At 65.0% G+C, this 115,343-nt stretch carries 99 protein-coding genes and 3 tRNA genes (2 of these 102 cut by a window edge); 74 read left to right on the forward strand and 28 right to left on the reverse strand.

Translation table 11 applies throughout. The features are described 5' to 3' along the window. The 3 genes from WJU27_RS02640 to WJU27_RS02650 all read right to left on the reverse strand — a co-directional run. Positions 1 to 181, reverse strand: partial view of an SIMPL domain-containing protein gene (locus WJU27_RS02640; protein ID WP_341421046.1) — the start only. The gene continues 521 nt to the left of window position 1, outside the view; the window shows 181 of its 702 coding nt (coding positions 1-181); the start codon lies at positions 179 to 181; its stop codon lies beyond the left edge, outside the window. 49 nt (positions 182 to 230) lie between these two features. Continuing rightward, positions 231 to 440, reverse strand: a complete 210-nt coding sequence (locus WJU27_RS02645; RefSeq protein WP_020165111.1) for a hypothetical protein — start codon at positions 438 to 440, stop codon at positions 231 to 233. Positions 441 to 506: 66 nt separating this feature from the next. Further along, the gene (locus tag WJU27_RS02650; RefSeq protein ID WP_020165110.1) at positions 507 to 1,037 is read right to left on the reverse strand and encodes a gamma carbonic anhydrase family protein; all 531 of its coding nucleotides are present in this window, start codon (positions 1,035 to 1,037) and stop codon (positions 507 to 509) included. A 141-nt stretch (positions 1,038 to 1,178) separates the two neighbouring features. On the opposite strand from WJU27_RS02650, the gene WJU27_RS02655 reads away from it, so the two are divergent. Continuing rightward, positions 1,179 to 1,445, forward strand: coding sequence for a hypothetical protein (locus WJU27_RS02655; protein ID WP_341421050.1), 267 nt, complete (start codon positions 1,179 to 1,181; stop codon positions 1,443 to 1,445). Positions 1,446 to 1,511: 66 nt separating this feature from the next. Here WJU27_RS02655 and fchA read toward each other — a convergent pair whose 3' ends face one another. The 5 genes from fchA to glyA form a co-directional block, all read right to left on the reverse strand. After that, on the reverse strand, positions 1,512 to 2,141 hold the full coding sequence (fchA, locus tag WJU27_RS02660; protein ID WP_341421051.1) for a methenyltetrahydrofolate cyclohydrolase: 630 nt from the start codon (positions 2,139 to 2,141) through the stop codon (positions 1,512 to 1,514). 3 nt (positions 2,142 to 2,144) lie between these two features. Continuing rightward, complete coding sequence (locus tag WJU27_RS02665; protein WP_020165108.1) at positions 2,145 to 3,005, reverse strand: NADP-dependent methylenetetrahydromethanopterin/methylenetetrahydrofolate dehydrogenase; 861 nt, start codon at positions 3,003 to 3,005, stop codon at positions 2,145 to 2,147. Between the two features lie 61 nt (positions 3,006 to 3,066). Continuing rightward, on the reverse strand, positions 3,067 to 4,017 hold the full coding sequence (locus tag WJU27_RS02670; RefSeq protein WP_341421052.1) for a D-2-hydroxyacid dehydrogenase: 951 nt from the start codon (positions 4,015 to 4,017) through the stop codon (positions 3,067 to 3,069). 91 nt (positions 4,018 to 4,108) lie between these two features. Then, on the reverse strand, positions 4,109 to 5,299 hold the full coding sequence (locus WJU27_RS02675) for an aminotransferase class V-fold PLP-dependent enzyme (RefSeq protein ID WP_341421053.1): 1,191 nt from the start codon (positions 5,297 to 5,299) through the stop codon (positions 4,109 to 4,111). A gap of 53 nt (positions 5,300 to 5,352) precedes the next feature. Beyond that, positions 5,353 to 6,609, reverse strand: coding sequence for a serine hydroxymethyltransferase (glyA, locus tag WJU27_RS02680; protein ID WP_019917755.1), 1,257 nt, complete (start codon positions 6,607 to 6,609; stop codon positions 5,353 to 5,355). Positions 6,610 to 6,868: 259 nt separating this feature from the next. Between glyA and WJU27_RS02685 the strand changes: the two genes are divergently transcribed. The 9 genes from WJU27_RS02685 (at position 6,869) to WJU27_RS02725 (ending at position 30,437) form a co-directional block, all read left to right on the forward strand. Beyond that, entirely contained in the window at positions 6,869 to 8,044 is a 1,176-nt protein-coding gene (locus WJU27_RS02685) for a malate--CoA ligase subunit beta (protein ID WP_019917756.1), read from the forward strand. A gap of 18 nt (positions 8,045 to 8,062) precedes the next feature. Then, entirely contained in the window at positions 8,063 to 8,950 is an 888-nt protein-coding gene (sucD, locus tag WJU27_RS02690; protein ID WP_018228791.1) for a succinate--CoA ligase subunit alpha, read from the forward strand. Between the two features lie 95 nt (positions 8,951 to 9,045). Further along, the gene (locus WJU27_RS02695; RefSeq protein WP_341421054.1) at positions 9,046 to 11,787 is read left to right on the forward strand and encodes a phosphoenolpyruvate carboxylase; all 2,742 of its coding nucleotides are present in this window, start codon (positions 9,046 to 9,048) and stop codon (positions 11,785 to 11,787) included. Positions 11,788 to 11,841: 54 nt separating this feature from the next. Beyond that, a complete protein-coding gene (locus WJU27_RS02700; RefSeq protein ID WP_020165103.1) occupies positions 11,842 to 12,819 on the forward strand; it encodes an HpcH/HpaI aldolase/citrate lyase family protein in 978 nt (325 codons plus the stop codon). Positions 12,820 to 12,955: 136 nt separating this feature from the next. Next, entirely contained in the window at positions 12,956 to 14,629 is a 1,674-nt protein-coding gene (locus WJU27_RS02705) for a formate--tetrahydrofolate ligase (protein WP_020165102.1), read from the forward strand. A 1,081-nt stretch (positions 14,630 to 15,710) separates the two neighbouring features. Further along, positions 15,711 to 17,078: a putative Ig domain-containing protein gene (locus tag WJU27_RS02710; RefSeq protein ID WP_341421055.1), complete on the forward strand. Its 1,368-nt coding sequence runs from the start codon at positions 15,711 to 15,713 to the stop codon at positions 17,076 to 17,078. Positions 17,079 to 17,116: 38 nt separating this feature from the next. Further along, a complete protein-coding gene (locus tag WJU27_RS02715; RefSeq protein ID WP_341421056.1) occupies positions 17,117 to 17,983 on the forward strand; it encodes a hypothetical protein in 867 nt (288 codons plus the stop codon). 68 nt (positions 17,984 to 18,051) lie between these two features. Beyond that, positions 18,052 to 25,185: an RHS repeat-associated core domain-containing protein gene (locus WJU27_RS02720; RefSeq protein ID WP_341421057.1), complete on the forward strand. Its 7,134-nt coding sequence runs from the start codon at positions 18,052 to 18,054 to the stop codon at positions 25,183 to 25,185. A gap of 947 nt (positions 25,186 to 26,132) precedes the next feature. Beyond that, complete coding sequence (locus WJU27_RS02725) at positions 26,133 to 30,437, forward strand: beta strand repeat-containing protein (RefSeq protein WP_341421058.1); 4,305 nt, start codon at positions 26,133 to 26,135, stop codon at positions 30,435 to 30,437. A 72-nt stretch (positions 30,438 to 30,509) separates the two neighbouring features. Here WJU27_RS02725 and WJU27_RS02730 read toward each other — a convergent pair whose 3' ends face one another. The 3 genes from WJU27_RS02730 to WJU27_RS02740 form a co-directional block, all read right to left on the reverse strand. Continuing rightward, positions 30,510 to 30,848, reverse strand: a complete 339-nt coding sequence (locus tag WJU27_RS02730; protein WP_341421059.1) for a hypothetical protein — start codon at positions 30,846 to 30,848, stop codon at positions 30,510 to 30,512. A gap of 153 nt (positions 30,849 to 31,001) precedes the next feature. After that, a complete protein-coding gene (locus WJU27_RS02735; protein ID WP_296812283.1) occupies positions 31,002 to 31,628 on the reverse strand; it encodes an ANTAR domain-containing response regulator in 627 nt (208 codons plus the stop codon). After that, positions 31,625 to 32,794, reverse strand: coding sequence for a transporter substrate-binding domain-containing protein (locus WJU27_RS02740; protein WP_296812281.1), 1,170 nt, complete (start codon positions 32,792 to 32,794; stop codon positions 31,625 to 31,627). The genes WJU27_RS02735 and WJU27_RS02740 overlap by 4 nt, the downstream gene beginning before the upstream one ends. A gap of 276 nt (positions 32,795 to 33,070) precedes the next feature. Here WJU27_RS02740 and WJU27_RS02745 point away from each other — a divergent pair, with 276 nt between their 5' ends. The 14 genes from WJU27_RS02745 to WJU27_RS02810 all read left to right on the forward strand — a co-directional run bounded on the left by WJU27_RS02745 (position 33,071) and on the right by WJU27_RS02810 (position 47,006). Further along, a complete protein-coding gene (locus WJU27_RS02745) occupies positions 33,071 to 33,511 on the forward strand; it encodes a hypothetical protein (RefSeq protein WP_019917764.1) in 441 nt (146 codons plus the stop codon). A gap of 107 nt (positions 33,512 to 33,618) precedes the next feature. Next, on the forward strand, positions 33,619 to 36,015 hold the full coding sequence (locus WJU27_RS02750) for a N,N-dimethylformamidase beta subunit family domain-containing protein (RefSeq protein WP_341421060.1): 2,397 nt from the start codon (positions 33,619 to 33,621) through the stop codon (positions 36,013 to 36,015). 75 nt (positions 36,016 to 36,090) lie between these two features. Beyond that, a complete protein-coding gene (locus WJU27_RS02755) occupies positions 36,091 to 37,074 on the forward strand; it encodes a hypothetical protein (protein ID WP_341421061.1) in 984 nt (327 codons plus the stop codon). Between the two features lie 31 nt (positions 37,075 to 37,105). Continuing rightward, positions 37,106 to 37,795 carry a tetratricopeptide repeat protein gene (locus WJU27_RS02760; RefSeq protein WP_341421062.1) on the forward strand — a complete coding sequence of 230 codons (690 nt, stop codon included), beginning with the start codon at positions 37,106 to 37,108 and terminating at the stop codon, positions 37,793 to 37,795. Between the two features lie 4 nt (positions 37,796 to 37,799). Beyond that, positions 37,800 to 38,117 carry a hypothetical protein gene (locus WJU27_RS02765; protein ID WP_341421063.1) on the forward strand — a complete coding sequence of 106 codons (318 nt, stop codon included), beginning with the start codon at positions 37,800 to 37,802 and terminating at the stop codon, positions 38,115 to 38,117. Between the two features lie 637 nt (positions 38,118 to 38,754). Next, positions 38,755 to 39,930: an urea ABC transporter substrate-binding protein gene (urtA, locus tag WJU27_RS02770; RefSeq protein WP_341421064.1), complete on the forward strand. Its 1,176-nt coding sequence runs from the start codon at positions 38,755 to 38,757 to the stop codon at positions 39,928 to 39,930. A gap of 94 nt (positions 39,931 to 40,024) precedes the next feature. After that, positions 40,025 to 40,516 carry an urease accessory protein UreE gene (locus tag WJU27_RS02775; RefSeq protein WP_341421065.1) on the forward strand — a complete coding sequence of 164 codons (492 nt, stop codon included), beginning with the start codon at positions 40,025 to 40,027 and terminating at the stop codon, positions 40,514 to 40,516. A gap of 1 nt (position 40,517) precedes the next feature. Further along, on the forward strand, positions 40,518 to 41,261 hold the full coding sequence (locus WJU27_RS02780; protein ID WP_341421066.1) for an urease accessory protein UreF: 744 nt from the start codon (positions 40,518 to 40,520) through the stop codon (positions 41,259 to 41,261). A 35-nt stretch (positions 41,262 to 41,296) separates the two neighbouring features. Beyond that, positions 41,297 to 42,001, forward strand: coding sequence for an urease subunit beta (locus WJU27_RS02785; RefSeq protein ID WP_341421067.1), 705 nt, complete (start codon positions 41,297 to 41,299; stop codon positions 41,999 to 42,001). A gap of 31 nt (positions 42,002 to 42,032) precedes the next feature. Further along, on the forward strand, positions 42,033 to 43,745 hold the full coding sequence (ureC, locus tag WJU27_RS02790; protein WP_304005040.1) for an urease subunit alpha: 1,713 nt from the start codon (positions 42,033 to 42,035) through the stop codon (positions 43,743 to 43,745). A gap of 4 nt (positions 43,746 to 43,749) precedes the next feature. Continuing rightward, positions 43,750 to 44,391, forward strand: a complete 642-nt coding sequence (ureG, locus tag WJU27_RS02795) for an urease accessory protein UreG (protein WP_020165089.1) — start codon at positions 43,750 to 43,752, stop codon at positions 44,389 to 44,391. Beyond that, positions 44,381 to 45,265: an urease accessory protein UreD gene (locus WJU27_RS02800; RefSeq protein WP_341421068.1), complete on the forward strand. Its 885-nt coding sequence runs from the start codon at positions 44,381 to 44,383 to the stop codon at positions 45,263 to 45,265. Before ureG ends, WJU27_RS02800 begins: the two co-directional genes overlap by 11 nt. A gap of 282 nt (positions 45,266 to 45,547) precedes the next feature. Next, positions 45,548 to 46,492, forward strand: a complete 945-nt coding sequence (gene ttcA, locus WJU27_RS02805) for a tRNA 2-thiocytidine(32) synthetase TtcA (protein ID WP_341421069.1) — start codon at positions 45,548 to 45,550, stop codon at positions 46,490 to 46,492. Positions 46,493 to 46,499: 7 nt separating this feature from the next. Then, entirely contained in the window at positions 46,500 to 47,006 is a 507-nt protein-coding gene (locus WJU27_RS02810; protein WP_341421618.1) for a low molecular weight protein-tyrosine-phosphatase, read from the forward strand. 43 nt (positions 47,007 to 47,049) lie between these two features. Here WJU27_RS02810 and WJU27_RS02815 read toward each other — a convergent pair whose 3' ends face one another. After that, positions 47,050 to 47,565, reverse strand: coding sequence for an SRPBCC family protein (locus WJU27_RS02815; protein WP_020165079.1), 516 nt, complete (start codon positions 47,563 to 47,565; stop codon positions 47,050 to 47,052). A 161-nt stretch (positions 47,566 to 47,726) separates the two neighbouring features. Next, entirely contained in the window at positions 47,727 to 50,648 is a 2,922-nt protein-coding gene (locus WJU27_RS02820) for an Rne/Rng family ribonuclease (protein ID WP_341421070.1), read from the reverse strand. Positions 50,649 to 51,026: 378 nt separating this feature from the next. Between WJU27_RS02820 and WJU27_RS02825 the strand changes: the two genes are divergently transcribed. From WJU27_RS02825 to WJU27_RS02840, 4 genes are read left to right on the forward strand one after another with little or no spacing between them, the layout of a single operon-like run. After that, positions 51,027 to 52,025, forward strand: a complete 999-nt coding sequence (locus tag WJU27_RS02825) for an RluA family pseudouridine synthase (protein ID WP_341421072.1) — start codon at positions 51,027 to 51,029, stop codon at positions 52,023 to 52,025. Next, a complete protein-coding gene (locus WJU27_RS02830; protein WP_341421073.1) occupies positions 52,009 to 52,665 on the forward strand; it encodes an HAD family hydrolase in 657 nt (218 codons plus the stop codon). Before WJU27_RS02825 ends, WJU27_RS02830 begins: the two co-directional genes overlap by 17 nt. Continuing rightward, the gene (locus tag WJU27_RS02835; protein ID WP_296812251.1) at positions 52,653 to 53,006 is read left to right on the forward strand and encodes a Rieske (2Fe-2S) protein; all 354 of its coding nucleotides are present in this window, start codon (positions 52,653 to 52,655) and stop codon (positions 53,004 to 53,006) included. The genes WJU27_RS02830 and WJU27_RS02835 overlap by 13 nt, the downstream gene beginning before the upstream one ends. Before the next feature lie 10 nt (positions 53,007 to 53,016). Further along, on the forward strand, positions 53,017 to 53,982 hold the full coding sequence (locus tag WJU27_RS02840; RefSeq protein ID WP_341421074.1) for a S49 family peptidase: 966 nt from the start codon (positions 53,017 to 53,019) through the stop codon (positions 53,980 to 53,982). Positions 53,983 to 53,998: 16 nt separating this feature from the next. Here the strand turns inward: WJU27_RS02840 and WJU27_RS02845 are convergent, their stop codons facing one another. Then, positions 53,999 to 54,727: an SAM-dependent methyltransferase gene (locus WJU27_RS02845; RefSeq protein ID WP_341421075.1), complete on the reverse strand. Its 729-nt coding sequence runs from the start codon at positions 54,725 to 54,727 to the stop codon at positions 53,999 to 54,001. Then, the gene (locus WJU27_RS02850) at positions 54,724 to 55,314 is read right to left on the reverse strand and encodes a Maf family protein (protein WP_341421077.1); all 591 of its coding nucleotides are present in this window, start codon (positions 55,312 to 55,314) and stop codon (positions 54,724 to 54,726) included. Before WJU27_RS02850 ends, WJU27_RS02845 begins: the two co-directional genes overlap by 4 nt. 140 nt (positions 55,315 to 55,454) lie before the next feature. Between WJU27_RS02850 and WJU27_RS02855 the strand changes: the two genes are divergently transcribed. The 8 genes from WJU27_RS02855 (at position 55,455) to fabF (ending at position 61,701) form a co-directional block, all read left to right on the forward strand. Further along, complete coding sequence (locus WJU27_RS02855; protein WP_341421078.1) at positions 55,455 to 56,024, forward strand: YceD family protein; 570 nt, start codon at positions 55,455 to 55,457, stop codon at positions 56,022 to 56,024. Positions 56,025 to 56,100: 76 nt separating this feature from the next. Continuing rightward, complete coding sequence (gene rpmF / locus WJU27_RS02860; RefSeq protein WP_019917801.1) at positions 56,101 to 56,280, forward strand: 50S ribosomal protein L32; 180 nt, start codon at positions 56,101 to 56,103, stop codon at positions 56,278 to 56,280. Positions 56,281 to 56,359: 79 nt separating this feature from the next. Continuing rightward, positions 56,360 to 57,373, forward strand: coding sequence for a phosphate acyltransferase PlsX (plsX, locus tag WJU27_RS02865; RefSeq protein ID WP_341421079.1), 1,014 nt, complete (start codon positions 56,360 to 56,362; stop codon positions 57,371 to 57,373). After that, the gene (locus tag WJU27_RS02870; RefSeq protein ID WP_341421080.1) at positions 57,370 to 58,332 is read left to right on the forward strand and encodes a beta-ketoacyl-ACP synthase III; all 963 of its coding nucleotides are present in this window, start codon (positions 57,370 to 57,372) and stop codon (positions 58,330 to 58,332) included. Before plsX ends, WJU27_RS02870 begins: the two co-directional genes overlap by 4 nt. Positions 58,333 to 58,371: 39 nt before the next feature. After that, entirely contained in the window at positions 58,372 to 59,310 is a 939-nt protein-coding gene (gene fabD / locus WJU27_RS02875; protein WP_296812240.1) for an ACP S-malonyltransferase, read from the forward strand. Then, complete coding sequence (gene fabG / locus WJU27_RS02880) at positions 59,310 to 60,056, forward strand: 3-oxoacyl-ACP reductase FabG (RefSeq protein ID WP_296812238.1); 747 nt, start codon at positions 59,310 to 59,312, stop codon at positions 60,054 to 60,056. Before fabD ends, fabG begins: the two co-directional genes overlap by 1 nt. Positions 60,057 to 60,192: 136 nt before the next feature. Continuing rightward, positions 60,193 to 60,438 (forward strand): acyl carrier protein, encoded by a 246-nt coding sequence (acpP, locus tag WJU27_RS02885; protein WP_019917806.1) that lies wholly within the window; start codon positions 60,193 to 60,195, stop codon positions 60,436 to 60,438. Positions 60,439 to 60,462: 24 nt separating this feature from the next. Beyond that, on the forward strand, positions 60,463 to 61,701 hold the full coding sequence (gene fabF / locus WJU27_RS02890) for a beta-ketoacyl-ACP synthase II (RefSeq protein ID WP_020165066.1): 1,239 nt from the start codon (positions 60,463 to 60,465) through the stop codon (positions 61,699 to 61,701). A gap of 389 nt (positions 61,702 to 62,090) precedes the next feature. Here fabF and nadB read toward each other — a convergent pair whose 3' ends face one another. Next, positions 62,091 to 63,707 carry an L-aspartate oxidase gene (nadB, locus tag WJU27_RS02895; RefSeq protein WP_020165065.1) on the reverse strand — a complete coding sequence of 539 codons (1,617 nt, stop codon included), beginning with the start codon at positions 63,705 to 63,707 and terminating at the stop codon, positions 62,091 to 62,093. A 232-nt stretch (positions 63,708 to 63,939) separates the two neighbouring features. Between nadB and rpoE the strand changes: the two genes are divergently transcribed. The 21 genes from rpoE (at position 63,940) to WJU27_RS03000 (ending at position 80,850) form a co-directional block, all read left to right on the forward strand. Beyond that, positions 63,940 to 64,539: an RNA polymerase sigma factor RpoE gene (rpoE, locus tag WJU27_RS02900; protein WP_019917809.1), complete on the forward strand. Its 600-nt coding sequence runs from the start codon at positions 63,940 to 63,942 to the stop codon at positions 64,537 to 64,539. 5 nt (positions 64,540 to 64,544) lie between these two features. Beyond that, positions 64,545 to 65,051 carry a sigma-E factor negative regulatory protein gene (locus WJU27_RS02905; RefSeq protein ID WP_020165064.1) on the forward strand — a complete coding sequence of 169 codons (507 nt, stop codon included), beginning with the start codon at positions 64,545 to 64,547 and terminating at the stop codon, positions 65,049 to 65,051. Beyond that, positions 65,048 to 66,016 carry a MucB/RseB C-terminal domain-containing protein gene (locus WJU27_RS02910; protein WP_020165063.1) on the forward strand — a complete coding sequence of 323 codons (969 nt, stop codon included), beginning with the start codon at positions 65,048 to 65,050 and terminating at the stop codon, positions 66,014 to 66,016. Before WJU27_RS02905 ends, WJU27_RS02910 begins: the two co-directional genes overlap by 4 nt. Beyond that, positions 66,016 to 66,444, forward strand: a complete 429-nt coding sequence (locus tag WJU27_RS02915) for a SoxR reducing system RseC family protein (protein ID WP_341421081.1) — start codon at positions 66,016 to 66,018, stop codon at positions 66,442 to 66,444. Before WJU27_RS02910 ends, WJU27_RS02915 begins: the two co-directional genes overlap by 1 nt. Beyond that, positions 66,441 to 67,883: a DegQ family serine endoprotease gene (locus WJU27_RS02920; RefSeq protein ID WP_341421082.1), complete on the forward strand. Its 1,443-nt coding sequence runs from the start codon at positions 66,441 to 66,443 to the stop codon at positions 67,881 to 67,883. The genes WJU27_RS02915 and WJU27_RS02920 overlap by 4 nt, the downstream gene beginning before the upstream one ends. After that, complete coding sequence (locus WJU27_RS02925; RefSeq protein ID WP_020165060.1) at positions 67,880 to 68,137, forward strand: glutaredoxin family protein; 258 nt, start codon at positions 67,880 to 67,882, stop codon at positions 68,135 to 68,137. The genes WJU27_RS02920 and WJU27_RS02925 overlap by 4 nt, the downstream gene beginning before the upstream one ends. Before the next feature lie 102 nt (positions 68,138 to 68,239). Next, on the forward strand, positions 68,240 to 70,033 hold the full coding sequence (gene lepA, locus WJU27_RS02930) for a translation elongation factor 4 (RefSeq protein ID WP_341421083.1): 1,794 nt from the start codon (positions 68,240 to 68,242) through the stop codon (positions 70,031 to 70,033). Between the two features lie 68 nt (positions 70,034 to 70,101). Next, a complete protein-coding gene (gene lepB / locus WJU27_RS02935; RefSeq protein ID WP_020165058.1) occupies positions 70,102 to 70,914 on the forward strand; it encodes a signal peptidase I in 813 nt (270 codons plus the stop codon). 44 nt (positions 70,915 to 70,958) lie between these two features. Beyond that, positions 70,959 to 71,324, forward strand: coding sequence for a DUF4845 domain-containing protein (locus WJU27_RS02940; RefSeq protein WP_020165057.1), 366 nt, complete (start codon positions 70,959 to 70,961; stop codon positions 71,322 to 71,324). A gap of 4 nt (positions 71,325 to 71,328) precedes the next feature. Continuing rightward, complete coding sequence (rnc, locus tag WJU27_RS02945) at positions 71,329 to 72,006, forward strand: ribonuclease III (protein ID WP_019917819.1); 678 nt, start codon at positions 71,329 to 71,331, stop codon at positions 72,004 to 72,006. After that, a complete protein-coding gene (era, locus tag WJU27_RS02950; RefSeq protein WP_020165055.1) occupies positions 72,003 to 72,893 on the forward strand; it encodes a GTPase Era in 891 nt (296 codons plus the stop codon). Before rnc ends, era begins: the two co-directional genes overlap by 4 nt. Before the next feature lie 58 nt (positions 72,894 to 72,951). Further along, a complete protein-coding gene (gene recO, locus WJU27_RS02955; RefSeq protein WP_029143740.1) occupies positions 72,952 to 73,683 on the forward strand; it encodes a DNA repair protein RecO in 732 nt (243 codons plus the stop codon). 2 nt (positions 73,684 to 73,685) lie between these two features. Then, a complete protein-coding gene (locus WJU27_RS02960; RefSeq protein ID WP_020165053.1) occupies positions 73,686 to 74,441 on the forward strand; it encodes a pyridoxine 5'-phosphate synthase in 756 nt (251 codons plus the stop codon). Then, positions 74,438 to 74,827, forward strand: coding sequence for a holo-ACP synthase (acpS, locus tag WJU27_RS02965; RefSeq protein WP_020165052.1), 390 nt, complete (start codon positions 74,438 to 74,440; stop codon positions 74,825 to 74,827). Before WJU27_RS02960 ends, acpS begins: the two co-directional genes overlap by 4 nt. Further along, positions 74,824 to 75,858 (forward strand): beta-N-acetylhexosaminidase, encoded by a 1,035-nt coding sequence (gene nagZ / locus WJU27_RS02970; protein WP_232416043.1) that lies wholly within the window; start codon positions 74,824 to 74,826, stop codon positions 75,856 to 75,858. The genes acpS and nagZ overlap by 4 nt, the downstream gene beginning before the upstream one ends. A gap of 8 nt (positions 75,859 to 75,866) precedes the next feature. Then, positions 75,867 to 77,654: an excinuclease ABC subunit UvrC gene (gene uvrC / locus WJU27_RS02975; RefSeq protein WP_341421619.1), complete on the forward strand. Its 1,788-nt coding sequence runs from the start codon at positions 75,867 to 75,869 to the stop codon at positions 77,652 to 77,654. A gap of 5 nt (positions 77,655 to 77,659) precedes the next feature. Then, on the forward strand, positions 77,660 to 78,232 hold the full coding sequence (pgsA, locus tag WJU27_RS02980; protein ID WP_020165049.1) for a CDP-diacylglycerol--glycerol-3-phosphate 3-phosphatidyltransferase: 573 nt from the start codon (positions 77,660 to 77,662) through the stop codon (positions 78,230 to 78,232). Positions 78,233 to 78,303: 71 nt separating this feature from the next. Next, positions 78,304 to 78,379 (forward strand) — tRNA-Gly (locus WJU27_RS02985). Between the two features lie 66 nt (positions 78,380 to 78,445). After that, a tRNA-Cys gene (locus WJU27_RS02990) sits at positions 78,446 to 78,519 on the forward strand. A 32-nt stretch (positions 78,520 to 78,551) separates the two neighbouring features. Beyond that, a tRNA-Gly gene (locus WJU27_RS02995) sits at positions 78,552 to 78,627 on the forward strand. Between the two features lie 174 nt (positions 78,628 to 78,801). Then, positions 78,802 to 80,850, forward strand: a complete 2,049-nt coding sequence (locus WJU27_RS03000) for an extracellular solute-binding protein (protein WP_341421084.1) — start codon at positions 78,802 to 78,804, stop codon at positions 80,848 to 80,850. An 8-nt stretch (positions 80,851 to 80,858) separates the two neighbouring features. Here WJU27_RS03000 and WJU27_RS03005 read toward each other — a convergent pair whose 3' ends face one another. From WJU27_RS03005 to WJU27_RS03020, 4 genes are all read right to left on the reverse strand, one after another. Then, positions 80,859 to 84,593: a response regulator gene (locus WJU27_RS03005; protein WP_341421085.1), complete on the reverse strand. Its 3,735-nt coding sequence runs from the start codon at positions 84,591 to 84,593 to the stop codon at positions 80,859 to 80,861. A 130-nt stretch (positions 84,594 to 84,723) separates the two neighbouring features. Continuing rightward, complete coding sequence (locus WJU27_RS03010) at positions 84,724 to 85,818, reverse strand: calcium/sodium antiporter (RefSeq protein ID WP_020165046.1); 1,095 nt, start codon at positions 85,816 to 85,818, stop codon at positions 84,724 to 84,726. Further along, the gene (locus WJU27_RS03015; RefSeq protein ID WP_341421086.1) at positions 85,815 to 86,378 is read right to left on the reverse strand and encodes a DNA-deoxyinosine glycosylase; all 564 of its coding nucleotides are present in this window, start codon (positions 86,376 to 86,378) and stop codon (positions 85,815 to 85,817) included. The genes WJU27_RS03010 and WJU27_RS03015 overlap by 4 nt, the downstream gene beginning before the upstream one ends. A 5-nt stretch (positions 86,379 to 86,383) precedes the next feature. After that, positions 86,384 to 87,256, reverse strand: a complete 873-nt coding sequence (locus WJU27_RS03020; RefSeq protein WP_296812209.1) for a tetratricopeptide repeat protein — start codon at positions 87,254 to 87,256, stop codon at positions 86,384 to 86,386. A 306-nt stretch (positions 87,257 to 87,562) separates the two neighbouring features. Here WJU27_RS03020 and WJU27_RS03025 point away from each other — a divergent pair, with 306 nt between their 5' ends. Both WJU27_RS03025 and purL read left to right on the forward strand, forming a co-directional pair. Further along, the gene (locus WJU27_RS03025) at positions 87,563 to 87,967 is read left to right on the forward strand and encodes a hypothetical protein (RefSeq protein WP_029143738.1); all 405 of its coding nucleotides are present in this window, start codon (positions 87,563 to 87,565) and stop codon (positions 87,965 to 87,967) included. Between the two features lie 89 nt (positions 87,968 to 88,056). Next, the gene (purL, locus tag WJU27_RS03030) at positions 88,057 to 92,106 is read left to right on the forward strand and encodes a phosphoribosylformylglycinamidine synthase (RefSeq protein ID WP_341421087.1); all 4,050 of its coding nucleotides are present in this window, start codon (positions 88,057 to 88,059) and stop codon (positions 92,104 to 92,106) included. A 65-nt stretch (positions 92,107 to 92,171) separates the two neighbouring features. Here purL and WJU27_RS03035 read toward each other — a convergent pair whose 3' ends face one another. Next, on the reverse strand, positions 92,172 to 93,077 hold the full coding sequence (locus WJU27_RS03035; RefSeq protein ID WP_341421089.1) for a LysR family transcriptional regulator: 906 nt from the start codon (positions 93,075 to 93,077) through the stop codon (positions 92,172 to 92,174). A gap of 99 nt (positions 93,078 to 93,176) precedes the next feature. On the opposite strand from WJU27_RS03035, the gene WJU27_RS03040 reads away from it, so the two are divergent. The 14 genes from WJU27_RS03040 to WJU27_RS03105 all read left to right on the forward strand — a co-directional run bounded on the left by WJU27_RS03040 (position 93,177) and on the right by WJU27_RS03105 (position 105,927). Beyond that, entirely contained in the window at positions 93,177 to 94,187 is a 1,011-nt protein-coding gene (locus tag WJU27_RS03040; RefSeq protein WP_341421090.1) for a YeiH family protein, read from the forward strand. 228 nt (positions 94,188 to 94,415) lie between these two features. Further along, positions 94,416 to 95,246, forward strand: a complete 831-nt coding sequence (locus WJU27_RS03045; RefSeq protein ID WP_341421091.1) for a sulfite exporter TauE/SafE family protein — start codon at positions 94,416 to 94,418, stop codon at positions 95,244 to 95,246. 127 nt (positions 95,247 to 95,373) lie between these two features. Next, entirely contained in the window at positions 95,374 to 96,153 is a 780-nt protein-coding gene (locus WJU27_RS03050) for a GntR family transcriptional regulator (protein WP_341421092.1), read from the forward strand. Between the two features lie 86 nt (positions 96,154 to 96,239). Further along, positions 96,240 to 97,970 carry a fumarate reductase/succinate dehydrogenase flavoprotein subunit gene (locus tag WJU27_RS03055; RefSeq protein ID WP_341421093.1) on the forward strand — a complete coding sequence of 577 codons (1,731 nt, stop codon included), beginning with the start codon at positions 96,240 to 96,242 and terminating at the stop codon, positions 97,968 to 97,970. 31 nt (positions 97,971 to 98,001) lie between these two features. After that, on the forward strand, positions 98,002 to 98,235 hold the full coding sequence (locus WJU27_RS03060; RefSeq protein ID WP_019917845.1) for a 4Fe-4S dicluster domain-containing protein: 234 nt from the start codon (positions 98,002 to 98,004) through the stop codon (positions 98,233 to 98,235). Between the two features lie 10 nt (positions 98,236 to 98,245). Then, positions 98,246 to 99,193, forward strand: coding sequence for a HEAT repeat domain-containing protein (locus tag WJU27_RS03065; protein WP_341421094.1), 948 nt, complete (start codon positions 98,246 to 98,248; stop codon positions 99,191 to 99,193). A 10-nt stretch (positions 99,194 to 99,203) separates the two neighbouring features. Continuing rightward, on the forward strand, positions 99,204 to 99,533 hold the full coding sequence (gene fdxA / locus WJU27_RS03070; protein WP_020165035.1) for a ferredoxin FdxA: 330 nt from the start codon (positions 99,204 to 99,206) through the stop codon (positions 99,531 to 99,533). 75 nt (positions 99,534 to 99,608) lie between these two features. Further along, the gene (locus WJU27_RS03075; RefSeq protein WP_341421096.1) at positions 99,609 to 101,051 is read left to right on the forward strand and encodes an ABC transporter substrate-binding protein; all 1,443 of its coding nucleotides are present in this window, start codon (positions 99,609 to 99,611) and stop codon (positions 101,049 to 101,051) included. A 3-nt stretch (positions 101,052 to 101,054) separates the two neighbouring features. Next, the gene (locus tag WJU27_RS03080; RefSeq protein ID WP_296812186.1) at positions 101,055 to 102,023 is read left to right on the forward strand and encodes an ABC transporter permease; all 969 of its coding nucleotides are present in this window, start codon (positions 101,055 to 101,057) and stop codon (positions 102,021 to 102,023) included. Continuing rightward, on the forward strand, positions 102,020 to 102,898 hold the full coding sequence (locus tag WJU27_RS03085; protein ID WP_019917853.1) for an ABC transporter ATP-binding protein: 879 nt from the start codon (positions 102,020 to 102,022) through the stop codon (positions 102,896 to 102,898). The genes WJU27_RS03080 and WJU27_RS03085 overlap by 4 nt, the downstream gene beginning before the upstream one ends. Then, complete coding sequence (locus WJU27_RS03090; RefSeq protein ID WP_020165032.1) at positions 102,895 to 103,191, forward strand: DUF971 domain-containing protein; 297 nt, start codon at positions 102,895 to 102,897, stop codon at positions 103,189 to 103,191. Before WJU27_RS03085 ends, WJU27_RS03090 begins: the two co-directional genes overlap by 4 nt. Continuing rightward, a complete protein-coding gene (locus WJU27_RS03095) occupies positions 103,188 to 103,937 on the forward strand; it encodes an electron transfer flavoprotein subunit beta/FixA family protein (protein ID WP_341421097.1) in 750 nt (249 codons plus the stop codon). The genes WJU27_RS03090 and WJU27_RS03095 overlap by 4 nt, the downstream gene beginning before the upstream one ends. Positions 103,938 to 103,948: 11 nt before the next feature. Further along, positions 103,949 to 104,920 carry an electron transfer flavoprotein subunit alpha/FixB family protein gene (locus WJU27_RS03100; RefSeq protein WP_341421098.1) on the forward strand — a complete coding sequence of 324 codons (972 nt, stop codon included), beginning with the start codon at positions 103,949 to 103,951 and terminating at the stop codon, positions 104,918 to 104,920. A gap of 68 nt (positions 104,921 to 104,988) precedes the next feature. Next, a complete protein-coding gene (locus WJU27_RS03105) occupies positions 104,989 to 105,927 on the forward strand; it encodes a GGDEF domain-containing response regulator (RefSeq protein WP_020165029.1) in 939 nt (312 codons plus the stop codon). A 3-nt stretch (positions 105,928 to 105,930) separates the two neighbouring features. Here WJU27_RS03105 and WJU27_RS03110 read toward each other — a convergent pair whose 3' ends face one another. The 7 genes from WJU27_RS03110 to WJU27_RS03140 all read right to left on the reverse strand — a co-directional run bounded on the left by WJU27_RS03110 (position 105,931) and on the right by WJU27_RS03140 (position 114,794). Next, the gene (locus tag WJU27_RS03110; RefSeq protein WP_341421099.1) at positions 105,931 to 106,959 is read right to left on the reverse strand and encodes an ADP-ribosylglycohydrolase family protein; all 1,029 of its coding nucleotides are present in this window, start codon (positions 106,957 to 106,959) and stop codon (positions 105,931 to 105,933) included. A gap of 36 nt (positions 106,960 to 106,995) precedes the next feature. Beyond that, positions 106,996 to 107,781, reverse strand: coding sequence for a phosphatase PAP2 family protein (locus WJU27_RS03115; protein WP_020165027.1), 786 nt, complete (start codon positions 107,779 to 107,781; stop codon positions 106,996 to 106,998). A gap of 13 nt (positions 107,782 to 107,794) precedes the next feature. After that, positions 107,795 to 108,595, reverse strand: coding sequence for a metallophosphoesterase family protein (locus WJU27_RS03120; protein WP_020165026.1), 801 nt, complete (start codon positions 108,593 to 108,595; stop codon positions 107,795 to 107,797). Further along, a complete protein-coding gene (locus WJU27_RS03125) occupies positions 108,592 to 109,545 on the reverse strand; it encodes a diacylglycerol/lipid kinase family protein (protein WP_020165025.1) in 954 nt (317 codons plus the stop codon). Before WJU27_RS03125 ends, WJU27_RS03120 begins: the two co-directional genes overlap by 4 nt. 57 nt (positions 109,546 to 109,602) lie before the next feature. Beyond that, positions 109,603 to 110,535 carry a ketopantoate reductase family protein gene (locus WJU27_RS03130; protein WP_341421100.1) on the reverse strand — a complete coding sequence of 311 codons (933 nt, stop codon included), beginning with the start codon at positions 110,533 to 110,535 and terminating at the stop codon, positions 109,603 to 109,605. Positions 110,536 to 110,653: 118 nt separating this feature from the next. Beyond that, on the reverse strand, positions 110,654 to 114,085 hold the full coding sequence (mfd, locus tag WJU27_RS03135; protein ID WP_341421101.1) for a transcription-repair coupling factor: 3,432 nt from the start codon (positions 114,083 to 114,085) through the stop codon (positions 110,654 to 110,656). 337 nt (positions 114,086 to 114,422) lie between these two features. Next, positions 114,423 to 114,794 (reverse strand): nucleotide pyrophosphohydrolase, encoded by a 372-nt coding sequence (locus tag WJU27_RS03140; protein WP_020165022.1) that lies wholly within the window; start codon positions 114,792 to 114,794, stop codon positions 114,423 to 114,425. Positions 114,795 to 114,917: 123 nt separating this feature from the next. Between WJU27_RS03140 and WJU27_RS03145 the strand changes: the two genes are divergently transcribed. Beyond that, positions 114,918 to 115,343, forward strand: the start of a protein-coding gene (locus WJU27_RS03145) for a potassium transporter Kup (RefSeq protein ID WP_341421102.1). 1,455 nt of this gene lie beyond the right edge of the window; the window shows 426 of its 1,881 coding nt (coding positions 1-426); its start codon is at positions 114,918 to 114,920; the stop codon falls past the right edge of the window.

Below are 115,343 nucleotides of genomic sequence, written 5' to 3' on the forward strand. Positions count from 1 at the left end.
GTCCGGGCGTGGTATCGCCCAGTTCGATGTAGGCCTGCGCGCGCGCGAGGTCGTTCGGTGCGAGACGGGACGCTTCGGCGTTCAGGTCCACCACGATGCCTTCGCGCCGCGCGGCAGACGGTTCGGCCGCATTCGCGCCGGACATGCAGGCTGCAAGCAGCAGCCAGAGGGGGTATTTCATTTGTGCTCCCGCAATCGTCATGACGACGGGAGTATAGCGGCCGGGGATTTCAGCGGCGACGGTGGATGTCCCGCTCTTCGTCGGCCTCGATGCGCACCGGCACGCGGGCGTGCTCTTCGCCCATTGCCGACAGCAGTGCGACGCCGAGCAGCGCCAGATAGGTCAGCACCGCCATCACGGTGGTTTCGCCGCTGGCAGCCAGCATGACGGCCGGCAGCACGTGGGCGCCGGTGAAGAAGAAGTGGGTGCGCTGGGTCATTGCAGTCTCCCGATGTCGGTGGTTCACCGGGATAACGACCGCGCGCGCGCCGTGCTGAAGGGTACGTCAGTCTCTGGGGACGGCCTGCAGACTGTCGCGGTACAGGCGCGACTTGTCGACATAGCCGGCGGCGCTGCGCATCAGTCCCTCGACCTCTTCGTCGGTGAGCTGGCGCACCACGCGGCCGGGCGAGCCGAGCACCAGGGAGCGGTCGGGAATGACGCGGCCCTCCGGAATCAGCGCATTGGCGCCGATCAGGCAGTTGCGACCAATCACGACGCGGTTGAGGATGACCGCGTGGATGCCGACCAGCGAACCGTCGCCGACCGTGCAGCCGTGCAGCATCGCGTGATGGCCTATGGTTACGTCGGTGCCTATGGTCAGCGGCACACCGTCGTCGATGTGCAGCACCGCGCCATCCTGTACATTCGAGCGCTCGCCGATCGAGATGTGGTCGTTGTCGGCGCGGATGACGGCGCCGAACCACACGCTGGTGTCCGCCTTCAGTTCGGCGTCGCCGATGATGCTCGCGCTGGGCGCGATCCAGGTGCTGGAATGGACGACAGGTGTCTTGCCGTCGAGGGCGTACAGACTCATGCGGACTCCCGGCTGCCGCGACCGTCGGTCGGGCGAATTATTGTGCAATGCAACCAGGGTCGCGATTGTACGCGCATGCCTTGGTACCGGCGCAAGGGGCAGGCCGCGGGAACGCTTGTTCCGACATGGGAAAGGATAGCGATGAACGCAGCACTGGGCCGTTCGCTGGCCGATTTCGAAGCAGGTCGTATCGACATGGATGCGCTGATCGCCACCTGGCGCCAGCACGGCGTGGATGATGCGGCGCTTCCCGCCAAGTGGCGCGAGGTGCTCGACGGCCTGCTGATGCGGCTCGAATCGGCGCGGCTGTTTTCCGGCGAAAGCTGTTCGTTCAGTCAGGGCGAACTGCTGGCGACGATGCGCGAATGGCTGAACCGGGTGCAGGCGCAGATCCAGGCGCAGCAGTAGGTGCACGCGTGTGCTGAACGAAAAAAGGGCGCCCGCAGGCGCCCCTGAAGATGCCGAGCAGGCGGGTCAGAGCTTGCTCTTCACAACCTCGACGACACGGTCAGCCTCGGCCACCCACTTGGCCAGCAGGGCGTCGGTTTCTGCGCGGCGCGAAGCGGCGAAATTGGCGTCCTTGATGCTGGGCACGTTGATGTCGACGTTCAGCGCAGCCGAACGCAGCGCGGCGACGGCGGCCAGAGCGGCTACACCGGCGTCCGATACGACGTTCTTGTTGCCCTTCTCGGCGGCGACCAGCGACAGCGCGATCACGTCGGCGCAGGCGCGGGCGCAGGCCAGCGGCGCGTCGGTGGCCTTCTTCAGACCGTCCTGGATCGCGGCCGAACGGGCGGCCTTCTGCTCGTCGGTGTCCTTCGGCAGACCGTAGGCGGCCATCAGGCCGTCGAAGGCTTCAACGTCGGCGCGGATGAAGTCGGTCAGCTGGGCGCGCAGGGCTTCCGCCTTGGCCAGCAGATCCTTCATTTCGCCTTCGACTTCGACATAAGCCTTCTTGCCGATGGTCAGGTTGCACACCATGCTGACCAGCGCCGCGCCCATGCCGCCCATGATGGCAGCGGCACTGCCGCCGCCCGGGGTCGGCGCGCTGGAGGCGAGCTCGTCGAGGAAGGTGGTGACCGGCTTGTCCTTGATCATCGTCATGGGTCAGCCCACCATGGTTTTCGCCATCGCGTAGATTTCCGACGCGTCGAGCGAAATGTCGTTGCTTTCGAACAGCTTGCCGACGCATGCGCGCTGCAGCGCGATCTTCAGCGCGCCGAAGCCGATGGCGCCGAACACGATCTTGCCGTGCTTGACCACGCCCTTGTCCATCATGTCGATGCCCTCGATGCCCAGCGGCGGCGTCGCGTTGGCGTCGGCAATCATCTCGAGCGTCGGGTTGTCCTTCCAGTGGCGCTCTTCCAGCAGCTGGATGCCGCCGGCGCCGGTCGCGATGACCACGTTCGCGCCTTCGATGGCACGGCCGCGCGCGTCGTTGTCAGCCGCTTCGGCGACCGCGACGTCGAGGTTGAAGTTGGCCTTGAGCTGCTTGGCGGCTTCTTCGGCGGTGGCGATCTTGCGCGACACCAGCGTTACCGTGGCGCCTTCGCTGGCCAGCATCACGGCAGCGCGCGTGCCGACCGGGCCGGTGCCGCCGAGGATGACCGCCTTCTTGCCCTTCAGCGAACCGCTGTGCGCGAGCCAGGCGACGCAGGCGGCTGCCGTGGTGTTCGAGCCGTTGGAGTCGAGCATCACCGACACGCGGAAGTTCGAGAAAAACTTCTTCTTGACCGCCTTGAACAGCGTTTCGCCTTCGGCCATGTTGCTGCCGCCGATGAAGATGGCGGTGTTCTTCTTGTCCTTCGGTGCACGGGTGAAGATCGCACCGTCGACCATGGCGCCGACGTTGTGCGGATGCACGCCGCCGTAACCGATCACGTGGTCCGCGCCGCCGTCGTGGCACACGACGCTGTCGAACACCGACGGATGTTCATCGGTATCGAATTGGTAAAGCAGTTTTTTCATTGTGATGTCTCGGAGGTCTGAAAGAGGGTAGGCCGCCGGCCGCACAGCCGGCGGACTCTGATCAGGTCACGGTGTTGACCGGGCTGCCCTTGACGTAGGCTTCGACGTTGTCGATCAGCTGGTCAGCGAGGAACTGCATCGCGCCGTCCGAGGCCCAGGCCACGTGCGGGGTCAGGATGAAGTTGGGCAGGCGCAGGTCGAGCAGCGGGTTGCCTTCCTTCGGCGGTTCCTTGGTCAGCACGTCAAAGCCGGCGCCGCCGATGATGCCTTCCTTCAGCGCGGTGACGAGGTCTTCCTCGTGCACCAGCCCGCCACGGGCGGTGTTGATCAGGATGGCGCTGCGCTTCATCTTCTTGAACTGCTCCATGCTGAACATGTTGCGGCTTTCCGGCGTCAGCGGGCAGTGCAGGGAAATGATGTCGGATTGGGCCAGCACTTCCTCCGCCGGCGTGAATTCGACGCCCGGCGCCTTCGGACCCGGGTGGTCGGCGAACAGCACCTTCATGCCGAAGCCGCGGGCGATCTTGGCCGTGCCCTGACCGAGCACGCCTTCACCGAAAATGCCGATGGTGCTGTCGAAGAGGTCGTAGATCGGGTGGTCGAAGAAGCAGAACTGGTCCACTTCCTGCCAGCGGCCGCGCTCGACGTCCTGGCGGTAGGCGATGATGCTGCGGCGCAGGGCCAGGATCAGCGCGAACGCGTGTTCCGGCACGGTGTGCACCGCGTAGTTGCGGATGTTGGACACGACGATGCCGCGTTCGCGGCAGGCCGGCACGTCGATCACGTCGTAGCCGGTGGCGGCCACGCCGATCATCTTCAGGTTCGGCAGCTGGGCCAGCACGTCGCCGCGCAGCGGCACCTTGTTGGTGATGGCAACAGTGGCGTCCTTCAGACGTTCGACGATCTGGTCCGGGGCGGTGGTGTCGTACTCAGCCCAGGTATGGTCGAAGGACGGACGACGGACATTGGCCTTCAGCGTGGAGCGGTCGAGAAACACAACGTGGTGCGACATGTCTCTTCCTTCTGTTCTATGGATGTAAAAGGCCGGGCGAACCCGGCCGAGCAGCAGACACGCAGGCCCGCCGGAGCGGGCCGCCGCAATATTACTTCGCCTGCGGAGCGTTCGTGCGCCAGTAGGTCGAGGCTGCCGCCACGCCCGAACCCGGGGTGACGTTGATGCCGTTGTCCAGCATCGACATTTCGGCACCGGCGATCGCGCTCATCAGCGACAGCGCGTTCAGGTCGCCGAGGTGACCGATGCGGAACACCTTGCCGGCAACCTTCGACAGGCCAGCGCCCAGCGACAGGTTGTACTTGTTGTAGGCGTTGCTGATCACCTTGGCGGCGTCGAAACCTTCCGGCACCAGGATGGCGCTGACGGTGTTCGAGTACCACTCCGGTGCCTTGGCGCACAGGTTCAGCTTCCAGCCTTCCTGGACGGCGGCGCGGACACCGTTGGCCAGGTATTCGTGGCGGGCGAAGATGTTCTCCAGGCCTTCCTCGAAAATGGTGTTCAGCGCTTCACGCATGCCGTACAGCATCGGGATCGACGGCGTGTAGGGGAAGTAGCCGGTGGCGTTGTTGCGCATCATGTCGCCGATGTCGAAGTAGCAGCGACGCGAGGTCGCGGTTTCCATCGCCTTCAGCGCCTTCGGGCTCATGCCCAGGATGCCCATGCCGGCCGGCAGCATGAAGCCCTTCTGCGAACCGGACACCGTGCAGTCGACGCTCCACTCGTCCATGCGGAAGTCGATCGACACCAGCGACGACACGGTATCGACCATCAGCAGCGCCGGGTGGTTGGCGTTGTTCATCGCCTTGCGCACCTTGGCGATGTCGCTCGACACACCGGTGGCGGTCTCGTTCTGGCAGGCCAGCACGGCCTTGATCTTGTGCTCCTTGTCGGCGCGCAGGATCTCTTCGTACTGGTCGTAGGGCACGCCGGTGCCCCACTCGACGTCGAGCACCTGGACTTCGAAGCCCAGACGCTGCGCCATGTCGGCCCACAGGTGGCTGAACTGGCCGAAGCGCGAGCACAGCACCTTGTCGCCCGGCGACAGCGTGTTGGTCAGCGCCGCTTCCCACATGCCGGTACCGGATGCCGGGAAAGTGAAGATGGTGCCTTCGGTCGTCTTGAACACCTTCTTCAGATCGGCCAGCACCGACAGCGCCAGTTCCGGGAACTTGGGCGAGCGGTGGTCTTCCTGCGGCACGACCATGGCGCGCAGGATGCGCTCCGGCGTGTTGGTGGGACCAGGCACGTAAAGATGGTTACGACCGGCGATTCGAGACATGGCGAAACTCCTGTAATTGCTTTGAAAGGTGTCGGGGTGGCTGACCGCTTGTTTTATTTGTTGCGGCCGTAGACCGGGAACGCGTCGCACAGCTTGGTGACGTCGGCGACCACGCGTGCGATCACGGCGTCGTCGTTCGGTGCGTCCAGCACGTCCACGATCAGATTTGCAACTTGCTTCGCCTCGGCTTCCTTAAAGCCGCGGGTCGTCATGGCAGGGCTGCCGATTCGAATGCCACTGGTCACGAACGGCTTTTGCGGGTCGTTCGGGATGGCATTCTTATTGACCGTGATGTGTGCACGGCCCAGCGCTGCTTCTGCGTCCTTGCCAGTGATGTTTTTGGCACGCAGATCGACGAGGAACAGGTGGGACTGGGTGCGGCCCGAAACGATGCGCACGCCACGCTCGACGAGCGTTTCGGCCATCACCTGGGCGTTCTTCAGCACCTGTTGCTGGTAAGTCTTGAATTCCGGGGTCGCGGCTTCCTTGAAGGCGACAGCCTTGGCGGCGATGACGTGCATCAGCGGACCGCCCTGGATACCCGGGAAAATCATCGAGTTCAGCGGCTTCTCGAACTCCGCCTTGGCCATGATTACGCCACCGCGCGGGCCGCGCAGCGTCTTGTGCGTGGTCGAGGTGACGAAGTCGGCGATGCCGATCGGGCTCGGGTACAGGCCGGCAGCGACCAGGCCGGAGTAGTGGGCCATGTCGACCAGCAGGTAGGCGCCGACCGAATCAGCGATCTCGCGGAAGCGCTTGAAGTCGATGTGCAGGGCGTAGGCGGAAGCACCGGCCACGATCATCTTCGGCTTGTGTTCCTTGGCCAGCGCTTCGACCTGTGCGTAGTCGATCGCTTCGGTTTCCGGATCGAGGCCGTAGGCCACGCCCTTGTAGATCTTGCCCGAGAAGTTCACCGACGAACCGTGGGTCAGGTGACCGCCGTGCGCCAGCGACATGCCGAGGATGGTGTCGCCCGGCTGCAGCATCGCCATGTAGACACCGGCGTTGGCCTGCGAACCCGAATGCGGCTGCACGTTGGCGTATTCGGCGCCGAACAGTGCCTTGAGGCGATCGATCGCCAGCTGTTCCGCGACGTCGACATGCTCACAGCCACCGTAGTAACGCTTGCCCGGATAACCTTCGGCGTACTTGTTCGTCAGTACGGAGCCCTGGGCTTCCATGACCGCCGGGCTGGCGTAGTTTTCCGACGCGATCAGCTCGATGTGGTGTTCCTGACGGGCGTACTCCGCTTCCATGGCGGCCCACAGTTCGGGGTCGGAATGGGCGATGGTCTGTTTCGGGTCAAACATTCGGATTACCTTTCTGATGTGAGCTTTCGGCCCGCGTCCTCTGCAGGCCTTATGAAGTAATACAAGGCAAGCAGACTATATCTGATGGATCAAGGGCCTCGTATCGGACTTTCTTATTGCCGTGATAAGTATAAGTGAAGCTTAATTGAAAAGACCTCATCCATAATTCTTTACAACGAATCCGGTGTTCGACCCTGTGCGGGCACCTCGCGGTTCAGCGATGAACCACCACTCTCTTCCACACGACAGAAGGTGAAGCATGGACATTCACGAGTACCAAGCGAAAGAGCTTTTGGCGGGCTTCGGCGTGCCGGTGCCGCGCGGCAGCGTGGCCTACAGCCCCGACCAGGCCGTCTATACGGCGACGGAACTGGGCGGCTGGCACTGGGCGGTGAAGGCCCAGGTGCACTCCGGAGCCCGCGGCAAGGCCGGCGGCATCAAGCTGTGCAAGACCTACCATGAGGTCGATGCCGCCGCCCGCGAACTGCTGGGCAAGCGCCTGGTAACCATCCAGACCGGCCCGGAAGGCAAGCCCGTTCAGCGCGTCTACGTGGAAGTGGCCGAGCCGTTCGAGCGCGAACTCTATCTGGGCATCGTGCTGGACCGCAAAGCCGAGCGCGTTCGCGTCATCGCCTCTGCCGAAGGTGGGATGGAAATTGAAGAATTGGCACACAGTGCTCCGGAAAAGATCATGCAGGTCGTGGTCGAACCGGCGGTCGGCCTGCAGGCCTTCCAGGCCCGCCAGATCGCTTTCGGTCTGGGCCTGTCGATCAAGCAGGTGTCGCGTGCGGTGACCGCGATCATGGGCGCCTACCGCGCCTTCCGCGATCTCGACGCCACCATGGTCGAAATCAACCCGCTGGTCGTGACCAAGGACGACCGTGTTCTGGCGCTGGACGCCAAGATGTCCTTCGACGACAACGCAATGTTCCGCCAGCGTGCCGTGGCCGACATGCGCGATCCGTCGCAGGAGGATCCGCGCGAAGTGCAGGCGGCCGAGCACAACCTGAACTACGTCGGTCTCGACGGCGACATCGGCTGCATCATCAATGGTGCCGGTCTGGCCATGGCCACGATGGACACCATCAAGTACGCCGGCGGCGCGCCGGCCAACTTCCTCGACGTCGGCGGTGGCGCCTCGCCCGAGCGCGTGGCCAATTCCTTCCGCCTGGTGCTGTCGGACAAGAACGTGAAGGCCATCCTGGTCAACATCTTCGCCGGTATCAACCGCTGCGACTGGGTGGCTCAGGGCGTGGTGCAGGCCTGCAACGACATCGATATCACGGTGCCGCTGATCGTCCGCCTGGCCGGCACGAACGAGGAAGAAGGCCGCCGCATCATCCGCGAGAGCGGTCTGCCCATCATCAGCGCCGATTCGCTGACCGAAGCAGCCCAGAAGGCGGTAGACGCCGCCCGCGCCCACGCCGCCAGCTGAGCACAAGAGGATTTAGACATGAGCATTCTGATCAACGAAAAGACCAAGATCATCGTCCAGGGCTTCACCGGCGACAAAGGTACCTTCCACGCCAAGGAGATGATCGAGTACGGCACCAACGTCGTCGGCGGCGTGACCCCGGGCAAGGGCGGCACCACCCACCTCGGCAAGCCGGTGTTCAACACGGTGGCCGACGCGGTGGCCGCGACCGGCGCCGAAGCATCGATCACCTTCGTCGCGCCGGCCTTCTGCGCCGACGCCATCATGGAAGCGGCCGACGCCGGCATCCAGCTGGTGTGCTCGATCACCGACGGCATCCCGGCGCAGGACATGATGCGCGTCAAGCGCTACTTCATGCGCTACCCGAAGGAGCGCCGCACGCTGATGGTCGGCCCGAACTGCGCCGGCATCATCAGCCCGGGCAAGGCCATGCTGGGCATCATGCCGGGCCACATCTACAAGCAGGGCAACATCGGCATCGTGTCGCGTTCGGGCACGCTGGGCTACGAAGCGGCCGCGCAGATGAAGCAGCTGGGCATCGGTGTGTCGACCTCGGTCGGCATCGGCGGCGACCCGATCAACGGCTCGTCCTTCCTCGACCACCTGATGAAGTTCCAGGAAGACCCGGACACCCACGCCGTGGTGATGATCGGCGAGATCGGCGGCCCGCAGGAAGCGGAAGCGTCCGCCTGGGTGAAGGAAAACATGAAGAAGCCGGTGATCGGCTACGTCGCCGGCCTGACCGCACCGAAGGGCCGCCGCATGGGCCACGCGGGCGCCATCATCTCGGCCGCCGGTGATTCGGCTGCCGAGAAGTCGGAAATCATGCGTTCCTTCGGCCTGACCGTCGCGCCGAGCGCCGGCGAGCTGGGCAGCACCGTGGCCTCCGTCCTGGCCAAGCTGTAAGAGCAGAGCAGCACGGGGCGTGCGGAGCGCGCCCTGCTTTCCGTCCGCCCCGGTGGGGCGGACGCCCGCCACCAGCCTGCGAGACTCCCACCGTGGTGAGTGATCCCATTTCCGTTCCCGCGTCTGCCGACGCCTCCGGGGCGGCTTTCTCGGAAAAAGCGATCGACCTGCTGTTTTCGCTGCTGCGCGAAGTGGTCGAACGTCACCATCCCGAACTGCTGCCGGTGCTTGCCGGCGAGTCGGGCAACAGTCTTTCCCCGCAGATGCTGGGCCGTGCCATCCAGGCCCAGGGCATCCTGTTCCAGCTGCTGTCGATCGCCGAACAGAACGGCGCCATGCGCAAGCGGCGCGAGATCGAGCGCCACCAGGGCCGCGAAAGCCTGCCCGGTACCTTTGCCAGTGTGCTGGCGTCGGCGAAGAAGGCCGGCCTGTCGCCGGAGCGCGTGCGCGAGGCCTTCGCCGGTCTCAAGGTGCGTCCGGTGCTGACCGCGCACCCGACCGAAGCCAAGCGCGTGACCGTGCTCGAACGGCATCGCCGCATCTACCGCATGCTGATCGAGCTCGAATCGCCGCGCTGGACGCCGCGCGAACGCCACGATCTCGAAGACGCGCTGCGCAACGAAATCGAACTGCTGTGGCTGACCGGCGAACTGCGCCTCGAAAAACCGAATGTGTCGCAGGAAATCGCCTGGGGCCTGCACTTCTTCAACGAAACCCTGTTCGAGGTCGGCCCCGACGTGCTGGCGCGCGCCGACGAGGCGATGGCGCAGCATTTCGGCGAAGCGGATCTGCCGGGCTTCCTCGAATTCGGTTCCTGGATAGGCGGCGACCGTGACGGCAATCCCTTCGTCACCAACGCGATCACGCGCGGTGCGCTGGTCGAATGCCGCCTGGCCAGTCTGCGCCGCCACCGTCAGTCGGTGCTCGAACTGCTGCGTGGCCTGTCGGTGACCGAAGCGTCGCTCGTGCTGTCCGGTGAATTCCGCGACGCGCTGATGCTGGCGCTGGAAGAGAGCGGCGAGGGCAATGCGATTGCCGCGCGCAATCCGGGCGAACCGTTCCGCCAGTTCCTGGTGTGCGTGCTGGGCAAGCTGGACGACACCATTACCTGCACCCAGGCGGAAGAGGGCGCGGCCTGTCGTCGCGGCTACGAATCCGCCGACCGCCTGATCGCCGATCTGCGCACGCTGGAAGCCGGCCTGCGCGACGCGAAGCTCGGCCGCATCGCCGACACCGAAGTGGTGCCGCTGCGCCGCCAGATCGAAATGTTCCGCTTCAGCACGGTGCGTCTCGACGTGCGCGAGAACTCGACCCGCGTCACGCAGACGCTGGAAGCGCTGTGGCGCGCCAGCCGCGGCGAACCGGAGGACGTGCCGGCACCGGCGCAGGACAGCGCCGAATGGCGCGACTGGCTGTTGGCCGAACTGGCCGCGCCGCGCGCCGGTGTGCGCGACACCAGCGGTCTGCCGGCGGTTGCCGCCGAAACGCTGGGCCTGTTCCGCCTGATCGCCGACATGCGTCCGCGCGTCGGCCGCGAAGCTTTCGGCAGCTTCATCCTCAGCATGACGCGCAATGTGTCGGACGTGCTCGGCGTCTATCTGCTGGCGAAGGAAGCCGGTCTGTACGCCGACCCGGCCGGTGTCGAGCGCTGTTCGCTGCCCATCATGCCGTTGTTCGAAACCATCGACGACCTGCGCCGTGCGCCGGCCATCATGCGCGAGCTGCTGGCGATGCCGCTGATCAAGCGCTCGGTGCGCGCGCTCGGCGGCGTGCAGGAAGTGATGATCGGCTACTCCGATTCGAACAAGGACGGCGGCTTCCTGTCGTCGAACTGGGAGCTGTTCAAGGCGCAGCAGAAGCTGACCGCGGTCGGCGGCGAAGCGGGCGTGAAGATTGCCTTCTTCCACGGTCGCGGCGGTTCGGTCAGCCGCGGCGGCGTGCCTGCCGGGCGCGCCATCGCCGCGCAGCCGGCCGGCTCGATCCAGGGCCTGTTCCGGCTGACCGAGCAGGGCGAGGTGATTTCGAGCAAGTACGCCAACAAGGGTACGGCCGCCTTCAACCTCGAACTGCTGGCCGCCAGCGTGTTCGACCACGCGCTGAAATCCGGCCGCGCCGACGGCCCGCACGCGGTACCCGAGTTCGACGACGCACTCGAAGCGCTGTCGGGTGCTGCGCACGCGGCCTACCAGAACCTGATCTCTAATCCGGCGCTGGTCGGCTACTTCCAGGAAGCCAGCCCGCTGGAAGAGATTTCGCTGCTCAACATCGGCTCGCGCCCGGCGCGCCGCTTCGGTGCCAAGTCGCTGGCCGAGCTGCGCGCGATTCCGTGGGTGTTCGCCTGGTCGCAGAACCGCCACATCGTCACCGGCTGGTACGGCGTCGGCTCCAGCCTCGCCAATTTCATCGGTGTGCGCGGTGCCAGCGGTGAAGCACTGCTGGCACGCATGTTCAACGAGTCGCCGCTGTTCCGCCTCATCGTCGATGAAGTGGAGAAGACGCTGGCCGTGGTCGATCTCGACATCGCTCGCGAGTACAGCCAGCTGGTGGCCGACGCCGGTGTGCGCGAGGAGGTGTTCGGCATGATCGCCCGCGAATACGACATCACGCGCACGCAGATCCTGCGCCTGTCGGGCACCCGTGGCCTGGCCGAGCGCTTCCCCGACTACCGCCAGAAACTCGACCACCGGCTGCCGGTGGTCAACCAGGTGAGCCGCCAGCAGATTTCGCTGCTGCGCGCCTTCCGCATGACCGACGACGCCGCGCGGAAAGAGGAATTCCGCAAGGCCCTGCTGCTGTCGATCAACTGCGTGTCCGCCGGTTTCGGCGCCACCGGCTGATCGTCCGGCCCGACTTCTGAACAGACTTCGCACCATCCACCGGAGGAGACATCCATGAGCTTCACGATCATCGAACAAGCGACGCCCCGCCTGCACCGTTCCGAACTGGCCGTTCCGGGTTCCAACCCGGGCATGTTCGAGAAGGCCGCCAAGTCGGCCGCCGACATCATCTTCCTCGACTGCGAGGACGCGGTTGCGCCGGACGACAAGGAGCAGGCGCGCAAGAACATCATCGAAGGCCTGAACGACGTCGACTGGGGCAACAAGACCATGATGGTGCGCATCAATGGTCTGGACACCCACTACATGTACCGCGACGTGGTGGACATCGTCGAAGCCTGCCCGCGCCTGGACATGATCCTGATTCCGAAGGCCGGCACCGCCGCCGACGTGTACGCGGTCGACATGATGGTCACCCAGATCGAGGCCGCCAAGAAGCGCACCAAGCGCATCGGCTTCGAAGTGCTGATCGAGACCGCGCTCGGCATGGCCAACGTCGAGGCGATCGCGCAGTCGTCGAAGCGCCTCGAAGCGATGAGCTTCGGCGTGGCCGACTACGCCGCTTCGACCCGCGCCCGCACCACCGTGATCGGTGGCGTGAACAAGGACAGCGTGGTGCTGACCGACAAGGACGAGCAGGGTAACCGCCAGTCCTTCTGGACCGATCCGTGGCACGCCGCGCAGACCCGCATGATGGTCGCCTGCCGCGCCTACGGCCTGCGTCCGATCGACGGCCCGTTTGGTGACTTCAACGATCCGGACGGCTATATTTCCGCGGCGAACCGCGCTGCCGTGCTCGGTTACGAAGGCAAGTGGGCGATTCACCCGTCGCAGATCGAACTGGCGAACAAGGTCTACACGCCGTCGGAGGCCGAAGTGACGAAGGCTCGCCGCATTCTCGAAGCGATGGCGCAGGCAGCGAAGGAAGGTCGCGGTGCCGTGTCGCTCGACGGTCGCCTGATCGACATCGCCAGCATCCGCATGGCCGAAGCGCTGATCGCCAAGGCCGACACGATCGCCGCGGCACGCTGAGTGTCCGGCGCTGCGGCCGGGGAGGGCCCGGCCGCACGATGCATATATATAAGCAGTGAACAGCAGACGCAGTAACGGCGGGTAGTGAGGCCCGCCGCTTTCCAATCCGATTGACGACTACACGGAAAAAACCAATATGGCATCCGATATCGAAATCGCCCAGCAGGCGAAAATGCAGCGCATCAGCCAGGTGGTGTCCAAGCTGGGCATCCCGGAAGACGCGATCGAGCCCTACGGCCACTACAAGGCCAAGGTGTCGCTCGACTACCTGAACAGCCTGAAGGACCGTCCTGACGGCAAGCTCATCCTGGTCACCGCGATCAGCCCGACGCCGGCCGGCGAGGGCAAGACCACGACCACCGTCGGTCTGGGCGATGCGCTGAACCGTATCGGCAAGAAGACCATGATCTGCCTGCGCGAACCGTCGCTGGGCCCGGTGTTCGGCGTCAAGGGCGGAGCGGCGGGCGGCGGCTACGCGCAGATCGTGCCGATGGAAGACATCAACCTGCACTTCACCGGTGACTTCCACGCGATCGGTGCCGCGCACAATCTGCTGTCGGCGCTGATCGACAACCACATCAATCACGGCAACGAACTGCGCATCGACCCGCGCCTGATCCAGTGGAAGCGTGTGGTCGACATGAACGACCGCGCGCTGCGCAAGATCACCATCGGCCTGGGCGGTACCGCCAACGGCTTCGTGCGGGAGGACGGCTACGACATCGTGGTCGCGTCCGAAGTCATGGCCATCCTGTGCCTGGCCAATTCGCTGATGGACCTGAAGGAACGTCTCGGCCGCATCATCATCGGCTACACACTGGGCGACAAGAAGCCGGTGTACGCGAGCGACCTGAAGGCGCAGGGCGCCATGGCCACGCTGCTGAAGGACGCGATCAAGCCGAACATCGTGCAGACGCTGGAGAACAACCCGGCCATCATCCACGGCGGCCCCTTCGCCAACATCGCGCACGGCTGCAACTCGGTCACCGCGACCAAGGCCGGCCTGAAGATGGCTGACTACGTCGTGACCGAAGCCGGCTTCGGTGCCGACCTCGGCGCCGAGAAGTTCATCGACATCAAGTGCCGCATGGCCGGGCTGAACCCGTCGGCCGTCGTGCTGGTCGCCACCATCCGCGCGCTGAAGTTCCACGGCGGCGTGAAGAAGGAAGACCTGAACCAGGAAAACCTGGCCGCGCTGGAAAAGGGCATCGTCAACATCGAACGCCACCTGAAGAACATCACCGAGCATTACGGCCTGCCCTGCGTCGTGTCGGTGAACCACTTCACCTTCGACACCGACGCCGAAATCGCGCTGCTGAAGAGCCGCATCGAAGCGCTCGGCGGCAAGTTCGTGATCGCCCGCCACTGGGCGAGCGGCGGTGCCGGCGCCGAAGAACTGGCGCGCATGGTTGCCGACATTTGCGATAACGCACCGGGCAAGCATAGCTTCGTCTACGACGAGAACGCGACGCTGCAGGACAAGATCACCACCATCGCCACCAAGATCTACGGCGCCGGTGCGGTCACCTTCTCCGACGCCGCCCGCAAGCAGCTCGAAAGCTGGAACGCCGACTACGGCCGTTTCCCGGTCTGCATGGCGAAGACCCAGATGTCCTTCTCCGCCGACCCGAACGCCAAGGGCGCACCGAGCGGCCACACGCTCAACGTGCGTGAAGTGCGTCTGGCCAACGGCGCCGGTTTCGTGGTCGCCATCTGCGGCGACATGATGACCATGCCGGGCCTGCCCAAGGTGCCGGCGTCGGAAAAGATCGACATCGACGAGCACGGGAAGGTGTCGGGGCTGTTCTGACTAGAGATGTCTTAGTTGAACGACAAGCGCCGCCTTCGGGCGGCGTTTTTTTTGTGGGCTCGACCTCTTGTCCGGGATCGCGGAGACGGTTGCGCGGCCGGCTCGATAGCCGACGACGCCGCCAATCGGGCCGAAAAGCAGTTACTGAACGTTCGGTCGCGTCAATGTATGCAGCTCATTCTCGGCCGCGGTGCTGCGGCCGATGTGTATCTCCGGTCGAATACTGATCCCGTCTGCTTTCTCTTCCCGTTCGTGAATTGGGTCGGAGTCAGTCTGGCGGTTGCTCGTTGATCCAGCAGGGTAGGTCGATGTCCTTGACATCACCTTGTCGCGAAGTGTCATTGGCGCTGGATTCAGGACTGAAGTATGTCCAAGAAATAGATAGGCCCCTGCGCAGTTTCGAAATGAGTTCAGTCAAAGAGACGAGCCAGGGCGTCCCTTCACGCGGCGCTGTTCTTCAGTTGCGCAACGACGGGAGTTGTTCCCAAACCTCCCTTGCGTGACATCTGATGCGACGGATTGTACTGACCAGATCATGCAATCGTATTAGACAGAGCTCAACGCTGAGTGGCAGAACTCGCGTGAGGCGCTTGCAGGCAAAGCGTTTCGATCGTTCGGTTCGTGCCCAATCTATTCGGCACTCTTGATCGCGATCTTATGCCGGCCCGCGCAGCCGTGCAGTCCATCGGCATGTTCCCTGCGGGAATCTGTCAAGAAGGGATCTCTTATCATCCTTTAGGATGACCCAGTCATTTCCATTTGTAATGCTATGTTCATGCGCCACGCGGATCGTGTTGGGCATGGGTGCTCGCCGGTACTTCGTGGTTGCAGAAGAATCTGAGCGTACGCAGTGAGATTTGGCTCTGTGTGCCGCTGATATGACAGACTGGCTTAAGGGGGATGGGTGTTGGCTGCTTGGTCACGAGTGCTTGGATTACTCCCTCTTTGCGTTCTCGGTGCGTACGCCGAAGCAGCGACGCAGGCACAAGTTGATACCGCTGCCTCACGAGCGGCGGCTTGGCTGATCTCGAACCAGAGAGGCGACGGAAACTGGGATGACGCCACTGGCGTAGGCGTCCAGATGACCGCGCAGGCGGCGTCAGGACTCTCTTCGGTTGGCGTCAAGGGCTATCCCATCCGCGCGGCCGGTGCATGGCTGAGCAACGCTACTCCCGCGAGCGTTGACGGACTTGCAAGACAGATCCGATCACGCCTTGTGCCTTTTGCGAACACCAGTGCACAGCAAACCCAGTTGCGAGCATGGCGTACGCGAACTGATCGGGCGCTCTGGGGGAGCTATCCGAACTTCGGTGTTAACCACGTCGACACGGGACTTGGAATACTCGCGACGCTCGAGACCACATACACCGATCGCGACGTTCATATCGCGACGGCTCTGACTTGCGACGTCTTCCCTGACCAGACGGCTGGGGGAGGATGGCCACTTGTTGCTCGCCACAAGAGCACCGTTGCGCCAGCCCCTGCACGGCCGAATTCCGTCGCCGCGACTGCGGTAGTGTTGCGCGTGGTTTCGGAACTGATGACCCGATATGGCTGGACAGGCATTGGCGCGTGTCCAGGTGCGACGTCCTCATACACGCTGAGTGCAGTTGCCGATTCAGCCCGCGATTGGTTGCTCGGTGCCCGACATTCGGATGGAGGACTTGGAGATGACGGAACTTCATCGGTATTGCCTACTGCGAGCGCATATAACGCGGTGCGCACCTATTCACCGACGCATTCAGACCTTCCCGCCCTGCTTGACTACTTGCTGACGAAACAGGACGTCGACGGATCCTGGGGCAAGGATCCCATGCAGACGGGAGCGGTGCTCGAGGCGCTTGGCATGACTGCCTCTCTCGGCCCCGATTCGGACGGCGACGGGTTGCCAGACTCGGTTGAATTGCTCATGGGCAGCAACCCGGCTGTAGCCGACTCTCGCAGCCTCGCGGACTCGGGTAATGGCAATGCAGTGGTGGGGGGAACTACGCCTTTGCCTCTCTCCACCTCTGTGCTGGTCAATCAGCCATTTTCCCTGTCCCTTCAGCCGTTCTCCGGTGTCGCGCCATTCAGTTGGCAAGTTACGGGCGGAATTTTACCCCCTGGCGTTTCACTCACCTCCAGCGGGGTCATTTCGGGTACGCCAACTCAGATCGGATCATACGTCTTCAATTTCAAGACCACGGATAGCGCGGCGATTCCGCGCTCCGAACACCGACTCGGTTTGATCGAGGTGCGTCGCGGAGCGCCTGGTAATGGTGACGTGAATGCTGACGGAGAGGTTGATCTCGCGGACTACATCCTGATGCAACGGATGGTTCTGAAGAAACTCTCTGGAACCCCTGCACAGAATGCCGCCGCAGACATTTCTCCCCAGTTCGAGCCGGACGGAGTAGTCGATGCAGCCGACCTCGCCGCACTGGCACGCAAGCTCTTGCTACTTGATTGAATGGGCGATTGGCCTGTCTGGATTTTCGGAGAACAACAATGAACAAGTTATTCATCTACCTTTGCGTTGGTGCCTGCGTACTCATGTCGGGGTGCGCTGCTCAGAAAACATTTCCTTCAAGCGTGCGAGCGGGCGATACCGTGACCCTTCCGTTGGGGTGGTCGCAGACGCTGAAAAGGCAAGAGGTGACGGTCGTGATCACGGGGAGCGACTCGATTACATATACCTATCCGCCGGGCGATCCTGCAGTGCGTGCGCTCGCGCATGTGTTTCCGGACCCACTTTCAAGGCTGGTTGTGGGTACCGAGACGAATCAGGCTCTTGGCGTGAATGCCAATATTCATGGAGCCGTGATTGAATCCCAGATCACGGGTGGTGACAAGGATATTAGCCAGGCCATGCTGATGCTGAATCTACCTTCTACGTTGGCGGTCGGTACAGCAAGCATCATTGTAAAAGATGCCTCCGATGCCTCTGTCACCGGATCACCGATCTCCTTGAACGTCATCGCAGGAGCTGGAAGTCCTTCAGTTTTTCAACAGAACGGAACCGCAATGTCGCTGAGCTCGGAAATGATATCGACGCTTGAACGGGCGCCTGCAACGAGCGTCTCGTTTTCCGGCCCTACTATTCCGTATGGAATTCAGATCGAACTCAGTCGGGATTCGGGCGTCGGAAAGCCTTGGGTTACCAATCCGCGTGGCGATATCAAGAGTGTGAACTGGTCCGATGATGGGTCGAGGATCCGGGTTCTTGTCACGCCATCGAACGGCGTGCTTCTTTCAAATATCTCCCATTTCAGATTTTACGTCGCAGGTGGTGTGACTGGACTTGCAGTAGTTTCCGTGAAGGCATTCGATCAGAACGGGAACGCGGTAACCGATCTTATCGTGGATCTCAACTGATACGTTTTCTCCGTAGGTTTTTTCGCGTTTCTCCCACAAGATCTCGACAAGATTCAAGGCGTTAAATAATGGTCAAAATTCGTGCCGTCGGCCTGGTTATCCTGTTCGCACTATCTGGCTTTGTGCGTGCCGACAACGAAAGGCATCGTGATCCCGCGCCGATACCTGATGACGTTGTTCGTTCGGTCGTGGACCGCATGCGGGCACGTACGGTTGAAGCTCCTGTCGTTTCGCGTCTGAAGGATACGATGGGCCGAACATCCAGCGTCCTCGCTGGATTTCGTTCAAAGAGCGCAGGGGGGCGAAGGTGGCTGCGAACGGCCGAAGACAGCATGCTGATAGAAGGTCAACTTCGAGAGCTCGCTGCGATCAAGGATGCATTTCGACAGCAAGATCACGGATTTAATGTCTCGCGTGAAACAAGCGCAGCGATAGAGGCGCGCTTTGCCGAACTGGATGGTGCTCTTGAACGGCTGCAGAAAGCCGACTCCGATACGAGCTATCGACGCGCATTGGATGCAGCCACGTCACTTCTCGCCCGCATGTCTCCTCCCGCAAATCTGCCGGGAGAGGCCTCTTCGCGGGACTTTCCCTTCCAGAGGTACATCGAGGCAATTCCGTCGAGCAAGGCTGTGCCGAGCCGAGTGCTGCCCAAGTATGTACAGATGAGAAATGAAGACGATCGAACGCTGGTCGCGGGACCGGCCGTTCCGTTGTCGTTGTCGGAAGGCGCTGCAGCGGGCTGTGGGTTCACTCCGGATGATCTTGCCGCAACTCCAGATGTCCAGCTGGACGACGAGATGAGGGCGCTTGCAAGAAGTCTGGATTACGATCCCAGGAAAATTCTGGCATACGTTAGTCACGAGATTCAGTTCGAGCCAAACTGGGGGGCGACCAAGGGTGCTTTGGGTACGCTATGGAGCAAGGCCGGTACTTCTATAGATCAGTCCTCGCTGTTGATCGCCTTGCTGAGGGCGTCAAATATACCTGCCAGATATGTTCGGGGTACCGTCCATATCAAATCCGAACTTGCGCGGAACTGGATTGGCACGAAGACTAATATTGCCGCGCTGAAGATCTTGGCTAAAGGGCGTTATCCGACCGCGACATACTCGCCAGGCGAAGATGCAATTCAGTTCTCACATGTCTGGGTGAGTGCGTGTGTTCCCTACGGTAATTACCGAGGTAGTCGTCGAGACGAAAGTCAGAATAGATGGGTGCCGCTCGATCCATCTTTCAAGCAATACGATTACAAACCTGGAATCGCCCATAACGTCAATTTCAATTATACGAGTTATCTGACTGCGCGTTCAGACGATCTGCCGGGTGAGGTCTATAGTCGAGCTGTGCTTTCGAATGTTCGAACAAAATCTCCCGGATATGGGAGCAACTCACTGGTGGATGTTCCTTACGCCGGTCCCCAGGTTAAGCGATTGTATGATGTTCTGCCTGCATCGCTGCCGTATGACGTCTATTCATATGACTCTTGGGATAACTTGGGCGGAGTGAGCGAAGTATCTTCATTGCCCGAAAGTCATCGGGTGCAGTTCAGCATCAATACGCTCGGAATCACCAAGCAGTTTTCTCTTTCCGATCTTGTCTTTAAGCGACTCACGCTTGCTTTCAAAGGTTCGACCGCGGCCTATCAGAATCAACTGGATACGTGGAAGGCCACAACTCCGGCGCCTGCATTGCCGTGTACGATCCAGGTGAAACCTGTTCTGCTGCTTGATGGTATTGAGGTGGCTTCCGGAAGCATTGTGGGGCTCTGCACGGTTTCCCACGATCTGCGGCTCAGGGTGTGGGTTCCTGACCCAATTCTTGTGGCCTCCAGTACTGCGCTATCGGACTATACTCGAATCAGTGAGGCGATTCGAAGAACAGATGCGGCCGATTACAGCGCGATTATCGCCTATGCACGACACGGCTCGGACCGGATGCTTGAGTATCGTGTCAATAAACTGCTCGACGCAAATCGCCAGACCACTTCTCCACTGACGAACCAAGATGCCACGGAAGGTGAGTTTCTTTATATCGCAGGGCTGAAGTATGGGCGCTATATAACTGATTCGTTCAGGCAACTTGCTCGCCTTAACGGAGTTGCCGCTGATTCGAGTGTTCATCTAGGGCTGTCTAAGTCGAAGTCCAGGGTGTCTTACGTTTTTGATATCCCCTATGGCGTCTCCCTTGAGGGTACGCTCGTTGATGTCTTCTCGTCGGTCAGCATTACGAAGATTGATAGTTCAACTTTTGATACAGCGACGGATCGGGCCGAAACCGCCAAGACCCTGCGGCTGTTAAGCTATTCTGGGTCGGCGTACGAACATTATATCTGGCAAGAGACGGCGCGGATCGATGCTGTGTCCACAGTACGAGGGATGCAGTACGCGAAGGAAATGGGTATCCCTTTGCTGAAGATTACACCGGCCAATATCGCCAGTTTCCGGACGAATATGCATTCGTCGATGTGGAACTGGGAGTCTGAATTCACGATGCAGCTGAAGGATGCGGCCGGGGATTTCATTCCCGATGCGTTCATCGAGGTGCCGAAATCTACGATTAGTTATCTTGGGGAGGGCAATACAAAAGCATGGGTTGGAGCGGTTTTCGAGATCAACCGTCCGGACGGTATCACCATGGGTATCAGCGGGGCCTTTGCCGCAAACGGTGGGTATGGCATGCTCAAGAAACCACCGCTGACTGCTCTTTACAACGTTCCGGCAAATTATCTCGATACTAATTTTGTAGGTTCGATCAGCTCAAGTCTCAAACCTGGTGGGACGCCGACCTCTTCGAAAGGGCGGAGCAGCTCGATGGCGATGGCGGGTGATCCGGTCAATATGCTCACAGGCAATCTGGTTCACACAGAACGGGATATCCACATCAAAAGTCGTGGCTTGCCCATCATCTTCGAGCGAACCTATAACTCAGAAGAGCCCGCTGACGGCCCCCTGGGCTTTGGCTGGACCCACAGTTACAACCAGTTCATCAGGTTCAAAGGCGTCGAAAGTGGCGAAGCCAAAGTGAGCTGGGTTGATGGTACTGGCGCGGAACGCTTCTTCAAGACGACTTCACACGTAAGCGGCAAGATCAACAACGGCGCAACACTCTCCGCTCAGCCGGGTGTGTATCAGACCCTGACGCGCACATCCACCGGAACGTACGAGGTCAAGGAGCCGAACGGAACTTTATATGTGTTCGAGCCGGTGAACGGTACGTCAACGAACACGAATCAGAAAGCGAGACTGCTGTCGATCAGTGATCGCAGCGGAAACGTGCTCACGGTGGCGTATCCGACGACGACCGATGTCGTGATCAGTGATGCACTGAACCGGAAAATTACCCTCAAGCACAATGCTCAAGGTCGCATCCATGAGATCGAAGACTGGAAAGGCCTGCGTCGTCAATACGGATACGACGAGAATGGAAATCTGAACTCGTTCAAAAGTCCGCTTGCAGTAGCCGGTACGATCAGCCCGGCGAGCTATACGTACTACACCTCGGGCCAACTTGCGCACGCGATGAAGAGCTATGTGCTGCCTCGCGGTAATGGCATGGAGTTCGAGTATTACGCGAACGGCAAGGTCATGCGGCACACGACCAGCCAGGGCGAAAGCATGTCCTTCGTCTACAACGACTTCCGTCGTGAATCGCGAACCATCAATGAAAGAGGCCATACCCGCTACTTTTTCTTTGATCGGGATGGCAATTCCATACGGATCGTGCAGGAGAACGGTGGCGAGTACAACTATCTGTTCACCGACACGAATCACCCCTTCAAGCACACGTCAGAGACCACGCCACTCGGTTTCCAGACTCAGTACGCCTACGACGCGAAGGGAAATGCCACACTGGTGACCTTGCCGTCCGGCAACACGGTGGTCTATTCGCACTACTCTGCATTTGGGCAGGCGGGCAAGACGAAGGATGCGCGCGGAAACCACGTTCTCAACAAGTTCGATGCCAAAGGGAATGTGCTTCAGACGATCCACCTCGGAGCAGGTTTCGGTGCAGCTGCAGACCCTGCCAGCTACGTGCCGGTTGCCTCCGAGATTAGGGCTCAGGTCATCAATACCTACGATTCCTACGGCAACCTGCGTACCGTCAAGGCCGTCAAAGATTTCGCCAACCAGAGCGGCCCGCTCGTTACCTTCAACTACGACGCGAACAGCCTTAATGTTCTTTCGATCAGCCGCACCGGGGATTCGAATGGCGAAGGCGTCGTTACGCAGACGTCTCCGTCGCAGGCCTACGATGACTATGGCCGCCTTACGACGAGCGTGACCTCCAATTGGTACACATCGCAGGCCCAGTACGATGCAAACGGCCGTGTCGAGCGGGCGACCGATGCGATGAACAATTGGCGTGATTTCAACTATGACGCCAACGGGAACGTGCTCTCGCAGCGCCTGGTTGTCGTGGCTGAAGGACTTGGCCGTCTCGCGGACAGCAGCAGCGCCGTCTATGACCAGTCAGACCGCAAGGTGACCAGCATCGATTCGGCGGGTAATGCCACCGCTTTTGAGTACGACGCAGCCGGCAATGTGACCCGCATTACCAATCCGGACGGCTACGCGGTTACGTTCGATTACGACGACATGAACCGCGTCGTGCGTGCCTACGACCAGGAGGGCAACGCTGTCGCTCATGACCTGGATCTCGAAGGCAAGCCTCGTACGATCACCGATGCCAACGGCACGACAACCACCTATGCCTATTACGACAAGACCCGGGATGGTCGGCTGAAGTCGGTGACCGACGCCGGCGGTCGGCGCGTGACTTACGACTATGACGAGAATGGCAACGTCGTTTTGGTTACCGATCATGGAGGGGCAAACTCTCTGACGACTTTTGATGAGCTGAACCGCCCGGTCCGAGTTGCTGGACCCGTCGTCGAAGATCCTGCGCTGGGCCAGATCCGCAGCGTGACGCGCAACAGCTACGACACGCTGGGCAATCTGGAAAGCGTTGCGGCCGGCCGGACGGACGCGGCCGGCGCCACACCCGGAAATGACGTGACCGTCGTTCAGCAGACCTATCAGTATGACGACTTCGGCCGCAAGATTCGTGAAACCGACGCGGCGGGCAAGGCCTGGCGTTTTCACTATGACATTCATGGCAACGTAGACCGCATTACCGACCCGCGCAATATCGTCACGACCCAGACTCATGGCTACGGCGGTGTGCTGCGCACACGCAGCAACAGCTCGGGCGTGGTGAGCTATATACGCAATGCGTTGGGCCAGGTGACGTTTGCCCAGTCGCCGGAGGTCAGTTATGCCTACCTCTACAACGACGCACACCAATTGGTCCGGACCACCGACAGCCGGGCCAGCAAGTCGCTGGATTACGAATGGAGCCCCGGTGGCCGTCTGAACCGCATGACCGGTACCGACATCGGTACCATCGACTACCGTTACGACGCGGTCGGCAGGCTCATGGCCCTGTGGGACAGTCAGGACAGCTACGTCACGTATGTCTATGACCAGGGGGCGCGGCTGCGTCAGAAGTGGCTGGCCAACGGCGTGGTAAGCGACTTTACCTACAACGCGGACAACACGCTCAAGCAGCTCCGGAACACCGCGTACGACTATGGCACCGGAACGACCGCGACGCTGAGCCAGCACGACCTCACCTACGACACGCTCGGCCGCAAGAAAAGCGCGACCGACAAGGTGGGTGCGTTCGCTCAGCCTGCCCAAACCTACGCCTACGGCTACGACATCTTCAGCAATCGCATCAGCAAGACCGAGGGGGGCGTGGTCACTGCGTATCTGCACGACCTCAGCAACCAGCTGAACGAAATACGCAGCCCCGGCGCGGCCGGCATCCTGATCGGCGCTCTGGTCTACGACGCCAACGGCAACCTGACCCGCAAGTGTTCGGGCGGCAGCGTCACGGCGCTGCCGGCTGGCGCCCCGACCGACTGTAGCGGAAACGAGGTGCTGAGCCTGCAGTACGACGCGGACAATCAGCTCGAGCGCGCAAGCAGGGTGGGGCTGGTAGAGACCTATGGCTACGACGACCAGGGCCGGCGCGTGCGCAAGACGCAGAACGGCGTGAATACCTGGTACCTGTACAACGGCCCGGATATCGTTGCTGAATACCAGGACGACTGGTCGCGCCCGCAAGTCATCACTACCCACGGGCCGGGTACCGATGACCCCATCGTGCGCTACACCCGCAACGCTGCGGGCAGCTTCGACAAGCGCTACTACCACCAGGACCCGCTGAACAGCAGCGTGGCCGTGACCAACGACGAAGGCGTGCTCGTCGGCACCCAGCTTTTCGATCCGTGGGGCAACAGGCAGCCGGGTGCCACCCTCGGCAGAATCGACCGCTACGGCTTCACTGGCCGCGAGCCGGATGCAAGCGGGCTCATCTACTACCGGGCGCGCTACTACGACCCGACGCTTGCCCGCTTCACACAACGTGACCCGATCGGGCTCGCGGGCGGGATCAACGAGTACGCGTATGTCACCAATAGCCCGGTTAACTTTACCGATCCGAGCGGGTTGATTCGGGCGAATCCCGTGAATGGGAATTCGAGTTCGTCCAGCCATAGCGGGTGCATGGCTTTTGATGCGGAGGACGAGTACGAAGATCAAGAGGGGCTCATTCTCAGCGATTCAGATCAACAGCGACTTCGAATCGATATAGAGGCTGGAGAAGTGCTTCTGGCAGCGGGAGGTCAGTGCGGCAAATTTGATTCGGTGAGCGAGCTAAAGGAGAGCCCGCACCCGTTCTACGGAAGTTTCCACCACTCGGCAGCTATTGGTGTGCAGGACGCAGCCGCGACCATGACGCCGATTCCTGTGGCGGGCGTGGTCGGACGAGCTAGTAAGCTGTTTGGCAGAGGGGCATCTGGTGCAAAGGGCAGGGTCTTCACATCTGCTGATCCTCTGGTTGGAGATCTCGCAACGAAGATTGATGCTGCATATCCCGGACACGTCGTCGGGGTGAACGTTCCGATCCGAGATGCGGCCGGCCGACTAGTAACTGACGCCGACATTTTGCTGAAAAATGGCGTCGTTCAAGTCAAGTCAGGTGGTGGCAAGGGCTTAACCAGTCAATTGCACAGGACCGAACAGGCCACAGGTCTGCCTACTATTGGATATGGACCTGATCTGAAGCCGTCTATTCTTCGGGGTTGCACTGCAACCAACTGCCTGAGAACTTTGATTGAGGTTGTTAAGCCATGAATAGCCTAGTGTTGCTAGTCGAACGCGGAAGCCGTTGGTCACCCGAGTCTTGGGCCACGGAGCATGATGGTAGGCGCAGCATTGCCGGTTGTATCACGATTGACCGTGAGTCGGAGTGGCTTTCGGTTTGTCGGGACGATCGCGTGCTTGACGAATTCGATGATGATGAACGCGCTCGCCTCGTGAAATTAGTGACTGAGCCTATTGCCTATCTGATTGAATGGAGGGGGGGGGCTCTTGTTGAGAGTCTTCTGCGATCCGTGCCGATCAAAACTCAGGTTGCAGTCGACAACGATCACGGCCTCCTCGTTTCCGTCAATGAAGTTGCAGGAAAATCGCTTGATTCGTGGGTTAGAGCGAGCACGTTGCCATGGAGTGCATGCGGACAATGATGTTCGGAGCGGCGCCAACCTCGGGGCTTGGGAGAGCTTTTTTATTCGAAATCGACCACTGCTCACGTTCGGTTGGGGTGTTGGCCCAACGCAACGCATGATCCGTAGCGTCGCGTATTCAGGTCTGCATCTGCGTAACTCTCTAGTATCGTTAGGTTTACTGTTGTGAAAACGGAGTGGGTGTCGAGAGGGGGTGGTTGAGATTTGGTTTGGCGGAGTTTTTCCGGAGCGTTGCTTTTTTGCACATTGTCTAAATTGGTTGAATGAAAAGACCTAGGGTTTGGTATTCAAGTTCGACGTGTCTTTGGCCTCATGTTGGAGTGGGGCGGTGTGTTTTGTATTTTTATGGCATCGATACATGTAGGGATTGAGTGCTTTCTCGATTGTATTTTTCGTTAATTTCTCTGATGTCAGTGATTTCATTGGTCTGTACAGTCTCGTGGTCTCGAATGTCAAATATTTAGCGTGCTCTCCGCCGCCGTCGAAAGGATTGGGCTAGTGTTTCCCATGCCTCAGATTTTTCTTGGGGTTTTCCGTGTCTCTTGAAAGTGTGAGATGAATTTTGCAAAGTGGTTGTTCCTGCTGCTCCCGTGCCTGCTGCTGTTCACGCTTCCCACACCTTCGCTTTCCCAGACGAATACTGCCCCGAATGCCGTCATCGGATATCCATTCAGTGGCGCGACCTATACGGCGCCCGCCAGCATTCCTATCTCAATGCTGGCTAGTGATGCCGAAGGTCCGGTATCTAAGGTGGAGCTGTATATCGGCGGCTCGCTTGCGGGTACGTTCGCCAGCGGGGGCACGCTCACATGGAACAATGTTGCGGCAGGTACGTATGTGCTCACCATCAAGGTCTACGACAGCGGCAACCTGGTGACGACATCGAACGCGGTGACCGTCTCAGTGCTGGCGCCCGATTCGGGCAACGCCGCGCCCTCCGCGTCAGTGGTCTATCCGGTCAATGCGGCGCTGTATATGGCGCCGGCCAGCTTCACGGTTATCCCGGTCGTGGCGGATTCGAACGGAAGCATCAACCGCGTCGAGTACTTTTTCGGAACGACCATGGTCGCGGCGCAGTCTGTGGCGCCTTTCGGCGTGAACGTCAGCAATCTGGCCGCGGGTACGTATCCGGTCACCGTTAAGGTGTGGGACAACCAGGGTGCATCAACCCAGAGCGCGGCGGTTTCGGTCACGGTCACACCGACGGATGCTGCGAATGCGAAGCCGACCGTTTCGTTGAGCGCCCCAGCTGCCAATTCGGTGTATGCGCTTGGGGCCGCTATTCCGATCGCCGCAACCGCTGCTGACGCAGATGGTTCGATCAGCCGAATCGAGTTTGTTGATAGCGGCATCTACCTCGGCACGATGACCGCGGCCCCGTATACCGGAACACTGACGATCAACGTGGGCGGTACGCACGCACTCACCGCGCGCGCCTTCGATAACAAGGGCGCGATGACTGTCTCGACGACCGTCCCGGTGATCGTCTCTGCGCGACCAACGGCGAGCATCAGCGCGCCGGCGGCGAATGCCGTATTCGTTGCGCCTGCCAATGTGGCCATCAACGTCACGGCGGCTGACGGCGACGGATCGGTTTCCAGAGTCGAGTTCTACAGCGGTACCACTCTGCTTGGAACGTCTACGACGGCACCCTACAGTCACTCCTGGAACGGGGTTGCGACCGGCGCCTACAGTCTGACTGTAAAGGCCTTCGACAACGCGGGCCTGTCTGTGACCAGTGCAGCCGTGCCGATTACGGTGACCGTTCCAGCGAATCAGTTGCCGACAGTCTCTCTTACGGCACCGGCAGAGGGCGCAGTCGTCAGCGCTCCCGGTTCTGTCACGCTCTCGGCTGCGGCCGCGGATGCCGATGGCACGGTGACCAAGGTCGAGTTCTATAACGGCAGCACCTTGCTCGGAACGGCGACTGCTTCGCCCTATACGTATCAGTGGAGCGCGATTGCAGCGGGCAGCTACTCGCTGACCGCAAAGGTTTTCGACAACAGCGGGGCAAGTGTGACCAGTGTACCGGTCACCTTGATCTCGAATGCCGCGCCGACCATTGCCTGGATGGGGCCTCCAAACAACACGGTCCAGCCTGCGCCGGCAACCTTCACGCTGACTGCGAGCGCGTCGGACAGTGACGGCACGATCACGAAAGTGGAGTTCTATAGAGGCGGAACGACGCTGATCGGTACCGCGACAACATCGCCTTACAGCTACAGCTGGACGAATGTTGCAGCCGGTAGCTACTCCGTTACCGCGAGGTCCTATGACAATCGCGGGCGCACTGCAACGAGTACTCCGGTCACTCTGGTTTCGAACGGATTGCCGTCGGTCAGTCTTACGGCGCCAGCAAACAACACGGTCACATCGGCGCCGGCCACCTTTGTACTCACCGCTTCTGCGACGGATGCAGACGGTAGCATCTCGAAGGTCGAGTTCTATAACGGCTCAACCCTGATCGGGACGGCGACGACCGCGCCATATAGCTATAGCTGGAGCGGCGTTGCATCGGGTTCTTACTCCGTGACCGCAAGGGCCTACGACAACCGGGGTGCGACAGCAAACAGCAGCGTGCTGACGCTGGTGTCGAATACCGCACCGACCGTCAGCATCACCGCACCGGCAAACAACAGCGTCGTGACCGCCCCTGCGACCTATCTGCTGACGGCTACGGCCACCGATTCCGACGGCAGTATTTCTAAGGTCGAGTTCTATAACGGCTCGACACTGATCGGTACCGTAACGACTGCGCCCTACAACTACAGTTGGAGCGGGGTTGCGGCCGGCTCCTACACGATTACGGCGAGGGCTTACGACAATCGAGGTACCACGACCACCAGTGCAGCCCTGACACTGGTATCCAATACCCTGCCCACAGTGAGTATTTCGGCGCCCACCAACAACAGCGTTGTTGCACCCGGGTCGAATGTCACCTTGACCGCAAGCGCGTCCGACTCCGACGGCATGGTAAGCAAGGTGGAGTTCTACAACGGTACGACCCTGCTGGGCTCCGCAACTGCAACGCCCTATTCGTACACGTGGTCCGCGCCAGCGTCGGGTACTTATTCGCTTACGGCGAGGGCCTATGACAACCGGAACGGTACGAGCACCTCGGCGCCGATTTCACTGCGCGTGAATACGCTGCCTGCCGTGAGTCTGACCGCTCCGGCAAACAATACGGTACAGGTGGCGCCGGCAAGCTTCGGACTGAGTGCGACAGCGTCCGACAGCGACGGATCCATCACCAAAGTCGAGTTCTACAACGGCGCCACCTTGTTGGGTACCGCGACAACGGCACCGTACAGCTTCTCGTGGGCAAATGTCGCGGCGGGTAGCTATCCAGTAAGTGCGAAGGCGTATGACAACAACGGTGGCGTGCTCACCAGTCCGGTGGTGACCCTGATCTCGAACGCCTCTCCGTCGGTCAGCATCACCGCTCCCGCAAACAACACGGTTGTGCCGGCACCCGCTTCATTCACGCTCACCGCCGCGGCATCAGATAGCGACGGCAGCGTTGCGAAGGTGGAGTTCTACAACGCGACAACATTGCTCGGCACAGTGACGGCGCCTCCTTACACCTACAACTGGACAAATGTTGCCTCGGGGAGTCACGTTGTTACCGCGAAGGCCTACGACAACCGCGGTACTGTTTCGACGAGCGCGGCGATCACCCTGGTGTCCAACCTTGCGCCTACAGTGAGCATCACGGCACCGGCGAACAATTCGGTGGCGACAGCCCCCGCGACCTTTGTGCTGAACGCAAGCGCAGCCGACTCCGACGGCAGCGTGACCAAAGTGGAGTTCTACAGCGGTGCGACATTGCTTGCGACCGACACGGCGCCGCCGTACACGCATACTTGGTCCAACGTCCCGGCCGGCACCCACGCGGTTACGGTCAGGGCTTACGACAATCGTGGAGTGGTGACGACAAGTGCCCCCATCAACCTCATATCGAACACACTACCGACCGTCAGCCTAACCTCTCCGGCTGCGGGTGCTAACTTTGCACCCCCCGCGACGATATCGCTGGCCGCAAGTGCTGCGGATGGCGACGGAAGCATCTCGAAGGTCGAGTTCTACAACGGAAGCACGTTGATCGGCACTGCGACGACAGCACCGTATGCGTTCTCCTGGAGCGGTGTTGCAGGTGGGAACTACTCACTTACAGCAAAGGCTTACGACAATCGGGGTGCCGTTGTATCGTCGTCAGCCGTTCCGGTCAGCGTTTCAAACAATACGTCACCAGTGGTGAGCATTACGTCGCCGGCCGGCAATGAGGTCTTCGCGGAACCAGGCAGTTTTACCGTTATCGCATCAGCGACAGACGGCGACGGCTCAATCAAGAAGGTGGAGTTCTACCGCGGTGGAACGTTGATCGCGACATCGACAGCGGCACCGTTCAGTGTGGAGGTCGAGGCGCTGGAGGCAGGCGCCTATAGTTTCACGGCGAAGGCCTATGACAACGCTGGGTCGAGTAGCACCTCAGTGGCTGTGAGCGTCATTGTGAATCGAGCACCCAGCGTTTCGATTACGTCCCCCGCTGATTTCTCATCGCTGCCTGCGGGGTCGGCTGTCACCGTGAATGCGTCTGCGCTCGATACCGATGGCACGGTCAGCCAAGTCGAGTTCTACAGGGACGGCGTGCTGGTCTCGACGGACACGAACTCACCCTTCAGCGCACGTCTTACTGGCTTGGCCAAAGGTGCATACACGTTTTCTGCCAGGGCGATCGATAATCGAGGCGCCATGACGGAGTCTGCGTCTGTCACCGTAACCATTGGATCATCGGCTGCCGGCGCGGTGACGTATACATACGACGGAATGGGCCGTCTTATTGAAGCGAAGAAGCCCTGATTTCGAAAGCGATCCGATTTTGACTCCGTTCCGGCGCCGAGCAGGCGCCGGGAAGTCATCGACCAACTTTGGTCAGTTCGCGTTGTCCTGATTCGAGGCACGCTTCAGCGTCGCACGTTTCGATAAAGCGGCGGCATCCTCTTCACTGATCGGACTGATCCGAAGCGCGGCACCATTCAAGTGCACATCAGGGGTGAGCGTTGCGGCAGTAGCGGGGGCGATGCGACGACTGTTGCGTTGTCGATCGGTGGTCGATGTCCCGTTCGCCCTTGCCATGGCTTCAGCATCGCATTCCATGGTTTTCTGCCCGCCCTGTTCACTGACTTGGCAAGCCGCTACAGCCGGCATAGAGGTACCAAGCAGAACGCTCAGGCAAGCAAATGAAATCAACTTCCACGCGCGAGTAGTCATGACCTTCTTTCATATGCACCGGGAATTGTAGGGTTTCAAAGTTCGTGGGCAAATGCAAGGACTTGTAGCTGTCGATTCATGGGCGGCTTCTCATAGGGTGATCAAGATCGCGATTGCCCGGAGGCGGAGAAGAAAGAACCAGGGAGTAGCCAGTCAGCCCGACAAGATCTCGTCCGCATGAATGATCGCCCGCGCGATCTCCTCGGTCGCCACGCGCTTGCTCATGGCCTGTTCGCGGATGATCTTGTAGGCCTCGGCGTCGCTGACGCCGCGGGTGCGCATCAGGATGGCCTTGGCGTCGTTGATCTGGTTCACGCTGAGTAGCTTCTGCTCCAGCCGCTGCACCCTCTTCCTGTAGCCGCGCATTTCCTGCGTCAGGCCGACGGTGAGTACCAGAGAGGCGAGCACGCCGGTCGAGCGCAGCGGGGCGCTGAGCACGCCGGTCGCACCCAGGCGCAGCATGACCTCGAAAATGGTCGGGTTCTCGTAGCCGACCACGGCGATCACCGCGGGCGGCTGTTCGAAATTGCTGAAGTTCAGCGGCGCGTGCATCTCGTTGGACTGGATCGCGTAGTACACGACATCGACGTTGTCCGGCAGATCCTGCACCGGCGGCCAGAAGGTCTGCACCTGGCAGCCTATGCGCTTGAGTTGCTGGATCAGCACCTCGCCGTCGGCGTCGCGCGGATGCAGCACGACGATGCGCAGATTGCGCAGCTGGGTCAGGAACTCCGGCGTGATCCGCTTGCTGCGTACGCCTGTGCGCGGCGGACTGCTCACGTCGATTCCTCTTCGCTCGCATTGACGCGCAACCGCGTGCTCCAGTCGTCGAAGGAATGGCTGACCAGATAGGGGTCGGCATCGACGCCGCCCGGCGTCTCGGCAAGTATCGTGAATTGGCCTTCGCTGTTCACCCGGCCAATGCGCGGATAGAGGCGGGCATGGTGGTTGTGCGGCAGGATGCGGATGCGTCCCTGCGGCGCGTCGAACTCGCGCCCGAGGATGTGCGGCAGCAGGATGTCATGTTCGTCGCTGCCCGCTTCGCGGAAGGCGTCGGCGAACACATGCACCTGGTAGTAGGACGACTCCCAGCTCATGTTGGGCTGCACCTCGTTGCCGAACAGCTTGCGGAACAGCGCCACGCAGTCGCGGTTGCGCTGGGTGTCGATGGACTGGAAATAGGTGCCCGCCGTGTAGTGACCTTCGGCCAGCCGGATACCCATTTCGGAAACCTCTTCCTCGCTGGTGCACAGGCTGGCGATCGGCATCTTCTTCGGATCGAAGCCGGCGTCGGCGTAGGCCTGGTAGAGCATGCGTGTGGTCTTGCCGACCATGGTCGAGAAGATGAAGTCCGGCTGCTTGGCCTTGATGTCCTTCATGATCGGCGTGAAGGCGCTTTCCTTCGCGTCGAGATGCACATAGCGCTCGCCCACCTTGGCGCCACCCTGACGGTGGTGCACGAAGTCGCTCATGATGCGGTTCGATTCGTAGGGGAAGATGTAGTCGCTGCCGATCAGGTACACCCGTGCGCCGAAGCGGGTCGACATGTAGTCGGCGAGCAGGGCGCTGTTCTGGTTCGGCGCACCGCCGGTGTAGATGATGTTGTTCGAGAATTCGAAGCCCTCGTACATGGTCGGGCAGAACAGCAGGCGGTTCCACCTTTCGACCACCGGCAGCACCGCCTTGCGCGTGCTCGACATGTAGCAGCCGAAGATGACATTGACCTTGTCGTCCTGCACCAGGCGGGTCGCGAGGGAGCGGAACTGCTGCGGGTTCGACTGCGGATCGTAGTAGACCGGAACCAGCTCCCGGCCGTGGATGCCGCCGGCATCATTGATCTCGCGGATCGCGAAAAGCGTGCCGGCGAGCATCGTGTTTTCGATGCGCGATGTCACGCCCTCACGCGAGAACAGAACACCGACCTTGATGGGATCGTTTGTGGACACGGGTTTGCGGCCGGGTGACAAAAAACGTGATCGATACTAACAGAGCTTGACCGCGCGAAAGAGGCTCACTAAGATTCACTCAACGCTTCGCCCCGCCAACACTGCCGGGCGCGAAGACGGGCAAAAAGGCCTGCACGGATCTCCGGATCCGGCAGGCCTTTTTGTTTTGGTTTTTCGCTTTCGAGTTTTCGCAATTTTTCGAGATTTTCCGCATTGGTCAGTGCCGGCCGGTCGCGACAGGAGCTTCCAGATGTTCAACCCTTGAAGGAGAGTGCAGTGATTCCGATACCCAGGAAAGGCACGCCGGAACGCGACCGGCTGATCCAGGAACACCTCGAGTGCGTGAAGTCCATGGCCGGCGTGGCCGGCTTCTCGGTACTCAAGTGCGCGACGCCGGGCGACACCACCCACATCAGCGGCGGCGTGCACGAAGACCCCTTGCTCAAGCGCGTGCTGCTGCGCATGCGCGGTGCTTCGCCCAAGGGCAAGCTCATCGTCATCTGCACCAAGATCGACGCGGAATGGCGCATCGGGCGTCTGTCCGGCATACGCGGCGTACCGCCGGTATTCGTCGACGACACGGTCTACACCAGCGAGCAGGACATCCAGCACGCCATCTTCCTGATGCGTCTCGACGAGATGGAAGAGACCGACGGCATGCCCGAGCACTACCACGAAGGCTACAAGCGGCGCGACGACAACTGGCCGGTGACCTGATCACCGCCTTGCGCTGACGCGCGGCTGCGGCCGCACCCGTCTTCACCCTACCTACTGCAAAAGCATCCGAGCCCCCGGAGGGCGGCGCTCGGCCTGGAGAAATGACCATGTGTGCAATGCGACTGACCGGATACGCCGACAAGTTCAGTGTCCATCCGGGCGACAAGATCAAGTTCTACGTCAATTGCGACGGACCGAAGAAGTACAGCGCGTCCATCGTCCAGATGATCAACGGCGATACCAATCCGCGCGGTCCCGGCTTCATCGAGAAGGCGGTGAAGGCCGATTGCGAGGGCGTCTACGACGGCATCAAACAGGTCGTCTATGGTGGCTCCTACGGTTTCGTGGCCGACGCGCCGCAGCTGAATCCCGACAGTTTCACGCTGCAATGCTGGGTCTGGCCGACCACGCCGAAGACCGACAAGCGCTACTGGAAGCACGGCGCCCAGGGCCTGGTGACCAAGTGGTCGGGCGGCAAGGGTTACGGCCTGTTCATCAATACCGACGGCTGTGTCGAACTGCGCATCAACGGCGAGACCTACACGACCGGTGCGCCGCTGCGCGACCACGCCTGGCACTTCATCGCGGCCAGCTTTGACGCGAAGACCGGCGAAGTGGTGCTGTATCACGAGCCGCAGGTGGTCTACGCGCTCGACCCCGAAATCCCGCCGGTCAAGGCGGCCTTCAAGGGCAAGATCGAGCACACCGATCAGCCGCTGGTGATCGCCGGCTACGTTGATCATGTCGAGCCGGGGCCGCTGGGTCTGTCGTCGCTGCCGCAGGGCGTCATCGTCGGCGGCCACTATAACGGCAAGATCGACAGCCCGCGCCTGTGCAGCCGCGCGCTGTCGCGCTTCGAGATCGAAATGATGAAGGGCGGCGCGCAGCCGGGGCTGACCGAGCGCCGCAATGCCGGCCCGACCGGCGTGTTGTCGGAAGCCATCGTCGCCGCCTGGGACTTTTCCGAGGGCATCGATACGCTGGTGGCGAAGGACGCCGGCCCCTACCGCTTCGACGCCACGCTGGTGAACTGCCCGACGCGCGCGCTGACCGGCTACAACTGGGCCGGCCAGACCTTCGACTGGAAGGTCGCGCCGAAGGAATACGGCGCCATCCACTTCCACGACGACGACCTCGACAATGCGCGCTGGGAAGTGAGCTTCGAGTGGACCGTGCCGGCCGACATCAAGAGTCGCTTCTACGCCGCCAAGCTGACTACGCCGGAAGGTGACGAGGACTACATCCCGTTCTGGATCGTGCCGAAGATCGGCCAGGAACAGTCGAAGATCGCGGTCATGGTGCCCACCATCAGCTACATGGCGTATGCGAACGAGCACGTCGCGTGCAACGCGGGCGGCGCCGAACTGTTCGTCTACCGCGTGCCCATCATGCAGCAGCAGAACATGTTCCTCGCCGAACACCGCGAGTACGGCGGCTCGATCTACGACACCCACACCGACGGCAGCGGCATCTGCCTGTCGTCGCGGCTGCGCCCCATCCTGAGCATCCGTCCGAAGTACGACCACTTCCTGGCCCAGGCGCCCTGGCAGTACCCGGCCGACCTGCACCTTATCTGCTGGCTGGAACAGATGGGCTACGAGTACGACGTGTTCACCGACGAGGACGTGACCTATGACGGTCTGGCCCGGCTGGAGAACTACAACGTCATCATCACCGGCTCGCACCCCGAGCACAATTCGGGCACCCAGCTCGACGCACTGCACAACTACACGCAGCGCGGCGGCCGCCTGATGTATATGGGTGCCGATGCCTGGTACTGGGTGCATTCCTTCCATCCGGCCTACGACGGACTGGGCCGCGGCATCGTCACTGAAATGCGTCGCTGCGAATCCGGCATCCGCACCTGGCGCGCCGATCCGGGTGAGTACTACCACCAGGGCACCGGCGAACTGGGCGGCATGTGGCGCTATCGCGGCCGCTACCTGCACTCGGTGGCCGGTACCGGCATGTCGTCCGAGGGCTTCGACATCTCGTCCTACTTCTCGCGCACGCCGGAAAGTCTCGATCCGCGCGTCAGCTGGGCTTTCGACGGCATCAGCTACGAGGAGAACCTGGGCAACTTCGGTCTGGTCGGCGGCGGCGCGGCCGGCCTGGAACTGGACATCGTCGACACCATGCTGGGTTCGCCGCCGCACATCCTCACCGTCGCCACGTCGGCCGGCCGTCACACCGAGGCCTATCTGCTGGTGATGGAGGATTTCGGCTTCAACCAGCAGGGACTGGACGGCACCGTGCATCCGCGTGTGCGCGCCGACATCACCTTCCACGAAACGCCCAATGGCGGCGGCTGCTTCGCCTTCAGCTCGATCGCCTACTGCGGTTCGCTGCCGTGGAACAACTGCGACAACAACATTTCGCGTCTGACCAAGAACGTGCTTGACCGCTTCATGCAGGACGGCCCGCTGCCGGCCGCTCCGAAGGACGCGTACAAGCACCGCGGTCGCGCGGACTATGAGTCGCCGGCGCTGGCGTCGAAGAACTGATGTGAGGTGGACGCAGGGTTCGTCCGCCTTGCGGGCGAACCCTGCACAGAAGGCATCACCTTGAGGATCCGTCAGATGGAATGCATGACCGAACATCCGGTGCATCTGCACCGCCGGCCGGCGAAGGTCGGGGGCACATTCGATGTCGCCGCCTTCCGCGGACTCGATTTCTCCCGTGCTGAAGACGATGCGATCTGGACGCGCGAGTGGGTGTGCGTGGGCAGCCTGCTCGACATCCCGGCTGCCGGCGATCTGCTGCCCTTCACTGTGGGCGATCACGCCATCCACGTGCAGCGCCTGCCTGACGGCGGCCTGGCCGGCCGCTTCAACAAGGCGCAGCACGGTGGCTGTCGCGTGGTGCCGCTGCAGTGCCAGCAGGGCGCGAAGACGCCATGCTCGTTCACCTCCTGCGGTCACAGCCTCGATCGTCCGGCGATTGCCGCCGGCGAGCTGGGTGAAGGCACGCCCGAGATGTACCAGTATCTCGGCCTGCGGCCTGAGCGTCTGCTGCCGGTGCGCACCGCGACCTGGGGGCCGCTGTTGTTCGTCAGCCTCGATCCGCACGGGTCGTCGTTCGGGCCGACCGCCCGCGCGCTGACGTCGACGCTACCGGCGTGGGATGGTGTGCCGGCGGACAGCCATCGCAGCCGCTGGATCGCTTGCGACGCCAACTGGAAACTGGTCGCCCAGCACCTGCTGGCGGCTTCCGCTTCGGTCGTATCCAGCGAGGGAGCGCTGTGCCGCGCCGATACCGACGGTCGGGCCGCGCTGCTGTTTCCCAATGTCGTGCTGCTGTCGTCGTCCGCGGCCTGTTGCGCCGTTGTGCTGCAGCCGGTCTCGCTGACCCGCACGCTTTGCCGGTTGGCCACCTTCGGAGGCGACGACGCAGCGCTCTCGTGGCAGACCCTGCTGCATACCCGTCTCGCCGCCGCCGCCGAGGCGCAGTCGGCGATAGAAGGCGGCGGCATCGGCGGCCGCGGCTGTGAGCCGGCCAGCCGGCTGGATGCCGGCGGACGATGGATCGAGACACAAGTGACGGCGCGCATCGCTGCGCGCTGAACGCAGAACAGGCACACCGGGAGATATCCATATGCACGCACTGATGGAAACGACGCTGCAGCTCGACGATGCGGTGGCCGCCTACCACGACGGCGATCTGGTGACAGCGGCGCGGCTGTTCGAGGCGCTGGCCGAAGAAGGCGAAGCGGAGGCGCAGGCCTGGACCGGCGCGCTGTACGCGAATGGCGAAGGCGTGCCGGCTGATCTGGCGCAGGCTTTCCGCTGGTATCTGCGTGCCGCCGAGAGCGGCCACGTGCCGGCGCAGACCAATGTCGGCGCCATGCTGATGATGGGCAACGGCACGCCGGCCGATCCCGAACGCGGCCTGCACTGGCTGCGCACCGCGGCCGAAGCGGGCGACGCGATGGCGCAGAGCAATCTGGCCACGCTTTACTTCAAGGGCCAGGGCACGACGCAGGACGAAGCGCAGGCGGCGCACTGGTACCGGCAGGCGGCCGGGCAGGGGCACTTTCCCTCGCAGGCGCGGCTGGGCTTCATGTACGCCAACGGCCTGGGCGTGGGCAAGGACAGGGCGCAGGCCTTCGCCTGGCTGTCGCTGGCTGCACAGCACGGCGTGGGCAGCGCGCTCAACGCGCTCGAAGGCATGATCGGCCAGATGTCGGCCGAAGAAAAACAGAAGGGGGCCGCGCTGTTCGACCAGTGGCGCAGCCGCACCGCAGCGGTGTCGTCGCCGGCACGGCTGATTCCGGTTCCGGGGTGATGCGATGAGCTATAGCGTGCAGCAGATCAAGTTCGAATGCCTCACCTACATCAAGGAGTTCGGCGCGCGCATGGACGAGTGGTCCATAGGCATGGCCGACGACCCGGAACACGCGCTGTTCGGCCTGTGCGGCGTCGATCCCGAGCGCGACATCTGGCTGTGGAAGCCGGCGTTGTCGGTGAACGCGGCGCGCACCGTGGTCGACTTCATGACCGGCCGCTACCGGTTGCATCCGGCGCGGGCGTCGAGTGCACCGGGCGGCCGTTGTGTGTTCATGTACCGAAGATCGACGACTGCGGATGAAGACGACGCGGTCTTGTAGAGGCGGTCTTCTGACCGCGACGGCAGCCTGCATCGAAGCCGGCGGCACGCAGCCGCCGCGTCGCGGCCAAGGCCGCTCCCACAGGGGACGTGCACCGGATCCGTGACCCGAGCTGGAGCCGGGGTTCTGTGGGAGGGGTCTTGACCCCGACGGTAGCCTGAACCGAAGCCTGCAGATTGCAGGCGCCGCTCCCACAGGGGTGCGTGACGCGTTACTGGAGTCGAAGTCTTGTGAGGGCGAGCTTGCTCGCGATTGCAGCCTCGATCGGAGCGTGAGGTCCTTCAAGGCCGCTCCGACAGGGGAGGGCGCGCGCTCATGCGAAATGTCGGCGCGCGCACGAGAATGCTGATGTGTTGATGATCTGAAAGCGCGTGCATCTGCGCTTCCGGACCATCGAAAAGAATTTGAAAAAAAGCCGTTGCCGATGCTTGACGCACCGCAACAGCCTTCCTATCATCGATTCAACTTTCCGCTCCGCCAGCATTGCCGGCGCGGAACAAGGCAAAAGGGCCTGCCCTGGATCTCCGGATCCGGGCAGGCCCTTTTTTTTCGCCTTCTCGACACGTAAGTCCGCACCGGCAACGACGACGGTGCGATCGCAAGCCACTTTCTTTCATCACTTCCATCGAGGTCCATCATGAAGAGTCAAATCAGGCGCGACATCATCAAAGGTCTTGCGCTCGCATCCGTCGCCGGTCCGTGGATGGTGCGCAATGCCATGGCCGACGATACGGTGAAGGTCGGCATCCTGCACTCGCTGACCGGCACCATCGCGCTGGCGGAGGCATCGGTGGTTGATGCCGAGAAGCTCGCCATCGACGAGATCAACGCTGCTGGCGGCGTACTCGGCAAGAAGATCGTGCCGGTGGTCGAGGACGGCGCCAGCGACTGGCCCACCTTCGCCGAGAAGGCGCGCAAGCTGCTCGATCGCGACAAGGTCGCGGCCGTGTTCGGCTGCTACACCTCGGCGTCGCGCAAGGCGGTGCTGCCGGTGTTCGAACAGATGAAGGGCCTGCTGTACTACCCGACCTACTACGAAGGTCAGGAACAGTCGCCGAACATCCTCTACACCGCGCACGAAGCGACCCAGCAGTGCATTCAGGCCTGCAACTGGCTGCTGGCCAACCGCGGCAAGACGGTGTACCTGATCGGCTCCGACTACATCTGGCCGCGCGTCACCAACAAGATCGCGCGCCCGACCATCGTCAAGGGCGGCGGCAAGGTGCTGGGCGAGGAATACCTGCCGCTGGGCAGCACCAACTTCGGTTCGACCATCAACAAGATCAAGGCGACCAAGCCCGACATCATTCTGAGCACCGTCGTCGGTGGCTCCAACGTCGCCTTCTACAAGCAGCTGAAGGCGGCCGGCGTGAACTTCAACAAGACCACGGTGATGGCGCTGGCCGTGTCGGAAGAGGAAGTTTCGGGCATCGGCAAGGAGAACGTGCAGGACGTGCTCACCTGCATGAGTTACCTGCAGAGCCTGGACAACCCGGCCAACAAGAAATTCGTGGCGGCCTTCAAGGCCAAGTACGGCGACAAGCGCGTGACCGGCGACACGCTGGCCAGCGCCTACACGGCGGTCTACCTGTGGAAGATGGCGGTCGAGAAGGCCAAGAGCTTCGACGTCGACAAGGTGGTCGCCGCCTCGGCCAACCTCGAGTTCGAAGGGCCGGAAGGCAAGGTGAAGTTCCACGCGACCAACCACCACCTGTGGAAGCAGGCGCGCATCGGTTCCTTCACCGCGGACGGTCAGGTCAAGCTGATCTACGAATCGCCGCTGATCGAACCCAATCCCTACCCGACGCTGTAAGCCGCACGCCGCCTGCGGGCGGCTGCGCTGATGGTGGCTGTCCCGCGGCATCTGCGGGGCAGCCCGGACCCGACCGCAAGGAAGAGACCGAACAATGCTCAGACTGACAGACATCGTCGGCAACGCGTCCGACCCGGATATCGCCGACCGGCTGCACCACATCGAACACGACGGCGGCGTCGAGCGCGTGCGCCTGTCGCGCAATGACCTGGCCCGCCGTCGTCAGCGCCTGGTGACCGATCGCGGCACCGAACTGGCGCTGCTTCTGGACCGCGGTGCGCAGCTCGAGAACGGTTCCGTGCTTTTGCTCGAACCGGGCCGCGCCGTGCTGGTGATGCTGGACGAGCCGCAGTGGCTGGTATTGCGCGCCGCACACCCGGCCGGTGCGCTGGAGATCGGCTACTTCGCCGGCAACATGCACTGGAAGGTGCGCTTCGAAGCCGACTGCCTGTGGATCGCGCTCGAAGGCCCGCGCGAGGGCTATCTGAAGCGCATGACGCATCTGCTCGCGCGCGGCGATGCGACCGTGCTCGATGCGCCAGCGCAAGGCGGCACACGCTACCTCGCCGTTCCTCATGCGCACTGACATGAACGCACCGCACGCGCCCTTTCACATTCCGTCGCCCGACGATGGCGGCGGCGACGCGATCGGCATGCTGGGCATGCTGCAGTTCGCCGACAGCTTTTTTCCCGGTGGCGCCACCTCGTTCTCGTGGGGGCTGGAGTCGCTGAAGCTCGACGGCAAGGTCCGCTGCGCTGAGCAGGTATTCGAGCTGCTGTGCAGCCACATCGAACAGCGCTGGGCCGGCTTCGACCGGCCGCTGATGCAGGCGGCGCGTACCGCCTGGTCACTGCGTGGTGCTGCCGCGCTGGCCGAAGCGACCGAGCTGGACCGCCTGTGCGAGGCGATGAACCTCGTGCGCGGCTGGCGCGACGCGAGCCGCCGCCTCGGTTTCACGCAGCTTCGCGTGCACGCCGATCTCGGTCTCGGCATCGCTCAGGTCTATCTGGATCAGGTGCGCGCCGCCGGTCTGCCCGGGCATCTGCCAGTGGTGCAGGGCCTGGTGTGGGGCGCCTACGGACTGTCGGCCTCTGGTTGCGACGCGATGGCTGCGAGCGGCCTGTGCACCACGGTGGTGGGTGCCGCGCTGCGCATGGGCCTGATCGGTCACACCGAAGGTCAGCGCCTGCTGGCGCGCACGCGGCCGCTGATCGCCCGCGTCATCGACACGCCGCCGCCTTCGACCGACGAACTGTGGAACGGCGCGCCGGCGCTCGACATCGCCGCCATGCGCCACGAGCCGCGCAATGCCCGGCTGTTCGCGAACTGAGTGCTGACTGACATGCAGAAGAGAGGAGGCACCCCATGCTGCTGACACCGACCGAACTCGAAAGACTGACGATATTCAACGCCGCCGAACTGGCGCGCCGGCGTCGTGCGCGCGGCCTGAAGCTCAATTGTCCGGAGGCGATCGCGATCATCGTCGACGACATTCTCGAGGGTGCACGCGATGGCCGTACGGTGGCCGAACTGATCGGCTTCGGCTCGCAGATTCTGAACAGCGACGACGTGCTGCCCGGCGTCGCGGCGCTGATGCCGATGATTCAAGTCGAAGCGAGCTTTCCCGACGGCACCAAGCTGGTGACCGTGCATGACCCGATACGTCCGGGCGCGAACGCGCCGGCCGAAGCGCCCTCGGCGCGCACGCCGGGCGAAATCATCCCGGCCGACGGGAAGATAGAACTGAACGCCGGCCGCCGCCGCGCCACGCTGCGCGCGCTGAACACCGGCGACCGGCCGATACAGGTGGGCAGCCATTTCCACTTCTTCGAGGTGAACCGCGCACTCGAATTCGACCGCGCCCAGGCCTGGGGCATGCACCTCGACATCGCTGCCGGTACCGCGGTGCGCTTCGAGCCCGGTGAGGACAAGGAAGTGACGCTGGTCGCCTTCGGCGGCAGCGGCGAGGTGTTCGGTCTTAACCGTCTGGCCGAAGGCCCGACCGGCGATGCCAGCGGCCTGCCGGACGCGCTGGCGCGCGCACGCCAGGCCGGATTCCGCGGCGCCTGAGCGCTGTCATCGACAACAGGGAGAACACGACATGACATGGCTCACCCGCCGCGACTACGCGGCGATGTACGGTCCGACCAAGGGCGACATGGTGCGCCTGGGCGACACCTCGCTGCTGGCGGAAATCGAGCACGACTTCTCGACGCCCGGTGACGAGTGCCTGCATGGCGGCGGCAAGACGCTGCGCGACGGGCTCGGCATGATGGGCGGCCTCACGTCCGAACAGGGCGCACTCGACATGCTGATCAGCAACGTCGTCGTGATCGATGCGGTGGCCGGCATCGTCAAGGGCGACATCGGCATCAAGGACGGGCGCATCGTCGCCATCGGCAAGGCCGGCAATCCGCACGTGATGGACGGCGTGCATCCGCAGCTGCTGGTCGGCAACGCCACCACGGTGCGCGACGGCGAAGGGCTGATCGCCACCGCCGGCGGGCTGGACGTGCACGTGCACTTCGATTCGGCGCAGCTGGTGGAGCACGCGCTGGCCTCCGGCATCACGACGATGTTCGGCGGATCGCTCGGGCCGATCACCGTGGGCATCGACTGCGGCGGCGCATGGAATGTCGGTCGCATGCTGCAGGCGTCCGAACAGTGGCCGATGAACTTCGGCTTCCTCGGCCGCGGCAACTCGTCGCGCCCGGAATCGCTGGTCGAACAGATGAAGGCCGGCTGCATCGGCCTGAAGATCCACGAGGACTGGGGCGCCACGCCGGCCACGATAGACACCTGCCTGTCGGTGGCCGACGAGATGGATTTCCAGGTCCAGCTGCACACGGACACGCTGAACGAATCCGGCTTCCTCGAGGACACGCTGGCGGCGACGAGGGGCCGCACCATCCACATGTACCACACCGAAGGTGCGGGCGGCGGCCATGCGCCGGACGTGATCTGCGTGGCCGGGTTGCAGCACTGCCTGCCGTCGTCGACCAACCCGACCAACCCCTACACGGTGAATACCTTCGACGAGCACCTGGACATGATCATGGTGTGCCACCACCTGAATCCGGCGGTGCCCGAGGACGTGGCCTTCGCCGAAAGCCGCATCCGCGCGCAGACCATCGCCGCCGAGGACGTGCTGCATGACATGGGCGCGATCTCGATGCTGGGCTCGGACAGCCAGGGCATGGGGCGCATCAACGAAGTGATCTGCCGCACCTGGCAGCTGGCCAGCAAGATGAAGGACCAGTTCGGTCGCCTGCCGGAGGAAACCACGCGCAGCGCCGACAACGAACGCATCCTGCGCTACATCGCGAAGTACACGATCAACGCGGCGCGATCGTTCGGCGTCGATCACCACGTCGGTTCGCTGGAGCCGGGCAAGCTCGCCGACATCGTGCTGTGGCGGCCCGCCTTCTTCGGTATCAAGCCGGAGATCGTGGTCAAGGGCGGCTTCATCGCCTATGGCGCGATGGGTGACTCCGCCGCGTCACTGATGACCTGCGAGCCGCTCATCATGCGCCCGCAATGGGGCGCCTTCGGCCGCGCACCGCAGGGGCTGTCGGCCAATTTCGTGTGTGCCGCGTCGCTCGACAGCGACCTGCACGGCCGGCTCGACATCCGCAAGGCACTGCTGCCCTGTAAGGGCACGCGCACGCTGCAGAAGTCCGACATGGTGCGCAACGCCGCCTGCCCGAACATCACGGTCAATCCGCAGACCTTCGAGGTGAGCGTGGATGGCCGCGTCATCAGCTGCCCGCCGGTCGACCGCGTGCCGCTCAACCGTCTATACATGCTGAGGTGATGCCATGTCCGCACAACTGAATTCCCATGCTCGACCGCGCGGCGCCGCCCGCGTCGGCATCGGCGGCCCGGTCGGCTCCGGCAAGACCGCGCTGCTGGAACAGCTCATTCCACGCTTCATCGCGCGCGGCACCGACATCGCGGTCATCACCAACGATCTGGTCACCGCCGAGGACGCCGAGCGCGTGCGCCGCAGCGGCCTGATCGCGCCCGAGCGCGTGCTGGCGGTGGAAACCGGCGCCTGCCCGCACACCGCCATTCGCGAAGACCCGACGCTCAACCTCGCCGCGGCCGACGAGCTGGACCGTGCCTACCCCGGCCTGGAACTGATCCTGATCGAGAGTGGCGGTGACAACCTCGCATCGTCCTTCTCGCTCGATCTGGTCGACTACTGGCTGTTCGTGATCGACGTGGCCGGCGGCGACGACATTCCGCGCAAGCGCGGACTGGGCGTCCTGCAGTGCGACCTGCTGGTGATCAACAAGGTCGACCTCGCACCGCACGTGAATGTGAATCTGCCGCGCATGGTGGGCGAGGCAGAAGAGGTGCGCGCCGGCCGGGCGACGCTGCTGACCAACTGCGCGCGCGGCGACGGCGTCGACGCAGTGGTCGAACGCATCGCGCAGGAGGTGTTGTTTGATCGCTGAGCCGGCACTTGTCGATGCGCTGCGCCCACTGGCAGAGCACGTGCCACCGGTCGAGGTGCGGCCCTGTGTCGATCTCGCCTTTGCGTGCGATGCGACCGGACGCAGCTATCTCGGACGCCAGTACGTCGGCTACCCGGTGCACGTCGGCCGCGCGCTGCATGTCGACGGCTCGGCGCCGGATCTGTGCGTGGTGTATCTGCAGTCGGTGTCCGGCGGCCTGTTCGAGCACGAGCGGCTGGCCGGCCGTATTGAGGTGGGGCAGGGCGCACGCGCTCACGTTGCGACGCCGGCGTCGACCATCGTGCATGCGATGCAGGGCGGATCGGCGACGCAGCGCATGCAGCTGGTCGCTCAGCCGGGTGCATTGCTCGAATACATGCCGGCGCCGCTCATCCTGTTTCCGGGCAGTCACATGGTGAGCGACGTCGAGGTGACACTGGCGGACGGCGCAGTGGTCGTGGTCGCCGACAGCTTCCTGCCGCACGACCCCGACGGCGGGCAACGATCGTTCGCGCGTATCGAAGCGGCGATGACGGTGCGCGACGGAAATGGACAGCTGCTGGCGCGGGAACGCATGTGCATTGACGGTGAGAACTGGCTGTCCGGCAACGCTGGCGCGAATGCCGGGCTGCGCATGCACGGGTCGCTGTGGCTGCTGGGTGGGTCAGCCGATGCCGAATTGCTGGAGGTGCTGCGGGCGTTGCCCGAGGTGGATGGAGCGCTGGCCGGCGCCAGTCATCTGCCGAACGCCGCCGGCATCGTGTTCCGCGCACTGGCGGTCGACGCCGTCCGGCTTGAAAGAGTCATGCACGCCGCCTGGGCTGCGGCGCGCACGCATCACACCGGCTCAGCGCCGGCGCTGCGACGACGCTAGCGCGTCGCGGCACACCGATCCCGATGGCGGGACGCGGCGGATGGCGGAAGGGGCAAGCCGCCGCGTCTCGTCGTCGGGACCCTTCGTCAGGACTGTAGATGGCGAGCGGGCCGCTCACCCTGCACTCGCACGGCTGACCGACTCAGTGGAGCATCGAGAGCCCGATCCCGAACATGATCTGACGCCTTGGTGCGATCAGGAAGGGTGCCGGCCGGCCCGTCGATCGCCCGGCTATAATCCAGCCTTCCGAATATGTCGCGCAGCACCGCTGCGTCGCCCGCCATGTCGCAGGTACTCGCTTCCGTCCCGGCCGTCACCGAGCCGCTGTCCAACACCTTCCTCAAGTTCCGCAAGCGCCTCGAACGCGCGGTCGGGCAGGCCATCGGCGACTACTCGATGATCGCGGACGGCGATGTGATCATGGTGTGCATGTCCGGCGGCAAGGATTCGTACACGATGCTGGAGCTGCTGCGCGGCCTGCAGGAGCGGGCACCGGTGCGCTTCCGGCTGATCGCTTTCAACCTCGACCAGAAGCAGCCTGGTTTTCCCGACCACATCCTGCCGGACTACTTCAAGCGCATCGGCGTCGAGTACCGGATCGAGACCGAAGACACCTACTCCATCGTCAAGGACAAGATTCCCGAGGGCAAGACCACCTGTGGCCTTTGCTCAAGGCTGCGGCGCGGCATCATCTACCGCGTGGCGTCCGAACTGGGTGCGACCAAGATCGCGCTCGGCCACCACCGCGACGACCTGCTGGAAACGCTGTTCCTGAACATGTTCTTCGGCGGCAAGATCAAGTCCATGCCGCCCAAGCTGGTCAGCGACGACGGCCGCCACATCGTGATCCGGCCGCTGACCTACTGCACCGAGCGCGACATCGAGCGCTTCGCCCGGGTAATGGACTACCCCATCATTCCGTGCAATCTGTGCGGCTCGCAGGAGAACGCGCAGCGCAAGCAGGTGAAGGCCATGCTGCAGGAGTGGGCGCGGCTGTATCCGGGGCGGATCGAATCGATGGCTACGGCGATGCGCAATGTCGTGCCGTCGCACCTGGCCGATCAGAAGCTGTTCGATTTCGCCGGTCTGAAGCCGGGCAGCGTAGTGGAGGAGGGCGATACCGCCTTCGATCCGCCCGAGCTGCCTGTCCGTTCATGGGGCGACGAGGACGCAATGGGTGGCATCCCGGTCCGCCTGGATGTCGCTGCGGGCGGTGGCTGTGCTTGAGCGCTGGATGCGCCGGCCGCTGCGCGCTGCACGGGATCCCGACATGAAGATACTGTTCTGCTGCATGGGCAACATCTGTCGTTCGCCGACTGCCGAGGGCGTGGTGCGCGCGCGGCTGGAGGCCGCGGGGCTGCACGAACGCGTCGAGGTCGCATCGGCCGGCACGCACGCCCATCACGTCGGCAGCAAACCTGACCCGCGTGCGGCTGCGGCGGCTGCGTCGCGTGGGGTCGATCTGACGCGCATCCGGGCGCGTCGCGTCGATGGCGCCGATTTCGCGCAGTTCGACCTGATCTACGCGATGGACCGCGACAACCTGCGCAATCTCGAACGCAACTGCCCGGAGCCGCTGCGCCACAAGCTGGCGCTCTTCCTTCAGCACGCCGAACGCTTCGACGAGGAAGAGGTGCCGGATCCCTACTACGGTGGCCCGGCTGGCTTCGAACGGGTGCTCGACCTGATCGAGGACGCAGCCGACGGTCTGGTCCGCGAGCTGCAGCAGCGGCTCAAATGAAAACGGGCGGCCAAGGCCGCCCGTCTTGTCGTTGCTGTGACGATTACTTGTCCAGCAGCGCTTTCAGGTTGTTCAGGCCGTCGGTATAGACCGCCTTGATGGTGCCGGTGGCCGCCTCGTCATCCTTGCCCGCGGCGGGGTGCTCGCTGGCGTCGGCGCGGAAGAACACGCCTTTCCACTCAACCGTCGAACCGCCACCGTCGGCCGGCTTCACGGTAATCGTCGACTTGTACTTGCTGACCGGCAGCGCGCCGCCGTCCTGGGCGGTGTAGGTCAAGCTGCGATCAGCGTCCGAGATCGCTTCCAGCTTCTCGACCACTTCGCCGCCGCCCTTGATCTTCAGCGTGCGCACCGAGCCGACATCGCTGCCGGCGGTGGCGGTGCTGCTCTCGACGGCCGGGTGCCAGGACTGCAGCTGCGTGAAGTCCTTCACCTTGGCCCATACGGCGTCCGGGCTGGCTTTCAGCGTGATCGTTTCGTTCGCCTTCAGGCGCGACGGGCCGTGCGCAAAAACCGTGGTGCTGGCGACGATGGCGAGCAGGGCTGCAAAAAGACGCATGGGGTGTTCTCCTCGTTTGTTGTGATTGAAAAAAGCGTGCGCAGTGTCGGTGAAAACGGGCGGTGCCAGCACGGGAAAATCACCCGGTGCCGGGCGGGCTTGCTGACGGACATGCAAAAAGGGCCCGGACAATGCCGGGCCCCTCTGGCGGTGTCAGCGCCTCACTCGTTGCGTGTTTCCACCTGCTGCATCGGTTCGTTGGCGATCACCGGTGCCGCACGACGGCGACGGCCCAGTTGCGGCTGCTCGACGATGACGGGTTCGATGCCGGCAGCGCGCTCGGCCGAGGTTTCCACCATGACCAGGCCGCTCTCGGCCAGCGTGCTCTGCAGATCGGCTGCCGGTGCGACTGTCGGCGCCGGCGCGGACGGCTGCGCCGCCGAGCCGAAGCTTTCCATCGCGCGCACCAGCGTCGATTCGCCAGCATCGTTCAACGAGGCTGCGATCTGTGCCGGTTGATCGACGACGGGTGCCGGCGCGGCCACCGGTTCGGCAGCCACTTCGACCACCGGCAGTGCAGCCACTTCAGCCACGACGGGCTCGGTCACCGGTGCGTCGACCGCGACAGGTTCGACCACTGCCGGCTCCGGGGCAGCAGGTGCAGACACCATCGGTGCCGACACGACAGGCGCCACCGGTGCTTCGACCACCGCGGTGACTTCGGTCACCGGTGCAGCGTTGGCCAACGGGGCCGGCTCAGCGGCGATCGGTGCCGCGACGGGGACGTCCAGCGGCAGCGCGGCCTGGGCTTCCACGGCGGCTGCCGGCACTTCATTGGCGGCGGAATCGGTCACCGTCAGATCGCCCTCGACTGCGGCGACATCGGCAACTGCGCCTTCCACACCGTCCGGGCGGCGCTCGCCACGTTCGCGGCGGCCACCACGACGGCGACGGCTGCGCGGTGCAGCGCCTTCGCCACCCTCGGCCGGCGCGACATTCTCGGGCTGAGTGCCGGTGGCGGCGGCCAGCGGTAGATCGGTCTGTGCCTGCTGCTGTTCGCGTGCGTCATTGGCGGCACGCTCGCGCGGCTCACGCGGCGGGCGCGGCTCGCGCGGCGGACGCGGTTCGCGCGGCGCGGCGGCTTCCTGCTCGTTGCGCGGCTCGCGCGGCTCACGGGGTTCGCGCTGCTTGCGCTGACCGTCGCGGCCTTCGCTCTTGTTCTGCGCTTCGCGCGGTTCACGCGGCTCGCGTTGTTCACGACCGTCGCGGCCCTCGCGACCTTCACGTCCTTCACGGTTGTCGCGACGGTTGCGGTTGCGACCGCGTTCGCCTTCGCCACGCGGACCGCGTTCGCGCGTCTGTGCGGGCTTCGCTTCCGGGGCCGGAGCGGGCGCCGGGGCTGGCGCGGCTGCGCCGCCGCCGAACAGCCCGGCGATCCAGCCGAAGAAGCCACCCTTGGCCGCGGGTGCAGCCGCCGGCGCTGCAGCGACCGGCGCGGCCGGTGCGGTCTCGGCCACGACCGGTGCCGGCTGGTCCGGCGTGATGTGCTTGATCGCCGCTTCCTGACGCTTCGGACGCTCGTCGGCCGGAATGGCGGACGGCGGCTGATAGCTCTCGGCCGACGGATTCACGGCCATCTGGTAGGACGGCTGGGCCACGCCTTCGAGGTTCAGTTGGTCGTGGCGCAGACGGGTGATTTCGTGCGCCGGCGTTTCCAGATACTTGTTCGGAATCAGGACGATGTTGACCTTGTGGCGCAGTTCGATCGCGTTGATGTCGGCACGCTTCTCGTTCAGCAGGAAGGTGGCGACGTCGACCGGCACCTGGGTGTGCACGGCACCCGTGTTTTCCTTCATCGCTTCCTCTTCGAGGATGCGCAGGATGTGCAGCGCGGCCGATTCGGTCGAGCGGATGTGGCCGGTGCCGCTGCAGCGCGGGCAGGGGATGTAGCTGGTTTCGGCCAGCGCCGGGCGCAGGCGCTGGCGCGACAGTTCGAGCAGGCCGAAGCGGCTGATCTTGCCCATTTGCACGCGCGCGCGGTCGTGATGCAGCGCATCGCGCAGGCGGGTTTCCACCTCGCGCTGGGCGCGCGGGTTTTCCATGTCGATGAAGTCGATGACGATGAGGCCGCCGAGGTCGCGCAGACGCAACTGGCGGGCAATTTCGTCGGCCGCTTCACAGTTGGTGCGCAGCGCGGTTTCCTCGATGTCGCTGCCCTTGGTCGAGCGGCCGGAGTTCACGTCCACCGCTACCAGTGCTTCGGTGTGGTCGATCACGATGGCGCCGCCCGAGGGCAGGTTCACCTGACGGGAGTAGGCGGACTCGATCTGGTGTTCGATCTGGAAGCGCGAGAACAGCGGCACGTCGTCGCGGTAGCGCTTCACGCGCGCCACGTTGCCGGGCATCACGTGTTCCATGAAGGTGTAGGCCTGGTCGTACACCTCGTCGGTGTCGATCAGGATTTCGCCGATGTCGGGCTGGAAGTAGTCGCGGATTGCGCGGATGACCAGACTGCCTTCCTGGTAGATAAGGAAGGCGCCGGTCTGCGACTGGGCGGCGCCTTCGATGGCGGTCCACAGCTGCAGCAGGTAGTTCAGGTCCCACTGCAGTTCTTCGGCGTTGCGGCCGATGCCGGCAGTGCGGGCGATCAGGCTCATGCCGGACGGCACTTCGAGCTGATCCATGGTTTCGCGCAGTTCGGCGCGGTCGTCACCTTCGACGCGGCGCGAAACACCGCCGCCGCGCGGGTTGTTCGGCATCAGCACCAGGTAGCGGCCGGCCAGCGAAATGAAGGTGGTGAGTGCGGCGCCCTTGTTGCCGCGTTCGTCCTTGTCGATCTGGACGATCAGTTCCTGACCGACCGACAGCGCATCCTGGATGCGGGCGCGGCCGGGTTCGAGATCGGGCTTGAAATAGGACTTGGAAACTTCCTTGAACGGCAGGAAGCCGTGGCGGTCTGCGCCGTAATCGACAAAGCATGCTTCGAGGCTGGGCTCGATGCGGGTGATGACTGCCTTGTAGATGTTGCTTTTGCGCTGTTCCTTGCTGGATGACTCAATGTCGAGGTCAACAAGCTTCTGACCATCGACAATCGCGACGCGCAGCTCTTCGGCCTGCGTCGCGTTGAAGAGCATTCGTTTCATCAACTTCTCCCGCGCGCACCGCACACGGGCAGGACAAACCGCTCGTCAGTAAATAACGTCTATCGTGTCGGCTGCAATCGGGTTTTTTCGATGGGAACGGACTGGGGGACGTGGAGGGGTCTGCCAACTCTCAATGCAGCCGCGCTTTCGCGACTGCCTGGGGGATTCTGCCTGTACGGTACTCGCGCTACTCAGTACACTCGCTACTTTGGGTGAGCGGGATTAACCCGTGATCCGGTTTTCGTCTGCCAAGAAGGACTGCATGAGGAAGCACTTCACCGTCAATCTGTCACCCGGCGTCCGCCACTTCGAGCTGGATGTGCTCCGCACTGCGTCTGCTTCGAAATCAGACCGAAAACCCGTCGCAGTATATTTGAAATGAAGGAGTTGGGTAAAGCTCCGAAAGTTGTGCGGCATGTCGTGGATGTGGAAGAGGCCGGGCAGCGCATCGACAACTTCCTGCTGCGGGTGTGCAAGGGCGTGCCGAAGAGTCACGTCTATCGCATCCTGCGCTCCGGCGAAGTGCGTGTTAACAGCAAGCGGGTCGATCAGACCTACCGGCTTGCCGAGCGCGACGAGGTGCGCATTCCGCCGATCCGCATGGCGGATCCGGGTACGCCGGCAGCCATTCCGGCAATGGAATTCGACATCCTTTACGAGGACGACGCCTTTCTCGCCATCAACAAGCCGGCCGGTATTGCCGTTCATGGCGGCTCCGGTGTGAGCTTTGGCGTCATCGAAAGCCTGCGCCGGGCGCGTCCGCAGGCGAAACTGCTCGAACTGGCGCACCGGCTGGACCGTGAAACCTCGGGCATTCTGCTGGTGGCGAAGAAGCGATCGGCGCTGACCGCGCTGCACGATGCCTTCCGCGATGGCGGCATGGACAAGCGATACTTCGCGCTGGTGAAGGGCCGCTGGCTCAATCCGCTGCAGCACATCAAGCTGGCGCTGACCAAGTATCTGACGGAGTCGGGCGAGCGCCGCGTATCGGTCGATCCCGACGGCAAGGCGGCCCACTCGATTGTCGAACTTGAGGCGCGCTGGCCCGGCTACAGCCTGCTCGGTGTGCGCATCAAGACTGGCCGCACGCACCAGATCCGCGTGCACCTGGCGTCCAGCGGCTTCCCTATCGTCGGCGACGAGAAGTACGGCGATTTCCCGTTGAACAAGGCGCTGCGCAAGGAGGGGCTGCCGCGCATGTTCCTGCACGCCCACAGCCTGACGCTGAACCATCCGCTGACCGGCGAGCGCCTGCAGATCGAGGCGCCGCTGCCCGAGGACCTGGCGGGTTTCGTGCGCCGGCTCGACGCACAGCACCCGCGCGACTTCGACCGCGCAGCCCGCAACACCGACCAAGACCATGCCCGCACAGTTTGACCTCATCGTTTTCGACTGGGACGGCACGCTGCTCGATTCGGCGGCGGCCATCGTCCATGCCATCCAGCACGCCTGCGACGACCTGGAGGTCATGCCGCCAGACGACGCGACCGCGCGCTCGGTGATCGGCCTTGGGCTGATCGACGCGCTGGCGCGCGCTGTGCCCGAGCTGCCGGCTTCGCGCCATCAGGAGCTGGCCGGCCGTTACCGCTATCACTATCTGGCGCGCGACCATGAATTGACGCTGTTCGACGGCGTGCCCGAACTGCTCGACGAATTACGCGGGCGCGGACACACGCTTGCGGTGGCCACCGGCAAGAGCCGCGTCGGCCTGAATCGCGCGCTCGGCCACACCGGCCTTGGGCCGATGTTCGCGTCCACCCGCTGTGCCGACGAATCGGTGTCGAAACCGGCGCCCGATATGGTGCTGGAACTGATGGACGAACTGTCGCACGCGCCCGAGCGCACGCTGGTCATCGGCGATACGACGCACGACCTGCTGATGGCGCGTCACGCGGGTTGCGAGGCGGTGGCGGTGAGTTATGGGGCCCACCCTCTGCATGAACTGCTCGACGCGGCGCCGCGTGCGCACGCCGCCAGCGTGGCCGAACTGACGGAATGGCTGCGATGTCACGCGTGAACGTCTGCGCGTCGGACGCGCTGGAGGAAGGCGGAGCAGGGGTGCGGTTCGAGATCGCGGGTGCTGGCGACAAGTCGCGGCAGGCCTTTGCCGTACGTTTCCGCGGGCGGGTGCACGGATATGTAAACAGCTGCCGCCATGTGCCGATAGAACTCGACTGGAATCACGGCGAGTTCTTCGATACTTCAAAGTTATACTTGATCTGCTCCACTCACGGCGCCCTTTATGCACCGGACACCGGGCTGTGTGTCGGCGGCCCATGCCGCGGCGCACGACTGGAACCGGTGAAGCTCGAAGAATCCGATGGACAGGTGTGGCTGTCCGAAGCACGCAGCGAGTAAGCAAAACATCATGTCAGAACCTGATACGCCGTCCGACAAACGTCCTGAATCAACGTGGGAGCGCAAGCTGATCGAGCGTCTCGCGCTCGAATCGGTCACCGAGCAGCGCCGTCGTCGGCGCTGGAGCATCTTCTTCCGGATGATCGGCTTCGCCTACCTTGGCGTGCTCACCTTTGCGCTGATCGACTGGAGTTCCCTGTTCAGCCAGGCGGAACACCGCAAGCACACGGCGCTGATCGAGCTCAGTGGCGTCATCGCGCCGAATGGCGAAGCGAGCGCCGAGCGCATCGTGTCCTCGCTGCAGTCGGCATTCGACGACAAGAACACCCAGGGCGTCATCCTGAAGATCAACAGCCCGGGCGGCAGTCCGGTGCAGAGCGGCATCATCAACGACGAGATCGGCCGACTGCGTGCGCTCTATCCGGATACGCCGCTGTACGCCGTGGTCGAGGACATCTGTGCATCGGGCGGCTATTACGTCGCCGTGGCCGCTGACCGCATCTATGTGGACAAGGCGAGCATCGTCGGTTCGATCGGTGTGCTGATGGACGGTTTCGGCTTCACCGGGCTGATGGACAAGGTGGGGGTCGAGCGCCGGCTGCTGACCGCAGGCGAGAACAAGGGTTTTCTCGATCCGTTTTCGCCGCAGGATGAGCGGCACAAGGATCATGCGCGTCAGCTTCTCGGCGACGTGCACCAGCAGTTCATCGAAGTGGTACGCAAGGGTCGCGGCGAGCGGCTGAAAGAATCGCCGGACATGTTCTCCGGCCTGATGTGGAGCGGCTCGCGCAGCATCGAACTGGGTCTGGCCGACGACTTGGGCAGCGTCGAGTATGTTGCGCGCGACGTTGTCAAGGCTGCCGACATCGTCGATTTCACGCAGCGTCAGAACATTGCCGAGCGTTTTGCCAAGCAACTGGGCGCCGATCTGGGTGAGAGCGTGACCGGCGTGCTGAATCGCGTCGGTATGCGCTGAGGCGTCTGGCTACGCCTCAGTCGGCCAGCAGGAGGAAAAGTGTCGGGCGGCGGTCGATGCGTCCGATTTCCTCCGCTGTCCATTTCGACACCGGCTTCGTCCGCACGAATTGATCGGGCGCCGTCAGCGCCGCCGCCACGCACAGCAAGGTGCTGCCGCGGCAGTGAGCGCGGATCGCGTCGAACATTTTCAGGTTGCGGTAGGGCGTCTCGATGAACAGTTGGGTCTGTCTCAGTCGCGCCGACTGCTTTTCCAGCTCTGCCAGTGTCCTTGCACGCGCGGCGTCCTCCACCGGCAGGTAGCCGTGGAAGGCGAATGATTGCCCGTTCAGGCCGGACGCCATCAGACCGAGCAGGATGGAGGACGGGCCGACCAGCGGCATGACCGGGATGCCCATCGTGTGCGCGGTGCGTGCTGCCAGCGCACCCGGGTCGGCAACGCCGGGGCAGCCGGCGTCGGAAATCACGCCGGCGCTGCGGCCGGCGAGCACGGGCGCCAGCAGGTCACGCAGCAGCCGGCCGTCCTTTTCCGGCGGCAACTCGACGATCTCGAGTTCGCGCAGCGGCGTCGGGTGCTCCAGGCGCTTCAGCGTGGCGCGGGCCGACTTTGCGCTTTCCACCAGGAAGTAGTCGAGGCGGTGTGCGCAGTCGCGTACCGCCGCTGGCGTGTCGAGCGCGCATGCGGCGCCGACGTCGAGCGGGCTGGGCAGCATGTAGAGCGTGCCCGACGAGGTCGTCGCGCTCATGGCAGCGGGTAGCCGATGCCGCGCAGCAGCGCGCTGAGACGGATCAGTGGCAGGCCGACCAGCGCGGTCGGGTCATCGCCGCTCAGTCTTTCCAGCAATGCGATGCCCAGCGATTCGGATTTCGCGGCGCCAGCGCAGTCCAGCGGGTCGTCGAGATCGACGTAGCGCTCGATTTCCGGTCGAGACAGCGCGCGGAATACGACTTCGGTCGGCACCAGGGCTTCATGCCGTGTGCCCCTGCGGCCATCGATTACGCACAGCGCAGTGTCGAACACGACGGTCCGGCCGCTCAGTTCCGCCAGCTGGGCAATCGCGGCATCGCGGCTGCCCGGCTTGCCGTAGCGATGTCCGCCGCAGGAGGCGACCTGGTCGGAGCCGATGACACAGGCGCCGGGAAAGCGCGCCGCGATCGCCTCGGCCTTGCTGCGCGCGAGGCGTATGGCCTGTTCGCGCGGCGTTTCGTAGCCCAGCATCGATTCGTCGATGTCCGGTGACGCCGTGGTGAAGGGAACGCGCAGCCGGGACAGCAGCTCCTGGCGATAGCGTGAGGACGAGCCGAGGACCAGCGGAGGAAGATCTGGGGACATGTGCGGACGAGGAAAACGGAGTGCCGGTCTGCTTCTTCGCAGGCCGAAATTCTGAGCGCGCTTTGACAGCTGCTTCAAGGGGATAGTATCATTTCGGGTTTGTTTCTCCGCCCATTGCATCATCGGGCAAGCAGACGTTCATGACCGAAGCAGCCGGAGCCGGAAAGTCGACGGGTAATGTGTCGGCCGGCAATGAATCGAGCGGCGATGACGTACGTGTCCGGCTCGACGCGCAGCAGCTAGCGCGTGCGCAGCAGCGCCTGACCGGTCGCGTCGCACTGGCGTCGTTCGGGCGCCTGGCGGCGGAGTGCCGCAGTGCCGACGGAATCGAGTGGTCGCTGGCGGGCTCCTTAGACGCCGAGGGCGCATGCTGGCTGACTCTCGCCGTGTCGGCAGATGTGATGATGCAATGCCAGCGCTGTCTCGGCGACGTGCAGATCGATGTGCATAGCGAGTCCCGCTTCCGCCTGGTATTTGCTGGCGAAGCCTGGGGCGACGAAGATCTCGACGACGACAGCTTCGAGGCGCTGGAACTCGACGGGCCGCTCGATCTGGCAGCACTGGTCGAAGACGAGGTGCTGCTTGCATTGCCCGCGGTACCGCTGCATCAGCAGTGCGATGCGCCGGCGATAGCAGGTGTGAGTGAGCAGGAAACGACTTCGGCGAAGCCGTCACCGTTCGCGGTGCTCGGGCAGCTGAAACGGAATTGAATGAGGCTGGCTGGATCATCCGATCCGGCGGGCGCGGTTGTGTGGTTTTTTATCCGGTTATCCGGGGGAGTTGTTCATGGCTGTCCAGCAAAACAAGAAGTCGCCGTCGAAGCGCGGCATGCACCGTGCGCATGATTTTCTGACCGCGCCGGCCACCGCCGTCGAGTCGACCACGGGCGAGGTCCACCTGCGTCATCACATCTCGCCGAGCGGCTTCTACCGCGGCAAGAAGGTGCTCAAGACCAAGGGCGAGTGATCATCGCTTTGTCGTTCTTTCCGGCACGCCGCACCTGTGCGGCCTCCCCGGGCGACTTTGAATTGATCGGATGCGCGGCATGAGCTACACCCTGGCCATCGATTGCATGGGCGGGGATCATGGTCCGTCTGTCACCCTGCCTGCCGCCCTTGCCTATCTGCGCAGGGATCCGGCCTGCAGTCTGCTGCTCGTCGGGCTCAAGGATGTGCTCGACGCTGAACTGAAGCGTCTCGGTGCGAACAACGAGCCGCGGATTTCTGTCGTCCATGCGACCGAAGTGGTCGGCATGGACGAGCCGCCCGCGCAAGCCATGCGCGGCAAGAAGGATTCATCGATGCGTGTGGCGATCGACCTGGTGAAGGACGGTCGCGCGCAGGCCGCAGTGTCCGCCGGCAACACCGGCGCACTGATGGCGATCTCCAAGTTCGTCCTGAAGACGCTGCCCGGCATCGACCGGCCGGCGATTGCCTCCATCCTGCCGACCGTAAAGGGCCACACTTACGTGCTGGACCTTGGCGCCAATGTCGATTGCACCTCCGAACACCTGTTCCAGTTCGGCCTGATGGGCGCGATGCTGGTGTCGGCGCTCGAGTCGCGCGAGCGTCCGAGCGTCGGGCTGCTCAATATCGGCGAGGAAGCGATCAAGGGTAACGAGGCGGTCAAGGGCGCGGCCGATCTGCTGCGCGCCAGCGATCTCAACTTCTACGGCAATGTCGAGGGTAACGACATCTACAAGGGCACGACCGACGTCGTGGTCTGCGATGGATTCGTCGGCAATGTCGCGCTGAAGACCTCCGAAGGTCTGGCGCAGATGATAGGCACCTTCCTGCGCGAGGAATTCAGCCGCGGACCACTGCGCAAGCTGATGTACCTGGTTGCCCGCCCGGTCATTGCCGCCTTCCGCCGCCGCGTCGATCATCGTCGTTACAATGGCGCCAGCCTGCTCGGGCTGCGTGGCGTCGTCGTGAAGAGCCACGGCTCCAGCGATGCCTACGGATTCGAGCAGGCCATCGCCCGCGCGGCAGACGCAGTGCGCAATGATCTGATCGCCCGCATCACCGAATGCATGACACGTACCGAGGTAGCTGCATGAGTTTTTGCCGCATCACCGGCACGGGCGGCTATCTGCCCGGCGCGCCGGTGTCGAACCATGATCTGGTCGCACGGGGCATCGAAACGTCGGACGAGTGGATCGCCGATCGTACTGGCATCCGCTTTCGTCACTTTGCCGCCGAGCATGAGCATTCCAGCGACCTCGCGCTGAATGCGAGCCGCAAGGCGCTCGAAATGGCGGGTCGCGAGGCGAGCGAGGTCGATCTGATCATCGTCGCCACGTCGACGCCCGATCAGGTTTTCCCGAGCACCGCCTGCCTGCTGCAGCACAAGCTGGGCAATCGCGCGGCGACCGCGTTCGACGTACAGGCGGTGTGCTCGGGTTTCGTCTATGCGCTGACCATCGCCGAGAAGTTCATCCGTTCCGGTTCGCACAAGTGCGCGCTGGTGGTCGGTGCCGAGGTGTTCTCGCGCATCCTCGACTGGAACGACCGTGGCACCTGTGTGCTGTTCGGTGACGGTGCCGGCGCGGTGGTGCTCGAGGCGTCGAGCGAGCCGGGCATCCTGTCGTCGGCGCTGCATGCCGATGGCCACTATCACGACATCCTGTCGGTGCCGGGCCAGGTCTGCAATGGCTCCGTTGCCGGCAAGCCCTTGCTGCAGATGGACGGCCAGGCGGTTTTCAAGTTCGCCGTGCGCGTGCTGGGCGATACCGCGGTCGAACTGATGCAGGCGGCCGAACTGCCGATGACGGCGCTCGACTGGCTGGTGCCTCACCAGGCCAATATCCGCATCCTTCAGTCGACTGCCAAGCGACTCGACATGTCGATGGAAAAGGTCATTACCACGGTGGCCGAGCACGGCAATACCTCGGCTGCGTCGGTGCCGCTGGCGCTCGACATCGCCGTCCGTGATGGTCGCATCAAGCGGGGCCAGAACGTGATGCTCGAGGGTGTGGGCGGCGGTTTCACCTGGGGCGGCGTGTTGCTGCGCTTCTGATCCATTCGCTTCCGATCCACCGATTTTCCGATGTCTTCCATGCAGAAACTCGCATTCGTTTTTCCGGGCCAGGGTTCGCAATCGGTCGGCATGATGGCCGCCTATGGCGACGATGCCGAAATCCGCGCGGCTTTTGACGAAGCTTCGCTCGCTCTCGGCGAAGATCTGTGGGCGATGGCGGCCGACGGTCCTGCCGAGCGCCTGTCGCTGACCACCAACACGCAGCCCTTGATGCTGACTGCCGGCGTCGCGGTGTTCCGCAGCTGGGTCAAGCGTACCGGCCGCGCTCCTGATGTCGTCGCCGGGCACAGCCTTGGCGAGTACGCAGCGCTGGTTGCTGCCGGCGTGCTCAGACTGAAGGACGCCGTGCCGCTGGTTCGTCTGCGCGCGCAGGCAATGCAGGACGCGGTGCCGGCCGGTACCGGCGCGATGGCCGCCGTGCTGGGCCTGGACGCAGCCGCAGTGCAGGCTTGCTGCGACGAAGCCGCGCAAGGTGAAGTGGTCGCTGCTGTGAATTTCAACTCGCCGGAGCAGACGGTGATCGCTGGCCACGCCGCAGCCGTCCAGCGTGCGATGGCGTTGCTGTCGGAGCGCGGTGCCAAGCGCACGGTCGCGCTGCCGGTCAGTGCGCCCTTTCACTGCAGTCTGATGCAGCCGGCGGCCGAAAAGCTGGCCCAGGCGCTGCCCGACGTCGAGTTCCGCCGGCCGCAGATTACGCTGGTGAATAACGTCGATGTGGCTTCGCCGGACGAGCCGGACGCGATCCGCGATGCCCTCGTCCGTCAGGCGGCGGCACCGGTGCGCTGGGTCGAGGTGATCCAGCGTATGGCTGAGCTGGGCGTCGTCACGGTCGCCGAGTGCGGCCCCGGCAAGGTGCTGGCCGGCCTGACCAAGCGCATCGACCGCAACCTCAACGGCGTGGCGCTGTCCGACGGTGCCGCGCTGGAACAGCTTGCTCAACAGATCGGAGTGAATTGATGGGTGTTCTCGACGGACAGATCGCACTGGTGACCGGCGCCAGCCGAGGCATCGGCCGGGCCATTGCGCTGGCGCTCGGCCAGGCCGGGGCCACGGTGATCGGCACCGCGACCAGTGAAGCCGGCGCTGCAGGCATACAGCAGTCTTTCGAGACTGCCGGCGTCCGGGGGCGGGGCATCGTGCTCGACGTGACCGATACCGCGGCGATTCCCGCCGCGATCAGCGCGATCGAGAAGGACTTCGGCACCGTTTCGGTGCTGGTGAACAACGCCGGCATCACGCGCGACAACCTCGCGATGCGGATGAAGGACGACGAGTGGCAGGCGGTCATCGACACCAATCTGAAGGCGGTGTTCACGATGTCTCGCGCGGTGATGAAGGGCATGATGAAGGCGCGCAGCGGCCGCATCATCAACATCACGTCCGTTGTGGGCGAAACCGGCAATCCCGGGCAGGCCAACTACGCCGCCGCCAAGGCTGGTGTCGCCGGCATGAGCATGGCGCTGGCGCGCGAACTGGGTTCGCGCAACATCACCGTGAATTGCGTGGCGCCGGGCTTCATCGCCACCGACATGACCGAGGCGCTGGGCGATGCCGCACGTGACGCGCTGCTTGGCCAGATTCCGCTGGGCCGCCTTGGCTCGGCCGATGAAGTGGCCGCTGCCGTCGTGTTCCTCGCGTCGCCGCTGGCCGCCTACGTGACCGGCAGCACGTTGCATGTGAACGGCGGGATGTTCATGCACTGATATTCGGCGGTGGGCGGCGCGCGAGCGCCATACACCTCCAAAGGCGAAGTGGACCAGGCTTTCTGTTACACTCGCGCCACTTTTTTTTCGCGCTCTCACGCTCTAGTCAGGGCATACACAGGGAAGGAGTACCGCAATGGAAAACATCGAACAACGCGTCAAGAAGATCGTTGCCGAACAACTGGGCGTCAACGAAGCCGAGATCAAGAACGAATCGTCCTTCGTGGACGATCTGGGCGCTGACTCGCTCGATACGGTTGAACTGGTCATGGCGCTCGAAGAAGAGTTCGAATGCGAAATCCCCGACGAAGAAGCCGAGAAGATCACCTCGGTGCAGCAGGCTATCGATTACGTGAACCGTCATCTGGCCAGCAAGGCCTGATCGTTTCATCGAGCGGAGTACGTTTTGGCACGTAAAAGAATAGTTGTCACCGGCCTGGGCATCATTTCCCCGGTCGGGAACACGGTCGGACAAGCCTGGGAGAATATCCTGGCGGCGAAGTCGGGGATCCGTCGCATCACGCGTTTCGATCCGTCCGACCTGCCTGTCCAGATCGCGGGCGAAGTGCGCGATTTCGACGTCGCCAACTACCTGTCTCCGAAAGAGGCACGGCGTTTCGACACCTTCATCCATTTCGGCATCGCTGCCTCGATGGATGCCATCCGCGACGCCGGACTCGAGGCGAATCCGGCCAACGCCGAACGCATCGGCGTCTGCGTCGGCTCGGGCATCGGCGGTCTGCCGATGATCGAGGAAACGCACAACGCCATGCTGGCTGGCGGCGTGCGCAAGGTGTCGCCGTTCTTCGTGCCGGGCTCGATCATCAATATGATCTCCGGCATCGTGGCGATCAACTACGGTTTCAAAGGCCCGAACTTTGCGACCGTCAGTGCCTGCGCGACGGCCAACCACTCGATTGGCGAAGCGATGCGCCTGATCGAGTACGGTGATGCCGACGTGATGATTGCCGGGGGTGCCGAATCGACGATGTGCCCGCTGGGCGTGGCCGGCTTCGCGGCTGCCAAGGCGCTGTCGGGTCGTAACGATGATCCGGAGACCGCCAGCCGTCCGTGGGACAGCGGTCGTGACGGCTTTGTGCTGGGTGAAGGTGCCGGCGTGCTGGTGCTCGAAGAGTACGAGCACGCGAAGGCACGCGGCGCCCGCATCTACTGCGAACTCGCGGGCTACGGCATGAGTGCCGACGCGCATCACATCACTGCGCCCTGCGAGGACGGTGAAGGCGCATCGCGCAGCATGGCGAATGCGCTGCGCAACGGCGGTGTGGCGCTGGATGAGGTCGATTACATCAACGCTCACGGCACCTCCACGCCGCTGGGCGACATCGCCGAGACGGTGGCGATCAAGCGCTGTTTCGGTGAGCACGCGAAAACGCTGTGCGTCAGCTCGACCAAGTCCATGACTGGCCACGCACTGGGCGCAGCGGCGGGTATCGAGGCGGTGGTGACGGTGATGGCGATCCACAAGCAGATCGCGCCGCCGACCGCCAATCTGCGCGACCAGGATCCGGCCTGCGATCTCGATTACGTGCCGCTGGTGCCGCGCGAGATCAACATCCGTTCCGCGCTGTCGAATTCCTTCGGTTTCGGCGGCACGAACGCGACGCTGGTTTTCCGTCGCATGTGAGCGACCGGCCTTGAACCGCGAGCGGCTTCAGGGCTTCCGGCGGATGCATCTGAAAGGGTCACGTCTTCGCGACGTGGCCCTTTTTTTCGCCTTGCTTGCCGCTGTGGTCGCGTCGGTATTGCTGGGCCCTCTCGCCATCGCGCTCTGTGCGCTCTCGCTGTTGCTGACCGCAGCGGCGCGCGCGCGAGCGGGGCGCCTGTGCGGGCTGGCGTGCGAGGATGGCGTATCCCTCACCTGCGTGCAGTCCGTCGGCGAGGCGCTTAGCGGCCGCCCCTACGCCGCGAGAATGGGGCGTGCATGGACTTCGGTCACGCTGGACGGCGAGGGCGGTCGACAGCACCTGCTGCTGTTTGCGGACCAGTTCGACAGCGTCGACGACTACCGACGTTTCAGACTGTGGTTGCGTGCTGTTCTTCAGGCTGACGCGAGCGACGCGGGCGCAGGATGGTCGGGCTGGCTGCGTCGCTGGTATCGGGGTAGTCACGACTGAAATGCAGGCCGCGGCTCTCGTGCCGCTGCATCGCGCTGCGCACGATGAGGTGGGCGGTCATGACCAGATTGCGCAATTCGATCAGGTCATTGCTGATGCGGAAGTGCGCGTAGTACTCGTCGATCTCGCGTTCCAGCAGGCGGATACGGTGCAGTGCGCGTTCGAGGCGCTTGTTGGTGCGCACGATGCCCACGTAGTCCCACATGAAGCGGCGCAGCTCGTCCCAGTTGTGCGCGATCACCACCTCTTCGTCGGCGTCGGTCACGCGGCTTTCGTCCCAGGCCGGTAGGTCGGGCAGGGAAGAGCCAGGGCGGGCGAGAATGTCCTGTGCCGCAGACTCCGCATAGACAAGGCATTCCAGCAGCGAATTGCTGGCCAGCCGGTTGGCGCCGTGCAGGCCGGTGTAGCTGGTCTCGCCGATCGCGTACAGGCCGTCGACATCGGTGTGCGCACGCTGGTCTACCTTTACGCCGCCGCAGGTGTAATGCGCCGCCGGCACCACCGGAATCGGCTGCCGCGTGATGTCTATGCCGAGTTCGAGGCAGCGGGCGTGGATGTTCGGGAAATGGCTGATCAGGAAGTCGGCCGGCTTGTGCGACACGTCGAGATAGACGCAGTCGAGACCGCGCTTCTTCATTTCGTAGTCGATCGCCCGTGCTACGACGTCGCGCGGCGCCAGTTCGGCGCGCTCGTCGTGCGCCGGCATGAAGCGTTCGCCGTCGGGCAGCCGCAGCAGGCCGCCCTCGCCACGCATCGCCTCGGTGATCAGGAAGGACTTGGCGTGCGGATGGTAGAGGCAGGTCGGATGAAACTGGATGAACTCCATGTTTCCGACCCGGCAACCGGCACGCCAGGCCATCGCGATGCCGTCGCCGGTCGCGGTATCCGGATTGGTCGTGTACAGATAGACCTTGCCGGCACCGCCGGTTGCCAGCACGACCACGGGCGCCGCAAAGGTGTCGACGCGGTCGTTCTCGATATCGAGGACGTAGGCGCCGGCGCAGCCCAGTTCGGGGCGACCGATCTTCCAGCCGACGATCAGATCGACCGCCAGATGGCGTTCGAAGATATGGATGTTCGGGTGCGCCTTGACCTGACCGGTCAGCGTCATCTGGATGGCCGAGCCGGTCGCGTCGGCCACATGCACGATGCGGCGGTGACTGTGGCCGCCTTCGCGAGTCAGGTGGTAACCGAGCGAGGTCTGATCGTCGCGCGTGAAGGGGACGCCGCGGCCGATCAGCCACTCGATCGCCCGTCGGCCGTTCTCGACCACGAAGCGGCTGGCCTCCGGGTCGCACAGTCCGGCGCCGGCGACCAGCGTGTCGCGCAGATGCGCCTCGACCGAATCCTCGCTGTCGAGCACGGCAGCGACGCCACCCTGGGCCCAGCTGGACGCCGAATCCTCCAGCTTCTGCTTGGTGACCAGGGCGACCTGGCGACCGGCTTCCGCCAGTCGCAAAGCGAGCGCCTGTCCGGCCAGGCCGCTTCCGAGTACCAGCACGTCGAATGTCTGCACGGCGATCAGCAGTTCAATGGGAGGGCTGCACTATATCGCAGCGCAGCGAGAGGATGCCGGCCGCGGACACGCTGGTCGCAATGAACTTTGTCGGAAGCCCCCGGTCTGTGCAGGCATGGACGCGACACTACACCCCCTCCAAGTGGTACCCAGGCCTGCGCGCTCGGATATACTGCGCGCCAGTTCAAAACCCGCGCCGGTGAAAGACCCGGGTGGCACAACATCGGCCCAGATGAGCGAGCGAGAGGTTGACCAGCTGCTTGTCGAGCGTGCGCAGCGCGGCGACAAGCAGGCCTTCGGTCTGTTGGTCAGCAAGTATCAGCGCAAGCTCGGACGGCTGCTGTCGCGCCTGATACGCGACCCGGCCGAGGTAGAGGACGTGGCACAGGAGGCCTTCATCAAGGCTTACCGTGCGCTGCCCTCGTTCCGCGGTGAAAGCGCGTTTTACACGTGGCTGTACAGGATAGGCGTCAATACGGCGAAGAACTACCTTGTGTCGCAGGGGCGCAGAGCCCCGACCAGCACGGAGTTCGATTCCGAAGAGGCGGAAAACTTTGACGACAGCGACAACCTCCGGGACATCAACACCCCCGAGCGGCTGCTGCTGACCAAGCAGATCGGACAGACGGTGACCTCCGCAATGGAAGCACTGCCCGAAGAACTGCGCACAGCCATCATGTTGCGTGAGCTCGAAGGCATGGCCTACGAGGAGATCGCGACAGTGATGGATTGTCCGATCGGGACGGTGCGTTCGCGCATTTTCCGTGCCCGGGAGGCGATCGCCGAGAAGCTGCGGCCGCTGCTCGACACGGCTCCCGACAAGAGGTGGTAACAGGCATGAAAGAGAATCTGAGCGCATTCATCGATGACGAGCTCGATGAGCGCACGTCGCAGCAGGTGCTGGATCGCCTGCACGCGGACGGCGATCTGCGCGATGAGTTTGCATTGCAGGTGATGATCGGTGATGTGCTGCGCGGCGACACTGGTTTCGATGCGCGCTTCACGGCTTCGGTCATGAGCAGGCTCGATGACGAGCCTACGGTGCTCGCGCCGGTCGCCTTCCGCGTGCAGCCCGAAGCGAAGCGGCTGTGGATGCCCGCGGCGGCGGCCGTTGCCGGTGTCGCGCTGGTGTCCTGGCTGGGCCTCGACTTCATGTCCGCTCCTGACGTGCAGCCGCAACTGGCGGTTGCTCCGGTGGTCGTGCCGGTGCAGCTTGCACAGACCGAATCCCCCCTTCGCGCCTATCTGGTCGCGCATCAGGGTTACTCGCCGACCGGCAGCATGCAGGGCGTCGCGCTCTACGCGCGCGGCGTTTCGGATCCGCAGACCGACGACCGTCGATGATCGTGCGGGCAGTCTGGCTGTTTGCGTCCTTGCTGTTTGCGCAGGGCGCGCTGGCCCAGGGGCAGCCTGAAGCGCTGTCCCTCCTCGGGCGAGCAGTGAGCGCCTCGCAGCGCACTTCCTACATCGGTACCTTCGTCTATCAGAGCGGTTCGAACGTCGAAACCTCGCGTGTCGCGCACTACGTCGACACCGACGGCAATTCGGTCGAACGGCTGGAAGTGCTCGACGGCAGCCCGCGCGAGGTCATCCGCGTCAATGACGAGGTGCGTTGCTACCTGCCGAAGGAAAAGATCATCATCGAAGACCGGCGTGGGGCGCGGAAGACCTTCCCGTCGCTGTTGCCGGAATCGGTCGGTGCGCTCAGCGATTACTACACGGTTCGCAAAGGCCCGCCCGGCCGCGTCGCGGGTTTCGATACCCAGTCCGTGCTGCTCGAACCGAAGGACGGTTACCGTTACGGTCACATGTTCTGGATCGAGGCACAGACCGGTCTGCTGCTGAAGGCACGCATGGTGAATGAGCGCAGCGAGCCGATAGAACAGTTCGCCTTCGCCCAGCTGCAGCTCGGTCCGGCGCTGACGCGTGAGGACGTGCAGTCCAGGCTGGCCGCCTCGTCGTCCGGCTGGAAGGTACATACGGCGAATTCGACCCAGGCCCAGAATGCCGATCTCGGCTGGACGTTGAACGGCGACGTGCCGGGCTTCCGTCAGATCGCCGGCATGAAGCGGTCGCTCGGTCCGGACCGCCCCGACATGGTCCATATGGTGTTTTCCGACGGCCTCGCTGCAATTTCGGTATTCATCGAGCCCTACCGCAAGGAGGACGGAAACGTCGTCGGGCCGATGAAACACGGCGCGGTGAACGTCTATAAGCGACGGCTTGCGGGCTACGTCATCACCGCGCTCGGCGAAGTGCCGCCGCACAGTCTGCAGCGCATGGCGGACGCGGTGGGACAGAAGCGTTGATGAACGTCCGTTCGGGCCAGGTCCGCCGCGTCGCCGATGGTTTCGCCTGGGTCGATGTCGAGCGCCAGAGCGGTTGTGGTCGATGTGCCGAAAGCGGTGGCTGCGGTCGGGCCTGTGAATCGGCCGCGGCGACCTACGTCATACCCGTCGACGTTGCCGTGTTGCCCGGCGAACGTGTCGATGTCGTCGTATCGCAGCGGGCGCCGCTGATCGCCGCGCTGCTGACCTACGGCGTCGCGCTGCTCGCGCTGTTCGTGGGCGTTGCACTGGCCATGCTGCTCGCCGGCGATTCTGACCTCTCCGTGGCCGCCGGGGCCGTGGTCGGTCTGATCGCGGCAGCGCTCTGGCTGCGCGGCAGTCGCTCGCGCAGCACGCTCATTCCTTCCGTACGCATTCTTTCCGGTCGCGACCTTTCGCCCAGATCATGAAATCCCTGTTTGCGGCTGCGGTGTTCAGCCTGAGTTGCCTGTTTGCCCTCGTTCCCCCGGCCAGCGCGCAGCGCGAACTGCCCGATTTTTCGCAGCTGGTCGAGCAGCAGGGGCGGGCAGTGGTCAACATCAGCACGACGCAGAAGGTCAGTACGCGGGCGATGCCGCAGCTTCCGCCGGGTCTGGACGAAGACGACCCGATGTTCGATTTCTTTCGCCGCTTCATTCCGCAGCAGCCGGGCGTACCGGGCACGCAGGATGCCCGATCGCTCGGTTCCGGTTTCATCATTTCGGCCGACGGCTACCTGATGACCAATGCTCACGTGGTCGATGAAGCCGACGAGATCACCGTACGCCTGTCGGACAAGCGCGAGTTCAGGGCCCGCGTGATCGGTGCCGACAAGCGCACCGACGTCGCCGTGCTCAAGATCGACGCCTCCGGCCTGCCGGTCGTCCGTTTCGGTGACGCCAGCAAGCTCAAGGTAGGCGAGTGGGTCGTTGCCATCGGTTCTCCCTTCGGTTTCGAAAGTTCGGTCACGGCAGGCATCGTGTCCGCCAAGGGCCGCTCGCTGCCGCAGGAAAACTTCGTTCCGTTCATCCAGACCGACGTGGCCATCAACCCCGGCAATTCGGGCGGGCCGCTGTTCAATCTGCGCGGCGAGGTGGTCGGCATCAATTCGCAGATCTACAGTCGCAACGGCGGTTTCATGGGCCTGTCCTTCGCCATCCCTATCGACGTCGCGATGGATGTGCAGTCGCAACTGCGCGCCACCGGCCGCGTGCAGCGCGGGCGCATCGGCGTGGTCATCCAGGAGGTGACGAAGGAACTGGCCGACTCCTTCGGCCTGCCGAACGCCGAAGGTGCGCTGGTCAGTTCGGTCGAGCCGCGTGGCCCGGCGGAGAAGGCGGGCATCGAACCGGGCGACGTGATCCTGCGTTTCGACGGCAAGCAGGTCGAGAAGTCGGGCGATCTGCCGCGGCTGGTGGGCGGGACGAAGCCGGGTACGGCGTCGGTGGCGCAGATCTGGCGCAATGGTGCGACGCGCGACATCCGCGTCACCGTGGCCGAACTGAGCGACGAACGTATCGACCCGCGCAAGGCACGCCGGGGCGCAGCACCCGAGGCAGCGCCTGCGCCCAATCGGCTCGGCCTGGTGCTGTCCGAGCTGACGCCGCAGCAGAAGCGCGAACTGAAGGTCGACGGCGGGCTGAAGGTCGAGGAGGTCGCTGGCAACCAGCGTTCCGACCTGCGCGCCGGAGACATCATCCTGGCGGTGATCGCCCGCGGCAAGCAGACGCCGGTCGGCACGCTGGAGCAGTTCAACAAGATCCTCTCCAGCATCGAACCCAAGGTCGGGCTGACGGTGCTGGTGCGCCGCGGCGACAGCCAGACCTTCCTGACGCTGCGCGCGCCGAACGGGCAGGGCGACGGCAAGTGAGCGGGACGCAGCGCGAGCTGACGCTGTACCTGCGGCGCTGGTGTCACCTCTGCGACGAGCTGATCGAGGCGCTCGAGCCGCTGATCGCCGGTCAGGGCGTAATCGTGCGCGAAATCGATATCGACGAGCACGAGGAATTCGAGGACGCCTACGGCGAGCACATTCCGGTGCTCTGTGCGGGCGATCGCGAACTGTGCCGGCACCGGCTGGACGAGGGGGCTGTACGGGCCTATCTGCTAGAATCGCGCGCTTGACTGCAGGCCCGGTCCGGCTGACCGCACAGGGGTGCCCGCCACGGCGCCCTTTTTTGTTTTCCGCCGCCCTTTTTTGATTCCGTTCCCGATTCCATTCGACTGATGCAGCACATCCGAAATTTTTCCATCATCGCCCACATCGATCACGGCAAGTCCACGCTGGCGGACCGGCTGATCCAGCGCTGCGGCGGCCTGTCCGACCGCGAGATGGAGGCGCAGGTGCTTGACTCGATGGATCTGGAGCGCGAGCGCGGCATCACCATCAAGGCGCAGACTGCTGCGCTGTCGTACAAGGCCAAGGATGGTCAGGTCTATAACCTGAACCTGATCGACACCCCGGGGCACGTCGACTTTTCCTACGAGGTAAGCCGCTCGCTGTCCGCCTGCGAAGGCGCGCTGCTGGTGGTCGACGCCTCTCAGGGGGTCGAGGCGCAGACGGTGGCGAACTGCTACACCGCGCTCGACCTCGGCGTCGAGGTGGTGCCGGTGCTGAACAAGATGGACCTGCCGCAGGCCGATCCGGACAACGCGAAGCAGGAAGTCGAGGACGTGATCGGCATCGACGCGACCGACGCCATTCCGTGTTCGGCCAAGACCGGCATGGGCATCGACGACATCCTCGAAGCGGTGATCGCGCGCATTCCGGCGCCCAAGGGCGACCCGGACGCGCCGCTGAAGGCGCTCATCATCGATTCCTGGTTCGACAATTATGTCGGCGTGGTCATGCTCGTGCGCGTGGTCGATGGCGCGCTGAAGCCCAAGGACAGGATGCTGCTGATGTCGACCGGTGCCCAGTACCAGTGCGACCAGGTCGGCGTGTTCACGCCGAAATCGGTGCAGAAGACCAGTCTGTCGGCGGGCGAGGTGGGCTTCATCATTTCCGGCATCAAGGAACTGCAGGCCGCCAAGGTCGGCGACACCATCACGCTGGCTGACCGCCGCGCTGACGCGCCGCTGCCCGGCTTCAAGGAGATCAAGCCGCAGGTGTTCGCCGGTCTGTATCCGGTCGAGGCCAGCGAGTACGACCAGCTGCGCGAGTCGCTGGAAAAGCTCAAGCTGAACGACGCCTCACTGCAGTACGAGCCGGAGGTGTCGCAGGCGCTGGGCTTCGGTTTCCGCTGCGGCTTCCTCGGCATGCTGCACATGGAAATCGTGCAGGAGCGGCTGGAGCGTGAATTCGACATGGACCTGATCACGACGGCGCCGACCGTGGTGTACGAGGTGCTGATGAACGACGGCAGCGTCGTCATGGTGGAAAACCCGTCCAAGCTGCCGGAAACGTCCAAGGTCGCCGAAATCCGCGAACCCATCATCAAGGCGGTCATCTTCATGCCGCAGGATTACCTGGGTGCGGTGATCACGCTGTGTGAGCAGAAGCGTGGCCAGCAGGTGAACATGCTCTACCACGGTCGCCAGGTGCAGCTGACCTATGACCTGCCGATGGCCGAAGTGGTGTTCGACTTCTTCGACAAGCTGAAGTCGGTGTCACGCGGCTACGCCTCGCTCGACTACGAGTTCAAGGAATACCGCGCCGCCGACGTGGTGAAGCTCGATCTGATGGTGGCCGGCGAGAAGGTCGATGCGCTGTCCGTCATCGTGCACCGCGCCAACGCGCAGTTCCGCGGCCGCGAGGTCGCGGCCAAGATGCGTGAGTTGATCCCGCGCCAGATGTTCGACGTGCCGGTGCAGGCGGCGATCGGTGCCCACATCATCGCGCGCGAAACGATCAAGGCGCTGCGCAAGAACGTGCTGGCCAAGTGCTACGGCGGCGACATCACGCGGAAGAAGAAGCTGCTTGAAAAGCAGAAGGCCGGCAAGAAGCGCATGAAGCAGGTGGGCAATGTGGAAATTCCGCAGGAAGCCTTCCTCGCCGTGCTGCGCGTTGACGACAAGTAAGGACCAACAGGCTCGGACGACAAACGAGGCATCCGCCCGGATGCCCGACAATACGACTGGATTCCATCTTGAATTTCGCACTGATTCTTTTTGTGCTGTGTGTGCTCACGGGCATTCTGTGGGTGATGGACAAGGCAGTGTTTGCCAAGCAGCGCCCGGCCGGCACCCCCGACCCGTGGTGGGTCGAATACGGTGCCAGCTTCTTCCCCGTCATCATCGTCGTATTCACGCTGCGCAGTTTCGTCGTCGAGCCCTTCCGCATTCCGTCCGGTTCGATGATTCCGACCCTGCTGGTGGGCGACTTCATCCTGGTGAACAAGTACACCTACGGCGTGCGGCTGCCGGTGCTCAACACCAAGATCGTCGACATGAATGACCCGCAGCGCGGCGATGTAATGGTGTTCCGCTACCCGGCCGATCCGTCGGTCGACTACATCAAGCGCGTGGTCGGCCTGCCGGGCGACAAGATCGCCTACCAGAACAAGCGACTCACCATCAACGGCGTCGAGGTGCCGGTGAAGGCGCAGGAGGACTACTTCCACAAGGAACGTGCCTACTATTCCAACCGTTACTCGGAAACGCTGGGCGAGGTCGAACATTCCATCCTGAACGACCGCGACGCACGCGCCGACGTACCGATGCCGCTCGATTTTCCGGGGCGCGAGAACTGTGTCTACAATCACGAAGGGGTGCGCTGCGAGGTGCCGGCCGGCCATTATTTCGTGCTGGGCGACAACCGCGACCAGAGTGCGGACAGCCGTGTGTGGGGCTTCGTGCCCGACGCCAACATCGTCGGCAAAGCCTTCTTCGTCTGGTTCCACGCGGATGCCATCGTGCCGCCGAAGGGCATCGATTTCGGCCGCATCGGCAGCTTCCGTTGATCGGGCAGCGTCAGACAATCAGAACAGGCAACAGGGAGACAGCGATGCAGCGCAAGCAGTCCGGTCTGAGCATGGTGGGATTCATTCTGGTGGCGGGTCTGGTCGCCATCGTCGTCATCCTCGGCATGAAGTCGGTGCCGGCGGTGATCGAGTACTACACCATCCTGAAGAACGTGAAAGCCATCGTGAAGAGCGGCGAGGTCAAGGGCGGTACCGTCGCCGACTACCGCAATGCCTACGCCAAGCGCGCCATCATGGACGAGATGTCCAGCGTCACGCCGGCCGATCTCGACATCGTCAAGGACACTCAGGGCGTCGAGATTTCGTTTGCCTACCAGCGCAAGGTGCCGCTGTTCGGGCCGGTGAGCCTGCTGTTCGACTTCGAAGGGTCGGCCTCGGGGTCGAACTGACGCGTTGAACCCGGATGCCCAGATCGAGCAGGCGCTCGGCCACGTTTTCGCGTCGCGCGCACTGCTCGCTCAGGCGCTGACGCACAGCAGCTTCTCTTCTACTCACAACGAGCGGCTCGAACTGCTGGGCGATGCGGTGCTCGACTGCGTCGCCACCGATCTGCTGTTCCGCCGCTTTCCGGATGTGCCCGAAGGTCTGCTGTCGAGGCTGCGCGCGTCGCTGGTGAAGGAAGACACGCTCGCCGAAATCGCTGCCGCCATCGCTGTCGGCGACGCGCTGCGGCTCAGTGCCGGTGAGTTGAAGACCGGCGGTCGCAGCCGTCCGGCGCTGCTGGCCAATGCGCTCGAGGCGCTGATCGGCGCGGTCTTCCTCGAAGGTGGCTACGAGGCGGCGCGCAAGGTGGTCGCGCGCCTGCTTGATGCGCGCCTGAACGCACTGAATCCCGAGCGCGACGCCCGCGACCCGAAGACGGCGCTGCAGGAGTGGCTGCACGCCCGCGCGAAGAAGCCGCCGCGCTACGAAATCGCCTCCACCTCCGGGCCGGCGCACGCGCCGGTCTTCTGCGCCGCCTGCATCGTCGAAGCCTACGGTCTGCGTACCGAAGGCGAAGGACGCAGCCGCCGCCACGCCGAGCAGGCCGCCGCCACGCGCGCACTCGAACAACTTCAGGGGCAGTCATGACCGACATCACTCATTGCGGCTTCATCGCCATCGTCGGTCGACCCAACGTCGGCAAGTCGACGCTGATGAACCGGCTGATCGGCCAGAAGGTGAGCATTACCTCGGCCAAGGCGCAGACCACGCGTCACCGCATACATGGCGTGCTGACGCGTGACGCGCACCAGTTCGTGTTCGTCGACACGCCTGGTTTCCAGACCAAGCACCGCAACGCGCTCAACCGCGTGATGAATCGCGCAGTCACGCAGGCGCTGGCCGACGTGGACGTGATCCTGTTCGTGATCGAGGCCGGTCGGCTGACCGAGGCGGACGAAGAAGTGATCGCGCTGCTGCCGAAGGACCGCCCGGTGCTGCTGCTGCTGAACAAGACCGACAAGACCGGTGACCGCGCCAAGCTGCTGCCCTTCGTCGAGCGCATCGCGAAGCTGCACGACTTCCACGCCATCATGCCGGTCAGCGCGCAGCGCGGCGACGGGCTGGACGCACTGCTGAAGGTCGCCGGCGAACTGCTGCCGGAAGGTCAGGCGATGTTCGACGCCGACGACTTTACCGACCGCAGCGAGCGCTTCCTTGCCGCCGAGTACATCCGCGAAAAGCTGTTCCGGCAACTGGGTGACGAACTGCCTTACGGCCTGGCGGTCGAGATCGAGCGCTTCGAGGCGGAAGGCAATCTGCGCCGCATCGCCGCCTGCGTCATCGTCAGCCGCGAGGCACACAAGGGCATCGTGATTGGCCAGGGCGGCGAGGTGCTGAAATCGGTGGGCTCGGCCGCGCGCAGCGATATGGAAAAGGTGTTCGGTTCCAAGGTTTTCCTCGAACTGCACGTGAAGGTGCGCAGCGGCTGGGCCGACGACGAGCGCGCGCTGAAGAGCCTGGGCTTCGAGCCATGACATCGTTGGCGATGCACGCCATCCGTGCTGACGCGCCCGGCGTCGGGAAGGCCGTGCCGTGACTTCCGGCAAGCAGCGGGTGGACGGCCAGCCGGCCTTCCTGCTGCAGTCGCATCCTTATCGCGAAACGAGCCTGGTGGTTGACGTGTTCAGCCGCGACTTCGGCCGCATCGGTCTGGTCGCGCGCGGCGCCAAGCGGCCGCGTTCGCAGCTGCGAGGCGTGCTGGTCGAATTCCAGCCGCTGGATCTGGGCTGGTTCGGTGCCGGCGAACTGCGCACGCTGGCGCGTGCCGAATGGCAGCGTGCCTGGCCCATGCTGTCCGGCCCGCGTCTGCTGCTGGGCTACTATCTGAACGAATTGCTGCAGCGCCTGCTGGCGCGCGACGACGCACATCCGGCGCTGTTCGACCTCTATGCCGAAGCCGTGCAGAAGCTCGCGCTGGCGCCGGCCGAAACGGTTCGCCACGAAGCCTTGCTGCGCGGATTCGAAAAGGCACTGCTGCGCGAACTGGGCTACGGGCTGACGCTGGACCACGATGCCAACGGCGACGCGATCGATCCGGCGGCGCACTACATGTACAAGCCCGAGCTCGGGCTGCTCGAAGGCGAGGGCGGTGCGGACGACGTCAGCCTGAGCGGCGCTCAGGCGCTGGCCATCCACGCCGACGATTACGCCGACGCGCAGGTCGCGCGGCTGGCAAAGACACTGATGCGCGTGCTGATCGCGCATTATCTGCAGGGACAGGAGCTGCGCACGCGGCGCGTTTTCATCGAACTACAGGATCTCTGAACATGATCGAACTGGGTGTCAATATCGACCACGTGGCCACCATCCGGCAGGCCCGCCGCACCTACGAACCGGATCCGGTATGGGCTGCGGTCGAGGCGCACCTGGGCGGTGCCGACGGCATCACCGTGCATCTGCGCGAGGACCGTCGTCACATCCAGGACGACGACGTGCGCCGGCTGCGCGATCTGGTGCACATCAAGCTCAATCTGGAAATGGCGGCCACCGAGGAAATGGTCGGCATCGCCTGCGCGCTGAAGCCGGAAATGGCCATGCTGGTGCCGGAAGGCCGGCACGAGGTGACGACCGAGGGCGGGCTGGACATCGTGTCGCAGGAAGAGCGACTGAAGGGCGTGATCGGCCGCCTGCGCGACGCCGGCATCGTCACCAGCGTGTTCATCGACGCCGAGCCGGCGCAGATCGAGGCGGCGGCCCGCATCGGCGCCCAGGTGTGCGAGGTGCACACCGGTCCTTACGCGCACGCCTTCCACGGGCTGGGCCGCGACCGCGAATCGCAGGCGGTGGTGGTCGAGCTGGACAAGGTGCGTGCCGGCGGCAAGATGATCCGCGACCTCGGCATGCGCTTCAACGCGGGCCACGCACTGAACTACGCCAACGTTCAGCCGGTGGCCGAACTGCCGGGCGTGCGCGAACTGCACATCGGCCACGCCATCGTCAGCCGCTCGGTGTTCGTCGGCCTGCGTGAGGCGGTGCGCGAAATGAAGGCGCTGATGCGCGAGGCGGCCGGGAGGGCTGCGTGATCTTCGGCATCGGCACCGACCTCTGCGGCATCGCGCGTTTCGAGCGCATGCTGGCCGAGGATGGTGACGCCATTGCGCGGCGCATCCTCGCCGCCGCCGAAGTGTCCGACTACGAATCGGCGAAGCAGCCGGCGCATTTCCTGGCCAAGCGCTTCGCCGCCAAGGAGGCGCTGGGCAAGGCGCTGGGCACCGGCATCCGCACGCCGGTGCTGCTGCGCTCGATTGCCGTGACGCACGACGATCTGGGCAAACCGGCTTTCGCCTACGACGACACGCTGACGGCGTGGATGAGCGCACGCGGCCTGCATGCCCATCTTTCGCTGTCCGACGAAACCGAACACGCGCTCGCCTTCGTGGTGGTCGAGCGCACGGAGAACATCGCATGAGAACGACCCCACCCGGACCGGTCATGATGGACGTGGCCGGCTTCGAACTGGATGCCGAAGACCGCGAACTGCTGGCTCACCCGTCGGTCGGCGGGCTTATCCTGTTCGCCCGCAACTTCCATGATGCGCAACAGCTGGCCGCGCTGACCGAAGCCATCCACGCGGTGCGCAGACCGCCGCTGCTGATCGCGGTCGACCACGAAGGCGGCCGGGTGCAGCGCTTCAAGTCCGATGGCTTCACCCATCTGCCGACAATGCGTTCGCTCGGCGCGCGCTACGAGGCGGATGCGCAGGGCGCGCTGGCCGACGCGCGCGCCGCCGGTTATGTGCTGGCGGCCGAATTGCGCGCGCTGGGCGTCGATCTGTCCTTCACGCCGGTGCTCGATCTCGACTTCGGACGCAGCGGCGTGATCGGCGATCGCGCCTTCCATCGTGACCCGGCCATCGTCGCGCCGCTGGCCGGTGCGCTGGCCGAAGGCCTGCGCGCGGCCGGCATGAAGTCGGTTGGCAAGCACTTTCCTGGCCACGGTTTCGTCGAGGCGGATTCGCACGTCGCGATTCCGGTGGACGAGCGCGATTTCGACACCATCTGGGCCGACGACATCCGCCCCTACATCGACCTCGGCAAGCAGATCGACGCGGTGATGCCGGCGCACGTGATCTATCCGGCGGTCGACCGCATGCCGGCCGGTTTTTCGCGTGCCTGGGTGCAGGGCATCCTGCGCGACAAGCTCGCCTTCGATGGCGTCGTGTTCAGCGACGACCTGTCGATGGAGGGGGCGTCGGTGGCCGGCGACGTGGTCGCGCGCGCCGAGGCGGCGTGGGACGCCGGTTGCGACATGGTGCTGGTATGCAATGCGCGCGACCAGGCAGTGAAGCTGATCGACGGCTGGCGGCCGGCATTCGACAGCGTGCGCAGCGCACGCATCGAATCGCTGATGCCGAAGCAGCCCTACGGCGACCGCACGGTGCTGGCGCAGGACGCGCGCTACCGCGATGCACTCGGCACGGTGCAACGCCTGATCGCCTGAAGGGGACGCTGCGAGACATGGGTTTCGACGCGAAGGCCTGGCTGCCGACGGTGCCGGAAGACCCCGGTGTCTATCGCATGATAGGCGCTGACGAGGACGTGCTCTACGTCGGCAAGGCGAAGAATCTGCGCCGGCGCGTGTCGTCCTACTTCCAGCGCACGCCGTCGAGTCCGCGCATCGGCCTCATGGTGGCGCAGGTCGCGCGGGTGGACATCACCGTCGTCAGGTCGGAAGCCGAGGCCCTCATCCTCGAGAACAACCTGATCAAGAGCCTGCGGCCGAAGTACAACATCCTGTTCCGGGACGACAAGTCCTATCCTTACATCCGGATCAGCAACGACCGCTTTCCACGCATCGGTTTCTTCCGTGGCACGGTCGGGCGCGACGCGCGCTATTTCGGGCCGCTGCCCAATGTGTGGGCGGTGCGCGACACGATACAGCTGGTGCAGCGCGCCTTCCTGCTGCGCACCTGCGAGAACAGCGTGTTCGCCAACCGTTCGCGGCCCTGTCTGCTGCATCAGATCCACCGCTGTTCCGCGCCCTGCGTCGACCTCGTGTCGAAGGAGGACTACGACGAGGACGTGCGGCTGACCGCGCTCTTCCTGAACGGCCGTCACTCCGAGGTGATCGACAAGCTGTCGGCGCAGATGAATGCCGCCGCCGAAGCGCTCGCCTTCGAGAAGGCGGCGCAGATACGCGACCAGATACGCGCGCTGTCCAAGGTGCTGCACAAGCAGTTCGCCGACAGTGCGCGCGACGAGGACCTCGACATCGTCGTCGCCATCGAGCGCGACGGGGCCGCCTGCGTCAATCACGCGATGGTGCGCGGCGGGCGCCATCTCGGCGATCACGCCCACTTCCCGGCGGCCGGGCAGGGCAGTGCGGCCGACATGCTGGTGGCCTTCCTGAGCCAGCACTACGCGAGCGGTAACGCGCCCAGGCGCATCGTCGTCAATGTGCTGCCGGAGGACGAGGTCGAGGCACCGCTGCCGGGCTCGACGCTGGCGCTCGCGCGCAACGAGCGCGAACGCGCGTGGGCCGACATGGCGCTGAAGAACGCCGAGATCGCGCTGCGCGCGAAGATCGACGCCGGCGCGCGCGCCTCGCATCGTGTCGCAGCGCTGGTCGAGGCGCTCGAACTCGATATCGCGCCCGAGCGTATCGAATGCTTCGACATCAGTCACACGATGGGTGAGGCGACGGTCGCCTCCTGCGTCGTGTGGGCCAACGGCGCGATGCGCAACGGCGAGTACCGGCGCTACAACATCGACGGCATCACGCCAGGTGACGACTACGCGGCGATGCGCCAGGTGCTGACTCGACGCTACGAGAAGGTGGCGAGCGGCGAGGGCGCGCGGCCCGATCTGGTGCTGATAGACGGTGGCAAGGGCCAGCTCGGCATCGCTGTCGAAGTGATGGCCGAACTCGGGCTCGATCTGCCGCTGGTCGGTGTGGCCAAGGGCGAAGAGCGCAAGATGGGCGCCGAGGAGCTGATACGCCCGGGTGTCTCCGCAGGTCTTGTACTCGGCCCCGATCATCCGGCGCTGCACCTGATCGCCGAAATCCGTGACGAGGCTCACCGCTTCGCCATTGCCGGTCACCGCGCCAAACGCGCGAAGAAGCGGCTGACATCGACGCTGGAAGACATTCCGGGCATCGGACCGGCGCGCCGCAAGCGCCTGCTTACGACCTTCGGCGGGCTGGCCGGCGTGCGCAATGCCACGGTCGAAGATCTGTGCCGAGTCGAAGGCATCAGCCGCAAGCTCGCCGAACAGATACAGCGGCAGTTAAACTAGGGCTCATGTTTACGCTGCCAACCGCGCTCACCTGGGCGCGCATCCTGCTCATCCCGCTTTTCGTCGGTGTGTTCTTCCTGCCTGACCAGACGCTGATCATGCCGGACAAGAACCTGATCGCCACCGTCGTGTTCGTCGTCGCCGCCATTACCGACTGGCTGGACGGCTACCTCGCGCGCACGCTGAACCAGACCTCCGCCTTCGGCGCTTTCCTCGACCCGGTGGCCGACAAGCTCATGGTGGCGGCTGCGCTGATCATGCTGGTCGAGCTGTCGCGGACCAGTACAGTCATCGCGCTCATCATCATCGGTCGCGAAATCACGATTTCGGCGCTGCGCGAGTGGATGGCCAAGGTGGGTGCATCGCGCAGCGTTGCCGTGTCGATGATAGGCAAGGTGAAGACGACGGCGCAGATGATTGCGATCCCCATGCTTTTGTACTACGAACCGCTGTTCGGCATCGACGTCGGCTTCATCGGCAGCAAGCTGATCTGGATCGCCGCGGTGCTGACCGTGTGGTCCATGGTGTACTACATGCGAAAGGCATGGCCCGAGCTGCGTGCGCGCAAGGCGATCTGAGCGCGCCACAAAAATCTTCGGCGCGAAGTGTTGACAGCTTTTTCGGCAGGCCTATAATGCGCGCCTGTCTTGCGGGAATAGCTCAGTTGGTAGAGCGCAACCTTGCCAAGGTTGAGGTCGCGAGTTCGAGCCTCGTTTCCCGCTCCAAGATTTGAAAAAGGGGAAGTTCTTCTTCCCCTTTTTATTTGCAGCCCCTGACCGGGCTGCACCACCGGCGAGGTGGCAGAGTGGTCATGCAGCGGCCTGCAAAGCCGTGGACGCCGGTTCGATTCCGACCCTCGCCTCCAGGACAATTCGGTCGGCGCGCAAGTGCCGATACGCGGGAATAGCTCAGTTGGTAGAGCGCAACCTTGCCAAGGTTGAGGTCGCGAGTTCGAGCCTCGTTTCCCGCTCCAACACCCAGAACGGGGACGCCTTTCGAGGCGTCCCCGTTCTGCTTTCTGCGCCCTCAATCCCCATCCTGTCCGTCGATCGCGGCGATCGTGCGCCGGCGTGTCGTAATGGCGATGCGCCCCGGCCGACAGCGCGATATGCTGAGCCGCTATGCATAGGCCTGAGGTGCAGCATCCGTGCGTCCGCTCCAGTTCCGCTCACTCCTGCGCCTGCTGTGCGGGGTCGCGCTGTCGCTCGGTGCGTCCGTGGCCACGGCTGCGGGCACGGTTCGCCTGGTCGCTGCCGAACTGTCGCCGTACATCGGCCCGACGCATGCGCGCGAGGGCTATGTGGCGGAACTGGTGCGTACCGCTTTCGAGCGCGTCGGCTACACGGTGGACATCCGCTTCTATCCGCCGGCACGCGCCCGCAGCGTCGCGGCGTCGGGGGAGGTCGACGGATTGTTGCCAGCGCCTGACTCCGGTTCGCTGGCGGGCGAGTTCGTGCTCTCTGCGCCATTTCCCGGCGCCAACGGCGGTCTGCTGAAGAAGCGCTCGCTTGCAGTTCCCTATCCGGCCGACGCGGCGACGCGACCGCTTGACACGCTGCGCCAGCTGTCGCACCTGCGCTTTGGTGCCGTGCGCGGCGCATCGGTGTCGGCCGCGTTCGACGGCGCGGATTTCCTCAAGCGCGAGTACGTCGATCGCGATCTGCAGAACCTGGACAAGCTGGCACTGGGCCGCATCGATTTGATGGTGGTCGACAAATTCCGCGCCAGCGATCTGATGATCCTGCACCGGCCGCACCTGATCGGCCAGCTAGAATTTCTGCGACCACCCCTGTTCCGCAGCGATTTTCACGTCGCCTTCTCGCGGCGCGCGCCGCGGCACGAGCGGCTGCGTGCGGACTTCAACCGCGGGCTGTCGGCGCTGGTGCGTGAAGGGCGCGTCGAGGACATCCTGACGCGGCACGGGCTGAGTGTGCGCAAGCCACAGGCCTCGGGGCGCGACGTGATCACGGTGGGCACGGTCAACAATCCGGACATGCTGCTGCTGAAGTCGCTGTCCGCCGAGTTCATGCGCCAGAACCCGGGCGTGCGGACCGAATGGCGGGTGCTGGACGAGAACTCGCTGCGCACGCGTCTGATGACCGATCTGGCGATTGCCGACGGCCAGTTCGACGTGATGACCATCGGCTCCTACGAGGCGCCGCTGTGGGCCGCGCGCGGCTGGCTTACGCCGTTCCGCGATCTGCCGGCCGGCTATCGCGCCGACGACCTGCTGGCGCCGGTCCGTGACAGCCTGTCCTATCGCGGCGAGCTGTATGCCTTGCCCTTCTATGCCGAGAGCTCGATGACCTTCTACCGGCGCGATCTGTTCCGCGCCGCTGACCTCGTCATGCCGGCGCAGCCGACCTACACCGACATCCGGCAGCTGGCGGCGCGGCTGCACGATCCGGCCAAGGGCATCTACGGCATATGCTTGCGCGGGCGCCCCGGCTGGGGCGAGAACGTGCCGGTGCTCACGACCATGGTGAATACCTTCGGCGGCCGCTGGTTCGACCCGCAGTGGCGACCGGAAATCGACAGCGCGCCGTGGCGCGAGGCGGCGTCGCTCTACCTCGACCTGATGCGACGCTACGGCCCGCCCGACGCGCATCTCAACGGCTTTCCGGAAACGCTCGACCTGTTTGCCCGCGGCCGCTGCGCGATGTGGATCGATGCCACGGTGGCGGCCGGCATGCTGTTCGATCCGCGGACCTCTTCGGTTGCCGCCAGCCTGGGCTTTGCGCCGGCGCCGGTCGAGCGCGTACGGGACGGCGCGAACTGGCTGTGGGTGTGGTCGCTGGCGGTGCCCGATTCGTCGCCGAACAAGGCGCTGGCGCGCCGCTTCGTCGAGTGGGCGACATCGGCCGATTACGTCCGTCTGGTGGCGGCGCGTCGGGGCTGGGTCGCGGTACCGCCGGGCACCCGGCAGTCGACCTACGATGCACCCGGCTATCGCGACGCCGCGCCCTTCTCGCGCTTCGTGAACGAAGCCATCGCCGGTTCGCACACGCGACTGCCGGGGCGCCATTACAGCGGCGTGCAGTGGGTCGGCATCGCGGAGTTTCCCGCCATCGGCCATGCAGTCGGCTCCGAGCTGGCGCGTGCCCTGCAGGGCGAGCAGGACGTGGATACCGCGCTGCGCAGAGCGCAGGCCGAGGTGACGCGGCTGATGCGTGATTCGGGCTATCTGAAGCCCTAAGTGCGGCCCTAGATCTGGCCCTCTACCCCGCTCGCGTCCGCTGCGCCAGCGGCGATCGTGGCACGCAGCTGCGCCAGCTGCAGCAGGGCGGCGTCGAAGTCGTAGCGCTCCATCGCGCGCGACATCTGCCGCAGGACGGGCAGGATGTCGGCAGGCTGAGCACGCGCCAGCAGGCGGGCGATCGCCTCCTGCGCGTCACTGTCGTTGCTGCTCAGCAGGGCGTGCAGCGTGTCCAGCTCGGTGGCTGACGGTGGCGCGAGCGAGCCGGCGTCCGCCTGCACCCTCATCGCCTCGACGGTGGCGGCGAAGATAGGTGTGCTGTCCGTCATCGCAGCGTCGATCGCTGCCGGATCGCCGGAGCGGCAGGCCATTTCAACGGCGTCCAGCGCCGTGCTCAGGGCGCGCGCCCCGAGCGTCGCCGCGCTGCCCTTGTGCCGGTGAGCCAGCTGCCCGACGGTGTCGAAGTCGCGATCGGTCCACGCCTGCTTCAGCTGCGTCTGCGCGTCGTCTGCGCTGTCGAGGAACATGCCGAGCACGCGTCGATAGGTCGCGCTGGCGCCATTCATGCTGCGCAGTGCGGCGGCGGTGTCGAGCAGCGGCGTGGCGTCGGCGATTGGTGCGGAGCTGTCCGCTGCCGGCTCTTCCGGCGGCGGCACGCTGCCCAGCCAGCGCGTCAGCGTGCGCAGCAATTCGTCGACATCGACCGGCTTGGTCACGTGGTCGTCCATGCCGGCGGCGCGCGTATGTTCCCGTTCCCACGGCATGGCACCGGCGGTCATCGCAATCACCGGCAGTTTGTTCAGTCGCTCGCGACGGCGGATCTCGCGGGTTGCTTCGAGGCCGTCCATCACCGGCATCTGCACGTCCATCAGCACGCAGTCGAATTCCTCCGCGTCGAGCCGTCGCAACGCCTCGGCGCCGTTCTCGGCGACGGTGACGCGGACCCCGGCACCGGTCAGGATTTCGACGCCAAGTTCCTGGTTGATCGGATTGTCCTCGACCAGCAGCACGCGGCGTCCGCGCAGTGCGTCGCTGCGGAAGCTGCCGGGCGCGTCGCCGCTGCTGCCTTCGGCGGCGACCTGATGACCGAGCGCCGAGACGATGGCGTCGTAGAGCGACGAGGTGCTGGCCGGCTTGGTGAGTACGCCGGCGATGGCCAGACCGGCGCCGGCATGCTGCAGGTCGTCCGCGCCATAGGCGCTCACCATGACGACTGCCGGCGGATGCGCGAGATCGTCGCAGGACTGCACGCGACGGATCAGTTCGATGCCGTCCATGCCCGGCATCTTCCAGTCGCACACCAGCAGCGCGAACGGTGGCCGGCTGCGCAGCAGTTCGATCGCCTGCGGGCCGGACTGCGCGCGCTCGGTACTCAGGCCGAGGTGTTCGAGGTCGCGGCAGAGTATCTGCAGCGCTTCCGGGTTGTCGTCGACCACCAGCACGCGACGCTTGTGCAGCGCCGACGGCAGCGTCCGCAGGGCGCTGTCCGGCAGCTCGCCGGTCTCGAAGCGTGCGGTGAAAGTGAAGGTACTGCCCTGGCCTTCCACACTGTGCGCGCTCAGCGTGCCGCCCATCAGCTCTGCCAGACGCCGGCTGATCGCGAGGCCGAGACCGGTGCCGCCGAAGCGCCGAGAAATGGACGTGTCGCCCTGCATGAAGGGGCGGAACAGGCCGCCCAGCTGATCGGCACTCATGCCGATGCCGGTATCGCGCACGCCGAAAGCCAGCGTCGCATGCTGGCTGTCGCGCGCAATGACGCGGCAGGACACCAGCACCTCGCCGCGCTCGGTGAACTTGATCGCGTTGCCGGCCAGATTGGTCAGGATCTGGCCCATGCGCAGCGGGTCGCCGACCAGCACCGGTGGCACGTCGGGCGCGACGTCGAACAGCAGGTCCAGGCCCTTTTCCTCGGCGCGCAGCGACACGACGGACAGCAGCGATTCAAATACGCGGTCCAGCCGGAAAGGCACCGATTCGATGGTGATCTGGCCCGCCTCGACCTTCGAGAAATCGAGGATGTCGTTCAGGATGCCCAGCAGTGCCACCGCCGACGCGTTCGCCTTCGATACGAAATTGCGTTGTCTGGCGGTCAGTTCGGTCTGCAGCGCCAGCCGCGTCATGCCGATGACGGCGTTCATCGGCGTGCGGATTTCGTGGCTCATGTTGGCCAGGAATTCGCTGCGCGCCTGCGCCGCACTCTCGGCGGCGAGGCGCGCGGCGATCAGGGCCTGTTCCGCTTCACGCCGCGGTGTGATGTCGATCGAGAAGGCGATGTAGTGCGCAGCACCGCCGTCGGCCAGCGGATCGAAATAGATGCCGATCTCGACCGGCACGACGCGGCCGTCGCCCCGCCGGGCATCGGCCTCTATCCGTGCCTGGCCCTGCGCGCGCAGCGCCGGTTCGAGCGCGCTCAGGCGTGTGCCTGTGAAGTCGTCGATCACGCTGTGTGCCGGCATGCCGAGCAGACGTTCGCGCGGATAGCCATAGAGCGTGCAGGCGTGATCGTTCACGTAGCTGAAACAGCCGCTGGCGGCGTCGATCCACTGGATCGCGACACCCGCGTGATCGAGCGCGAACTGGGTTTCCTCCAGCCGGCGATTGGCCGCTTCGAGCTCAGCCGTGCGGCTGGACACCAGTTCTTCGAGGTGGTCGCGGTGGCGCGCCAGCTCCTCTTCAGCGCGGGTGCGGTCGGTGATGTCGTTGAGCACCGTGATGTTGGGGTCATCGGCCAGCATGCCGCCGATCTCGACGATCTTGCGGCTGCCGTCCTTGCAGGTCACCACATAGGGGCGGGCGCGCACCAGTCCGGACGTGCCCTGCGCGCTCGCCAGCTCCTGCCCCCAGGTCTGCAGGACCTCGGCGCGATAGGCCGGGTCGGGGTAGGCCAGTCCGAACCAGGTGTGCGCGTCCGGAATGTCTTCGAGCGTGTAGCCGAAGGTGTCCACGAAGCAGTCGTTCACGTACAGGATGCGACCGTCGCGATCGAACAGGCTGATCGGCAGAGGCAGCAGGCGGATCACCCGCCGGAAGCGTTCGTTCGAACGTTCGAGTTCGGCGTTGCGCGCTTCAAGTTGCGTCACCATGGCGTCGACCGACTGCGTCAGCCGCTGCAGTTCGCCGAGGAAGCTCAGATCGCCCAGCGCGGTGGTGGACCGCCCGTGCCGCGCCACCTCGTCGGCATGGCGCTCGACCAGACGCAGTGGCTGCAGCACCATGCGTTGCAGCGCGATATAGAGCGCCAGCGTCAGCACCACATCGAGCAGCACGGTGAACAGCACCATGGTGGCCAGTGCGCTGCGCAGGTCCTGGTCGACGAAACGCGGACTGCCGATGACGCGTACCTGGCCGATGCGCTGCTCGCCGAAGCTCACCGGCTGCTCGGTGACGAAGAGGCCCGTGCTGTCGATGTCGCCATCGACCGACTGCAGTTCCCAGTCCTCGTTGCGCTGCAGTGCGAAACGTGCGGTGTCCAGCTGCACGACGACGCCATAGATCGAGCGGTCGCGCATGCGGCTTTCCATCAGCTTGCGCACCTGCTCGTACTCGAGATTCCACGCCGCCGGCGCCAGACCGACCGCGAGCTGGTCGGCGGCCAGTTCGATCGAGCGCTCGAATTCGCCATGTTCGGCGATGCTGTACGCGCGATAGGCCAGCGCGCCGACCGCTGCCAGCAGCACCGACACGGTGGTGACGATGAGTACGATCAGCAGCCCTGCAATCGATGTCGGCCGGCGAAGCGTCATCGTTCACATGCACCTGTGCGGCGTGCTGTCGGCAATGGCGTCGATCGGCTCATCTGTCCAGTATGCCTGCGGATTGCTTGCGCGATGCTGACGGCGTGCACGCCGCTGAAGTACGGCCGGGCGAGCCCCGCTAGCTGCGGCGGCTCTGCCAGTGGCGCACGCTGATGACGATCAGCGTCACCGCCGTCAGCGGCAGCGCGATGGTCTGCATCACGAATGCGTAATCGGCAAGATTGTCATGGTCCTTGGCCGCGAGGATCAGATAGAGCGTGTAGGCACAGTAGTAGGCGAAGAAGAGGCCGCCCTCCCAGCGCGCGATCAGGTTGCCGGTGGCGAAGATGGGCAGGCAGGCGATGCAGACGGCCACCATGACCGGGATGTCGAAGGACAGCATGGCCGAACCCAGGACGAGGTCGTCCGGTGCGACCACGGCGGACAGGCCGAGCGCACCGAGCAGGTTGAAGGTGTTGCTGCCGACCACGTTGCCGACCGCAATGTCGCGCTGGCCGCGCAGTGCCGCGGTGATCGAGGCCGCCACCTCGGGCAGCGAGGTGCCGGCGGCGACCACGGTCAGACCGATCACGGTGTCGCTGATGCCCAGATGACGGGCGAACACGATGGCGGCGTCGACCATCAGGTTGGAGCCGACGACCAGCAGGCCCAGACCGCCGGCGATCAGCGCAAGCTGCACCGGCAGCTTGGCGTCCCAGGCTTCGGGATGAGCTGCGATTTCCTCGCTGTGCAGGCTTTCCGCGTATTCCTCGCCCAGGCCGGCGTTCTGGCGACGGCTCTGCACGATCAGGAAAGCGGTGTAGGCGATCAGCAGGCCGAACAGCAGACCGCCCTCGGCACGCGACAGGCCGCCGTCCAGCGTCAGGCCGGCGAACAGCAGCGAGGCGCCGATCATGATCGGCACCTCCTGCCGTATCAGCTGCTTGTCGACCAGCAGCGGCGTGATCAGCGCCGACAGTCCGAGGATGAACAGCACGTTGAAGATGTTGCTGCCCACCACGTTGGCGACCGCCATATCGGTCTTGCCCGCCCAGGCCGACTGCACCGACACCGCCATTTCCGGCGAGCTGGTGCCGAAGGCGACGATGGTGAGCCCGACCACCAGCGGCGAGATGCCGAAGGACAGGGCCAGTTTCGAGGCGCCGCGCACCAGCAGTTCGGCGCCGGCGATCAGTGCGCCCAGGCCGAGCGCGAACAGGAGCAGGGTGGTCATGTGTGAACGGTGTCGGTTGAAAGCGGCGCTTCGACCGCGGACGCGCACAGGGGTTGCAGCGCCGCACGCCAGCGCGCGAGCTTTTCCTGCGCACCCATGCCGGCGTGCGCCGGGCTGGTCGAGGGCAGGCGCCGCAGATCGAGCGCCCGCACAGGAGACTGCAGATGCGGCATCACGTCACGGCGGAAGTGCTTTTCCGCCGTGCCGCCATTGAAGGCGATGCGCACGATGCCCGGGTGCGCATCGAAAAAGGCGGCGAAGTCGTTGGCCTGCGCGCTGCGGACGTCGATCGCGGCGTCCAGGCTGCCCGCGCGCTCGCAGCTTTCGAGCACGTCCCACAGTGCAATGCCCGCGCGTGTCAGTGCGCGCAGCCGCTCGGCGTAAGGCAGGTCGGGACCGGCGCCGAACAGCGCACCCATGATGGGCCAGAACTGGTTGCGTGGATGGGCGTAGTAGCGCTGCGCGGTCAGCGAGGCCACGCCGGGCATGGAGCCCAGGATCAGCACGCGCGCGGTGTCCGGATCGGCCACCGGCGGAAAGCAGCGTATCCGCTCCGCCATCGTCGTCAGCGGTTGAGCACGGCGGCCAGCTCGCGCCGGTAGCGACGTACCCGTTCGTCGCCCGAGCCGAGCAGCGCGAACAGGTCGAGCAGCGCGCGACGGCCGGCGTCGTCGTCGAAGCTGCGGTCGCGGCGTACCACTTCCAGCGCCTGTTCCATCGCTTCCTCCCATTGTTCGCGCGCGGCGAGCTCTGCAACGAAGGCGAGGCGGGCGCTCAGGTCGCCCGGATTGCGCGCGATGCGGGCGGCGTAGTTCTCGTCGCCGTCGCCCGGCTGGCGGCGTGCGATGGCGATGCGCGCATACAGCGTGCCGATGCGAGCACGGTCTTCCTGCTCGTAGGGCAGCGCGTCGAGTGCGGACTGGGCGTCGTCGAGCCGGCCGAGCGCAATCAGTGCCTCGACCCGGCCGAGCACCGCCGGTTCGAATCCCGGATCGATGGCCAGTGCGCCCTGGAACAGGCCGAGCGAGGCGGTGGCATCGCCGCGGGCGAGCGCGGCCTGCGCCTCTTCGAAGGCCGACAGGGCCGGCGACGGCAGCAGCGCGTCCATGAAATCGCGCAGTTCGCGGTCCGGCAGAACGCCGGTGAATTCATCGACCACCACGCCGCCAACAAAGGCCTTCACGTTGGGGATGCCGCGCACGCCGAAGCGGCGCGCCAGTTCCGGGTTGTCGTCCGAATTGATCTTGGCCAGACGCACCCGGCCGGCGTAGTCGGCGGCCAGCGCCTCCAGTCTGGGGGTCAGGACACGACAGGGCTGACACCAAGGCGCCCAGAAGTCGACCAGTACCGGCATGCGCTGCGATACGTCGATCACGTCGCGCTGGAAATTGGTCAGGTTCGCGTCGATCACGTCGGGGAGGGGGACAACGGCGGACATCGTGCTTCGGCTCCTTTTCGCGCGGCGCTCGCCTGCCGGCAGGCCGGTCGGCGTGCGGGTGCAGTGCCCGGGCGAGCATGCCGCAGATGCAGATGCTATTGCGAAGCGGGCGTCTTCCGCCAGTTCAGCGCGTCCGACAGCCTCGGGTGGTGTTCTCCTACATGGCGTGCCCCGGCGTCTTACGCGCCATCAGTGCCGCGGCGACTAGGCTGAAGTCATCGGGGCGCGGCCCTGGTTGTGCTGCCTCTGAAACATCCGACGGCCTCGTTTGACGGGGCCTTCATCAAACGAATCAAGGAGTGTCCAATGAAGACTCAAGCCCGATTGCTGACCGTGCTGTGCTCGATGGCCCTGACCGCTTTCTCGATGCCTGCCGCATCCGCCGACGTCGAAGACCGTATCGAGGCGCAGACCGAGGCTCAGTACGACGCGGCGAAGAAGCGCGCCGACATGGATTACGAAGCGGCGAAAACCCGCTGCGACGCGCTCGATTCGAGCGCCAAGAAGACCTGCGTCAAGGAAGCCAAGGCTGCGCGTGAGTCGGCCATGGCCGACGCCAAGGTGAGACGCAAGGCCGGCGAAGAGCGGGCCGATACCGCCGAGGACCGCCTCGAAGCCCAGTATGCGGCCGCCAAGGCCCGCTGCAATGAAATGAGCGGCAACGCCAAGGATGCGTGCGTCGAGCAGGCCAAGGCCCGCTTCCAGCAGTAAGCGCGCAGGGGCAGCGGGCGGGGCGAACCCGTATAATCGGGTTTTATCCGCGCACACAGGTGCGCGGCCCACTTCCCCGCTGTCCTTTCATGGCCCATCTCCTCAAGCTCCGCGGCTCGCCCGCATACTCCGCCGCGCGTCTGGCGCGCCTGTCCGACGAATGCCGCACTGCGCTTCCTAAGCTGCGCGAGCTCACCGCCACCCAGTATTTCTTCGTTGAATGCGCGGCGCGGCCGTCGGCCGACGAGCTGAACAAGCTGTGCGCGCTGCTCAATGCGCAGCCGGCAGCCGCCGTCGAGGGCGATGCCCTGCTGGTCACGCCGCGTCTGGGCACGATTTCGCCGTGGTCGTCTAAGGCGACTGATATCGCCCGCAACTGCGGTTTGGACAGCGTGCAGCGCGTCGAACGCGGCGTGCTGTACGAGCTGGAACTGGCTCGCGGCCTGCTGGGTGGTGGTCCCGACGATGCCGAACGCACAGCGCTGGCCGCCTTGCTGCACGACCGGATGACCGAATCGGTGCTGACCTCGCTCGACGCCGCCGACGCGCTGTTCAGCCACGTCGCGCCGCGCCCGCTGGTCAGCGTATCGCTGGCCGACGGCCGCCGCTCGCTGGAGCGCGCCAACGCCGAACTGGGTCTGGCGCTGTCCGACGACGAAATCGATTACCTGCTCGACGCCTACACCAAGCTGGGCCGCGACCCGACCGACGTCGAGCTGATGATGTTCGCGCAGGCCAATTCCGAGCACTGCCGGCACAAGATATTCAACGCCAGCTGGAACATCGATTACGCGACGCAGGACATGAGCTTGTTCGGCATGATCCGCGAAACCCATCGCGCGACGCCACAGCACACCGTGGTCGCCTATTCGGACAACGCGGCGGTGATCGAGGGCGCCACCACGGCGCCGGTCGACCGCTTCTACCCGGATCGCAACGGCCGCTGGGGCTGGCATTCCGAACCGATGCACTTCCTGGCCAAGGTCGAGACGCATAATCACCCGACCGCGATTTCGCCCTTCCCTGGTGCCGCCACCGGCGCTGGCGGCGAAATCCGCGACGAAGGCGCGACCGGCCGTGGCGCGAAGCCCAAGGCCGGTCTGGCCGGCTTTTCGGTGTCCAACCTGAACATCCCTGGCTTCGAACAGCCTTGGGAGCGTGTCGACGGCGAGCTCTACGGCAAGCCGGAGCGCATCGCCTCTGCACTGCAGATCATGATCGACGGCCCGCTGGGTGCTGCCGCCTTCAACAACGAGTTCGGCCGGCCCAATCTGGCGGGCTATTTCCGCACCTTCGAACTGCCCTTCATGGGCGAGATGCGGGGTTATCACAAGCCCATCATGATCGCCGGCGGTATCGGCAACATCGCCGCGCGTGACGCGCTGAAGATCGAGTTCCCGGCTGGCACCAAGCTGATCGTGCTCGGCGGCCCGGCCATGCTGATCGGCCTGGGTGGGGGGGCTGCGTCGAGCATGACCACCGGCACCAATACCGCCGACCTCGACTTCGCGTCGGTACAGCGCGGCAACCCGGAAATCGAGCGCCGCGCGCAGGAAGTGATCGACCGCTGCTGGCAGATGCAGGACGACAACCCCATCCTCGCCGTGCACGACGTCGGTGCCGGTGGCCTGTCGAACGCACTGCCCGAACTGGCGCACGGCGCCGGCCACGGTGCCTGGTTCGACCTGCGCGCCATCCACAGCGAAGAGTCGGGCATGAGTCCGGCCGAACTGTGGTGCAACGAATCGCAGGAGCGCTACGTACTGGCGATCGCGCCTGAGCGTATCGATGAATTCCGCGCGCTGTGCGAACGCGAGCGCTGCCCCTTCGCCGTGCTCGGCGAGGCGACGTCCGACGGCCAGCTGACGGTGGCCGATCCGCTGTTCAACACGAAGCCGGTCGACATGTCGATGGACGTGCTGCTCGGCAAGCCGCCGAAGATGCACCGCACGGTGCAGCGCCGCCCGGCCTACGCGCCGCCGATGGACGTCGCCGGCTACGACCTGAAGGACGCCGCCTACCGCGTGCTGCGCATGCCGGCCGTCGCGAGCAAATCCTTCCTGATCACCATCGGTGACCGCTCGGTCGGCGGCCTGACCGCGCGCGACCAGTTCGTCGGCCCGTGGCAGGTGCCGGTGGCCGACGTCGCCGTCACCACCGAAAGCTTCACCGGCTATCGCGGCGAAGCGTTCGCGATGGGCGAACGCACGCCGGTGGCGCTGCTCAGCGGACCGGCGTCCGGCCGCATGGCGATCGGCGAGGCCATCACCAATCTGGTCGCCGCAGACGTGCGCAGCTTCGAGCGCATCAAGCTGTCGGCCAACTGGATGGCAGCGGCCGGCCACAAGGGCGAGGACGCCGCGCTGTTCGATACGGTGAAGGCGGTGGCGCTCGACTTCTGTCCGGCGCTGGGTCTGGCCATTCCGGTCGGCAAGGACAGCCTGTCGATGAAGACGCGCTGGAGCGAGGGCGAGGCGCAGAAGGAGGTGGTGTCGCCGCTGTCGCTGGTCATCACCGCCTTCGCCGGCGTTGAGGACGTGCGCAAGACGCTGACGCCGCAGCTGCTGATCGACCCCGAAGTCGATACCGAACTGCTGCTGCTCGACCTCGGCCAGATGAAGAACCGCCTCGGCGGTTCGGCGCTGGCGCAGGCCTACGGCGTGGTCGGCGAACACGCGCCCGATGCCGACGCCGTGCTGCTCGGCCGCTTCCTGCCGGCGATCAACCGCCTGCGCGACGCCGGCCTGGTGCTGGCCTACCACGACCGCTCGGACGGCGGCCTGTTCGCCACGCTGTGCGAAATGGCTTTCGCCTCTAAGGTGGGCCTGTCGATCAATCTCGACACGCTGGCCTACGATCCGCTGCTGGTCGACGTCGATTCGCTGGCCAAGAAGCCGGACGCGGTGCGCGGCCGCTTCAACGACCGCACCTTCACCGCGCTGTTCGCCGAAGAACTGGGCGCGGTGATCCAGATCCGCGTGGACCAGCGCTCGCAGGTGATGGACATCCTGCGCGAAGCGGGTCTTTCCGGCATCACGCACGGCATCGGCAGCCCGAATGACCGCGACGAGATCCGCCTCTGGCACAACGCCAAGGTCATCTTCAGCGAGCCGCGCGCCGAGCTGCAGAAGGCGTGGACCGAAACCAGCCACCGCATCGCACTGCTGCGCGACGACGCCGACTGCGCGCGCGAAGAATTCGCGCTGCTCGACGACACCGCCGACAGCGGCCTGTTCGCGGCGCTGACCTTCGAGCCGCAGGAGGATGTTGCTGCGCCGTACATCGGAAGCGCCGGGCCGTCCCAAGCTTCCGATACCCCCTCGGGGGGTGGCGGGCGCTTGAGCCCGCCTGGGGGCCCACACATCAGCAAGGGCGTGCGGCCGCGCATCGCCATCCTGCGCGAGCAGGGCGTGAACGGTCAGGTCGAGATGGCTGCGGCCTTCGATCGCGCCGGCTTCGACGCGCAGGACGTGCACATGTCCGACCTGATGGCCGGCCGCGTCAAGCTGGCCGACTTCAAGGGTCTGGCGGCCTGCGGCGGCTTCTCCTACGGTGATGTGCTGGGCGCCGGTTCCGGCTGGGCCAAGTCCATCCTGTTCCATCCGGAACTGCGCGACGCCTTCGCCGCCTATTTCGAACGCGAGGATACTTTCGCGCTGGGCGTGTGCAACGGCTGCCAGATGATGAGCCAGCTGCGCGACATCATCCCCGGCGCCACGCACTGGCCGCGCTTCGAGCGCAACCGCTCGGAGCAGTTCGAAGCGCGCTTCACCATGGTCGAAGTGGCGGATTCGCCGTCCATCCTGTTCCGCGGCATGTCCGGCTCCAAGCTGCCCATCGTCGTGTCGCACGGCGAAGGCCGCGCGGTGTTCGACGACGAACAGGCGCAGTCGCTGGCGCAGGTCGCGATGCGCTACATCGACCACGACGGCGCCATCGCCACGCGCTACCCGCGCAACCCGAATGGCTCGCCGGCCGGCATCACCTCGGTCACCACCGACGACGGCCGCGTCACCATCCTGATGCCGCACCCGGAACGCGTGTTCCGCAGCGTGCAGATGAGCTGGCATCCGGCGCACTGGGGCGAGGACAGCCCGTGGATGCGCATGTTCAGGAACGCGCGGGTGTGGGTGGGTTAATCCACGCGTCGATGCAGTGAAGAAGCCGGCCGCGAGCCGGCTTCTTCATTTCGGGCCTGTGATACTCATTCGACGGCCGCGTCCGTGGCCATGTGCGTGTCCGCGATTAGCGCTTCGAAGGCGAGGGCGGCGGGGCTGATCGGGCGCTCGGGCAGGCGGATGCGGTAGAGCGTGCGCTGGATCGCGGCACCGCCCGGATGCAGCCGGCGGATGCGGCCGAGCGCCAGCTGGTCGCGGGCGCAGATGCGCGGCACCATGCCCAGACCGCGGCCGGCGGCCACCGTCTGCACGATGGCTTCGTTGCTGCCCACCTCGATGGTGCGCGCCGGCGTCAGGCCCATCTCGTCGAGTACGCGGTCGGTGGCGGCACGGCTGCCGGAGCCGCGTTCGCGCACGATCCAGCTGTGGTCGGTCAGATCGGCCGGCCGCAGCACGCCGCCGGTCGGCAGATCGGCGTCGCGCGGCGCGATGATGACCATTTCGTCGCGTCGCCAGATGCGGCGGTTCAGTCGCGCGTCGTCGACCTCGCCCTCGACCAGCGCCACATCGACCCGGCAATCGAGCAGCAGATCGGCGATCTGCCGCGTGTTGCCGCTGATCACCTGCAGCTCGACGTGCGGATGGCGGGCGTGGAAATCGACCAGGAAGGGCGGCAGCCAATAGGTGGCAATGGTGGTGCTCGCACCCACGGTCAGACGCCCGCGTTCGAGCGAGCTGTAGGCGCGGATGGTTTCGGTCGCCTCGCGTTCGAGCGCCAGGATGCTGCGCCCGTACTCATAGAGCGCCCGACCGGATTCGCTCGGCCGGAAGGTCTTGCCACGGCGGTCCAGCAGCACCGTTTCGAGCTGGGATTCGAGTTCGCGCACCGCTTTCGACACGGCGGGCTGAGTGATATCCAGCGCTTCCGCGGCACGCGAAAAGCTCTGGACTTCGACAACCTTCACGTAGATGCGCAGAAGATGCAGGTTCATGCATTACCCAAGGTAATCGATCGGTGATTTGCATGATATAGAAGAATGAATAGCACGCCGCTTACGCTGCACTCACTTTCCTGCAGCCGCGACGCCTCCATGAATTCGACCACCGCCCTCACTGCTTCCAGCCTGCCGACAGGCCTCGTCGCGTCGGTGGCCGTTGCGGCTGCCGCGGCGGCGCTGTCGGCCGTGCCGGGCGTGTCGGCGCACGGTTTTGGCTGGCTGCCGCTGGCGGTGGCGCTGGGCATCGTGGTCGGCAATCTGTGGCCGGCGCTGCCGACGCGCGGCGCCGATGGATTCCGGCTGGCGCGCGGCACGCTGATGCGCGCCGGCATCGCGCTGTACGGTCTGCGCATCGGCATCGACGAACTGGGCAGCGTGGGCTGGAGCGGGCTGGCGATGGCGCTGGTCATCGTGCTCAGCACGCTGGCGCTGGCTCTCGCGCTGGGCCGTCGGCTCGGGCTCGACACCCAGGCGGCGGTGCTGATCGGCTGCGGCAGCGCGATCTGCGGTGCGGCGGCGGTGGCCGCGGCCGACAGCGTGATCGGCGCCCGCGCACGCCATGTGTCGGCGGCGGTGCTGGCGGTCGTCGTGTTCGGCACGCTGGGCATGTATCTGCTGCCGCTGCTGCGACCGCTCAGCGGTCTGGACGACGCGTCATTCGGCCTCTGGGTCGGCCTCTCGGTACACGAACTGGGCCATGTCGTCGCCGGCGCTGCCGCGGCCGGACCTGAGGCGGCGGCCAGCGCGCTGGTCGAGAAGATGATGCGCGTGATGCTGCTGGCGCCGGTGGTGATGCTGATCGCCGCCGGGCTGCGCGCGCCGGGCGCCACGACGCTGCGCAGCCCGGGCGTGCCGCTCTTCCTGTATGGCTTTGTCGTGATGATGGCGCTCAACGCGTCGGGGCAGTTGCCGCTGCGGCTGCAGGCCGCCGGAGCGGAAGCCGCGCAGGCGCTGCTCGCGGTCGGTCTGGCGGCGCTCGGTGCCAACACGCGGCTGGCCGACATGGCGCATGCCGGCTGGCGCGTGTGGGCACTGGCCGCGCTGCTGTGGCTGTGGCTGCTGCTTGCCGGCTTTGGCCTGGTCAGCCTCGGAGCACTGGCATGAACGCACGCAAGCAGGGCGTCGCCGAGGCCGGCGCACCGTGCCGGGCTGTCGCGGTGCTGCACACGAACCGCCACGCACTGACGGAAGCCGCGACGGCAAAGGGTTTGACGACCGGCGCGTGGCGTGTGCGCGAACTGGTCCGGCTTTTGCTCGACATGACCTGTCATGACAGGTTGGACGCGGACGCTGCCGAATTCGCAGGTGGTCCGTCCCGCCGGGGAGAACCGATTGGATGCTTCGCTGCTAAACACGCTGTGGCCGGACCGCGCGCTCGCGAGCTGGTCGGTGATCGCCGGCGCGGTGATCGCAGGTGGCGTGCTGCGCGGCATGACCGGTTTCGGTGCCGCGCTGCTGATGGCGCCGCTGCTCTCTACGGTGGCGTCGGCGCGCGACACGCTGTGCATCGTGACGCTGCTGAACGCGCTGCCGCTGACGCACGCACTGACGCCGTCGGTGCGCCGGCTGGTCGATCACCGGGTGCTGCTGCCGATGCTGGGTGCTGCCTGTGCCGGCATTCCACTCGGACTGTGGCTGGTGAGCGTGCTGCCGGCACGACTGTTCGGCCAGGTGATCGGCGTCGCGGTGATCGCCAGTGCGGCGGTGCTGCTGACCGGCGCCCGTCTGGTGCGTGGCCGCAGTCAGGCGGGGTCGATCTCTGCGGGTCTGTTCAGCGGCGTGCTGACCGGCTTCGGCGGTGTCGGCGGACCGCCGGCCATCCTCTATCTGCTGGGCGTCGAAACCGACAGTCACCGGGCGCGCGCGAGCTTCCTCGTCTATTTCGGATGTCTTTACCCGCTGGCGCTGATCGCCATCGTGCTGTCGGGCATGTTCGGCCTGTCGCTGCTGCTGCAGGGGCTTTTGCTGGCGCCGCTTTTTCACGGCGGCGGGCTGCTCGGCGAGCGGCTCTACCGGTGGCTGGACCCGCGTCATTTCCGTCGCGTCGTGCTGTGCCTGCTGATGGCGACCGGCGCGCTCGCAGCCTGGCCGGTGCATGCGGTCGCACTGGTGCAGGGCACTGTCGCGGTGCAGCAATGCGGTGCGTCCGACAGCCGGTGCTGAAGCGGTTGGTCGTCGTAAACCGCAGTCAAATCAACGATTTCTGAACATGTTGTGCGGAGCGAAAAAATTGGCACTGACTTTGCATGACATGACCCGTCATAACAGGTTCTTGAACAGGAGCTCGAACATGGCACCCCACAGCAAGCAGATCGCGCCCCCGGGCGCGGCGGAGGTCGAGGACGCGCTGTCGCCGGTATCGCAGATGCCGCTGTACACGCAGATCCGCGAAATCCTGCGCCGGCGCATTCTCGACGGCAGCTACCCACCGCATTCGCAGATGCCGTCGGAAAGCCAGATGATGTCGGCATTCGATGTCAGCCGCATCACGATACGGCAGGCACTGGGCGACCTGCAGAAGGAGGGGCTCATCTTCAAGGTGATGGGCAAGGGCAGCTTCGTTGCCAAGCCCAAGGCCTTCCAGAGCCTGTCGCGGCTGCAGGGTTTCGGCGAGGCGATGTCCACCTCCGGCTACGAAACCTACTCGCTGCTGCTCAGCGCGAAGCCGGTCGCCGCCAGTGCCGTGGTGGCGCAGCGGCTGCAGCTGAAGCCCGAGGCGCCGGTGTTCGAGATACAGCGCCTGCGTTACCTGAACCGCGAACCCATCTCGGTCGACGTGAGCTACTTCCCGCCGGACATCGGCGAGCGGCTCACCCAGGAAGACCTGGCCACGCGCGACATCTTCGTCATTCTCGAAAACGACCTCGGCCGCAACCTCACGCACGCCGACGTGCAGATCGAGGCGATCTCGGCCGACGAGTCGCTGGCCCGTCATCTCGACATCGCCGAGGCCTCGCCGCTGCTGCGCATCGAGCGCCTGACTTGGGCTGACGACCGGCCCATCGATTTCGAATTCCTCTACTACCGCGGCGATGCCTTCCAGTACCGCCTGCGCATAGACCGAAGTTGATCCACCGCTGGAAAGCAACGCAGGAATTCTTCGTTCGCAACGGCGCGCCACGGCGCGACAGTGCAGCCCCAAATCAAGGAGAGAACATGAAACGCATCGACATGGAATTCGACCTCGTCGTCATCGGCGGTGGTACCGGCGGCCCGATGGCCGCCGTCAAGGCCAAGGAGAAGAACCCCAAGCTGCGCGTGCTGCTGATCGACAAGGCCAACGTGAAGCGCTCGGGCGCCATCTCGATGGGCATGGACGGTCTCAACAACGCCGTCATTCCCGGGCACGCGACGCCGGAGCAGTACGTCAAGGAAATCACCATCGCCAACGACGGCATCGTCGACCAGGAAGCGGTGATGGCCTACGCCGCCAACAGCTTCGACATGATCAACGAACTGGACCGCTGGGGCGTCAAGTTCGAGAAGGACGAAACCGGCGACTACGCGGTGCGCAAGGTGCATCACCTGGGCAGTTACGTGCTGCCGATGCCCGAAGGCCACCACATGAAGAAGATCCTCTACCGCCAGCTGAAGAAGGCGCGCGTCGAGGTGACCAACCGTGTCGTCGTCACCCGCGTGCTGACCGGCGAAAGCGGCGAGGTGGTCGCGGTGATGGGCTTCGACTGCCGCACCGCCGACGTCTATGTCATCCGCACCAAGGCGGCGGTACTCAGCACCGGCGCCGCCGGTCGAATCGGACTGCCGGCTTCCGGTTACCTGATGGGCACCTACGAGAACCCGACCAACTGCGGCGATGGCCACGCGATGGCCTATCACGCCGGGGCCGACCTGGCCAACCTCGAGTGCTTCCAGATCAACCCGCTGATCAAGGACTACAACGGCCCGGCCTGTGCTTACGTGACGGGTCCGTTCGGCGGCTTCACCGCCAACTCCAAGGGCGAGCGCTTCATCGAGTGCGACTACTGGAGCGGCCAGATGATGATGGAGTTCTACAACGAACTCGAAGGCGGCAACGGCCCGGTGTTCCTCAAGCTCGACCACCTCGCCGAAGAAACCATCAGCGAGATCGAGCACATCCTGCACACCAACGAACGCCCGAGCCGCGGCCGTTTCCACGAGAAGCGCGGCAACGACTACCGCAAGCAGATGGTCGAGATGCACATCTCCGAAATCGGCTTCTGCAGCGGCCACAGCGCCTCCGGCATCCACACCGACGCGCGTGGCGCGACTTCGGTGCCCGGCCTGTACGCGGCCGGCGACTGCGCCAGCGTGCCGCACAACTACATGCTGGGCGCCTTTGTCTATGGCCGGCTGTGCGGCGAGAACGCTGCCGCCTACTGCGCCGAACACGGTCTGGGCGCGGTCGATGCCGGCGACGTCGCGGCGGAAGAGGCGCGCATCCTGGCGCCGCTCGGTCGCACCGATGGCCTGACGCCCTTCCAGATCGAATACAAGACGCGCCGCCTGGTGAACGACTACCTGCAGCCGCCGAAGATCACTCGCAAGTACGAGATCGCGCTGCGCCGCTTCGACGAGATCCGCGAGGACACCGAAGCGATGTTCGCCGCCAACCCGCACGAGCTGATGCGCGCGATGGAAGCGCACTCCATCCTCGACTGCGCCGAAATGGCCGCGCGCGCTTCGCTGTTCCGCACCGAGAGCCGCTGGGGCCTCTACCACTACTTCGTCGATCACCCCGAGCGCGACGACGAAAACTGGTTCTGCCACACGCTGCTGAGCAAGGGTGAGGACGGCCGCATGCAGATGCGCAAGAAGCCGATCGAGCCCTACGTCGTGCCGATCGACGACGAGGAACGCAGCGCCTACCAGCGCCTGCGCGTTGCCCGCAACGCCGAAGCCGCCTGATTCCACCGACACATCCATCAAGGAGTTCGCCATGACCATAGCTGCTACGCCGACCCAGGTGCCGGTGAGTGTCGATAACGACAAATGCATTGCCGAGAAGGGCTGCACCGTGTGCGTCGATGTGTGCCCGCTCGACGTGCTGGCCATCGACATGCTCACCAAGAAGGCCTTCATGAAGTTCGACGAGTGCTGGTACTGCCTGCCGTGCGAGACCGACTGCCCGACCGGCGCGGTCAGCGTGTCGATTCCCTATCTGCTGCGCTGAGGAGCCGACGATGGATACCCTGACCTGTTCCATTGTCGAGCGGCTCACCAGCCCCGACGCCGAAGTGCGCCGGCTGGCGGTGATCGACCTGCCCTACGGCGACGAGGACGACATCGTGCCGCTGCTGCTGCCGCGGCTGAAGGACGCCGACGCCACCGTGCGGACCGAAGCGGTGCGCGCGCTCGAAGGTTACGAGGACGCCGAGGTGGTCGAGGCGCTGGCGCCGATGCTGCTCGACGCCGACCCGGCGGTGCGGGCGGCCGCCGGCGAGGTGCTGTCGGAACTGAAGGAGAGCGCCTCCGCCGCGCCGCTGATTCCCTTCCTCAGCGGCCACACGGCCGAAGTGCGCATGCTGGCGTTGCGCGCGGTGCGCGCGCTGCGGGTCGATGCCGCTTTCGCACCTGCGATGGAGGCGCTGAAGGACAGCGACGCCGCGGTGCGCCGCGAGGCGGTGGGCGTGCTCGGTTATCTGCGCAAGGCGGAGGCGGTCGGCGCGCTGGCCGAGATCGCCGCCCGCGACCCGGACCCGGAAGTGCGGCGCATCGCCATCGGCGCCATCGGCTATTCGAGCGAGGTAAGCGTGCTGCCGTCGCTGACCCGCGCGCTGACCGACGTCGCCTGGATGGTGCGCGACGAGGCGGCGCAGACGCTGGGCAAGCTGCGGCTCGCGCTGGCGGTGCCCGACCTGATCCGCGCGATGCAGGACGACTACTGGCAGGTGCGCGTCAAGGCAGCGCGCAGCCTCGGTCTGCTGAAGGCGGCGGCGGCCCTGCCGGCGCTGGTCGATGCGCTGGCCCACCCGATAGGCAACCTGCGCAAGGAAGCGGCCATCGCGCTTGGCGAACTGGCCGATCCGCGCGCCATCCCGGCGCTGGAAAAGGCGCTCGACGACGCCGACCCGGACGTGCGCAAGCTGTCCCGCCTCGCGCTGACCGCCATTTCGCTGGCCCAGAAATAGGGAGAACACCATGACCTTCGTCGTCACCGAAGCCTGCGTGCGCTGCAAGTACACCGACTGCGTGTCGGTCTGTCCGGTCGAGTGCTTCCACGAGGGGCCGGAGTTTCTGGTCATCGACCCGGCGGCCTGCATCGACTGCGGCGTCTGCGTACCGGAGTGCCCGGCCGAAGCCATCTTCGCCGAAGAGGATCTGCCGGCCGACCAGGTCGAGTTCGTCGCCATCAATGCCCGACTCGCCAACGAATGGCCACTGATCACCGCGGCGCGCGATCCGCTGCCCGACGCGGACGAGTGGGCCAACGTGAAGGACAAGAAGCACTACCTGTTCGAGAGCGCCTGAGCGCCGGCCACCCACACAGCAAGCACGCAGCAAATCTTCGATTCATTCATTGAACTGACAGGAAGAGGTGAAGCCATGAACGTTATGAAGAAGACCCTGGGTCGCGTAACCGGCACGACCCGCGCACTGCTGCTCGGCGCAGCCCTGGGCTGCTGTGCCACCGGCGCACTGGCCGAGGTCGTCACCGTCGGCATCGGCACGCAGAACACCACCACCAACACGGTGACCGGCGGCATCGTGATCAAGGAATTGGGTCTGCTGGAGAAGCACCTGCCGAAGACCGGCAAGTACACGGACATCCAGTTCAAGTTCGAGTGGCAGAACTTCACCTCCGGCCCGCCGGTGACCAACGGCATGGTGGCCAACACGCTGCAGATCGGCATGATGGGCGACTACCCGCTGCTGGTGAATGGCGCCACCTTCCAGGCCAGCCCGGAAACGAAGAGCCGGCTGATCGCACTGATTGCCTACAACGCTGACGGCGCCGGCAACGGCATCGTGGTGCACAAGGATTCGCCCTACTACCAGCTGTCCGACCTGAAGGGCAAGAAAGTGTCGGTGCCTTTCGGCTCGGCCGCGCACGGCATGCTGCTGAAGGCGATGGAGGACAAGGGCTGGAAGAGCGATGTCTGGGAACTGTCGAGCCAGAGCCCGGAAGTCGGCACCTCCAGCCTGCAGGAAAAGCGCATCGATGGCCACGCCGACTTCGTGCCGTTCGCCGAGCTGCTGCCCTACCGAGGTTTCGCACGCAAGATTTTCGACGGCGTCGAAACCAAGGTGCCCACCTTCCACGGCGTCGTCGTGCGCGAGGACTTCGCGAAGAAATACCCGGAGTTCGTCGTCGCCTACATCAAGGCGCTGATGGAGGCGAACGACTGGGTGCGCAAGAACCCGGTCGAGGCGGCGACCAAGATCGAGGAATGGACGCGGGTCGAGAAGGAAGTGGCCTACATGTTCCTCGGCCCGGGCGGCGTGCATACGCTGGACCCGACCATCAAGCCGAAGTGGGTCGAGACGGTGAAGTACGACCACGGCGTGCTGCAGCGCATGGGCCGGGTGAAGGAGTTCGACGCCGACGCCTGGGTGGACGAGTCCTACCTGATGCAGGCCTACAAGGAACTGGGGCTGGACTACGCCAAGCAGAAGGCGAGCTTCGCCAGCTACGAAATCGGGGGTACCGACCCGCTGTGCGGCGGCAGCATCGACAAGCCGCGCGAAGCCGGCGAGGTGTGGATCGAAGGCGGCGCGCTGACTGCCTACAAATCGGCCGAATGCACGCTGGCCGCGGTCAATGCGGCGACCAAGGCGGGCAAGAAGGTCGGCGTGGCCTTCGTGTTCGACCAGAGCTTCAAGATCAAGCTGTTCGCCGACAAGGCCTTCTACTCGCTGGGCGGCAAGGGCGGTGCGGCCATCACGCCCTTCCTGCTGAAGAAGGACGCCGAGGCGCACGCCGCCGCCCATGGCGGAAAGCTCGGCAGCTACGCCGACGCACTTGCCGTCGCCACCGTGAGGAAATGAGCCATGTCGACCGTCATGAGGATGCACTCGATCGATGACGCCGCCCCGCCGGACGCCGTGCCGGCCGACGCACCGGCGCCGGTGCGCGCGGTGGCGCCGGTCGCGGTGCCCGGCGGGGCGCCTGCCGCCCCGGCTGCCGCCGCACCGCTCCGGCTGACCCCGGCGCAGCGGCTGGGGCGCACGCTGCGCCGCGAACTGCCGACCTGGGCGCTGGGTGCCCTGTCCATCGTGCTGCTGATCGGCTTCTGGCACCTGGCCACCACCCATCGCTGGGTGTTCTACATCCGCTTCACCAACGTGCCCGGTCCGGTCGAGGTGTTCGGCGAGGCGATGAACCTGTTCGGCAACAAGGGCTTCACGACGCACGTGATGCTGAGCCTGCGCCGCATCATGCTGGGCTTCGCCATCGCCACCGTGCTCGGCGTGACGCTGGGGCTGCTGATCGGTCGTTACCGCCACGTGCGCAGCCTGCTGTTCCCGGCGATGGAAATCCTGCGTCCGATCCCGGCCATCGCCTGGGTGCCGATCTCCATCATGCTGTGGCCGACCACCGAAACCAGCATCGTGTTCATCACCTTCATCGGCGCCTTCTTCCCCATCCTGCTCAACACCGTGCATGGCGTGGCGACGATGGATGCGGTGCTGGTGCGGGCGGCGCGCTGTCTCGGTGCCACCGAGTTCGCGCTGATGACGCAGGTGGTGCTGCGCGGCGCCATGCCGCACATCTTCACCGGTCTGGCGGTGGGCATGGGCGTGGCCTGGGTGTCGCTGATCGCCGCGGAAATGATTTCCGGTCAGTACGGCGTCGGCTACTTCACCTGGGAGGCGTACTCGCTGATCGAGTACTCGAACATCGTCATCGGCATGCTGGTGATCGGGGTGCTCGGACTGGCCTGCAGCGGTGTCATCCGCCTGCTCGGCCGCGTGCTGATGCCCTGGCAGGCCAGCAGTGGAAAGGAGAACTCGCGATGAATGCATCGACCGTACAGACCCGATCGGCCACCGGCCACATCGACATCCGCGACGTGAACATCCGTTTCACGCAGAACGGCGTGCCCTTCGACGCAGTGAAGAACGTGTCGCTGGACGTGAAGCCGGGCGAGTTCGTATCCATCGTCGGACCGTCCGGCTGCGGCAAATCGACGCTGCTGAACATCGTCGCCGGCTTCCTGCGTGCCGACGAGGGCACGGTGACGGTCGATGGCCGTGCGGTGACGGCGCCGGGTGCCGACCGCGGCGTGGTGTTCCAGCAGTACTCGCTGTTTCCCTGGCTCAGCGTGCGGCAGAACGTCGAGTTCGGCCTGAAGATGCAGGGCGTGAGCCGCAGCACGCGCGAAGTGAAGGCGCGCACGCTGCTCGGCCTGGCCGGCCTGCTGTCCTTCGAGAATCACTATCCGGACCAGCTTTCCGGCGGCATGAAGCAGCGCGTCGGCATCGTCCGCGCGCTCGCCACCAGCCCGCAGGTGATGCTGATGGACGAGCCCTTCGGCGCGCTCGATTCGCAGACCCGCGTGGTGATGCAGGAAATACTGACCAATATGTGGCAGCAGCTGCAGCTGTCGGTGCTGTTCATCACGCACGATATCGAGGAAGCCATCTTCCTGTCCGACAAGATCTACGTGATGACCGCGCGCCCCGGCCGCATCAAGGCGGAAATCCCGGTGCCGCTGCCGCGTCCGCGCACGCCCGACATGACTTCGTCGCCCACCTTCCTCGCGCTGCACCGCCAGTTGAAGGCGCTCATCCGCGAGGAAAGCCTCGCGGCGATGGGCGGTGAGCTGAAGGAGGGCGGACTGGCCGGGCACGACTGGCATGTCGGCGCCGAAGGCGTGGGAGCGATGCTGTGAATGCGCTGCCGCGGTCGGTCACCGTGCACAGCGCCTCGCGCCTGCTGCGCATCGAATGGGACGACGGCAGCGAGAGCGCATTGCCGCACGCGCTGCTGCGCGCCCGCTGCCGCTGCGCCTTTTGCACAAAGGCGGCGCGCGCCGGCGCCGCGGCGCCGGATTGCAGCGGTGTCGTGCTGACCGAGGCACACGCGATGGCGGACGCCGGCCTGAACCTCGTGTTCTCCGACGGCCACCGGCGCGGCATCTATCCGTGGGCCTATCTGCGCGAGCTGGAGGAGGGCGAGTCATGAAGGTGTTGGTGGCGGTGAAGCGGGTGGTCGATCACAACGTGAAAGTGCGCGTGCTGGCCGACGGCAGCGATGTCGACATCGGCAGCGCCAAGCGGGCGATGAACCCGTTCGACGAGATCGCGGTGGAAGAGGCGGTGCGGCTGAAGGAGGCCGGCGTCGCCAGCGAGGTGGTGGTCGTGTCCTGCGGCGCCGCCGCCTGCCAGGACACGCTGCGCAGCGCGCTCGCGATGGGGGCGGATCGTGCCGTGCTGGTCGAAACCGCGGCCGAACTGCAGCCGCTGGCCGTGGCTCGCCTGCTGCACGCGCTGTGTGAGCGCGAGCAGCCGCAACTGGTGATCTGCGGCAAGCAGGCGATCGACGACGACGCCGGTCAGACCGGCCAGATGCTGGCGGCGCTGCTCGACTGGCCGCAGGCGACGAACGCGTCGAAGCTGCTGCCCGGTGACGGCCACGTCGAAGTGACGCGCGAGATCGACGGTGGCAGCGAAGTGCTGGCGCTGACGCTGCCTGCGGTGCTCACCACCGACCTGCGCCTGAACGAGCCGCGCTTCGTGTCGCTGCCCAATCTGATGAAGGCGAAGAAGAAGCCGGTCGACAACGTGACGCCCGAGGCGCTGGGTGTCGATGTCGCGCCACGCCTGCGCACGCTGCGGATGGCGCCGCCGCCGGCGCGCACACCGGGCGTGCGCGTAGCCAGCGTGGCCCAGTTGATGGAACGCCTGCGCGCCGAGGCGCAGGTGATCTGAGGAGAGACGCGATGAGAACCCTGGTGATTGCCGAGCACGACAACGCCGAGCTGCACCCGGTCACGCTGCATGCAGTGACGGCGGCGCTGCAGTTCGGTGGCGAGATCGATCTGCTGGTGGCCGGTCATGACTGCGCCGCCGTGGCCGAACAGGCGCGCCGGATCGCCCGCGTTGCCCGCGTGCTGCACGCCGAAGCCACGCACTACGCCGATCAGCTGGCCGAGCCGCTGGCCGAACTGCTGCGCTCGGTGCTCGCCGATGCGGCAGGTCACTACACGCACGTGGTCGCCGCGGCCGGCGGCTTTGCCCGCAACCTGCTGCCGCGGGTGGCTGCGCGGCTGGGTGTGGCGCCGGTCACCGACGTCGTGCGCATCGAATCGCCCGATACCTTCGTACGCCCGATCTACGCAGGCAACGTGCTCGTCACCGTGCAGTCGCTCGATGCGCTGAAGGTGCTTACCGTGCGCGCGACCGCCTTTGCCGCGGCGCCAACCGGCGGCGACTGCCCCGTGCTGCCGCTGCCGGCCGCCGCCGATCCGGCCCGCTCGCGCCTGGTGGCGCGCCAGCGCGTGCAGGGCGGGCGCCCGGATCTGGGCAGCGCGCGCGTCGTGGTGTCAGGCGGTCGTGCCTTGGGCAGCGCCGACAATTTCCGCCGCCTGCTCGAACCGCTGGCCGATACCTTGAACGCTGCCCTCGGCGCCAGCCGCGCCGCGGTCGACGCCGGCTTCGTAGGCAACGACAGCCAGGTCGGCCAGACCGGCCGCGTGGTCGCGCCCGAGCTGTACATCGCGGTGGGCATTTCCGGCGCCATCCAGCACGTGGCGGGCATGAAGGATTCACGCGTCATCGTCGCCATCAACCAGGACGCCGACGCGCCCATCTTCGGCATCGCCGACTACGGGCTGGTGGCGGACATCTTCGAGGCGGTACCGGCGCTGACGCAGGCGCTGGCCGGGGGCGGCGAGGGTAATTTTTCCTCCTAAAGCGCCGGGCGGCGTAGCCGAAATAGTGTTCACAACGAGAAAAAGAAATCGGCTTCTCCGGGGAACACATGAAGATATTGCTGGTTGAGGACAGTCGCGCCATGGCGGCTGTCATGTCGGTGCGGCTCGCGTCGTTCGGCTACGAGGTGACGGTGGCCGAGCACGGCGAGGCCGCGGTGGCGCAGTTCGCGCAGCTCGCGCCCGACCTCATCCTGATGGATATCGAGATGCCGGTGATGAACGGCTTCGAGGCGACTGCGCGCATCCGTGCGATCGAAGCGACGCAGGACTGGGCGTGGACGCCCATCCTCTTCCTCACCGCGTCCGACACGCAGGAAAACCTGATCACCGCGATCGAGGCTGGCGGCGACGACTTCATCGTCAAGTCGGTGCCGGAAGCGGTGCTGCAGGCGAAGATGAAGGCGATGACCCGCATCGCCGCGCTGAGAAAGCGCCTGTCGGTCGCCAACCGGCTGCTGAAGGAGCAGGCCAGCCGCGACGGACTGACCGGTCTGAGCAACCGACGGCACATGGACCTGACGCTGGATCTGGCGTGGAGCGAGGCACGCGAGAGTGGACGCCCCTTCGCGCTGCTGATGCTCGACATCGACCACTTCAAGAAATACAACGACCACTACGGCCATCTGGCTGGCGACGACTGCCTGCGCGCGGTCGCGCAGGCACTGTCGGGCGTGGTCGAGCGCTTCAACGCTGAACGCCTGACCGAGGGCGCCTTCGCCGCCCGCTACGGCGGCGAGGAATTTGCGGTGCTGATGCCGGTGGCCAGCAAGCCGGTGTATGAGCGCATCGCCGAAACGGTGATCGCCGAAGTGCGCGGACTGGCCATTCCGCACGAGCGCAACGCCGACTGGGGCGTGGTGACGACGTCGGTCGGCGGCGCCTTCATCGATGCTGCCGACGACGAACTGATGCACGTGTTCCGCACCGCTGACGAGCGTCTCTACGCGGCCAAGGAGGCCGGACGCAATCGCGCCGTCCTGGCCTGAAGCTCAGCTCATACGGGCGCGCAACGCCTCCAGCAGCCGCCGGCAGTCGGCGGCGGCGTAAAGGCCGCTTACCCATTCCGCCGGCAGCGCAGGCATGCCGTTCGCTGCACCGAGCAGCGTGCCGAGCACGACGCCGCGATGGCAGTTGTCGCCACCCATCCGCACGTTGGCGAGCAGTCCGTCGCGCGGCGTGCCGCCGTACTTCACCGCCAGATGCAGCGTCGCCGGCAGCGCGTCCTTCAGATAGCAGGCCGGGGTGAACTGCCGCCCGATCACGTCGTCGTCCGCGCGCGTCGCCGCCCAGTCGCGGTAAGGGAACGCGAGCGCCGGGTGGCTGGCGGGTTCGGCGCGCGACAGCGCGTCGTCGATCGTCGCGCCGTGCAGCAGATGGAAGGCGAGGTCGGCATACAGCGCCGCCGCAGCGGCCATCTCCTCGCCCTTGTGCGTCAGGTCGACATGCTGGATGACCGCATCGCGCAGCGCATCGCGGTCGTCGGCGTGGAACAGGATGAGCGGCGCCAGCGTGGCCAGCCCGCCGATGTGGATGTCCACGCTGCCGCAGTCGTCGATCTCCAACCCCTTGCCGTAGTTGCGGAAGAAGGCGCGGTGGCATTCCTCGACATAGGTGTCGCCGTGCATGCCCGGTGTCAGCATGAAATCGGTGTAGCGGTGCGCGTAGTCGTCGCGGTCATAGCGCCCGCAGGCCAGCAGTGACTCGGCCAGCAATATGGCGAGGCGCACGTTCAGCGTGTTCTCGCCGGCGTGCAGGAACTGGTGGTAGTGGATGTCGCGCGGGCCGCTCCACCAGCGAGCCTGCTCGTGCAGGATGTCGTCGGTGCTGCCGGTGCAGGTGTACTCGCTGCGCCACAGGAAGCTGTCCGGGTGCGGGTTGTGCGGCGGCAGATAGGTGGTGATGTCGCCGTAGTCCTCGGCGATGCGGTTGCGCGTGTAGTACCAGTGCACCGGCATCGCCAGCGCGTCGCCGATGAAACCGCCCCACCAGGCGGCGTCGAAGCGTGAAGTGTCGATCATGCGGGGTCTCCGGGGCAGCAGGGCGGGAGCATCTTTTCACGGCACGCGTCGGCGCAGCAACTCGGACAGCGTGATGCACAGCGTCAGCCAGGCCGCGCCGGACGCCATGCCGGCCAGCACGTCGCTGGCGAAATGCACCTGCAGCACGACTCGGCTCACCGCCGTGGTGAGGGCGATGGCCACCGCCGCGAGTACCACCGGCAGGTGCCAGCGCGACGGCAGCAGCCGCAGCAGCACGTAGGCGGCGATGCCCCAGGCGGCCACCGTGCCGGATGCATGGCCGCTCGGAAAGCTCCAGCTGGTTTCGATCGTGAAGCCGTGGTCGTGCACCGGCCGCACACGCTCGAACAGCGCCTTCAGCGATACGTTGAGCAGCGAGTTGCCGGCGATGGCCGCTGCCCAGGTGGCTGCCAGCACGAGGTGTCGCCGCCAGGCCAGCAGCAGCGTGCCGCCGATGCCGAGCGCGGTGAGCGTCGCCGTGTCGCCGAAATGGGTCAGGCGCGCGAACACGCGCAGCGTGTCCGCCGGCTGCGTGGCGCTCAGCGCGGTGACCAGCGCATCGTCGAATTCGGTCAGCGCGTGACCGCTGCTCATGGCTGCCGCAATCAGGGCAAAGGCGCTGCTCGCGATGCCGACGCCCAGCGCCCCGGCGCTGGCGATGCGCGCTGCCGATGCCGCGCCGCCCGGGCGCAGCCGGCGCCAGGACAGCAGCGTCGAGGCGGCGAGTGCCAGTGCGCCGGCGAGCAGCGCGAAATAGAGCGGCAGCAGGTTGGCGGCGACCGCTTCGGCCAGCAGTGCAGGCGTGCTCAGAGAGGCGTGCATGGGTGTGCGAGCGTCAGTTGCCGAGCGGCAGCGCACTGAGCGCTGCCATTTCGAACTCGCCGGCGGTGCTGCGGTAGTCCCAGCGTTCGACCGTACAGATCGGGCGCCCCGCGTGCGTGCGGCGACGGATCAGATTGACCGAATTGCCGGCGTCGCGGCGCGTGCGGCTCGATACCGCGGTGCCTGCCTGCACCGCCCAGCCGGCGCGTCCGCTGCCGTCGAGCGGGCGCACGAAGGGCAGGTGGATGTGTCCGCCCAGCACCAGATCCACCCCGGCCTCCAGCCAGCGCCGCAGCGCTTCGGCATGACCGTGCACACGGTTGTGCCGCTCGCTGGCGCGGGTGACCGCCACCGGGTGGTGCAGCGCGACCACGCGCAGCACGCCCGCCGGTGCCTGTTCCAGCCAGCCGGCTGCGCGCTCGATCTGTGCCGCCGACAGCTGGCCGTCGACATGACGCAGCCGCCGGGTGCTGTCGAGACCGACCAGGCGCAGTCCGTCGGCGTCGAGCACGGCGTCGTGCGCCCGCCCGAAGGCGCGGCGGTAGTCGAGATAGGGGGCGAACAGGCGTGCCGGCAGGTTGAACAGCGGAATGTCGTGGTTGCCCGGCAACACCATCCGTTGCGCGATCTGCAGGCTGTCGGCGAAAGCGCGCGCGGCGGCGAACTGCGCGCGCCGTGCGCGCTGCGTGATGTCGCCGCTCAGCAGCAGCACCTGTGGGCGCTGCGCGTGTGCAAGCCGGCGCAGCGCGTCGCATACCTGCGGACGCTCGGTGCCGAAATGGGTGTCCGATATCTGCAGCAGCAGTGCGCTCATCCGTCCGCACCGTCGGCCGGGACGATCAGCGGCAGCGCATCGGGAATGACGCGGAACTCGAGCGGTGTGCGCATCCAGCCGACCTCGCCGTCGGTGGCGACCTTGATGCGTCCGCCGCGCCGGCCGCGCCGCAACACGCTGAGGCGCAGCGTTTCGAAGCTGAAGCTCTGCACCTCGTCGGCGTCGCCCAGCCGGCCGAAGGCGCCGCGCGCCAGCAGCCACAGCATGGCCAGCCGGCCGGTCGGGCGCAGCGCCAGCGCGGCCAGCCGGCCTTCGTCCAGCGCCGTCGCTTCGTCGACGCCTATCCGTTCGAGCTGCAGCCGGTTGTTGCCGACGAACAGTGTCGAGGTGTGCAGCGTGCGCAGCCGGCCGGCGTGTTCCATTTCCAGCGTCATCCGGCGATGTCCGCGCAGCAGTGTGGCCAGGCCCGCCCACAGCGCGATGATGCGGCTGCGACCGAACTGCTGCTTCCATTCCTCGCGGTTCTCCAGCAGCGCCGGATAGAGGCCGAGGCTGGCATTGACCAGGAAGATGTGCTCGTTCACCCAGCCGACCTGTACGCGCCGTATGCGACCGGTCAGCAGCATGCGCGTCGCCTCCGCGGTATCCGCCGGAATGCCGTACTCGCGCGAGAAGTAATTGAAGGTGCCCTGCGGCAGCACGCCGAATGCAACGCCGCTGCCGACCACCACCTGCGCCACCGCGTTGATCGTGCCGTCGCCGCCGGCGGCGACCACGATGCCTTTCTGGATACGCGCCTCCTGCACCGCCTGCCAGGCGACCGTGTGCAGCCGGCGCGCGTCCTCGACGTAGAGGATGCGGTGCGCGCGACCGACGCCGGACAGCACCGATTCGATGGTTTCGCGCGTGCGCTCGGCGTCGCTGCTGCCGGAACCGGCGTTGAGCACGATGAACAGCGGTGCGTCGGCGGAAGGAGAGGACTGGGGCATCGGAGAGGGAGAGAAGGTGACGGACCGGCTGCATCTTAGGCAGGCGGCGTCCGGCGATCAGCCGGACGATTCCGACAGCCGTGCCCGCGTCGCCTCGTAAGCCTGCAGGTGCGAGCAGGCCAGATCGAGCTTGGGCACCGACACCGACTGTGCGTCGGCACGCCTGCACAGGTCGCCGAGAATGTGATCGGCTTCGGTGCGTGCGCTGCGCAGCACGTCGCGCAGCATCGAGGCGGTGAGGGTCGAGCCGGCCTCGGTCAGCTGTGCGCGGTAGCCCGTCATGCGCTGCGCGGCCGGCGCGCGGCCGCAGGCGGTGGCGACCGCAGCACCTTCCTCCAGCATGCCTTCGATCAGCGCGCGGCCGGCGCGCGTGTCGAGGATGTCGCCGATCGAGGCGCGCATCAGGCAGGTGGCGCCGGCCAGCGTGGCGATGAACACCAGCTTGTCCCACATGTCCTGCTCGATGTCGGCCGACACCGTGTAGTCGGGCGAGATGCCGGAAAGCACCGCACCCAGCGCCTCGATGGCTGCCGACTGCGCCGCGTGGCGGGCGCCGATGATGAGGCGCTGGCTGGCGTTCAGATGACGGATGCCGCCGCTCTCGTCCAGCGTCAGCGCCAGGTGGGCGACGCCGCCCGCCACCCGCTCGCGGCCGAAGCGCGCGTCAAGAAGATCGAGGTGGGCGATGCCGTTGAGCAGCGGCAGCACGACGGTCTGCGGCCCGACCGCCGGTGCGATGGCGTCGAGTGCGGACGCCAGATCGTAGGCCTTGCACGACAGCAGCACCAGGTCGAAAGGGGTGTCGACGGCGGTCAGAAGATCCGGCGTCAGCTGCAGGTCGCCGAAGGGGCTCCACACGCGCAGCCGGTGTTCGCGCAGATGTTCGGCGCGCGCCGGCCGCACGAGGAAGGTGATGTCGGCACCGGCCTGCTGCAGTCGGGCACCGAAGTAGCCGCCAATGCCACCGGCACCCAGTATCAGTATGCGCATCGTTGTCACTCCAGAACGGGGCGCTACAGCATAAGCCGCACCGGCGCAGGCCGGGGCGGGGGCGGCCGGGCTGTGCCGGTCGCCGCACCGGTACATTGCGGCGCGCCGGCTGAGACGATCAGCCGCTCAGCTTCTTCATCAGTTCGCGCACGGCGCCGACCCGGCTGTCGAGGTCCGGGCTGGATCGTTTCCACGACAGTCTGTCCTGTCCAGCCAGCTTGAAGTTCCGGTCCTTCTGCACCAGCTGGATGATGCGTATCGGCTCGATCGGCGGGTTGGGGCAGAAGGTGATCAGGATCAGCGTTTCGTGCGCGTCTATCTTGGTGATGCCCAGCGGACGCGCGGCGATGCGCAGGCGGTGCGTCTCCAGCAGTGCGCGCGTCTGGTCGGGCATCGGGCCGAAGCGGTCCACCAGTTCTTCGCGCAGGCCGCCCAGTTCGTCCTCGGTTTCGCAGTTGGCCAGTCGCTTGTACAGCGTGAGCCGCTCATGCACGTCCGGGCAGTACTTGGTCGGCAGCAGCGCGGGCGTGTGCAGATTGATTTCCGACACGATGTCCAGCGGCTGCGTGAGGTCGGCTTCTTCGCCCTTCTGCAGCGCCTTCACCGCGCTCTTCAGCATTTCGGTGTAGAGGTTGAAACCGACTTCCTGCATTTCGCCGGACTGCGAATCACCCAGCACCTCGCCGGCGCCGCGAATTTCCAGGTCGTGCATCGCAAGGAAGAAGCCGGAGCCCAGCTCTTCCATCATCTGGATCGCCTCCAGCCGGCGGCGGCCCTGTTCGGTCGGCTTGGCGTGCGCGTCGGTCAGCAGGTAGGCGTAGGCCTGGTGGTGGCTGCGGCCGACGCGACCGCGCAGCTGGTGCAGCTGGGCCAGACCGAAGCGGTCGGCGCGGTTGATGATGATGGTGTTGGCGTTCGGGTTGTCGATGCCGGTCTCGATGATGGTGGTACACAGCAGCACGTTGTGCTTCCTCTGCGTGAACTCGCGCATCACGCGCTCCAGCTCTCGTTCCGGCAGCTGGCCGTGGCCGACCACGATGCGCGCTTCCGGCAGCAGGTCGGCCAGCCGGGTCTTCATCTCCTCGATGGTGTCGACCTCGTTGTGCAGGAAGTACACCTGGCCGCCGCGCTTGAATTCGCGCAGCACTGCTTCGCGGATCAGCCCGCGCGACCACGGGCTGACGAAGGTTTTGATCGCCAGCCGCTTCTGCGGTGCGGTGGCGATGACCGAGAAGTCGCGGATGCCTTCCAGCGACATCGCCAGCGTGCGCGGGATCGGCGTGGCGGTCAGCGTGAGCACGTCCACCTCGGCGCGCAGCGCCTTCAGCGCCTCTTTCTGGCGCACGCCGAAGCGGTGTTCCTCGTCGATGATGACCAGGCCGAGGCGGGCGAACTTGACGTCCTTCTGCAGCAGGCGGTGGGTGCCGATCAGCACGTCTATCTTGCCCTCGGCCGCCTCCTTCAGCGCCTGCGTCTGTTCCTTCGCGCTCTTGAAGCGCGAAATCTCGGCGATGCGTGCCGGCCACTCGTGCGCCACCTGGGCGAAGCGGTCGGTGAAGGTCTGGTAGTGCTGTTCGGCCAGCAGCGTGGTCGGCGCCAGCACGGCCACCTGCTTGCCGTCGGCCACGGCGACGAAGGCGGCGCGCAGCGCGACTTCGGTCTTGCCGAAGCCGACGTCACCGCAAACGAGTCGGTCCATCGGCCGGCCGGACGTCATGTCGCCGACCACCGCGCTGATCGCATTGAGCTGGTCCGGCGTTTCCTCGAAGCCGAAACCTTCGGCGAAGGCGTCCATGTCGTGCTGCCTGAAGCCGAAGGTGTGGCCCTTGCGCGCCGAGCGCTGCGCGTAAAGCGCCAGCAGTTCGGCGGCGGTGTCGCGCACCTGCGCGGCGGCCTTCTTCTTCGCCTTTTCCCACTGGCCGGAGCCGAGCTTGTGCAGCGTGATCTGGTCGCCGGGCGCACCGCTGTAGCGGCTGATCTGGTGCAGCTGCGACACCGGCACGTAGAGCTTGTCGCCGTCGGCGTACTCAAGATGCAGGAACTCGGTCTCGCCTTCGCCGAGGTCCATGTGCATCAGGCCGATGTAGCGGCCGATGCCGTGCTGCAGGTGAACCACCGGGTCGCCCACCTTCAGTTCGGTCAGGTCGCGCAGGAAGTTCTCGGCGGTCACCTTGCGGCCGTCGCGCTTGCTGCGCGCGCGGGCCTGCGTCGGGTAGAGCTCGCTTTCGGTGACCAGCGCAACCGGCGGCGAGGTCAGCGCGAAGCCCTCGGCCAGCGGGCCGGTGGCGATCAGCAGGCGTGCCTCGCTCGCCAGCGCCGCGTCGAAGCTGTCGCAGGCGGCATTGGCCAGGCCGTATTCGGTGAAGTAGTCGGTCAGCGTCTCGCGCCGGCCAGCCGATTCGGCCACCACCAGCACGCGCTGCGCGGCGACCAGCGCGCGCAGACGGAACAGCGGGTCGTCCGACTTGCGCTCGACGGCAAGGTCGGGCAGCGGCGTGACCGCGGCCACTTCGTCGCCGCGGCCCAGGCGCACGATGGGGCGGTTGGCCAGCGACACGTGGAACTGTTCTTCCGACAGGAACAGATCGGGCGGCGGCAGTATCGGCCGCGCGCGCTCGCCCTTCATCAGGTCGAAGCGGCTCTTCGTGTCGCGCCAGAAGTCGGCGATGGCGTCATTGACTTCGTAGTCCAGCGCCACCACCGCGTTGGCCGGCAGGTAATCGAACAGCGTGTCGGTGCGCTCGAAGAACAGCGGGATGTAGTACTCGATGCCGGCGCTGGGCACGCCGTTGGACACGTCCTTGTAGATGACCGACTTCGACGGATCGCCCTCGAAGGTTTCGCGGAAACGCGACCTGAAGGCGGCGCGCGCCTTGTCGTCCATCGGGAATTCGCGCGCCGGCAGCAGTCGTATCTCCTGCGTCGGGAACACGGTGCGCTGGGTGTCGACGTCGAAGGTGCGGATGCTTTCGACCTCGTCGTCGAACAGGTCGATGCGATAGGGCAGGGCGGAACCGGTCGGGTAGAGGTCGACCAGGCCGCCGCGCACGCTGTATTCGCCCGGTGCGACCACCTGGGTGACCGCGCTGTAGCCGGCGATGGTGAGCTGCAGGCGCAGGCCTTCGACGTCCAGCTTCGAGCCCTGCTTGACGAAGAAGGTGTGGGCCGCCAGGTATTCGCGCGGTGCCAGGCGGTACAGCGCGGTCGAGGCCGGCACCACCAGCACGTCCAGTTCGCCGCGCATCAGCGCGTACAGCGTTTCCAGCCGCTCCGACACCAGATCGGCGTGCGGCGAGAACTGGTCGTAGGGCAGGGTTTCCCAGTCCGGCAGCTGGAATGAGCGCAGCGCCGGCGCGAACCAGCGCAGTTCGTCGAGCAGGCGCTGGGCGTCCATCGGGCGCGCGGCGACGACCACCAGCGGGGCGCCCAGCTCGCGCGCGAGCTCGGACAGCGCGAGCGCCTGGGCGCCGCCCGGCAGCTTCGGCCAGTCGGTGCGACCGCCGGGGCGCGGGCGGGGAAGACGGGACAGCAGGGAGGGCGATGAAGTCATGTACGGGTAGAGCAGTGGGGCGACCGAACGTTCGGGCGCCACCGGTGACGGCAGAGGCGCGATTATCCTGAAAACCTCAGTTGATCGGCGTCGTGGGCGCGGTTGGCGGGGTGCACGGCAAGGCGCGAGGACGCGGCAGGATGGCTCCCTGCAAGGACGAGCAACGCGGCCGGGCGCCCCGCCGGCCGTGCACGCGACGTCGAAGCGGTCTCATCCGGAGAGTGAGCGATACAAACCGACCGATGTCCTTGAAGGGCAGAGCTTTCGGCTTCATGGCAAGCGGTCAGCCGAGGTTTTCAGGATTATCCCGGAAACCGCTTCGGACGCCTTGCCCGCTTCATTCGCGATCGGGGTACTCGTCGTACTTGCGCGCGTCGCCGCGTACCCGGTCGGCGGGGTACTTCTGGCGGTTCAGCGCCATCTTGTCGGCCACCGCGGCCGGCAGATCGATCTCCAGCACGTCGGCCAGACGCACCAGATAGACCAGCACGTCAGCCAGTTCGTGGCCGACCGCGGTGCGCTTGTCGTCGGCCAGTTCGTGGCCGGTGGGCAGCCACTGGAAGTGTTCCATCACCTCGGCGGCTTCGATGCTCATCGCCATCGCCAGATTCTTCGGCGTATGGAACTGCGCCCAGTCGCGTTCATCGACGAAATGGCGGATCAGCTCGCGCAGGGCGGACAGGTCGGTGGTGTCGGTGGGCGACGGCATGGCGTGATCGAAGTAACGGAGGTGTGTGATTGTTGCAAAACTCCAACCTTGCGTCGCCGTCAAGACTTGATCTTGCAAATGGTGCGGCGCAGTATCGGCGACGTCTTCCAACCGATTCCCCTGATGACCCAGGCCACTCAAGAGCCGAAAGCCCTCGCGCCGCTGATGCTTGCCGCACTCGGCGTCGTGTTCGGCGATATCGGTACCAGCCCGCTCTACGCCTTCAAGGAAGCCTTCGCCGGATCGCACGGACTGCCGCTGTCGGAGGCCAACGTGCTGGCCACGCTGTCGGCACTGTTCTGGGCGGTCACGCTGATCATTTCGTTCAAGTACGTGTTCATCGTGCTGCGCTTCGACAACGAGGGTGAGGGCGGCGCACTGGCGCTGGCTTCGCTGGCGCAGCGCTCGGCGCGCACCGGCGTACGGCGCCGCGTTGCCGCGGTCACCGCGGCTGGCGTGTTCGCCGCCGCGATGTTCTACGGCGACGCGGTGATCACGCCGGCGATTTCGGTGCTGTCGGCGGTCGAGGGCATCGCCGTGGTGACGCCG

Origin of the sequence: Methyloversatilis sp. NSM2 (assembly GCF_038066675.1) — a bacterium.
Lineage (GTDB): Bacteria > Pseudomonadota > Gammaproteobacteria > Burkholderiales > Rhodocyclaceae > Methyloversatilis > Methyloversatilis discipulorum_A.

Bases quoted from the DNA above. Each gene is read 5' to 3' on its own strand.
- WJU27_RS02645 (WP_020165111.1), bottom strand. From the start codon at position 440: ATGACCCAGCGCACCCACTTCTTCTTCACCGGCGCCCACGTGCTGCCG.
- WJU27_RS02650 (WP_020165110.1), bottom strand. From the start codon at position 1,037: ATGAGTCTGTACGCCCTCGACGGCAAGACACCTGTCGTCCATTCCAGC.
- WJU27_RS02655 (WP_341421050.1), top strand. From the start codon at position 1,179: ATGAACGCAGCACTGGGCCGTTCGCTGGCCGATTTCGAAGCAGGTCGT.
- fchA (WP_341421051.1), bottom strand. From the start codon at position 2,141: ATGACGATGATCAAGGACAAGCCGGTCACCACCTTCCTCGACGAGCTC.
- WJU27_RS02665 (WP_020165108.1), bottom strand. From the start codon at position 3,005: ATGAAAAAACTGCTTTACCAATTCGATACCGATGAACATCCGTCGGTG.
- WJU27_RS02670 (WP_341421052.1), bottom strand. From the start codon at position 4,017: ATGTCGCACCACGTTGTGTTTCTCGACCGCTCCACGCTGAAGGCCAAT.
- WJU27_RS02675 (WP_341421053.1), bottom strand. From the start codon at position 5,299: ATGTCTCGAATCGCCGGTCGTAACCATCTTTACGTGCCTGGTCCCACC.
- glyA (WP_019917755.1), bottom strand. From the start codon at position 6,609: ATGTTTGACCCGAAACAGACCATCGCCCATTCCGACCCCGAACTGTGG.
- WJU27_RS02685 (WP_019917756.1), top strand. From the start codon at position 6,869: ATGGACATTCACGAGTACCAAGCGAAAGAGCTTTTGGCGGGCTTCGGC.
- sucD (WP_018228791.1), top strand. From the start codon at position 8,063: ATGAGCATTCTGATCAACGAAAAGACCAAGATCATCGTCCAGGGCTTC.
- WJU27_RS02700 (WP_020165103.1), top strand. From the start codon at position 11,842: ATGAGCTTCACGATCATCGAACAAGCGACGCCCCGCCTGCACCGTTCC.
- WJU27_RS02705 (WP_020165102.1), top strand. From the start codon at position 12,956: ATGGCATCCGATATCGAAATCGCCCAGCAGGCGAAAATGCAGCGCATC.
- WJU27_RS02710 (WP_341421055.1), top strand. From the start codon at position 15,711: ATGACCGCGCAGGCGGCGTCAGGACTCTCTTCGGTTGGCGTCAAGGGC.
- WJU27_RS02715 (WP_341421056.1), top strand. From the start codon at position 17,117: ATGAACAAGTTATTCATCTACCTTTGCGTTGGTGCCTGCGTACTCATG.
- WJU27_RS02720 (WP_341421057.1), top strand. From the start codon at position 18,052: ATGGTCAAAATTCGTGCCGTCGGCCTGGTTATCCTGTTCGCACTATCT.
- WJU27_RS02725 (WP_341421058.1), top strand. From the start codon at position 26,133: ATGAATTTTGCAAAGTGGTTGTTCCTGCTGCTCCCGTGCCTGCTGCTG.
- WJU27_RS02730 (WP_341421059.1), bottom strand. From the start codon at position 30,848: ATGACTACTCGCGCGTGGAAGTTGATTTCATTTGCTTGCCTGAGCGTT.
- WJU27_RS02750 (WP_341421060.1), top strand. From the start codon at position 33,619: ATGTGTGCAATGCGACTGACCGGATACGCCGACAAGTTCAGTGTCCAT.
- WJU27_RS02755 (WP_341421061.1), top strand. From the start codon at position 36,091: ATGGAATGCATGACCGAACATCCGGTGCATCTGCACCGCCGGCCGGCG.
- WJU27_RS02760 (WP_341421062.1), top strand. From the start codon at position 37,106: ATGCACGCACTGATGGAAACGACGCTGCAGCTCGACGATGCGGTGGCC.
- WJU27_RS02765 (WP_341421063.1), top strand. From the start codon at position 37,800: ATGAGCTATAGCGTGCAGCAGATCAAGTTCGAATGCCTCACCTACATC.
- urtA (WP_341421064.1), top strand. From the start codon at position 38,755: ATGAAGAGTCAAATCAGGCGCGACATCATCAAAGGTCTTGCGCTCGCA.
- WJU27_RS02775 (WP_341421065.1), top strand. From the start codon at position 40,025: ATGCTCAGACTGACAGACATCGTCGGCAACGCGTCCGACCCGGATATC.
- WJU27_RS02780 (WP_341421066.1), top strand. From the start codon at position 40,518: ATGAACGCACCGCACGCGCCCTTTCACATTCCGTCGCCCGACGATGGC.
- WJU27_RS02785 (WP_341421067.1), top strand. From the start codon at position 41,297: ATGCTGCTGACACCGACCGAACTCGAAAGACTGACGATATTCAACGCC.
- ureC (WP_304005040.1), top strand. From the start codon at position 42,033: ATGACATGGCTCACCCGCCGCGACTACGCGGCGATGTACGGTCCGACC.
- ureG (WP_020165089.1), top strand. From the start codon at position 43,750: ATGTCCGCACAACTGAATTCCCATGCTCGACCGCGCGGCGCCGCCCGC.
- ttcA (WP_341421069.1), top strand. From the start codon at position 45,548: ATGTCGCAGGTACTCGCTTCCGTCCCGGCCGTCACCGAGCCGCTGTCC.
- WJU27_RS02810 (WP_341421618.1), top strand. From the start codon at position 46,500: ATGCGCCGGCCGCTGCGCGCTGCACGGGATCCCGACATGAAGATACTG.
- WJU27_RS02815 (WP_020165079.1), bottom strand. From the start codon at position 47,565: ATGCGTCTTTTTGCAGCCCTGCTCGCCATCGTCGCCAGCACCACGGTT.
- WJU27_RS02820 (WP_341421070.1), bottom strand. From the start codon at position 50,648: ATGAAACGAATGCTCTTCAACGCGACGCAGGCCGAAGAGCTGCGCGTC.
- WJU27_RS02825 (WP_341421072.1), top strand. From the start codon at position 51,027: ATGAAGGAGTTGGGTAAAGCTCCGAAAGTTGTGCGGCATGTCGTGGAT.
- WJU27_RS02830 (WP_341421073.1), top strand. From the start codon at position 52,009: ATGCCCGCACAGTTTGACCTCATCGTTTTCGACTGGGACGGCACGCTG.
- WJU27_RS02835 (WP_296812251.1), top strand. From the start codon at position 52,653: ATGTCACGCGTGAACGTCTGCGCGTCGGACGCGCTGGAGGAAGGCGGA.
- WJU27_RS02840 (WP_341421074.1), top strand. From the start codon at position 53,017: ATGTCAGAACCTGATACGCCGTCCGACAAACGTCCTGAATCAACGTGG.
- WJU27_RS02845 (WP_341421075.1), bottom strand. From the start codon at position 54,727: ATGAGCGCGACGACCTCGTCGGGCACGCTCTACATGCTGCCCAGCCCG.
- WJU27_RS02850 (WP_341421077.1), bottom strand. From the start codon at position 55,314: ATGTCCCCAGATCTTCCTCCGCTGGTCCTCGGCTCGTCCTCACGCTAT.
- WJU27_RS02855 (WP_341421078.1), top strand. From the start codon at position 55,455: ATGACCGAAGCAGCCGGAGCCGGAAAGTCGACGGGTAATGTGTCGGCC.
- rpmF (WP_019917801.1), top strand. From the start codon at position 56,101: ATGGCTGTCCAGCAAAACAAGAAGTCGCCGTCGAAGCGCGGCATGCAC.
- plsX (WP_341421079.1), top strand. From the start codon at position 56,360: ATGAGCTACACCCTGGCCATCGATTGCATGGGCGGGGATCATGGTCCG.
- WJU27_RS02870 (WP_341421080.1), top strand. From the start codon at position 57,370: ATGAGTTTTTGCCGCATCACCGGCACGGGCGGCTATCTGCCCGGCGCG.
- fabD (WP_296812240.1), top strand. From the start codon at position 58,372: ATGCAGAAACTCGCATTCGTTTTTCCGGGCCAGGGTTCGCAATCGGTC.
- fabG (WP_296812238.1), top strand. From the start codon at position 59,310: ATGGGTGTTCTCGACGGACAGATCGCACTGGTGACCGGCGCCAGCCGA.
- acpP (WP_019917806.1), top strand. From the start codon at position 60,193: ATGGAAAACATCGAACAACGCGTCAAGAAGATCGTTGCCGAACAACTG.
- rpoE (WP_019917809.1), top strand. From the start codon at position 63,940: ATGAGCGAGCGAGAGGTTGACCAGCTGCTTGTCGAGCGTGCGCAGCGC.
- WJU27_RS02905 (WP_020165064.1), top strand. From the start codon at position 64,545: ATGAAAGAGAATCTGAGCGCATTCATCGATGACGAGCTCGATGAGCGC.
- WJU27_RS02910 (WP_020165063.1), top strand. From the start codon at position 65,048: ATGATCGTGCGGGCAGTCTGGCTGTTTGCGTCCTTGCTGTTTGCGCAG.
- WJU27_RS02915 (WP_341421081.1), top strand. From the start codon at position 66,016: ATGAACGTCCGTTCGGGCCAGGTCCGCCGCGTCGCCGATGGTTTCGCC.
- WJU27_RS02920 (WP_341421082.1), top strand. From the start codon at position 66,441: ATGAAATCCCTGTTTGCGGCTGCGGTGTTCAGCCTGAGTTGCCTGTTT.
- lepA (WP_341421083.1), top strand. From the start codon at position 68,240: ATGCAGCACATCCGAAATTTTTCCATCATCGCCCACATCGATCACGGC.
- WJU27_RS02940 (WP_020165057.1), top strand. From the start codon at position 70,959: ATGCAGCGCAAGCAGTCCGGTCTGAGCATGGTGGGATTCATTCTGGTG.
- era (WP_020165055.1), top strand. From the start codon at position 72,003: ATGACCGACATCACTCATTGCGGCTTCATCGCCATCGTCGGTCGACCC.
- WJU27_RS02960 (WP_020165053.1), top strand. From the start codon at position 73,686: ATGATCGAACTGGGTGTCAATATCGACCACGTGGCCACCATCCGGCAG.
- nagZ (WP_232416043.1), top strand. From the start codon at position 74,824: ATGAGAACGACCCCACCCGGACCGGTCATGATGGACGTGGCCGGCTTC.
- pgsA (WP_020165049.1), top strand. From the start codon at position 77,660: ATGTTTACGCTGCCAACCGCGCTCACCTGGGCGCGCATCCTGCTCATC.
- WJU27_RS03005 (WP_341421085.1), bottom strand. From the start codon at position 84,593: ATGACGCTTCGCCGGCCGACATCGATTGCAGGGCTGCTGATCGTACTC.
- WJU27_RS03010 (WP_020165046.1), bottom strand. From the start codon at position 85,818: ATGACCACCCTGCTCCTGTTCGCGCTCGGCCTGGGCGCACTGATCGCC.
- WJU27_RS03015 (WP_341421086.1), bottom strand. From the start codon at position 86,378: ATGGCGGAGCGGATACGCTGCTTTCCGCCGGTGGCCGATCCGGACACC.
- WJU27_RS03020 (WP_296812209.1), bottom strand. From the start codon at position 87,256: ATGTCCGCCGTTGTCCCCCTCCCCGACGTGATCGACGCGAACCTGACC.
- WJU27_RS03025 (WP_029143738.1), top strand. From the start codon at position 87,563: ATGAAGACTCAAGCCCGATTGCTGACCGTGCTGTGCTCGATGGCCCTG.
- purL (WP_341421087.1), top strand. From the start codon at position 88,057: ATGGCCCATCTCCTCAAGCTCCGCGGCTCGCCCGCATACTCCGCCGCG.
- WJU27_RS03035 (WP_341421089.1), bottom strand. From the start codon at position 93,077: ATGAACCTGCATCTTCTGCGCATCTACGTGAAGGTTGTCGAAGTCCAG.
- WJU27_RS03040 (WP_341421090.1), top strand. From the start codon at position 93,177: ATGAATTCGACCACCGCCCTCACTGCTTCCAGCCTGCCGACAGGCCTC.
- WJU27_RS03050 (WP_341421092.1), top strand. From the start codon at position 95,374: ATGGCACCCCACAGCAAGCAGATCGCGCCCCCGGGCGCGGCGGAGGTC.
- WJU27_RS03055 (WP_341421093.1), top strand. From the start codon at position 96,240: ATGAAACGCATCGACATGGAATTCGACCTCGTCGTCATCGGCGGTGGT.
- WJU27_RS03060 (WP_019917845.1), top strand. From the start codon at position 98,002: ATGACCATAGCTGCTACGCCGACCCAGGTGCCGGTGAGTGTCGATAAC.
- WJU27_RS03065 (WP_341421094.1), top strand. From the start codon at position 98,246: ATGGATACCCTGACCTGTTCCATTGTCGAGCGGCTCACCAGCCCCGAC.
- fdxA (WP_020165035.1), top strand. From the start codon at position 99,204: ATGACCTTCGTCGTCACCGAAGCCTGCGTGCGCTGCAAGTACACCGAC.
- WJU27_RS03075 (WP_341421096.1), top strand. From the start codon at position 99,609: ATGAACGTTATGAAGAAGACCCTGGGTCGCGTAACCGGCACGACCCGC.
- WJU27_RS03080 (WP_296812186.1), top strand. From the start codon at position 101,055: ATGTCGACCGTCATGAGGATGCACTCGATCGATGACGCCGCCCCGCCG.
- WJU27_RS03085 (WP_019917853.1), top strand. From the start codon at position 102,020: ATGAATGCATCGACCGTACAGACCCGATCGGCCACCGGCCACATCGAC.
- WJU27_RS03095 (WP_341421097.1), top strand. From the start codon at position 103,188: ATGAAGGTGTTGGTGGCGGTGAAGCGGGTGGTCGATCACAACGTGAAA.
- WJU27_RS03100 (WP_341421098.1), top strand. From the start codon at position 103,949: ATGAGAACCCTGGTGATTGCCGAGCACGACAACGCCGAGCTGCACCCG.
- WJU27_RS03105 (WP_020165029.1), top strand. From the start codon at position 104,989: ATGAAGATATTGCTGGTTGAGGACAGTCGCGCCATGGCGGCTGTCATG.
- WJU27_RS03110 (WP_341421099.1), bottom strand. From the start codon at position 106,959: ATGATCGACACTTCACGCTTCGACGCCGCCTGGTGGGGCGGTTTCATC.
- WJU27_RS03115 (WP_020165027.1), bottom strand. From the start codon at position 107,781: ATGCACGCCTCTCTGAGCACGCCTGCACTGCTGGCCGAAGCGGTCGCC.
- WJU27_RS03120 (WP_020165026.1), bottom strand. From the start codon at position 108,595: ATGAGCGCACTGCTGCTGCAGATATCGGACACCCATTTCGGCACCGAG.
- WJU27_RS03125 (WP_020165025.1), bottom strand. From the start codon at position 109,545: ATGCCCCAGTCCTCTCCTTCCGCCGACGCACCGCTGTTCATCGTGCTC.
- WJU27_RS03130 (WP_341421100.1), bottom strand. From the start codon at position 110,535: ATGCGCATACTGATACTGGGTGCCGGTGGCATTGGCGGCTACTTCGGT.
- mfd (WP_341421101.1), bottom strand. From the start codon at position 114,085: ATGACTTCATCGCCCTCCCTGCTGTCCCGTCTTCCCCGCCCGCGCCCC.
- WJU27_RS03140 (WP_020165022.1), bottom strand. From the start codon at position 114,794: ATGCCGTCGCCCACCGACACCACCGACCTGTCCGCCCTGCGCGAGCTG.